This is a genomic window from Shewanella basaltis, from assembly GCF_023283885.1.
Taxonomy (GTDB): Bacteria; Pseudomonadota; Gammaproteobacteria; order Enterobacterales; family Shewanellaceae; genus Shewanella; species Shewanella basaltis.
The window spans coordinates 57,672-146,616 of sequence record NZ_JAKILA010000009.1; the positions used below are offsets into that span (position 1 = coordinate 57,672).

Sequence of the window (88,945 nt, forward strand, 5' to 3'; positions counted from 1 at the left end):
GAAATGACTCAGATCAGCCAATAATTGGCTCAATCAATTTGGTTGAGCCAATTTTGACAGTTTTTTTCGTCAAGAAATGAGACACTCAGCTTATGTGTAGTGCAAAGAGGATAAGTGGTAAATGGACATTAGATTTTCACAATTGCAATGCAGTTCATCGAGTGTCTCGTTATGCATTGATGAATGGCAAATTGGAGCTGATCAATCCTGGGGAGTGTTTACTACCGAGGGTGACATAGGTGTGTTACTAGGGCAATTGCTCACAGGGCAATGTTTGTCTAAACACACTGGTTATCGGGGGGACATAACGGGTTGCGTCGCCGCTGATGTTGCCGTGGTTTCATTGTTAGAACAGCAAGCACTGCTAGAAGAGATCTTGGAGTTTGATGACAGTGAGTCGCTGGGGTATACCGACCCTAAAACGACCGTTTTTGGCGTGATTTATGCGCAATGCCATGACAACGCATTAACCCATCAATTATTGCAGCAACTCGATTTAATCCATTTAAGTCAAAGCCATTTTACCCACTTATCAACAGGTGAAGGCCGAAGGGTTATGCTTGCTCGTGCCGTTGCCACCCAGGTGCCTTTCTTAATTCTCGACGAGCCTTATGCCGGCTTAGATGTTGGCCATCGCCATACACTGACTCAGTATTTACAGGATTTAGCACAAACCAAGCAAATGTTGGTTGTGGTGTCGCGTGAAGAGGATATGCCAGACTGGATTGAACATGTCGCGCTTTTTAGCCAGGGGAAATTAGACAGTGTGATGACCAAAGCTCAGTGGAATAGCCACCCTGTGATTCATCAATTAACGGCTCAATCTGGGCAGCAGAGTGAAGCCTTATTGTCACTTATCCGTCGTCATCGTCACAGTGCCAAGTTTGCCGACCCAGTATTTCAGTTGCACAATGGCCGAGTGGCTTACGCTGATAAGGTGATTTTTTCTGGGGTTAATTGGCGAATTGATAATGGCGTGCATTGGCAGGTTAAAGGGCCAAATGGCTGTGGTAAAAGTACCTTGCTGGGCCTTATTTTTGGTGATCATCCGCAATGCTACAGTAATGACATTGATATATTTGGTAAAAAAAGAGGCTCGGGAGAGAGCATTTGGGAAATAAAGCAGCATATAGGCATGGTGTCGTCGGCTTTGCATATGCAATATCGGGTTAATTGCACAGCATTAGATGTGATTGTGTCCGGCTTTTATGACTCTATTGGTTTATATCAAAAGCCGACACAACAACAGGTGGCCATTGCCAACGAATGGTTGACGATATTGCACATGAGCCATTTAAGCAAAATGACATTTAAACAATTAGAATATGGCCAACAACGTTTATTGTTAATTGCTAGGGCAATTGTGAAACAACCTACCTTGTTGATCCTCGATGAGCCATACCAAGGCTTAGATTATTTAGGCCGCAGACTGATTAAAAACTCACTTGAATTGATTGCCAAAGAGCATTTGTCTCAATTGTTGTATGTGTCTCATTACCAACAGGATAGCCTTGAAAGTATTGAGCACTATATTGAGTTTGTGCAGGATGAAAACCACCAGGGTTATCGTGCTGTAGTGAGCGGCCCGTGTATCAGTTAACCAGTACGGCTTACAAAGCGATTAAACTGTCAGCTATCAGTTAGCAAAAGTTGGCTGTTTTGTTTTCTTAACCTGGTTTCTCATTATTAAAAAAAAATTGAAAATGTTTCAATTTTTACCCTGTATATGACGATTAATTATAAGCGTATTATGGCGACTTAGAAATTAACCCTCGTATTTAGCTTAAAAGGTTGACTGTTATGCTACTTGATACGCCCATTTGTGATTTTGGCTGGAAAGCACCCGATTTTACGTTAAAAAATCCTAATGGTGATATGTTTACCATGAGCAAACACTTAGGGGAAAAAGGCTTGTTGATTATGTTTATTTGTAATCACTGCCCGTATGTTAAAGCCATTGCTGCGCGTTTGGCTGAAGATACCAAGTTATTGATGTCAGAAGGCATCAATGTACTTGCAGTGATGTCAAATGACTACCAGGTATTTGATGCAGACTCGCCCGCCAATATGCTGCGTTTTGCCGAGCAACACGGTTTTACATTCCCGTATTTAGTCGATGAAAACCAACATGTTGGTAAGCAGTATGGTGCCGTGTGTACCCCAGACTTTTTTGGCTTTAATGCACAAGGTGAATTGCAATATCGCGGTCGTTTAGACGATGCACGATTACAAGATGATCCCAATCGTGTCCCTGAGCTGGTCAATGCGATGCAATTGATTGCGGCAACGGGTAAAGGGCCTAAACAGCAAACCGCCAGTATGGGCTGTTCGATTAAATGGCGCTAATGCCCTTGAATAATGCCTTGTCAGCACAATATTAGCACCAGGGCAAAGTACTTAGAATTTTTGTTAACTATTTGATTGATTTAACCAGTCATATTTTATTTATTACGGAGCATCACATGACTCACGCTATTATTTCTGATTTAGAAAAACGTTACACTGCAAAACGCTACGATGCGACTAAACGCGTATCAGCTGAAGATTTAGCGGTTATTTATGATGCCATGGTGTTGTCACCATCATCAATTAACTCTCAACCATGGAAGTTTATCGTGATTGAAAGCGATGAGGCCAAACAACGTTTACACGACTCGTTTGCAAATAAGTTTCAGTTTAACCAACCACATGCTAAAGCGGCATCTCATACTATTTTGTTTGCTTATAACCCTAAGTATACCCGTGAAGATTATGCCAAAGTGGTTGATAAAGGGGTTACCGACGGCCGTACTAAAGCAGAAGATCGCGACACTGCGTTTGGCGCTTATGCTTTTGTTGAGTTAAATACAGACGAAGTGGGTAATAACGCTGCCTGGACTAAATCGCAAACCTATTTAGCCTTAGGTAATACCATGCATACGCTAGCTCGTTTAGGCATTGATTCTACCCCAATGGAAGGCGTTGATAGTGAATTGCTAGGACAGATTTTTGCGAAAGAATTAGACGGTTATGTATGTGATGTGGCATTAGCATTCGGTTATCACCACTCAGATGAAGACTATAACGCTAAATTACCTAAGTCACGCTTAGCTGCTGAGCAAGTGTTACAAGTATTGTAATGGCTCAACCGTTGTAAAACGATAAAATCCCCATAAAAAGGGGCAGAAGATTGGATCTTATGCCCCTTTTTGCATCTTACAATGTCATTTTTTAACGCAAACAATGGCCACGGTTAAGGCTAATGAGTTTATCTAAAATGCGTTCGCCATCCATACGAATGCCATTGTGCTCGTATTCTGATGTGAGCCAATATTTAAGATTATTGACTTGCTTGGCTGTTTCTAGGCTGTATTGCATTTCAACAAACATGTCTTCGCTGTATATGGCTGCGGCAACAGGTACCTTGTTTTGCGCCAGTTGTTCAAGATTGTATAACGCTGGCCAATCTTTTTTAGCCGCAATTAAGTTTGCTGCCTGCTGTAGTGGTTCAAGTTGCTCAAATTGCGAAAACATCCACGGATAAACCATTTCTCCGGTAAACAGTAAGGGTTTGCCAGGGCGGTAGTTAAACTGACTGTATTGCTCACGGACCCTGTGAGCGGCCCAGGCCGATGCAGTGTGCTGGCAATAAATTGACTCGTGCAACAAGGCAAAAATGGGGTTGGTGTTGTAGTCTAAAAATTGGCTAAATTGATGCAAAAATAATGGGTTAACATCAATGCCGTGTGGTGTGTCAATTAATGCTTGCTCAAGTAAATAGTAAACCGACTCTGGTCCTTGCTCCATACCTAAGTTAATGCCCAGTAATTGCAGCATTTCAACGGTTAGCAATTCGCCTGTGCCGAGGTAAACCTTGTTGTCGAATAAGTATTTGGCTAGGTTATCGACCAGTATTCTGGCATCGCTAAAACGTTTAAAGAAATCGTTGTTTTTAGCAATAACCCGTTGATATGTCGCTTGATACACTTCTTCTGCTGTGCGGGTAAGTGATGGGATCCCCCCTGTGATGTAGGCTTCTTTTAACCCCTCTGGCGCAGCAGATAAGTAATGCAGCACGCAAAAACCGCCAAAGCTTTGGCCTAAAATACTCCACGGCTCACCAGGAGATAACTTAGTGCGAATATATTCGGCATCGCGAATGATATTGTCGGCACGGAAAAAACTTAAATAGTCAGCCTGATCTGTAGCGCTCATGTAACTTAAACTGGTGGCATTAACTGGCGTAGATAAGCCCGTTCCTCTTTGATCAAGCAATAATACTCGGTACTCCGTTAATGCCCGCTTAATCCAACCACTGTTACTCAATGGCCTTACGGCTCCAAACCCAGGTCCGCCCTGAAAAAACACTAAATAGGGCAGTTGCTTATGCTGATTTTGTACGCTAACAAGCTCGCGTGCAAAAACGGTAATTTGCTTGCTTGGGCTTTGTTGATAATCGAGTGGCACCGAGAAAAAATGTTTACGTGTTTTGATGTCTGCTAACGTGCTATCAATGTGCATATTGATCCTACTTAGTCGTTGGAAGCGGGACATTGCGAAGGGCAATGGTATTTACCCAAACAACCCGAAGTTGATTGGTATATACCCAATCAACCTGAAGATGCTCGGTTTCAGCAAGAATTTACACGCGTTTAGACAAGGCATTGATTGCGGGTAATGGTTATTCCCTTTCCAAAATCAATAACGCAGCATAAACGCGTGTAAAACTTGCCCTTTGGGAGTTTCACCGTGCTTCCACTACGTTGTTACGTTAACTTATAAGGTAGCTACATTACTGCATTAACGCGCCTAGTATTGAAAACACGGTGAAGCTCTGAAACACGTCTCTTCAAGTTGATTGGGTATATATTGTACATCATCAATGCAAAGCGTGATGGGGATCGTATAAAATAGGTATCTAGATCAACGCTGCCTGATTAAAATTAGTGCATAATTAACATACGAATACAAGCCCGAGGTTGCCGATGAAGTATCAAATCATCCCTGTTACTCCTTTTCAGCAAAACTGCAGTGTTATTTGGTGTGACAAAACATTGAAGGCTGCGGTGGTCGACCCTGGTGGAGATATCGACAGGATTTTGGCCGAAATAACCAAACTTGGGCTCAGTGTTGACAAAATTTTACTGACCCACGGCCATATTGATCATGTCGGCGGCGCAGCCAGTTTGGCGGCTAATTTATCTGTGCCCATTATTGGCCCGCATGAGGCAGATAAGTTTTGGTTAGATAATTTAGTTAAGCAAAGCCAAAATTTTGGTTTTGCGCGTGCAGAAGCATTTGAGCCGACGCAATACCTAAAAGAAGGTGATGTGGTAACCATTGGCGAGCAAACCGTTAACGTACTGCACTGTCCTGGCCATACGCCTGGTCATATTGTGTTTTTTAATGCTCAAAGTGCATTGGCCTGGGTGGGTGATGTGTTATTTAGAGGCTCGATTGGGCGAACCGATTTTCCGCAGTCAAACCATCAAGATTTGTTGCATTCTATTACCACTAAATTGTGGCCTTTAGGCAAAAATGTCAGTTTTATTCCTGGGCACGGGCCTATGTCGACATTTGCTGAAGAGCGCCAGCATAATCCATTTGTGGCCGATCAGTTATTTGACTAATCATGATGTGGCTTTAATACCATTCATAATGCGGATTGGTATAAGACACAAAATGAAACCAATGATTCTTTGCATTGTAAAGACAGTCTGTTAGCTTAGGAGTTTGCTTTTATTCTGATGGACAGTGTTCATGGTGCAACACCTTGTAGATTTACTCGACGCCTGGTTACCGACATACCAAGATGACTGGGTGATGGCAGTGTTAACCCAGGTGCAAGGATCTTCGTATCGTAAACCAGGGGCGATGATGTTTTTTCATCCCATGGGTAAAAGCCTGGGGATGTTAAGTGGTGGTTGCCTTGAAGCCGATCTTCGCCGCCATGCTCAGCGCGCTATTCAAAATCAACAAGTACTGCAATTAACCTTTGATGCCACTGACGAGTCTGATAGCAGTTATCAGCTTGGTTGCGGAGGTATTGTGAATATTATGATGGTGTCGCTCAATAAAGCCAATAATTACTTGGGCTTAGTCAAAGTGCACGATGCGTTAATGCGCGGTGACAGTGGCTTTTACCAGCTAAATATTGCTAACGATGGCGCCCCTAGCCATGGGATTACAGGGCAATTTATTGAGCAAAAAAAGGACTCGGCCACTCAGGTTACTTTAAACAGCAAAACAGAAAAACATCTACAAGCACAAAACACCATACTCAGTATCCCTTTAAGGCCACCAGTACACATTGGTATTTTTGGTGGTGGATTAGACGCGCAACCCTTGGCGCAAATGGCACAAACCATGGGCTGGAAAGTGACCGTTTGTGATGAAAGAACGGCTTATGCCCGAACCTATGATTTTCCTGGTTGCCAAATTATTAAACATCCAACCTCAAGCATTTCATTGGATATACTCACAAGCTTAGATGCTGCGTTTGTGATGAGCCATAACCTTAATATTGACGCTAATACGCTCAAGGCGTTACAACCATTGGCATTAGCCTATATTTCATTACTCGGCCCTGCCCATCGCCGAGATAAAGTGCTTGATATTGCCAAATTACATGTGGCTGACTTTAGCGGATTTTTTTCAGCACCTGCTGGACTTGCGTTAGGAGGAGAGCTACCCGGCTCGGTGGCATTGAGTATGCTATCCCAATGTCATGGCGTACTGTATAAAAGCTCGTTAACTCACCTTGACACTGTGATGTTATGACCATGGTTATGCCTGCTCATTGTGCCAATATAGTTAGCGTCATTTTAGCCGCTGGAGCAAGCAGTCGTTTTAATGGCAGTAAAATGACGGCGAAAATACATGCAGGGCAAACGCTGTTAGGCCAAAGCATTGCCACGCTTAATGAGGTGAGTACTCTGGCTAATATCGCTTTGCCAGCAGTGATATTGGGCGCACACATGACCGAAGAGGTGTTGAGCATTACTGCAGCAACTCACACAATAATAAATCCTCATTGGCAATTAGGGTTATCAAGTTCAATAAAACAGGCCGTCAGTTACGCCGTTGCACTCAATGCTGAAGCATTGCTATTAACCCTTGCTGATCAAGTGGCGCTTAGTGCAGATGACTACCTGCGCTTGATTGAGGCTTATCAGCAAAACGGCCACACAAGTTGCAGTTTTTATCATCAAGAGGTTGGCGCACCGGCTATTTTTATTGCTGATGATTTTACTCAGTTAATGACCATTGATGGTGATAAAGGCGCAAAAAGTATCTTAAAACGCCGGGCAGCGCGACATTGTCTTAATGTGGTGACAATGGAAAATGGCCAATTTGATATCGATACACCTACTGATTTGGCTGTGTGGTTGAGTCGATAAGTGGGCGCAAGTTTAACTGATTTCATCGTATGTAAATACGTAACATATTTGCCTTAATTAAGGAGTGATTATGACAACCCCAACACAAAAATTAATGGTCAATGGTAAAGACTTTACCCTTGATGCAGATCCTAATATGCCGGTGTTATGGGCGTTACGTGACATTCTAGGCTTAACCGGTACCAAATTTGGTTGTGGGGCGGGCTTGTGCGGCGCCTGTACTATCCACGTTGATGGTAGCCCAATGCGGGGATGTTTAACCAGCCTTAAACAAGTGCAAGGTAAACAAGTGACCACCATCGAGGGCTTAGAAGCGCAAAAGCTCAAACAGGCATGGTTAGCACACAATGTGCCTCAATGTGGTTATTGCCAGGCTGGGCAGTTGATGTCAGCGGCGGCGCTATTAAAAACCACCGCAACCCCTACAGATGCACAAATTGATGATGCTATGTCGGGCAACATATGCCGCTGCGGTACCTATCCGCGTATTAAAGCCGCGATCAAGTCAGTGTCGGAGGCTTAATCATGACGACATTTACCGCAGTTGAAAATATTAGCCGTCGTAATGTACTTAAGCTATTTGGTGCTGTGGGCGGTGGGTTAGCCCTTGGTGGGACCAGTTTAGCGTGGAGTCCAATGGCGCTGGCACAAGACAAACAAGCCTTAATGAATTTATTTGTCGCCATTGGTGAAGACAATAAGGTGTATTTAACTTGTCATCGCTCTGAAATGGGACAGGGCATTCGCACCGGTATACCGCAGGTGTTAGCCGATGAACTCGAAGCTGACTGGGATAAAGTGGTTGTGGTGCAAGGCTTGGCTGATAAACGTTATGGCAGCCAAAACACTGATGGTAGCCGCAGTATTCGTAAGCATTATCAGCGTATGCGTCAAATGGGGGCCACGGCTCGTACCATGCTAGAACAAGCCGCAGCCCAGCAATGGAATGTGCCTGTTACTGAGGTGTATGCCAAAGCACATAAGGTGCACCATAAAGCAAGTGATCAGTCTTTATCTTATGGTGACTTAGCGCTTGCTGCATCTAAGCTTGCTATGCCTAAGCTAGATTCTGTGACGTTAAAACCGGAAAGCGAATTTGTGCATATTGGCAAGTCACATACCATCGTTGACATGGATGCCATGCTTAGCGGTAAAGCCAAGTATGGTTACGATATCAAGCTTGATGGCATGTTATACGCCAGTATTACCCGTCCTCCCGTATTAGGCTGCGACGTGGTGAAACTTGATGACACCAAGGCTCGCAGTATTGCAGGCGTTGTCGATATCATCACCTTGCCAGTGCCTAAAGGCGCGCCATTATTTCAACCGCTTGGAGGCGTAGCTGTTATTGCCACAAACAGTTGGAGTGCAATTGAGGCGCGTAAGGCCTTAGCGATTACTTGGTCTGAATCTGTCAATGACAGCCATGACTCTGATGTGTACTTAAAAGCATTGGTTGAGAGAGTTAAGCAGCCTGGCAAAGTTATCCGCCAATTTGGCGAGTCAGTCACAGATTGGCCAGCAGATAATACCGTGAATGCAGTTTATACCGTCCCTTATTTAACCCATGCCATGATGGAGCCGCCCGTTGCCACCGCAAGTGTTACGGCCGATGGGTGTGAATTATGGGCATCGACGCAAACACCGCAAAGTACTCAACAAAATGTCGCGGGCGCACTTGGGTTAAGGGAAGAGCAAGTCAAGGTTAATGTTACCTTGCTAGGCGGCGGTTTTGGGCGTAAATCCAAGCCCGACTTTAGTGTTGAAGCGGCGGTGTTATCACAAAAGCTAATAAAGCCGGTTAAAGTGTGCTGGAGCCGTGAGGATGAGATCCAAAACGGTTATTACCATGCGATTAGCGCGCAAATGTATCAGGCTAAAGTTGATGATAATAAGTTACCAACAGCATTGCTTGCGCGTACCGGGTTTCCGGCAATCAGTTCAACCTTTGCTGAAGGTGTTGAATATCCGTCTGACGGCGAACTTGATCTTGGTTTTAGTGATGTTCCCCTTGCACTTGAACACATTCAACTTGAAGCAGTAAAAGCCACCGCCCATACCCGTATTGGCTGGATGCGTTCAGTTTGTAATATTCAGCATGCATTTGGTATGGGCAGTTTTGTGGATGAACTGGCGGTGAATGCCAACATACCCTGTATTGACATGTGGCGCCAATTGTTAGGTAAAGCCCGCATTGAAAACTTTGAAAACAACGGTTTTAAATACGGTAATTACGGTGAAGAGTTAGCCGACCATCCTGTTGATGTGGGGCGTTTTTTGAATGTGCTAGACACACTAGAAAGCGCACTTGCTAAAGCGCCTAAAGCGGGTAAAAATCAAGGTTGGGGCATGTCGGTTCACCGCAGTTTTGTCAGTTATGTTGCGGTGGCAACCCTGGTTGAAGTGGTCGATAACCAGCTTAAAGTCATTAAGTCTATTGCGGTAATGGATGCAGGCACTGTGGTGAACCCCGACAGAGTGCATTCGCAGTTAGAAGGTGCGGTGATTTTTGGCCTGAGCTTGGCAATGATGGGCGATATTAGCTTTAAAAACGGTAAAGTGGTGCAGTCTAATTTTCATGATTATCCATTATTGCGTTTACCTCAATGCCCAGACATTGAAACCCATATTGTGGCCTCTACAGCTAAACCTGCGGGAGTCGGCGAGCCTGGTGTACCGCCTGTAGCACCTAGTTTAACCAATGCGATATTTGCAGCAACCGGTAAGCGATACCGTGACTTACCATTAAATAAAGTATTATCTGTTTAAAGGTGTTTTCTGTGAAATATGTGAACATGAACACTTAAGTTAAGTTAGCTTAAGTCGATAATATTTAAGCCAAATGCCTATGTGTATTCGCACCTAGGCATTTTTTATATTGAGTGACAGTTCACCATAAATTAGCCTTGTTTGACTATACTGAACAAGGTGTAACGCGTTTATTAATGTGTATATTAGGCTAGGCTCTGTTGATTTTTTGCTGGTTAAATGTGGTTGTGTTTAACACGTTATAATTAAGGCGAATGGATTGATGCTCAGTCATTTAAGTCACTATTTGTAAGCCACTATTTATAAGTCACTATTTGCGGAAAAAACTTTGAAAGATCAACACGCCCCGGGTTTAGCTTGCGGTAAATTGCCTTAGGAAACGTCAAGATGAAACAAATCCAGTTTAGAAAAATTGATGCAATAATGATTAAGTTCAGCCTGAACGGAAAATTTTGGATTGTGTGTTCAATGGTTGCTGCCATTACTTGTGTGATTGCGCTACTTAATTATCAGCATGCAACAGCGCTTATCACACAGGCATCTTTAGACAGAGTTAAAGCCAGTGTGCAAAGTGTTGCGATAATAGCGAACACACAAAATTTACAAGGCACATCACTGCAACAGTTTGCCACAGATGCTCAGTTACAATTGTCGAGTCAAGATAATACCGGGCGTACAGGTGATACCGTTAGTGTATCAGCAAGTGTAGGTAATCAATATTTAACCCAAAGCCAACATGTTGCACAGTGGGAGCAAGAGGCTAAAAGTGATGCTCAGTTTATGTTGATCATTGCATTAGTGGGTTTACTACCGTTATTTCAACTCAGTTACTGGATTTCTACCTCATTAGGCGGTGGGCTTTGGGAAATGTACATGGCCATTAAACGCTTAGCCGATGGCGATTTAAGTTTTAGGCTGAACTTTTTTGGTACCGATGATTTTAGTTTAATTGCCAAAGACATTGATCGCTGCGCCGATAACATGAGTGAAATGGTTCAAGCCATTCGAAACAATGCGCAAACCTTATCGACAGCGGCCAATGAGTTTAGTAGCCAGGCCAATACCAATAAAGAGTTGATCGATCAGCAGCATCACTTTTTAGATGCTGTGTCCCATGCTATGGAGCAAATGACTTCTGCCATTGCCGATGTCTCTCATCATGCCGGTGAAACCTCATCACATACCCAACAAAATGCTCAGAAAATGGATCAGAGTCAGCATAAAATTAATGATGCTGTAAAAAGAGTCAGCTACTTGTCTGAGCGTATCGCCGAGTCGTATTCGTCTGTTGAGCAACTGTCTCGGGATGCGACACAAATTAACGATGTTGTGACCACCATTGAAAGTATTTCAGAACAAACCAATCTATTGGCATTAAATGCCGCCATTGAAGCAGCAAGGGCTGGTGAGCAAGGCCGTGGTTTTGCTGTGGTTGCAGATGAAGTACGCACTCTTGCTGGACGCACTCAGCAGGCCACGGTTGAAATCCAAAAAATGATTGAAGGGCTGCAAAAGGGAGCGAAAAACCTCACAAGTATCACCAATGTGATTGTTGAACAAGCCGATGAAGGTAATGCCAGTATTAAAGCCGTGGGCGATGATATTACCCAAATGGCCAGTTCAATCAATGCTGTATTTGATATGAGCAGCCAAATTGCCGCCTCGGCGGAGCAGCAAAGTATGTCTGCTGGTGATATATCATCGCAAATTAGTCACATACGCCAACAATCTGAAATTATAAGCAATACGGCAAAACAGTCTAGCGTATTGGCTAAAGAGCTCAATGCGTCATCAACAGGTTTAGCCGCAATATTAAGCCAGTATAAAGTTTAACTTTTTTGCAATAATTTATCCTGTCAGTGGGTCTAGTTTGCAAAGGCGTATTGGCAAAGGCAATCCGCGGTAATGTGGTGGCAGCGAGAGGAGTAAGCATGGCGGGTATATTGATAAATCGTGACAAGTTGAAGCAAAGTTTAACCATATTGTTGGGCGTGAGTTTATTCATGCCTTTTTACAAAGCTAACGCTCAGCAAATCACCATATTAACCAGCCAGGGGCAACCGGCAGTTAATATGGTGGTGTATTTACAACCCAAAGATATAAGCCATTTGCTTGTTGACACTGCGCCTGTAAAAGCTGAAGTGCATCAAAAAGATAAGCAGTTTTCACCTTACATTACTGTTGTTCAAAAGGGGCAGGAGGTTGCTTTTGTCAATGACGATGATATTACCCATCATATTTATTCTGCATTGGGCCCTAAGCGGTTTTCGTTTAAATTGCGCCAAGAACAGCAAAAACAACTGATTTTGTTTGAAAACGCCGGCCATGTGTCAATGGGGTGTAATATTCACGATTGGATGTCGGGGCATTTGCTGGTGGTCGACACCCCTTTTTATGCCATTACCGATGACAAAGGCACGGTTGTATTTGATGTATTACCTACAGATGAATATAGTGTGGTGGTATGGCACCCACAATTAAAACTCAAAGATAACCAGCAATTACAGACCTTGAGTTTGCCAAGTGAGCAAATGGTGTCAATCACCTTAGATGCCGAGTTTGATAATATTCCTAAGCAACAAAGTTTAGATGAATTTGACTTTCTAGAAGGATACTAATATTGGTATTGTTTAATCGTCTTCAGACACGGATTTTTGCGTTTTTTGTATTGTTGATAATTGCTGTATTGGCATTGTCTTTTTGGCTTTCTTATCAATCTAACCAACGCCTAGAGCAACAATTTGTTGCCAACCAACTCGAGGTGGCGAGCGTTGTGTTTGAATCGCAGTACGATAACCGTAATTATTACCTGGCGGCGTTTGCTTCTACCGCGGCAAAAGATTTTGGCTTAAAAGATATTTTTATTGATGGGGATAATCGCAGTTTTTTGGTGGCATTAAATAACCATCGCAGTCGAATTAACGCCTCATTAGCCATGGCTGTGTCGGGTGATGGCAGCATTATTGGCCAACTCGTTGCGTCACAAGATGAACTGGGTAAAGAGGTGGTTGCATTAGGTTCAGAGCAAAACACGTCTTTTCGTTATAAATTACATTCCGAGTTTGATCACATTAGCCCCTTTTATTTACTTGACGGTAAATTGTACCAAATTAAATTTTCGCCGCTGACTAGCGGCGGTAATAGTGTCATTGGCTGGGTGGGTTTTGGTTTTCTTATTGGTGATGCATTAGCTAACTCATTGCATAAGCTTACCGGTTTGAACAGTGGTTTTATGTTGTTAGACCAAGGTCAGGTTTCTGAAGTTGGTCATTCAGGCTTTCCGTTAGAGCGCCATGAGTCTCAATTGCTTACAGAGTATATTGTGGAGGGTAAAGTCGATAAAAACGTTATTTTGTGGAAGCAGTTTTTAGGGCAGGTTGATGGTAAATCATTGCATGCCTATATGTACAAGTCGCGTTCAGATTTACTGGCATCGTTAGAGTCGCAATGGTTGCAACAGGTGGCCATTTTGGTGTTGATGTTACCCGTTTCACTATTATTAGCCTTTTGGATTTCTGGCTCTATTACTCGTCCTATCAAGCAACTAATTGAGCAGGCTCGTTATATTGCCAAAGGCAATTATCATTCTAATGTGAGCGTTGACTCTAGTGTTGAGTTACAACAACTGGCGAGTGAGTTTACCTCAATGCAGCAAGCCATTGTGGCGCGTGAAAAAGCCATTGAACATCAGGCATTTCACGATCCACTTACCAACCTAGCTAACCGTAACGAACTGCAAAGAGTGTGTGAACCCTGGTTAACGTCGGGGTCGAATATGGCAATTTGTTTAATCAATATTCGCCGCATGACCGAAGTGAACGTGACCTTAGGCCATGCCGTGGGTGATGAGGTGATTAAAGAAGTGGCTAAGCGTCTGTGCCAAATTAATCCTAAGGCATTAGCGTGCAGATTGTCAGGCGATGAATTTGTATTGGCGTTTAAAGAGTATGATTATTCATCCTTTGAAGCTTTTTTAGCTATGCTGCAAGCGCACATTTCGCAAGATTATCACTATCAGGACATTTTGCTGCATTTGCAATTTACCGCTGGCGTAAGCTTTTATCAGCCGGGGATGGATATTGTGACCTTGTTAAGACAGGCCGACACTGCATTGCAGCATGCTAAAATCAATAAGCGCGATTATCAAATTTACGACACTCATATCGACAAAAACAGCATTGAGCGTTTTCAGTTAATTAACGAATTAAAAGTAGCGATTGAGCAAAGCCAATTGGTGCTTTACTACCAGCCCAAATTGAATTTAGCCTTGCAAAAAATCACTCATGTTGAAGCACTGGTGCGTTGGGTGCATCCTAGCCGCGGCATTATTCCGCCCGATACCTTTATCCCCATTGCGGAAAAAACCATGCAAATGGATGCGTTAACCCGCTGGGTGATGAAAGAGGCGATGGCGCAATATCATCGTTGGCAAGCTCAAGGTATCGACATGTGTATTGCGGTGAATATTTCTGCTGAAAATTTAAAAGACGAGCAGTTTTGTTATTGGGTGATTGATACCTTGGCACAGCAACATGTTCCTGTGTCGGCCATTACGTTAGAGATCACTGAAGATGCTGTTGTGTCCGACCCAGAATTAGCCCTTAAACAGTTGTCTTTACTGCGTGAAAATGGCTTAACGTTATCGATTGATGACTATGGCACAGGCTATTCTTCACTTGCACAATTAAAACAGCTACCCGTTGATGAGTTAAAAATTGATAAATCGTTTGTGCAAAAACTGCTCCAAAACGAAGCAGATCAAATTATTGTGCAATCAACATTACAATTGGCTCATAATTTAGGGTTGAAAGTAGTGGCCGAAGGAATAGAAGATAAAGCCACCTTGTTGTGGCTTACTGAGCGACATTGTGAGATGGCACAAGGGTTTTATTTGTCTAGGCCATTACCAGAGCAACAATTTAACGATTGGTTAAGTCAATCAATCTATTAACGGGAGAATGATGATTTACCGCTTAACCAGCCTTAGCGCCTGCTTGATTGCCATACTGTATCCTGGAAGTATTAAGGCGACAGAGTGGCACGATATTGAGCATCACTTCAGTGGTGTCGTCGACACGCGTGTTGGGTATGTTGACAGCGACAAGTCTTATTTAACGGGTGGGTTGGGTAAATTGAGTGCAGATGCTGGTACACAGGTCTCCTTATCGCAATTGGGGCTCAGTTATCAGGCGCAATGGGGCGACGCATGGTCTAGTCGTTTGGTGGCCAATGCCTATGTCGATGGCATTAATAATGGTGTTGGGTTAACTGAAGCCATGGTGCGCTACCGTGATATTCCAACTGAGTCGGGTATTCGTGTCGATGTTGAGTTTGGTTTGATGTATCCCAACATCTCATTAGAAAACGTTGCAACTGCGTGGGCATCTCCTTACAGCTTAACCTATTCGACCATCAACAGCTGGCTCGGCGAAGAAGTGAGGCATATTGGGTTATCAACCACGATTGAGTTTTTAGGTAAATACCGGCAATCAGCCCATGATTTTTCGTTAACCGGCGAAGCATTGATGTACAACGACACCTCGGGAGCGATGCTCGCCTGGCATGGTTGGACCCAAAGTTCACGGCAAACATTATTGCAAGAAACCATTCCCATTACCGCTATTCCTGCAATGCAACCCGGTGGTATGCTCGCAGAGCAAGCGGCTAACTCTGACCCCTTTACTGAGCTTGATGACCGTATTGGCGGGCATGTTGTGGCTAAATGGACCTGGCGTAATCACGGCAGTATGCAAGCAGGATACTACGACAACAATGCTAACACCCATATTGTGAAACAAGGCCAGTATGCCTGGTTAACCCAATTTGGCCATGTGGGCGCGAAATGGTTGCTACCTTATGGGGTGAACCTTGTCAGTCAGTATATGCAGGGCAGCACGTTAATGACCAATACTGACGGTGTGCCTGTGGTCGATAACGATTTTCACTCTGGCTATATTATGCTGAACAAAGGTTGGTCGCAGCATAGAGTCAGTGTGCGTATAGAAGACTTTTCGGTGACCGATAATGACGACACGCCAGAGGATAATAACAACGAAGATGGCCAGTCGATGACTTTAGCTTATCAATATCAACTTGATAGACCTTGGTTTATCCAGCTTGAATACAATGTGATTGACTCAACTCGCCCGGCAAGAAGGTACCTTAATCTGCCTATCGATCTGATTGAGCAGCAATGGCAATTGTCGAGCCGCTACTTTTTTTAACCCAATAAAAAATGCTACACCGCTATTGGCGTAGCATTGTATGTATTATTTACGAGTTAACTAAGACTTAACTCAATGTGGTCCAAATAGGCGCATGATCAGACGGTTTGTCGATACCGCGTAAATCATAGTCTACGTCAGACTCAACCACGCGAGACACCAAAGATTGGGTCACTAAAATAACATCAATACGCAGGCCGCGATTATCATCAAAGCCTTTACTGCGATAGTCAAACCACGAGTAACGCTCAGTGCGGCTTGGGTGTAAATGACGGAAACTGTCAATAAAGCCCCATTGTTGCAGGCGCGCTAACCATTCACGTTCTTCTGGTTGAAAACTGCATTTGCCGGTTTTTAACCAACGTTTTGCATTCACATCACCAATGCCGATGTCTAAGTCAGTGGGTGAAATATTAATATCACCAATAATTGCGATGTCTTCATCTGCCTGGTGGTGCTTTTCTAGGTGCTGCATTAAGTCTTGATAAAACTTACGCTTGGCTGGGTATTTGGTTTCATGGTTGATGTTTTCACCTTGCGGGAAATAACCATTAAATACCGTCAACGTACGGCCATTATCTTGTTTGAACTGACCAATGATTAAGCGGCGCTGGGCGTCTTCATCGTCGGTTTCAAAGCCTTTAATAATATTAAGCGGCTCTGCTTTAGACAGCATAGCGACACCATAATGGGCTTTGCCACCATGGTAATGCACTTTATAACCCATGGCTTCAACGTCGGCGACGGGAAAAGCTTCGTCGTGTACTTTGGTTTCTTGCAGGCCAATGATGTCAGGCGAGTGGCTGTCGATTAGCGCTTGCAGTTGATGCAAGCGCGCCCGTAAACCATTAATGTTAAAAGAGACAATTTTCATTAAGGTAATACCCGTTTAAATGGCTTAACGATAACGCTTTTGTATACACCTGCACCAATATAAGGGTCAACGTCAGCCCAAGCTTGTGCGGCCTCTAAAGACGGAAAGTCAGCAACAACGAGTGATCCGGTAAAGCCGGCTTCACCGGGGTTTTCATTGTCTATGGCTGGGTGTGGTCCGGCCGTTAATAAACGACCTTCATCGGCTAACGCTTGTAGGCGCGCTAAATGATCTGCACGCACGGATAAGCGTTTTTCTAAACTGTTTTCAACGTCTTGAGATGAAATCATATACCACATATTGACGGCTTCCTTTTTTGAAATATGAATTGACGATCACTGACCATCTTCTGGTTTAATCGGGTCTTCTTGCATGTGTTTATAAAGATACACAACGGTAATGACAGTATTGATTAGGGTTAGGGCGGTAAGGCCAAACACTTTGAAATTAACCCAGGTTTCAAGCGGCAAATTAAAGGCAACATAAATATTTGCCAGGCCACATAATACAAAAAAACTGACCCAATACCATGTGACTTGTGTCCAAATTTTGTCGTCAACTATCATTTCTTTGCCTAACATGCTTTTTAGCGCCGGTTTTCCCATGACTTGTGACACAATTAACCCCATTGCAAATAAGGCATAGACGATAGTGACTTTCCATTTGATGAAGGCATCATCATGAAAAAACAACGTCAGTGAACCAAACACTGTGACCATGGCAAAGGTGGCTAAATGCATTTTTTCAATGTGTTTGTACAATAGGTATGTCACCACTAATTGAATGGCGGTAGCTACGATTAACACACCTGTAGCAGTATAAATGTCATAAAATTTATATACGGCAAAGAAAATAACTAAGGGTAAAAAATCTAACAATTGCTTCATAAATATCTCAAACAGAATGGGTCTACAAAACCAGCGTTGTGGTTTATTCAACGATACAATAAGGCTCGATTGTACATGAGCGGCCACGGTTTATGAACTGCAAGCTTGTGCTATTGATATGTTGTGGTGTTTTTTGGGGTTAGGGTGATCCACAGTTGTGGCTCATTAAGTAACGAGGCACTTTTTTTGGATAGGTAGGGATTGTTTAGTACAATTTCTGTACGTTGATCCAGTTGAGATTTTTGGATCATATCTTGGGTGATGGGGTGATGGGGTGATGGGGTGATGGGGTGATGATAAAATAGGTCATCAAAACTGCCATCAACGATAGATTTTCGCAGACCATATTCAATACGTTCAGCTAACCTGGTGTTGGCCTTATTCACAAAAAAATAAATTGGTGCCGGGTAGTTTAGCAAAAATCGCTTATCTAATATCACGTCTGGATAACGAGCCAGATCGCGCCATGGTTCATGTATTGCGCGAGGGTAATAGTCAAATCGGCCTTTTAGTAACATGGCAATGAGTTTTCTATCAATACTGCCGATAACCTTAAAACCATTACTGTGTAAAATGTCTATATCGGGCCAGTCAGTGCCTTGACCCATTAATGTTTGCTTAATGCCACTCGCGTCCATTTTTTCAAATTTTGCTTGATCGCGTTTACGAATAAGACCAATTCTATAGCCCATTAATCCTTTTAATAGTGGGATGTATATCGCTTGTAAGTGCTGTTCTCGTTCTATGCTCGTCATGGTCCACACCACGTCAATGATGTTGTTTTCTTCCACCATTTTTAGTGCACGGCCTTGAGGCATATCAATCATGACAGCGTTGAGTTGATAGTCGCCATATTGATCGCGGCTTTTTTCTAATGCCAATTCGAGTAACGAAATAAAGTAAGCTTGTTTAGGGTCGATGCCCTGTATTGCTGCGTTATAATTAACCACAGTTTTAGGTTGAGCAGAAGCTGCAACGGTATTAAACCCGCCATATATAGCAAGAAAGGTAATCGTTAAAATCCTTATCAACGAACGTGTCATTTTTGTGCCCCGATGAAATACTCAATGTAATTTTTGTTAGTCACATTGTATTTTATTGAGTATAGCGGGGATAAAAAAAGGAGCAAACACGTTGCTCCTTTTTTAGCCAACCAAGATGCTTATTCAAGTTGATTGGCTATATGCATAAATTATCGCTTACGTTGCCGCTTTCATTGCCGTGGTAAACGCTGCAAGCTTAGCCAGCAATGTGGCTTCATCATGTTGGTGTGCTTCAATGATCTTGACCACTGCCGAGCCTGAAATTGCGCCTGCAGCGCCTGCGCTAATGGCGTCACGCACTTGCTCTGGCTCTGCTATACCAAAACCGAGCAAGGGTGGTGGAGCATTAAACTCTGCAAGCTGGGCTAGGATAGTCTCAATGGGTTGGCCTGCTTTTGATTCGGTGCCCGTGACACCTGCGCGAGATAGTAAGTAGGTATAACCTTGGCCATGCTCACTGACTAACTTTAAGGTATCTGCATCGGCATTTGGCGGTGCAATAAAAATAGGCGCGATTCCGTGTGCTTTAGCAGCTTGGCTAAAGGGGGCTGACTCTTCAACCGGCACATCGGCAATTAATACAGAATCAACACCAGCTGCTTGGGCTTTGGCATAAAAAGCATCAATACCATTCGCAAACACTAGGTTAGCGTACAGTAATAGTCCTATTGGTAAATCAGGATGTTGTGCGCGTACTTTCGTGATGAGCTCAAAACAATCGTTTGGCTTAGTGCCTGCTGCTAACGCGCGTAAGTTAGCGCCTTGAATCACTGGGCCGTCGGCGAGGGGATCTGAAAACGGAAACCCTAATTCGAGGGCATCGGCACCGTTATCAACCAAGGTTTGAATGATTTTTAACGACAGCTCTAGGCCTGGGTCGCCAATGGTCACAAAGGGAACAAACGCGCCTTTTTGTTGAGCCTTGAGGGCTGAAAATGTTGCTTGATAACGGTTACTCATTGCCGCTCTCCTGTTGCTCTTTTTTGGCTGCTAAAATGTCTGATACGGTGAAAATATCTTTGTCACCACGGCCTGATAAGTTAACCACCAGAATGGTTTCTTTAGTGGCTTCTTTGGCTAGGCGCACAGCGTAAGCTAACGCATGGGCAGACTCTAATGCCGGGATAATCCCTTCGCAGCGAGCTAACTCTTGGAACATGTCTAATGCTTCATCATCGGTTGCAGACTCATAACGAGCACGACCAATGGCATTTAAATGTGCATGCTGTGGACCAACAGAGGGGAAATCAAGCCCTGCAGACACTGAGTATGACTCTTCAATTTGCCCTGAGCTGTCTTGCATTAATGGTGACTTCATCCCAAAGAAGATTCCGGTCTTACCGTGCTTAAGCGGTGCACCGTGCATAGGGGTATCGATCCCTTTACCGGCAGGTTCAACGCCAATTAATTCAACCGACGGCTCATCGATAAAGTCTGCAAACATGCCAATTGCGTTAGACCCGCCACCAACACAGGCAATGACGGCATCTGGTAAACGGCCTTCTTTTTCAAGTATTTGCTTTTTAGTTTCAGCGCCAATCATGCGCTGAAATTCACGCACGATAGTTGGAAACGGATGTGGACCCGCTGCAGTACCTAATAAATAATGCGCTTTGTCGTAGCTTGCAGACCAGTCTCGCATGGCTTCGTTACAGGCATCTTTTAGGGTTGATGAGCCAGAGGTTACAGGGATAACTTCTGCGCCCATGAGTTTCATGCGGAACACGTTTGGCGACTGACGCTCAACATCTTTTGCACCCATGTAGACTTTACATTTTAAACCTAAAAGTGCGCAGGCTAGGGCGGTGGCAACACCGTGTTGGCCAGCACCCGTTTCGGCAATAATTTCTTTTTTGCCCATGCGTTTAGCAAGTAAAGCCTGACCTAATACTTGGTTCGTTTTGTGTGCACCACCATGGAGTAGGTCTTCACGCTTAAGGTAAATTTTTACCATTGGGTTTGGGCTAAGGTTGCGGGTTAAGGTTAATGCTGTTGGGCGGCCCGCGTAATTTTTTAATAAATCGTTAAATTCAGCATGAAAGCTTTCATCTTGTTGTGCATCAACAAAAGCTGCTTCAAGTTGCTTCAATGCTGGCACTAAGATTTGTGGTACGTACATACCACCGTATTCGCCGAAATAAGGGTTAAGCTTGAGCTCGGTCATAAATGTTCCCTTTGAGTCATCGTGTTATTGCTAAAAATGTTGTCGTAATGTGCAAACTAGTTACGGCGTAATTGGGTGAATGCTTCAATCAGTTTTTGATGATCTTTATGGCCCGGTGATGATTCTACCCCAGAGTTAATATCGACCCCATAAAAGCCTTGCTGACTGGCCTGATAAACATTGTCTGGCGTTAATCCGCCTGCCAACATGGCATCGGCTTTATTGTCGATATCGGCTTGCCAATTAAAGGTGTGGCCGGTGCCGCCAAATTGCTCGGCTGACTTGCTGTCGTATAAATATTTGTCAGCGCCTTGGGGTTTGTTGGCTACTTCACCAGTATGGCTGTCGATAGCAACGGCTTTCCAAATTTGAGTACTGAGCTGCTTTTGCGTGAATAATGCGCGCAAGGCATCAATCTCGAGCGTGGTTTCATTGCCGTGTAATTGCACCGCAAATAGCTTAAGCGATTGGGCTAGGTTGGCGATGATTTCAGGCTGCTCATTAACAAATACCCCAACCATGTTCAGGGCAATGTGTTGTTGCTGCATTTGGACAATCAGTTCTGCTGCTTTTTGTGCGCTAACCGCTCTTGGCGATTTAGGGTGGAAAATCAATCCACCAAAAACGGCGCCGGCTTTTGCTGCTGCGGCGATGTCGTCAATGCGAGTTAAACCGCACACTTTATTATTGCCATAAATTAACTGGCGACAGGCTAAATCGATATCGGCTTGTGCCATGATAGAACTACCAACAAGGTAACCATCGACCAAAGGATTTAAGCGCTGAGTTTGCTGGTGGGTATAAATACCTGACTCGCTAATCACAACTCGGTCTGCCGGGATGTGCGGTGCTAAACGTTCTGTGGTGGCTAAGTCGGTGCTTAAATCACGCAGATTACGGTTGTTTATGCCGATAATCGGGGCGTTGAGCTCAATTGCGCGAATTAATTCGGGCTCATTACTCACTTCAGTTAAAGTATCGAGCTGGTATTTAGCCGCCTCGTTGGCCAGTAGTCGATATTGATCGTCATCGAGCACAGACAGCATTAATAAAATGGCATCGGCCCCTTGATGTGCTGCGAGCTTCACTTGATATGGGGCGACAAAAAAATCTTTACAGATAATCGGCTGGGTGACGCGTGCACGCACCCTTGGGATGTAGTCCATGTCGCCTTGAAAGAACGCCTCGTCGGTGAGCACCGAGATCCCCGCTGCGTATTGAGTGTAAATGTCGGCAATGGCTTCAACATTAAAATCTGCGCGAATAAGGCCTTTAGAGGGGCTGGCCTTTTTACATTCTAAAATAAACTGTGCATTTGGTGCTTTGAGCGCATGGTATAAACTACGATCAGATTGTTTGGGCTGCAAACTGGCTTCAGGATAGCGCAGTTTTAGGGCAGCAATATGGGCAACTTTGGTATCAACAATGCGTGTTAATACGTTACTTTCAGGGTTACTCATGGTTTTCTCCAGCTTGGCTTGCCGCGGCTAAATCAGTTAACAATGTATAGGCTTTGCCTGTTGCGAGTGTAGCGAGTGCCAGTTGGGTACCTGCATGAACAGAATCACAAATACCGCTAACGTACAGCGCACAACCAGCATTAATGGCAACAGCATCACGGTGGGCTAATTGGCCTTGGCCTTGTAAAATCGCCTGGGTAATTAACGCGTTGTCGCTTGGCTCGCCGCCTGTGAGCGCACTAATGTCTGCACGAGTGACGCCGAGATCTTCAGGGGTGAGTTCATAGGTACGAACCGCGCCATCTTTTAGTTCTGCTACATGGGTAATATCGTGCAGTGCCACTTCGTCTAGGCCGCTACCGTAAACCACCATGGCACGTTTTACACCAAGGGCATTAAGCACTTGTGCTATCGGTTCAAGTAACTCGAGTTTGTACACGCCAAGTAGCATTGCTTCAGGCTTTGCCGGGTTAATTAATGGTCCAAGCACATTAAAAATCGTGCGGGTTTTAAGTGCCGCTCGAACAGGAACCGCATGCTTTACCCCGCCATGATAGTGCGGTGCAAATAAAAAGCATAATCCGAGTTTATCTAAGCATTGGCTGGCGGTTTCGGGTGCCATGGTTAGCGCGATACCGCAATGGGATAATAAGTCAGAAGAGCCCGATTTACTCGATACACTGCGGTTGCCATGCTTTGCCACTTTAGCGCCAGCGGCGGCGGCCACAAAAGCCGCGGTGGTTGAGATATTTATGGTGTTGTAACCATCGCCGCCGGTGCCAACAATATCGACAATACCGCTTTCAATCGATTGCGCTGAGCGAGGGAAAGGTTTGGCGGCTTGTCTTAACGCATCTGCAGCACCAGTGATCTCGTCAATGGTTTCACCGCGCATCTTTAAGGCGACTAACATCCCTGCCATGGTGGCCGGTTCCATTTCGCCGTTGATGATTGCGCTAAAAATTTGCGCTGTTTGCTCACGAGTTAAGCCATTGCCTGCATAAAGATGGTCAAATAAAGGTTGTAGATTGTCCATTATGCGCCTCCTTTTGCCGTGTTGTCTTGGGTTAAATAGGCCAAGGTTTGGGTCAATAATTGGCTACCTAAGGTGGTTAATATTGACTCTGGATGAAACTGAAATCCAATCGCCTGATGTTGTGGGTGCAATAGTGCCATTGGCATATCATCTGTGGTGGCTATCACTTCAAGGCAATCTGGTACCCGTGTTGCCACTAAACTGTGATAGCGCGCAACCGGCAGTGGCGAGGGAAGGTTAGCAAATACGCCTTTGCCATTATGAAAGGTTGGGCTGGCTTTACCGTGTACAACAAAAGGGGCGCGCTCAACTTTACCGCCGTAGTATTCAGCCATTGCCTGATGGCCTAAACAAATGCCTAACATGGGCACTTTACCGGCCACTTTACCAATCAGTTCCATCATGCAACCGGCTTCGTGCGGGGCACCTGGGCCTGGCGATAATACTAAAGCGGCTTTGCCGGTTTCATTGATGAGTTTTTCAGCTAAATAGTCGGCGCTTACATCGTTACGGTAAATTAATACTTCACAGCCTAAACTGCGGAATTGATCCACCAGGTTGTAGGTGAATGAGTCGAAGTTGTCGAGTAAGTATAATTTCATTGGGGTATTTGTTGTTTCGGTCGTGTTGCTCATAGTCCACCTCCCATTTTGATGGCAGAAATCACTGCCTGGGCTTTTTGACGGGTTTCGTCGGCTTCGGCCTGGGGATCTGAGTCAAACACGACCCCTGCACCAGCTTGAATATAAGCCACGTCATTTTTAACAAAGGCTGATCGGATAACAATGCAGGTGTCCATGTCACCTAAACCGTTGACATAGCCAACGGCCCCGCCATAACTGCCACGACGGGCTTTTTCTGCTTCGCGCACTAGCTGTGAGGCGCGTACTTTTGGCGCGCCCACTAAGGTACCCATGTTCATACAGGCCTGATAAGCGTGCAGGGCATCTAAATCCAGACGTAATTGGCCGGTGACTCGACTGACTAAATGCATCACGTGGGAGTAACGATCAACTTTTAATAGTTCGGCCACTTTACGGCTACCACTTTGGCTAATACGGGCGATGTCGTTGCGGGCTAAGTCGACCAACATTAAATGCTCAGACAGCTCTTTTTTGTCTAAACGCAGCTCAAGCTCGATGCGGCTGTCTAAATCAAAATCAATCTCGCCTTGGGCGTTTTTACCGCGCTTGCGGGTACCGGCAATAGGATATACTTCGACCTGGTTACTGGCGGCATCGTATTTTAGGGCGCTTTCTGGCGATGCGCCAAATAAGGTGAAATCTGGGCCACGGAAGTAGAACATATAAGGACTTGGGTTGGTTAATCTAAGCGCGCGGTAGGCTCCTAGGGTATTAGGGCAAGGCAAACTGAAGCAACGAGATGGCACAACCTGGAAAATATCGCCAGCGACAATGTGCTCTTTTAACTCGGTAACGGTTTGCTTAAATTGCTCGTCGCTAATGTTAACTTCGGCTTCTGCTTCAATGGGCGTTAATGGGGCGATATCGTGTAGTGATGTACATTGCTGACTTACTTGTGCCACTTGTGCTTGAAGCTGTGAAGCAATGAGCGGGTCTTGATTAAACTGATGGCTGACAATTTCTGCTTGTTTGGTTTGATGGTCAATTAAGATGAGTGTTTCAGCCAAATAGAATAAGTAATCGGGGCAATCGTTATTGGCATTAGGTGCAGCAGGTAGGGGTTCAACCGTGTCGATTAAGTCATAAGCCAGTACACCACCTAAAAATAAGTCTTCAAATTTAACCGCATTATTAGTGTGAATGTGCTGCACAAACATGCGTAATCCATCAAGCGGCGATGTCGACTTTAAACGGGCGTCTTCATCTTGCAGTTCGGTGGCTTTTTGTAAGGTAACGATTAACTGATTTGGCTGGCGTTGTAAGCTTGCGTGGCTAAAGAATGTGGCAATTGGCTCAAGTAAGCTGGCGCCATTATCGGTTAGGGCGCTAAACGTCAGTTGATAACCATCACAGCGGATCATCATTGCAGCGTGAGTTAACACGATGCTTTTAAGATGATCTTTACTTTCGACTTCGGCAGATTCAAGCAGCATAGTATGCGGCGCGTTTTGGGTCACCTGCTGGTACAGATTCAGTGGATCTGTATGATAGGTTAAGGCATTTTTTTGTGTGCTAACCTGAGCGAGTTGATATTGTGTTGTCACTATGCTGCCGCTCCTTGTGGAATTTTTTTCATCATTTTAGTCCGCCTTGCTGTTGTTCAACCCTTTACATTCCTATGGGCCAAATAACAAGAAAGCCCACATTTCTGCGGGCTTTTTGGTAAAATCTTGTCTCTTAAAAATGAGCACAACGCTTCACACCACCCGTTAATTTGGGAAGTGCCACCACCAAGTAATGTGTAATGAAGCTAAAGAGTGTGTCATTGTTAATCGCTATTTTAGGGTTCATCTTTCGTGCCTATAGGAAACCCCAGCTGGCGCTTAATGTCAATTGAATATTACTCAAAAACGGCTAAAAAATGGGTTGAGTCCTGTTTGCTGCTGATTTATTGAACGTAATGTAAGGCGTTAGTGTAAAAATAGTTGTTATTTACTCCGATTTATTCATGAATCCCGGCAGTATTTTTATTGGTATTCTTGTACAATAAACAAATGATTACAGACACTCTATTGGCCGATCTCCACAGCCACACGACCGCATCAGACGGTCAACTTACACCAAGTCAATTAATTGCTCGCGCCATTGAAAAGGGCGTCGAGATGTTTGCTATTACCGACCACGACACCGTTGATGGCTTACCTGAAGCCCACATGGCTAACCAGGCACATGAGACGCCATTAACGCTAATAAACGGCTGTGAAATCTCGACGCGTTGGAACAGCTTTGATATTCACATTGTTGGTCTTAATATTGATATTACTCATGCAGGGTTATTAACGTTTTTAGCTCATCAACGCCAACTGCGTGAAGTACGTGCCCAAGAAATTGGTGAGCGTTTAGCCAAAGCTGGCATCGAAGGGGCTTATGCAGGTGCCAAAGCCATTGCAGGCGATGCGGCATTGAGCCGAGGACATTATGCTCGTTGGTTAGCTGATAACGGCCACGCGACAGATATGCCTAGTGTGTTTAAAAAGTATTTAGCCCGCGGTAAAACCGGCTATGTGCCTAATAATTGGGGTGACATGGCCACTGCCATTGAGCAAATTCATCAAGCTGGTGGCCTGGCGGTGCTTGCTCACCCAAGTGGTTATAAGTTGTCGGCAAAATGGCTTAAACGCCTTGTGCGTGAATATGCCGAAGCGGGTGGCGATGCCATGGAAGTGATTTTGGGCCAACAAACATTGGACGATCGCAACAATCTTATTGCACTGAGTAAACTGAATAACCTGCTTGCCTCAGTCGGCAGCGACTTTCATTTTCCGAGTAATTGGATCGAATTAGGTAAAAATTTATACCAACCCCAGGGTGTCGAATGGGTTTGGCAATCACAACATTGGACGGAACGGACATGAGTCAATTTTTTTATATTCACGATGAAAACCCACAGGCACGGTTAATTAACCAAGCTGTGGCTATTCTTAAACAAGGTGGGGTGATTGTGTATCCCACAGACTCTGGCTACGCATTGGGTTGTATGATTGGTGACAAAAATGCCATGACACGCATGGTGCGTATTCGTCAGATAGAAAACGACAATAATTTTTCATTAATGTGCCGCGATTTATCTGAACTGGCTAACTTTGCCCGGGTCGACAACCAAGCGTATCGCTTATTAAAAAGCTGCACTCCAGGGCCATATACCTTTATTTTTAAAGCGACCAAAGAAGTACCGCGTCGTTTACAGTGCGATAAAAAACGCACTATTGGTATTAGGGTGCCAAATAACTTGATTGCATTAGCGCTACTTGAAGCGCTTGATGAGCCAATGATGACCACCAGTTTAGTGATGCCAAACGAGCAATTTGCAGAGTCAGATCCTGAGCATATTCGTGATATTTTAGAGCATCAGGTTGATGGTATTATTCACGGCGGTTATTTACCTGAAAAGCAAACCACAGTGATAGATATGTCTGAAGACGAAGTGGTGATCCTTCGTCGTGGTGCTGGTGATACCAGTGCATTTGAATAACGCCAGATCTCGTTTGAGCGTAAAAGGATAATCATGCAGGGCAGCCAACAAAGCCTTCCTTTAGCTGTGGTGCGTGGTCAAGCAATGGACAGCATGCCACTGGATTTGTTTATTCCACCAGAGGCGCTTGAGGTGTTTTTAGAAACCTTTGAAGGTCCTTTGGATTTGCTGCTGTATTTAATTCGTAAGCAAAAACTGGATGTGGTTGATTTACCTATTCAGCAAATTACTCATCAGTATTTGGCTTACATTGAGATTTTAACTGAAGCGCGGATTGAACTTGCAGCCGATTATCTGGTCATGGCCGCGACTCTAGCCGAAATAAAATCCAGGCTATTATTGCCTAAAATGGCTCATGAAGATGACGAGGAAGAAGATCCTCGTGTGGTGCTTATTAGGCAGCTAAAAGCCTATGAAGTGATAAAACAAGCCGCCGCCGATTTAGATGAATTACCGCGGATTGAAAGAGATGTGTTTCAAGCCTCTGTTATGCCTGCACCGAGTATTAAACCGGTAATTGTGCCACCAGAGGTGTCGTTAGCGGACATTGCTAGAGCATTTGGCGAGGTGCTCAAACGCATTGATGCGAATGAAGATCACCATGTCAAGCGAGAGCAGTTATCAACCCGCGAACGCATGAGTCAGATTTTGTCTATGTTATCGAGCACAGAATTTATTGGTTTTGAGCGTTTATTTGATGTCAGCGAAGGCCGGGCTGGGGTGGTTGTCAGTTTTTTAGCGTTAATGGAACTGGTAAAAGAGTTGCTAGTAGAACTGGTACAAAATGAGCCTCTTTCGCCTATTTATGTTAGAGCGTTTTAATGGCCGTTTACCATAGTTATTGAGACCTGTGTGCTATGAACCAAATTAATGCTATTCAGCTTAAACAATTAATCGAAGCCAGCTTGTTTGTATTAGGTAAACCTTTATCAATAAAGGGATTAAAAGAGACTGTGTTGGCAGACTTTAGTGTGTCACGTACGCGTATTCAAGACGCGATAGATGAACTGCAGTTAGATTATCAAGATCGCGGTGTGCAGTTGGTCAAAGTTGCCAGTGGTTATCGTTTTCAAACTCAGGAGCTTCTTAGCCCATTTTTACAGCCATTATGGCAAGAAAAAGCGCCTAAATATTCCCGTGCGACTCTCGAAACATTAGCTGTGATTGCATACAGGCAGCCCGTTACTCGTGGTGATATTGAACACATTAGAGGGGTTGCTATTAGTAGCCACATTATTAAAAATCTATCTGATCGGCACTGGATTAAAGCCGTTGGACATAAAGAAGTACCGGGACGGCCAGCACTTTATGCGACCACGCATCAGTTTTTAGATTATTTTGGCCTCAACAAGCTGGCTGATTTGCCCGCATTAACCGATGCCGCGTCATTACAAGCTTTATTCGATAAAGCCAGTATTGCCCTTGATGAAGACGAGATTGTCGAGGATGACAGTCACAACGACGATGATTAGGGCCTAAGTACTATTAGCCTAACGTTTAATGGCCTAGGCTGATTTATTATACCCATACTTTAGCTTTGTTAAGGGGCGTGTCTTCAGTTTGAGCAGAAAACTCATTGAGCATGTAGTCCAGTAGACGTGCAGCCGTAAGATTTAAAAAACGCCGAGATGGATACACTAAAAACACCACTCCAACATAGGCAGGCAGTTCGCTAAATAAGTGCACTAACTTGCCTTGCGTAACGTCGTCATTACAGAGCCCTTGCGGCAAATAACCAATTCCTCTGCCTAATCGAGTGGCTTCATAGGCAAGCTGAACACTGTTAGTACATAAGTTGCCCGTTACGGCTTGCACTTCATTATTGGCAAGCGGCACTTCGTTAAAGGTTTTGCCATTAGGGAAGCGAAACAATATGGAGTTATGTTGCTCTATGTCGGTGATACAGCTTGGTGTGCCCGCTTTGGCTAGGTATTCTGGACTGGCATAAAAACACATCGTCTCGCTTAATACCGGTTTAGCCACCATGTCGAGTTCGGTAAACGTTTCGTTGACCATAAACGCAATATCAATATTGTTGCGGACCATGTCTAATGGTTCGGTACTGGTGATTATTTCAATAGAAAACTTAGGGTGCGCGTCCATAAAAGCAAATATTTTACTGACAATATCCATTATCTGAGGTACCGGAAATATTAAGATGCGAAGGTGCCCAGTGAGTTCGGCTTTATTGTCGGTAATGTCGGCAAGGGTTTGATCGAGATCGGCTAACATCACCAGCGTTTTTTCGTAAAAATGGCTCCCGGCAGAGGTAAGAAGTATTGAGCGACTTAAGCGATGAAACAACTTAATATTTAATGACTCTTCTAACGACAGTAGCCGGCGGCTAACCGTCGACTTGGGTAAATTCAGTAAGTTTGCGGCTTCAAGTATACTGCCGGTTTCGACAATTCGATGAAATAGCGCAATGTCTTCGGTTTTCATAGTAGACTCGGTTTTTCACTAAAAAAATATAAACCCATAAAGTGGGATTGATGTTCCCAAACAAACCCATTTATTGCAACTGTAATTCAGCGTATTGTTGAGTCGTTGCGTCTGTGTTTGACGTCAAATACCATTTCTTTCTGTCAGTTATGTCTCTATCACCAAGGATTTATCGATGAAATATCACTCAATGTTATCTTTAACATTGCTTGCTTCTGTGTTTTTTGCTGGTTGTTCTCAAGCAGAAAAAACCGCAGTGCAAGAGGTTATTCGCCCAGTTAAATTGTTTGAAGTCTCTGAGTCGGCGGCTAATCAAATCCATAAGTTTCCTGCCAAAGTGACGGCAAATAGCCGTGCCGAATTATCGTTTAGAGTATCAGGACAGTTGGTGAAATTAGATTTGGTTGAAGGGGAGCAGGTAAAACAAGGCTTTTTACTGGCTCAACTGGACGATCGCGATGCCAAAAATAATTTAATGACCAGTGAAGCCAATTACGAATTTTTGTCGGCAGAGTTTACTCGTAACCAGGCCATGTTTAGTCGTCAGTTGATATCTCAAGCCGAATTTGACAGTAGCAAGGCACAACTAAAAACCGCTAAAGCGGCCTTAGAAGCGGCTAAAGATCAACTCAGTTACACTCGCCTAGAGGCACCATTTAGCGGCACCATCGCCAAGCGCATGGTCGATAACCATCAAATAGTGCAAGCAAATCAGGGGATTTTGACGCTACAAAATAACCATTTACTCGACATTAGTATTCAAGTACCTGAAGCCATAGTGGCCAAATATGCCCAAAAAGTGAGTCATTCACTTAAAGCCAAAGTGCGCTTTAGCGCGATGAGTGACAGAGAGTTTGATGCGCAATTTAAAGAATATTCAACTCAAGTGACTCCGGGTACGCAAGCCTATGAAGTGGTGTTTTCTTTAGAGCAACCTCAGGATGTCCAATTGCTACCAGGGATGAGTGCTGAGCTGGTTATTGTGCAAAGTGTCAATGAACAAGCCGAATTTACCGCCATAGTGCCCATTGCTGCCATTGATAAAAATGATGAAAATGGTTCTGTTTTTGTGTGGAAGTATGACGCAACCACAGGCGAGGTAAACCCTGCAAAAGTGACTATTGGCCGTGTGAGTAATGACGGCGTTGAAGTGTTAACAGGCTTAGAAATGGGTGACTTAATTGTATCTGCCGGAGTATCACAGTTGTCTGCCGGTTTAAAAGTTAAGCCTTTACGCTGGCAGCGAGGAGTATAAGCGATGAGTGTTGCGCAGTACTCGATTAACAATAAAGTCATTAGTTGGATGTTTACGCTTTTGCTGCTAATTGGTGGCAGTGTGGCATTTACTGGTTTAGGTCAGCTTGAGTTTCCTGAATTTACCATTAAACAAGCTTTAGTTATTACCGCATACCCTGGGGCTTCGCCTGAGCAGGTGGAAGAAGAGGTGACGTTACCGCTTGAAAACGCACTGCAGCAGTTAGATGGGGTCAAGCACATTACCTCAATTAACAGCGCTGGTTTATCACAAATCCAGATTGAAATTAAAGACAGCTACGATAAACAACGATTACCGCAAGTGTGGGACGAAATGCGCCGCAAAGTCAGCGACACTCAAGGCTCGTTACCGCCCGGTACGTCTACGCCTCAAGTGATTGATGACTTTGGTGATGTTTTTGGTATTTTGCTTAATTTGTCTGGCGATGATTTTAGTAATCGTGAACTGAGTAATTATGCCGATTATTTGCGCCGCGAATTGGTGTTAGTCCCCGGTGTGAAAAAAGTATCGGTCGTGGGTAACATTACTGAGCAAGTGGTTATCGAAATTTCGCAGCAAAAATTGTCTGCCCTTGGCTTAGATCAAAATTATATTTATAGCCTGATTAACAACCAAAACGTGGTATCTAATGCCGGCAGCATAGTGATTGGTGATAACCGAATTCGCTTACACCCAACGGGTGAGTTTAGCTCGGTTAAAGAGCTATCTCGTCTAGTTGTGAGCTCTCCTGGCAGTACAGAATTGATTTATTTAGGCGATATTGCCCGTATTGCGAAAGAGTTTGATGAAACTCCCAGTGTGATTTATCACAACCGTGGTCAGTTGGCATTGAGCTTGGGGATTTCATTTTCAAGCGGTGTTAACGTGGTTGAGGTGGGTGAAAGAGTGAGTGAGCGCCTAGCGCAATTAGAATCTCAACGACCCATTGGTATGGCGCTAGATACTGTGTACAACCAAAGCCATGAAGTTGATAAAACGGTACAAGGCTTCTTAATCAACTTAGTGGAGTCGATCGCGATTGTGATTGGAGTGCTGCTGTTATTTATGGGGCTGCGTTCAGGTTTATTAATGGGTCTGATTTTACTTCTGACCATTTTAGGTACTTTCATCGTCATGAAAGTGCTTGGTATTGAGTTACAGCTTATCTCATTAGGGGCGCTCATTATTGCGCTGGGGATGTTAGTTGATAATGCAATTGTGATCACTGAAGGTGTGCTCATTGGCTTACAACGTGGCAAAACACGTTTAGAAGCGGCCAAACTGATCGTATCGCAAACCCAATGGCCGCTATTAGGGGCTACCGTTATTGCCATTATTGCTTTTGCGCCCATTGGCTTATCACAAAATGCAGCGGGCGAGTTTTGTCGTTCATTGTTCCAGGTGTTAATGATCTCATTATTTATCAGCTGGATTACCGCCATTACGTTAACGCCATTTTTTTGCAATGTGATGTTTAAAGATGCAGAGCCAGGTAACGAAGAAAGTGACCCTTATAAAGGTTGGCTATTTACGGCTTATCGCGCCACGCTATCCATTGCCCTGAGATATCGTCTCGCCACCATGATGTTGGTGTTAGCTATGTTGGTGTCGGCAGTGGTCGGTTTTGGTTACATCAAAAACGTGTTTTTCCCAGCGTCAAATACACCGATTTTCTTTGTCGATGTGTGGATGCCAGAAGGCACGGATATCAAGGCCACAGAACGTTTTGTGTCTAAAATAGAGCAAGCATTAATAGCAAAAGATAAGCAAGACGAAAATGGTTTGGTGCATTTATCGAGTGTGATAGGCCAAGGGGCGCAGCGATTTGTGTTGCCTTACCAACCTGAAAAAGGGTATGCCGCATTTGCACAATTGATTATTGAAATGCAGGATTTAGCGGCTGTGAAAGCCTACATGCCTGAAGTTGAGCGTTATTTGGCGCAACATTTCCCGCAAGCACAATACCGTTTAAAAATGATGGAAAATGGCCCGTCACCGGCAGCGAAAATTGAGGCGCGCTTTTATGGTGAAGACCCTGAGGTATTACGAGCGTTAGCGACGAAAGCGAAAGCGATTTTTAATGCTGAGCCTGCAATGGATGGCGTACGTCATGATTGGCGAAACCAAGTACCGGTTATTCGCCCGCAATTGCTCAATGCTCAGGCAAGAGAGACTGGGATCAGTAAACAAGATTTAGACAACGCGTTACTGCTTAATTTTAGCGGCAAACAAATTGGTTTATATCGTGAAACCAGCCACTTATTGCCTATTATTGCCAGAGCGCCCGCAGAGGAGCGTTTACAGGCCGATAGCTTATGGAAAATGCAGATTTGGAGCACTGAAAACAACACCTTTGTACCGGCAACGCAAGTGGTCAGTGACTTTACAACTGAGTGGGAAAATCCTTTGGTGATGCGCCGAGACAGGATCCGTATGTTAGCTGTGCTTGGCGATCCTAAGTTGGGTTCAGACGAAACCGCTGACTCTGTGCATCGTAAAGTCAAAGCACAGGTTGAAGCTATTGAATTACCTGCAGGTTACCGTTTGGAGTGGGGCGGTGAGTATGAATCTGCCGGAGAAGCGCAAACAGCCGTATTTAGCTCTATCCCTATGGGGTATTTAGCGATGTTTTTAATCACCGTATTGTTGTTTAATTCGGTAAGGCAGCCTTTGGTGATTTGGTTTACTGTGCCACTGGCGGTGATTGGGGTATCAGCAGGCTTACTGTTGTTTGACGCACCTTTTAGCTTTATGGCATTGCTTGGTTTGCTGAGTTTGTCGGGTATGGTGATCAAAAACGGTATTGTATTGGTTGAACAGATAAACCTTGAGCTTAACGACGGCGCGGCGCCAACCCATGCTTTGGTGCATTCATGTGTGAGCCGTGTTCGACCTGTCATGATGGCGGCTATTACAACAATGCTGGGGATGATCCCGTTAATTAGCGATGCGTTTTTTGGCTCGATGGCGATTACCATTATCTTTGGTCTGGGTTTTGCGTCATTGTTGACCTTAGTGGTGCTACCTGTAATGTACAGTTTGCTGTTTAACATTCGATTTGATAAACAAGATATCCCTCACGGTTAAATACAGGGTTAGGTAAACTGAATGACCGCCGCCTCATCTCTTTGGGTTGGCGGTTTTTTTTGCTCGTTTGCGACAATCAGCGTATAATACTGTCACTTTTCTAATTGTATGCGTCACTGGCGGGTACAATCCTAAAAAGACAATAAAGCAAAAGTATTTAACACTTTGCTTTTTATAGAATTTCTTAAAGAGTCCCCGCTAATGAGTGAAAAATTGCAGAAAGTCTTGGCCCGTGCAGGCCATGGCTCCCGTCGTGAGATGGAGGCATGGATTGCTGCAGGCCGAGTTAGTGTTGACGGTGAAATTGCCAGCCTTGGCGATCGTGTTGAGGCTGATGCCAAAATACGTATTGATGGCCGCGCAGTGACCTTAAAATCAGCTGACGATATTGTTTGTCGTGTGCTAGCTTACCATAAACCAGAAGGTGAAATTTGCTCGCGCAAAGATCCTGAAGGTCGTACAACCGTATTTGAACGATTACCTAAAGTGCGTGATGCTCGCTGGGTTGCTGTTGGTCGTTTAGATATTAATACCTCGGGCTTATTACTGTTTACCTGTGATGGTGAATTAGCTAATCGTTTGATGCATCCATCTAATGAAGTTGAACGAGAGTATGCTGTGCGTACTTTTGGTGAAGTCCCAGAAGCCGCTGTACAACGTTTACGTACAGGGGTGACCCTAGAAGATGGCCCTGCGCAGTTTGACAGTATTAAACCGGCAGGCGGTGAAGGCATTAACCAATGGTGGCATGTGACACTGCGTGAAGGGCGTAACCGTGAGGTTCGTCGTTTATGGGAGTCGCAAGAGGTTCAAGTGAGCCGTTTGATCCGTGTACGTTATGGTCAGGTTGAGCTTCCAAAAACCTTACCCCGCGGTGGGTGGATTGAGTTGCCTATCGACCAGGTTAACTATCTGCGTCAACTTGCTGGCCTTGACCCTGAAACGCGTTCATTACTGGGAACAGACAAACACAGTGTTGCGCGTTCTAAAGTGAAAAGTGCCAAAATTCGCCGCGCTGTTCGCAAACATAAAGTGGGATCAAACCACGGTAAACCTACCCGCCAACGTGACTAGTTACACTGGTTGGGTATTGCTTATAAAGGTCGCTTCGGCGGCCTTTTTTATTGGCAGCTATTTTAGAATAAACACGACTTGTATAAAGTCTAATCTCAGATATGATCCGCAATACTTATTATCTCTTCGCCTGTTTTGGGTATTATTGTGAGTGTTTAGAAATGATGAAAAAACTGTTTGTAGGTCTGTTGATATCATTCATTATTGGTTGTGCATCTGCACCGAATTGGGAAGGCATGTCAGAGCGTGAAATCAGCCAGTGGAAATCGATAGGTTTTGATGCCAGTCAAGCTCAAAATTGGCGAGTGCGTGGTTTTGATGCCGCAGAGGCGAATGGATGGGTGCAAGCAAACTTTAGCTTAGAGACGGCCACTATTTGGGCTAAAGAGTCGTTTAATGTCGAAGAAGCACAAGTTTGGTCTGAAGCGGGCTTTGACATTGAAGATGCAGTGACAAATCGCAGTAAAGGGCTTACACCAGTAAGAGCAAATTAATGCTTATGATGGTATTTTGAGTGAGTGATGTTGCTGTTAACTCACTCACTTTGTTCTAATTTAAAACAAATTGACGAATTTTAAAGCGTTCGGTTGTGGCGAATAAATATTTTAGTTGCTTGGTAAAAAAAAATCAGTAAAGTATGCACCAAGTTAAGCGGGACGCGAAAAACGACCTAAATTAACTTGGTGAAAATCGAAATTTAGTGCCTTGATATTTGATATCAATACACAACAAGTTTTGCCCGAGTGGTGGAATCGGTAGACACAAGGGATTTAAAATCCCTCGCTGAATAAGCGTGCCAGTTCAAGTCTGGCCTCGGGTACCATTATTTATAGTAAGAAATTACATACGTAAGTATGGTGTAAAAAAGCCTCAACTCATGTTGGGGCTTTTTTGCATCTGCCATTTGAGTTTTAACGTTAAAGTCAACAGTAATACCATTGTGCATTAATAAGTGACCACTCAGAATGCGTCCAGCGGTTTTTGATTAAGGCGTCGCTATGTAGTAATGGTTGTTCCCTTTCAAATAGCGAGAACGCAGAGCAAAAGCCGCTGGGGCATTCCTTTCAGGCGAGTTTTAAAAGGGCTTATACTGCGTTGCATGACTTCGAAAGAGAATAACTATTCATTCAGTCATTCGCCTTGTTTAAGCCCTTTTAAATTCTCGCTGAGAGATCACTTGCTAACGCGGAATGGTATAAAAATCCCTCGCGCTGAGCGGTGTGCCATTGTTTGCTATTAAAAGTCGTCTGGCCTTGGGTATCTTAATGCTGCTGGTAATAGATGGCATTGCTTGTGAAACAATAGTGTTGATGCAATGTAATTAATTTGAACCAATAAAAAAACACAGTCGTATAGAAATTCGTCATAACTTATATGAGGAGTTACTAACATGAAACGGATTTACCCAATCGCAGTGTGTTTATCGCTTATCGGTTTAACGGCCTGCTCGGACGATGATGACAAATCAGTTGAACAACCAGTGATGGAATATTCGCACTTACGCGTGATCCATGCAGCTAGCGATGCCCCCATGGTGAATGTCTCTGTTGATGGTACTGAAGTGCTTTCTGATGTTGATTACGCTATGTCTAGCGGTTTATTGGAGGTTTCATCTGCTACTTACGACATTGATGTTGATGCGATTTTTGCAGATGGTACGACCGCAACTGTGTTAAACACAAGCTTAACAGCTGAACCTGATGTTGAATATACCGCGGTGGCTCTTGGGCAAGTCGCTGATGAAACGCTTTCGTTAAAGCTTGTTTCTAACCCTGTAGCTGACATTGCCGCCGGTTATGCGAGGGTGCAAGTGTTGCATGCAGCGCCAACAGTCGGCCTTGTCGATCTGTATGTTACCGCGCCAGGTGATGATATTAATGCTGCTAGCGCAACATTGTCTGCAAACTACATGGATGTCAGTACACAGCTAGAAGTGCCTGCAGGTGATTATCAAGTACGAATTACGGCATCAGGAATGAAAGACGTTGTCTATGATTCAGGTACGCTGACACTCAATGATATGACAGACTATTTCATTAGTGCGATACCAAATACTTGGTCTGGTGATTCTCCAGTAGCGTTACACCTGGCTTTGCCCGATGCTGAAGTCATCGTTAATGATATTAATAGTGGTAGCAACATTCGTGTGGTGCATGCTGTTGCCGACGCACCGGCTGTAGATGTGTTCCTTGATGATGCAACTGAGCCGGCGGTAGACATGTTGACGTTTGGAAATGCTACCGATTATGTCAATGTGCCCGAAGGTGAGCACACTGTCACAGTTGCCGCTGACGCCGATAATGATGTCGTGGTGATAGATGCAGCAGAGGTGTCATTAATGCTAGGTAACACTTACAGCGCTTTTGCTGTTGGTTCATTAATCGATAATGCCATAGAGCCGCTGATCGTTAATGAACAAACTCGTAGAGTGGCAACTGAAGCTAAGTTATCTGTGGTACATGCGGCATATTCCGCGCCAGAAGTTGATGTGTACCTAACACAAACGGCAGACATATCAAACGCTACGCCCGCACTTTCTAATGTGCCTTTTAAAGCGAGCTCAGGCAGTCTGAGTGTTCCCCCAGGTACCTACTACATCAGTGTTACTCTTACTGGGACCAAAACCGTTGCAATCGGTCCACTTGAGGTCAGCTTAGATGCCAGTGGTGTCTATGGTGTAGCGGCGGTTGATGACGTCGGTGGTGGTGCCCCCTTTGGCGTGATTTTATTAGATGACTTTACTGCGATGTAAGGCGGTTAGCATAAAGGCCTAAGAAATGGTCAATAGTAAAACGGCTTAATACACAGGTATTAAGCCGTTTTGGTTAGGGGCTGTTTAACTTAGCAGGTTGAGTGTTGTTCGAGTTAACAAGGGGTTAATCGAGGCAAACGCAGTGATGCCTAGTCGAAATGACCAATAATTCGCAACAAAAACAACCTTGCAAGATAAACAGGCCTTATACCAATCTTGATTAGAATGTGACGCAACCCCGAATGGCGAATTTACCAGCGCAGTCTTCTTTGTTAGCCTTTCTTAACCTAGTGCACTATGCCCTCAAAAGGCTGCCTCGGCTACCTCACAGATAACTTTCGCTAAAAGAGCACATTCTCATGCGGATTGGTGTTAATCATGCCAATGAACATTTTCGTGTGAGTGAATTAAGCTACAGTGTCGTTTAGCATCAACTTTAAACTTGGCGCTGCTTTAAAGCTAGGTTGATTGAAACCTGCTATTTCTATTGTTTCACCTGTTTGTGGGTTTCGGCCTGTTTTAGGCAAATGAAAGCGGAGTTCAAAGGTGCCAAATTGCGGGATATAGATTTTTTCGCCTTCAGATAAACCTTGATGAATCGCCTTTAGTATTTGATCGAGTTGTTGTTTGGTATCAACTTGAGAAATGTCCATTTTATGTGCCATGGATTGGATGAGTTGCTTTTTATTCATAGCCTTGTCTACTGCTTGAGTGCTTTAAGCGGTCGTTATAACAATTTGAAATCTGTGTTCCTAGCAGTCTGTAGATAAATTAATGTTAAGCGGCTATTTTTTATATAGATGGTAGATTATTGAGCGTTAAAGTAACGTTTTGGTATTCACTTTTGTTGTGAGGATGTTGACTCAACATTGGATTAATTTGTAACAATACCATTGCGCATTAATAAGTGGTCACTCAGAATGCGTCTAGCGGTTGTTGATTAAGCCCTTTTAGATTCTCATGAAGAGATCATTTACTCACGTGCAATGGTATCATTAGGGTGTTGGTTTTCCTGTTCAGCGAAACATGACAATATTAAGGTAACAAGGGCTATGGAGTTCAGCATGCTGAGTCAATCTTTGCGACCAATCTACAACAGTATGATGGGGGTAGTGCTGTTGTGTGTATCTTGTTGTGCCTTTGCTGATAACGTCAATCATTATGATAACCTTATTCAACATTTACAGTTACAGTATCTGGCAGAACCGACAGCACAGCGAGCGCAATACCTCGCCATTTTACAGTCTGGTTCAGATGCAGAGCAGCTAGAATACATCGAAAATATCCAGCAAAGTGTTGCTTTATTTTGGCGTCAAAAACAGGTGGCGTTAGCTTTTGATACAATAGATGGCCATGCATCTGTGATTGATAAAAATATTGCCTTAGAGCCTGCAGTCGATGACTACCTTGGGGTGATCAATTATCTGCGTAAATTAATGTGGTTAGCCGAAACACAAGAATGGCAAGCCATTGAGCCAGGTGGGCTTTTACGCCCGGGGGATGGTCATCCGAGTATCAAACAAATCAGTTTGCGCTTGTGGTTGCTTGGTGACGCCAATGAATACCTTGCTGATGAAGTGGTGTATTTGCCGACTTTGGTACAGAGTGTAAAGCGTTTTCAGTCTCGTCATGGCTTAACGCCTGATGCTGTTATTGGGCCTAAAACCCTATTTTGGCTAAACCAAACTCCGCAACAACGAGCCATATTACTCGCGAAAAGTTTTGTAGAAAAAACAGCCTATTTAAGTCAACTTCCACAGCCATATTTACTGATTAATATTCCGGCGTTTGACATGGTATTAATTGATAATAATCAAGTGGTACTTTCATCTAAAGTGATTGTTGGTCAGCCTGCTCGACAAACACCGGTAATGACAGGGCAGATCTCTAATATCATTATCAATCCAACCTGGACCGTGCCAAGGCAGTTATTGCGACAAGATATTTTGCCTCAGATTAAATTAAATGGTCATTATTTTAAAGATAGGCACTTTGATGTGTTTGATTTTGATGGCAATCGAGTTGATAAAAGTGCTCAACAATGGCAGCAAGAGGCTCAAGGGCGTTTTCCATATCGTGTGGTGCAACGTCCTGGTGGTGATAATGCGCTAGGCCGTTATAAATTTCATTTTAATAATGATCAAAGTATTTATTTACACGATACGCCATCTAAAGCGCTTTTTTCGAAGGCTGATAGAGATTTGTCGTCAGGTTGTGTGCGCATTGAAAAAGTACAACAATTAGCAGATTGGTTTGCAAACCGGTTAGTGATTGATAAACGTACATGGAACCGTTTGCAGTCGAATTATACTCAAACTCAATGGTTTGCTTTATCAAGCACATTGCCGGTGCACATGGTGTATTGGCGAGCTTGGGTTGACGATGAGCATGTAGCCCAATACAGAGACGACATTTATCAACTGGCGCCAGCGACGCCTGTGAGTTTGTTTAGCCATAAAGTTCAGCCACAAGCGGTTGTGCAATAAAATTGATTGAGTTGCAAACAAGATAAATTAACACAAATAAAAAAGTGAATCAGTTAAGCTATGGTGACTCAGCGTTTGAACCTCGCCGTACTCTTACATTTCAGGTCCTCATCATCACACAATAAATAACCATACTTGCATTTATGGCCATTAATGTTTAATTTACATGTCAATTGAGTAAAAAAACAACAATAGTGCGCTTTGCTATTGTGATGACGAAATCGGTGTTTAAGCCGGTAAGTAATGTAAATTAAACAGAATATGGTGTAATAATGACAATTGAGTGCCTGACTCGCCGACAAATTTTATTAGGCTTAAGCGGTGTTGCTGTGGCAACAATGTTACCTAATACTGCACAAGCAAGCCGTTCTACACATGGCGTTAAAGACCTTCATTTTTTTAATCGCCATACAGGGGAAAGAAGCCAGGGGAGTTTTTGGATTGACGGCGAATATCAAGCTGAAACCTTGACTGAATTTAACCAAGTGCTGCGTGATCATCGTCAAAATGTTGCGGCGCCTATTGATAAGCGACTATTTGAGTATTTGTATAAATTACAGCTTACCTTAGATAATCAAGACGAAATCCATGTAATTTCTGCTTATCGTTCTCCTAAAACGAATCAAATGTTAGCCTCTAAAAGCAAAGGCGTTGCGAAGAAAAGCTATCACATGAAAGGCATGGCGATGGATATTGCTATCCCTGGGATCAGTACTAAAAATTTGCGCGACGCGGCAGCATCTTTAAAATTGGGTGGGGTGGGGTTTTATCCCCGAGATGGGTTTATCCATATTGATTGTGGGCCTGTGAGACGTTGGGGTTAACATTCACTTGTGAGGCATCATTGGTTATGGTAATATCCGCGCGCTTTATTTGAGTCATCGTTGGTCGAAAATGATGACGCCTTTATTCTTTATTACTTATTAAGTGAGTGACTAATGTCTTACACAATCAACGCACAAACCCGCACTGAAATCGGGAAAGGTTCGAGCCGCCGCCTACGTCATGCTGGTCAAGTTCCTGCTGTGATCTATGGTGCTGGTCAAGAGCCTGTATCTATCAAGTTTGCACACAAAGACATCATTAACATCCAGTTAAATGACAACTTTTATACTACTGATTTAACAATCGTTTTAGACGGTAAAGAAATCAAAGTACGTGTACAAGCTGTACAACGTCACGCGTTCAAGCCAATGATTGAACACGTTGACTTCAAATTCGCTTAATCGCTAATTTGAAAAAAAAGCGCCTAAGGGCGCTTTTTTTGTGGCTGAATTTTATGCTAGAACCTAGTCGATTTCGAAACTGTAGTAGATATCTAATGATTGGCTGAGCGTTCCAGACACGGTTTCTAAGTATAATTGCGACAATAAGTAATATCTCACCGTCATTTCGTATCCTGGATTAAATACACCCACACCGTATTTAATCATCAGGTCATCACCAATGTAGCCACTGATAGCGACTTTTCCGTCATCGTTTGTATCAAGTTGTACATTTGAGAAACCAAACTTTTCGATTAAACCTGTCGCGGTACTGCCAATGCTATTCATTGCGCCACCATCAAATTGAGCGCCTAAGCTGAGCGCTGCCCCCATCATTAACGAGTTGCTTTGCTCGTTCGAAGTTGAGGTAAAGCCCTTTCCTGTCAATATGTAAGACAAGACTTCAGCTTGTTCTTTGGCGGGGCTTGAAAACAGTGCCACCACTGGCCGCATGGGGGTACCTGTTACTCTTACTCCGGCGGTGATATCTTCATTTTTAATCTCTTTTGTTGCTTCAATGTTGAGATTAGGTACCTCAATTGGGCCGACAAATTGCACTTCACCTGTGTCAATGTTCAGTGTTTGCCCCATAAACTTATAAGTCCCTTTGTTGACTTTTATATCGCCAAACAACATAGGGGGTTTAAAGGCTTGTTGTTGTAATAATAAGTTTCCTTCAAGTTTACCTTTTAATCCCATCCCATCGATGGTGAGGTTTTTACCCACATTAACGTTAATGTCGGCGATAACGGCATACGGGCTGGTTTTTACCACTTGCTCTGAAATTGAATCATTAAATACCACGTCATTTGAGACGGCGACACCGCCTTCTGCTAATGGCACTATTTTAATTTGCCCTGATGGCACATTCACCTGGCCTTTCACTGCAAACTGTTTTCGGTCAAATGTCATGTTCAGGTTAGGGGAGACATTCAAAATGGCCATCGGCGGTTGAATAACCGCTAAATTGCTGCCCTTTATGTCAACATTTCCGCTGAATTGTCCTTGTGGCCATATCAGGGTTCCCTCGGTTGTTACTTGCCCATCACCCATATGCCATTGGCCGCTGAGTTGGCCTTGTTGGCCTTCAAGGGCTAATGATAAATACAATTTGTCTATTAATGTTGGGTTTGTTGATAGCGCAAAAGCGCCGTCGCTGAGCTTAATGTTGCCTAATACACTGGGTTCCATTAATGACCCTGCAAGTGTTAAACGGCTTGATAATATGCCTTCTAAGGTGGCGAGTCTCGGGAAAAACTCACCAAATGGGGCGAGGTTTAACTCATTGATATTGATGCTACCCTGTAAGGTACGGTCAGGGGTAATGTTGACACTAAATTGACTTTGCCAGTTAGCAATACCTGTGGAGTCAAAGCTAATGGTACTACTGATTTGTTTCTCATCCAGTGTTGCACGCATTAATAGCTGCTGATAATCAATACTCACCGGCTTGCTTTTGGCTCGGGTTAACGTGATATTGCCTGGCATTAACATAAACTGCAGGTCTGCTGTGGGTCTTTTACCTTTTGCCCAATTCACCTGGCTCGTTAAGGCCGCCTGGCCATCCCATGATATTTTTTTAGATAACACGGGTGACAATAACTGCCCCGGATTACCGCTAAAATTAATGTTCGCTTGGCCTGTGTCACCTAAATTAACATCGTTTACTAGGCAGAGTTTGTTGTGCGGATGCACCAAACAAAAACGACTGATGTTGCCACGTTTTTTGACATGATCCCAATTAAGCGTGATCGGGCTGTCTTGTTGCCAGGTTCCAAGTACATTTGACAAACTTAATTGAGTCAATTGGCCATAAAACTGCTGTTTATCGAGTTGACTTTGACTGGCCAGCTGAGTGTTAATTACCAGATCACCCTTTGTTGTTAATGAGGTTTGCTGTTGGTGTTGGTCACCTTCGCTTATCAGGATTAACTCACTAAGCTTATTATTGTTCCAAAAAAGTAAGGTGTTATTAAGCGCGATGCGGTAACGATGTTGTTCAAAAGGGCGATAATTTGCGACTAACGTCGTGTTATCAATTTTACTGCCGTTGTAGCTGAATTTACTGATTTGCGCATCAACATCTACAATGGGATTTGCGCTGGTGCCATTGACATCGACCTTGGCAAAAATATTACCTCTGCCACCGTTAATCCACTGGCTTAAATCTGGTACATTTAATTCTGCATCAATATCCCAAAGCTTATCTGCGGTACCATTTATCAATAAGTTAGCACCTAATGCATGAGCCTGTAGATTATCGGCATTGATTGCAAATGCCTGATCAATCGAAATATTACCTTGCAAATTCAAGGGGTAGCCATTGAGTCTACCGGTTAAGTTAGCCTGCTTAATTGCCACGTCCCATTGCTTATCACCCACATTGCCTTGGGTGCTAAAGTGACCACTGAATTTACTTTTAAGCGGATTAAACTGTGTCAGGTAGTCAATATGCTGTAATTGAATGTTGTCGGTTTTGACATTGGCTTGCCAGACAAGTTGGTTTTTATAGGCCAAATACCCATCTAAATTAAGGTTGCCAGCGATAGACTGTATATCGAGTTTGTTGACGGTCAATTTTTGTTGCTGAACTTCAATATCGGCTTTGATATCAAGTGTTGGGTGAAAAGGGGTCGTTAGTTGCCCGTCGAACCTGGCTACTTGGTCGCTCAAGTTGCCCTTGCTGGTCAGTTTATTGATTTGAGCTATGTATTCAGGCTTTTGTAATGGCCATTGTAAATAGGCGTCTTTTAGCGAGACTTGGTAGTTAAGTTGTTCAGAGGTAAGGTCTACCGTTGAGGTTAACGCAAAATGATTGGTACCTTTTGCGAGAGCATTGATATTGAGTTGACGTAAATCTTGCGTTAAATCAAGTCGTAAAGAATGCTTAGATAATCCAGGCAAGGTTTGAGTGTTTGTTGTGTTCGCCACTAATTTTATGGTTAATGGGTAGTTACCTTCAAAGGCAATATCGCCAATAAGATTGACATCACCATAGTCATGTTGAATGTCTAACTGGGTAATCCCCAGTTGGTATTGACGAAAGCTTGCAGCCAAACTGATGCGACTAAAGTGATCTTCACGGCCAGTGATATTCAATTGGCTATCAGCGGCTGTAAATTGTTTTACCTTTATTGGAAAAGGCATAAACACTTGCGGTAAGTGAGCGAGTGGCCATTGCTCGTTTTGAGCTTGCTCGGTGTCGTTTTTGTTATCGCTGTGTTCAGGAATATTGACCACAAGGCCTTGGCTTGTAAGCTGTTCAACGTGTAAACCGCTGTCATTCCAAATGGCTTCTGTTGTAAGTTGGTCTGCGTGATAACTCATGTCATTTACTGTGACATTGACTTGGTTAAGTTGTGCTTTTAGCAAGCTTATACTTACAGGTAGCGTCAGTTCTTGCGGTGGTTGATTGTTGTCTGCCTCAGTCTCAGGTTCTGGTTCATTTTCAGGGCTGTGCTGCGTGACAATATCTACATTAAGTGTGCTGGCAGACAGGTTTGAGACACACACCTGTTTATTGATAAGGCACATTGGAACCCAGTCAAGTACTACCTCTTGTGCATTAACGGCAATACCGTCCATTTGCCAAGACAATTGATGCAATTTGAGTTCACTGTTAAGGGTGCCTGCTTGATATTCAAGGGTAATACCGCTCACAAATTTATCGACTAGCATCACAGTCATTTTACTACCAAACGGCGTACCAATAGCGACGGCAGCTAGCATTAAGATAATTAATGGCACATAAAACAAAAGCCTTGTGTAAAGCTTAAACTGTTTCCACAGTGACGCGGTAAAGCTCAGCCTAACCGGTAATGGGTTAACCTCAGTCGTTTGCTTGGTAGTGGATTGCGCGGGCTCTTTTGGTGGCATGTCTATCATAAATCGGTTCCCATCGTTAAATGGAAACGGAATGAGCGCGCCACGGTTTCGGTTTCATTTAACCCAAAGCCTAAGTCAAGTTTAATTGGGCCAATTGGGGATATCCAATGTACCCCACCTCCGACAGCAACAACCGGTTCGAGTTGACCAGTATCAAAAGCATTACCGGCATCTATAAAGCTGGCAACTCGCCAAGTTGGGGTTAAATAATATTGATATTCGATACTGCCCACAGCTAAATAACGTCCCCCAACAACTTGGCGCGATAGGCCATCGTCACTATTGGTGTAATCAATATACGGGCCGAGTTCTTGATAACTGTAACCCCGAATGCTTTGGTCTCCGCCAGCAAAGTAGCGCAAAGAGGGCGGAATAAAACTAATGTCGTTATCGCTGGCAATGTTAGCCCCTAAATCTAGCCGAGCGACAAATCGATGTTTATCAAATAGGGTTTCAATCCATTTAAAGCGTGCTTGTAATCGCGCTAATCGAATGGTTGAGCCTAGTGCAGGATCGGCATATTCCATGCTGTAAGTCTGTCTAAACCCCGATTTAGGATCGAGGGTGTTATCTCCACGCACTGTTTTGGTCAGGTTGTAACCTATCAAATAAAAACGTGGGTCGTAATCTGTGTCAAGCTGCTCATAAAACTCTCTAATAGATTCAACAGAGTAGCCATATAACCAGTTACTTTTAGAGCGTTTTTGTCTTGAAAGCCCAATTAAATATTTTTTAGATTCTAACTGGCCTGTATTATCAAATGAGCGGCTTTCTTCGTCATAATCTTGTGTCACGCCATAGGTATCACGAAGTAGACCGAGTTTAATTTTTAGTTGGTCATCTAATGGGTGACTGAGTGGAATAGTATAGGTAGTTAAAATTTTTGGACGCTCAGGAGACCACTCAGCACTGGTTTCCTGAACATGCCCAAAACGGTTGATTTGCGGTGTACGCCAAGTCAATCTGACTCTCGGGTCAAAGGTGTCTTCGGTGCTGTTACCTATGTCTGCACCAAGGCCCACTTCGATTAAATGACTCGGTCTTGGGCTAAGTTCAACCTTAATAGGCACCAGGCCATCACTGATTTTATCCACTTGGGGTAATACTTTGATGTTACTGAAATACCCTGTGTCTAGTAGGTCACGATTAAATTCGGTTAATTGCTGTGTCGCATAGGGGGCATCGGCTTCAAATGGAATGAGTGCATTAAGTACGTCATCATTTAATGTACTGCCTGTAAAGTCAACATCACCAAATTGATAGCGTTTACCAGAGTCAAATTGTATGTTGATTTGCGCGGTATTTATGTCGCGATTAATACTGATTTCGGACTTAGTATAGTGCCCATCAAAATAGCCGCGTGCCAGGGCTAGTGTCACTAATTGTGATTTTAATGCATCATAAACGCCATGATTAAGGGTATCGCCAGGCTTGATTTTTAGGCTGTTTAACCACAATGCAAACATGTCGTCTTGTAGCATGTCGCCGGTAAAGTGTATGTCAACCCATTGAATAATGATTGGATCGCCAGTAGTGATATTAAGGTTAAGCTCCCAAGGACCCGATTCGGTTTCTTTAATATCAATATCGACAATACCATGGTAATACCCCATAGATTCTAATGCATCTTGGGTGTTGTCATCGACGGTAAATAAAAAGGCTCTACGTTGTACGTCAGATTCTGGCAAAGTACCTAAATGGGCAATGATGTTTTTTTCAAGCTTTTTGCTAACACCCTCAATGTTAACGTTAAGCCATGTATTCTCAGCAAGCACAAAGCCTGACATCAATAAGGTCAAGGAGAAAAACAGAAATTGGCTGAGTGTAAATCGTTTAGTGGACAAATTAGGCAAATGTTCCAAAACTAGGGCTAATGATGCTTGTCACCATATAAATAATGCTATTGTCGCTATAAAGAGGAAAACTCGCAACAATATCATTGTAATAAGTCATATAAATGGTTACAAAGATGGACGTGTTTCAAGGACTTACCGATCATGAATAAATTATATTTAACCTTTGCCTTATGTTTAGGCCTTGGCGCTAATAGCGCACTCGCTCAAGAACAAAGCCCGATTACCATTGCGATTCACGGTGGCGCAGGCACCATTAATGCGGCCGATTTGACCGTAGAGCAACAACAAGCCTACCGCGACAAGTTGAATGAAGCTGTTAATCGCGGTTATCAGATATTAGAGCAGGGAGGAGAAAGTGTTGATGCGGTAAAAGCAGCAATTAACATTTTAGAAAATAGCCCATTATTTAATGCTGGTGTTGGTGCGGTCTATACCTTTGATGGCGGCCACGAACTTGATGCGTCAATTATGGACGGTAAAAGCATGAATGCCGGTGCCGTCGCTGGGATAAAACACATTAAAAACCCAATAGATTTAGCGATAGCAGTCATGCACAAATCACCCCATGTCATGTTGTATGGCGAGGGGGCTGAGGAGTTTGCCTTAACTCAACAATTTGACCTAGTGCCAAATAGTCATTTTGATACCGCACATCGTTATTCACAATTACTTGATGCCAAAGCCAGTATTATTAAGGCTGAACATGCTAACGATGGTGATTATCAAGCGTCTGTTAGTATGTTAAAAGCGCATTATAAATTTGGCACCGTTGGTGCAGTTGCGCTTGATAAAAAGGGGAACTTAGCGGCTGGGACCTCAACGGGTGGTATGACAGCCAAACGCTTTGGCCGTATTGGCGATTCACCTGTTATTGGCGCGGGCACCTATGCTGAAAATGGCGTATGTGCGGTGTCGGCAACCGGCCACGGCGAGTATTTTATTCGCTATCATGTTGCGGGCGATATTTGCGCTAAAGTGAAATATCAACAAAAAAGCATTAATCAGGCGGCAGGCGAGGTTATCAATCACACTCTGGCTAATGCCGGCGGCACTGGTGGAGTTATTGCTATCGACAAGCAGGGCAATGTGGCCATGCCATTCAATACCAGTGGTATGTACCGAGCGAGTCGAACCGCAGGGCAGGCTGCCAATGTCATGATTTGGCGTGATAAATAATCAGGTGTAATAAACTGTGCCATATTAGCAACATAGGCGATTAGCCTAATCGATTAAATTTACTGTCCTCTTGGTCAAATTTGACTAAACTTAAAACGTTACAGGTATAACGATAACAATCGCGGCGCAGATAGCCTTTATACCTACGCGATTTCTTTGTGCTTTTGGGGGGACTATGGATTCGATAAAAATTAAAGATCATATGGACAGACATCCTGTTTTACTCAGCGCTAATATGTCTTTAGCCATTGCTGTTGAACAATTACTCACCAGCAATAAAAGTGGTGCACCAGTAGTGGATGCGAAAGGTGAGCTGGTGGGCTTTTTGTCACAACAAGACTGCTTAGCCGTAATGCTAAAAAGCAGTTACCATTGCGACATGACCAGTACGGTAGCAGACTGCATGAAAAGTCCTGTGCTATCTGTTGCGCCTGATGACAGTATTTTACAATTAGCAGAGCAAATGCTTGGTGCAAAGCCCAAAATCTATCCAGTGGTAAGTGGTGGTAAAGTCATAGGTACCATTAATCGTACCAATGTACTTAACGCCATGAATACCTATATGCAACAGTGCTATTTATCTCCTGCATAACAATCGTCAAAATCAATACCATTATGCTGTTTTCCTTGCTAGGATCGCTTTTTTCGATGTAAGCAAGGGAATCAGATTTGAATTCGGACCTTCACCCGCTATCTAAGGCGTATCTCAATCTTTGTTATCAAACCGATGCCGCTAAAATCCGTCGTCGATTATTTCGTATTAATAAAGAAGCCGAGTCTGAAAAAAAATCTCAAACGTTAGCGCAACTCACCGAAGAGGCAAAAAAAGCCTACGCCAAAGCGCAGCAGCGTTTGCAATCAAGACCCGCTGTTAGCTACCCAGACGAACTTCCGGTATCGCAAAAGCGCGAAGACATTGCTTCAGCTATTGCCAATAATCAAGTTGTGATTGTGGCCGGTGAAACGGGCTCAGGTAAAACCACTCAGTTACCGAAAATTTGCTTAGAGTTAGGCCTAGGAACACGCGGCCTTATTGGACATACTCAACCGCGCCGTTTAGCCGCCAGAAGTGTTGCCAATCGTGTCGCTGATGAGCTTAACAGCCCTCTGGGTGAAGTGGTTGGTTTTAAAGTGCGTTTTGCCGATGCCATTAGTGACAATAGCTACATCAAGCTGATGACCGATGGTATTTTGCTGGCAGAATTAACATCAGATCGTTTTTTAAATCAATACGACGCCATCATTATCGATGAAGCCCATGAGCGAAGCCTTAACATTGATTTTATCTTGGGGTATTTAAAGCAAGTACTCAAAAAACGCCCAGATTTAAAAGTCATCATTACCTCAGCAACCATCGATGTTGAGCGTTTTTCTAAGCATTTTAATGATGCGCCTGTGATTGAAGTCTCAGGCCGTACGTATCCTGTTGAAACTCGATACCGACCACTTGTACGAGATAACGACGCCGACCTTGATGTTAGCGACGGTATTTTTGCCGCGGTAGATGAGTTAATCGCTGAAGGTCCAGGCGATATTTTGATCTTTATGAACGGTGAGCGCGAAATTCGTGACACCGCAGAGTTACTGCGTAAACAGCAGTACCGCGACACAGAAATTTTACCTTTGTATGCGCGCCTGTCGTATGGCGAACAGTCTAAAGTGTTTAAAAGCCATATTGGCAGGCGGATTGTGTTGGCCACCAACGTGGCAGAAACCTCATTAACCGTACCAGGGATTCGTTATGTAATTGACCCAGGTACTGCACGCATTAGTCGTTATAGCTACCGCACTAAAGTACAGCGCTTACCCATTGAGCCAATATCGCAAGCCAGCGCCAATCAGCGTCAGGGGCGTTGTGGTCGTGTTGGCCCGGGGATTTGTATTCGTCTTTACGATGAAATGGACTTTATTCAGCGTCCTGAATTTACCGATCCTGAAATTTTGCGTACCAATCTCGCCTCGGTTATTTTGCAAATGTTGGCAATTGGCTTAGGCGATATTGCTGGTTTTCCGTTTATTCAGCCACCCGATCAAAAACACATTCGTGATGGTTTTTTATTGCTTGAAGAACTGCAAGCCGTTAAAAAGCACCGCAATGACCTAGTGTTAACGCCTCTGGGTAAAGATTTAGCCAAAATCCCACTCGACCCACGATTAGCCCGTATGGTCATCGAAGCCAATAAGCTAGGCTGTTTACATGAAGCGTTAGTGATTACCTCAGGCTTGTCGATTCAAGATCCACGTGAGCGCCCCATTGATAAAAAGCAAGCTGCCGACGAGTGTCATCGCCGCTATGCCGATAAAGACTCAGACTTTGTTAGTTGGGTAAAACTGTGGGATCACGTTAAAGATCAAAAACATGAATTGTCTGCGAGCCAATTTAGAAAACAATGTCGCGACGAGTTTTTAGCCTATTTACGTGTGCGTGAATGGCAAGATTTATACACCCAAGTTAAACAAGCAGTACACGAGCTTAAATGGCGCGTGAGCGACAATGCCGCCAGTTATGAGCAATTACACAAAGCCTTATTGTCAGGCTTGCTCAGCCATATTGGCTTTAAAGGTGAAAACAACGAGTATTTAGGTGCCCGTAATCGTAAGTTCTTTGTGTTTCCTGGTTCGCCGTTAGCCAAAAAAGGCCCTAAATGGATTATGGCCGCCGAGTTGACTGAAACATCACGTTTGTTCGCCCGTTGTTGCGCCAAAATAGAGCCAGAATGGTTGGAGTCTCTGGCCTCGCATTTGGTGAAAAAGAATTATGTAGAACCGCACTTTGAAGCCAAAGCAGGCAGTGTTATTGCACTTGAAAACCAGGTGTTATACGGCTTAACCATCGTTAATCGCCGCCGTGTGCAATATGGGCCAATTGATGCTGTCCAGGCGCGTGAGATTTTTATTCGTAGTGCATTAGCAGAAGGGCAGTTACAAACCAAAGAGGCCTTTTTTGTTAATAACCAAACATTGCTTAACGATATTGAATCGTTAGAGCATAAGTCGCGTCGACGCGACATTTTGGTAGACGAACAAGTGCTGGTGGATTTTTACGAACCGCTGATCCCTGCCGGTATTTACAATGCACCCTTGTTTTTTGCTTGGTGGAAAAAAGCCCGTCAACTCACTCCTGACTTATTAGATTACAGTCAGGCTCTGTTGATGCAACGCAGTGCCGATCATATTTCGGCGTTGGACTTTCCTGAAGTGTGGCACAAAGCTAATTTGGCATTAAAAGTCAGTTACCATTTTGAGCCTGGCAATGTTGATGATGGCGTGTCGGTGCACATTCCTGTGGCGCTGATAAACCAAATTGACGACAGTGATTTTGATTGGTTAGTACCAGGACTGCGTGAAGAAAAGCTGGTGGCTTTAATTAAGTCGCTTCCCAAAAACTTGCGGCGTAATTTTGTGCCCGCACCCGATTATGCCCGTGCCTGTTATCAAGCGATGAAACCATTTGAACTGCCGATGATTGAGTCCATGTGCAAGCAATTGCTGCGCATGAGTGGCGTGCGGATTTCAGCGGATGACTTTGACTTAACCCAAATCACTGAACATCTTAAAATGAATTTTAAGATTGAAGATGATAAGGGCCGCCTTGTGGCGCAAGGGCGAGATTTAGAAACACTAAAAGGGCAGTTGCAAGGCGTAGTGGCAAAAGCTATCCGTAAGGTGGCTGATAAAGGCATTGAACAGGAGGCCATTACCCGTTGGACCTTTGGTGACTTGCCCGTGCAGTACCAGCAACGTAAAGGCAACTACGAAGTTAAAGCTTATCCGGCCCTAATCGACAACAAAACTGATGTGTCGATTAAACTGTTTGATGATGAGCATGAAGCTAAGCGTCATCACCGAGTGGGCTTACGCCGGTTATTGCTAATCAATATTCCGTCGCCCGTTAAGCACTTGCAGCAAGCGTTACCTAATAAAGCCAAATTGGCGATGTACTTTAATCCGTTCGGGCAAGTACACATTTTGATCGAAGATATTATCAATGCGGCTGTACAGCAGTTACTTGATCAAAAGCAATTAGATATCCGTAACGAGGCTCAATTTGAGCAAGCCAAAGATTGGGTTCGCCAAGAGCTTAACCCAACCGCGGAACACATAGCCTTAAATGTTGAGCAGGTGTTGACCATTTACCAGCGGATTAAAAAACGCTTAAAAGGTAAAATTAGTTTAGACATTGCCTTTGCAATGAGTGACATTCAAACCCAGTTAGACAGCCTCGTTTACAAAGGGTTTGTTGAAGACTGTGGTTGGCAACGCCTTGCTGATGTTGCACGCTACCTTAAAGCGATAGAAAACCGCTTAGAGAAATTACCCGTTGATCCTACTCGTGACCGCTTACATATGCACAGTATCAGTAAAGTGCAGGATGCACTGACGGCACAACTGGCAAAAGTGCCTCGCTCTCAACCTGTACCGCAACAATTGGTTGAGGCAAGGTGGATGATTGAAGAATATCGAGTGTCATGCTTTGCTCAGGTGTTGGGTACTGCGTACCCCATTTCAGAGAAGCGGATCCTTAATCACATTAGCATCTGATGATCTTTGCTGCAGAAACAACCTTGAAACATCAACAGCCCTAGGGCCTGTTGACCTTTCAAGGTTGTTTTTGCAGCGAATTGTTGGCCATTACTCATATACAAGTGCGCGGCAGAGACTTTGAGGTGTAGTTATTCTACATAAAAAGTCGATAACGCAGTAAAAATGACCAACAAACGCTGCCCACAGGGTTCGGCTAAAAACGTTTTACTCTTTGTTGAACAGATTTTGCTTAGGTGACTAGGCTACAATCCATTCGCCTCGATTAACACGTTTTTAACTCGAACAAAATTCAATCAGCAAAGATCAACAGGCCTTAGCCAAGTGTCGTATTTAACACATAACTTACATAAAAGCCGATGCAACCCATCGGTTTTTTTTATGAAAGGCTTTCACCTTTTATCCTGTAAAACACTGTTTTTTGTTTTTTTAAGCGCCTTTTTACATTCAAAACTGAAAGTTTTTTGTAACTCTAGTTTTAAAGTCTATTGAGTATTGATATACTCGCCAGCAAGGAGAAGTGATTGTACTTTTCTCTGTAAGGTAAATGTCATCCCAGTCGGCAACCCATGCTTGAGGTGTTATAAAGTATTGAGTTGTTGAAATAATAAGGCATACCTTCCCCTACAAAACGACCTAAAGACGATTGGAGTAATAATGGAAGTTCATGAATACGAAAATGCTTACTATCAAGTAAAAGATGACGTGTTAGAGTCTTTACCTTGTGACGAAGAGTAAGATTACAGAACGAGCATATTGATGTAAAAGTAATGATTTTGCTGCATTAAATACTCCAACACACAAAAATAGCAGCCTAGGCTGCTATTTTTATTGCTTATTTTTAATTGATTTTATTGGTTAACTTGTCATATTAACATTAACCCTCAATTCTGCCTTTTTCTGGAAGAATTTCGATAATCACCCAAGAGTTACCTTTTTTGTGTAAACGGATTGTGCGATCGTCTACCCATTGCCTGCCGCCTTTTAGTCCTTCCATTTTGACTACCACAGTCACGTCATCAGTAAATTTACGGAAAAAGTCGATATCGATTTCATCAATCGACATGGTAACTTGTTTCATTGATAAACCAAGCACATGACGCTGAACAGCAGAAGCAATATGATAATGATCCATTACTTCTTGGATGTCAGGTGCGACAAACTGTTTGGCTTTTTCTACATCTTTGTCGACATAAATGGCTTGAAAAAAACCAAGAGATACTTGCTCTGGGCTGAGTTTAGCTTGCTTACTGTCTTCTGTCGGTTGCTCACATGCACTGATAAAGACGAGTAAAAATAGGCTTAATAATGTACTGGGTTTGAATATTAACATGAGTGAATAACTACTTAGTTTTATCATTTTATTTTATCTAAGTATCTCGGTTTATGGCTGGGCTGACAAGGGCAGGGGTTATTTTATTGATTAAATGTTTAAAAGCTAAGCAAATGTAGGAATGTAGGCCTGCTGTGTCAGGATAGTTGTAAGGTTTTTTACACAGTATTGCCCATTGATGAGCATGTTGGCTCCATTATCGCCTAATGTCGGTATTTAACCTCAACTCTGGATAAGAGATGTATTGATAACGATATAAATCAATAGATTGACTAAAATCCACTGTCAAGCTTGTGATTTGTTTTGCTAACAAGGCGAATTAACGCGTCAATAGCTAGCCTATTGCAAGTTAATTCAACGCAGTGAGGAAGGCAAAGGACTGCTTGAAAGGCGTTTGTTATCCAGAGCTGAGGTTATTTAGGCTGATAATACTCAACTCAGCGCGACATTAAGGTGCCAAATGTGTGGCGGTATGGGGGGGAATACCATTGCGTATTAACCACTGTGAACGTTTCTGGCCGTTTTTGATTAAGGCGTTGCGGTGTCGTCGTGCTGGCTTGTTTTTAAATAGTGATGGTATGGATGCTATAAAAGCAGGCGAAAATACGTGGAGTTAAACACACGTTTACTATAATTTGTACAGTTAGCCACTATTTATGCGGGTTGTAAGCGCATTTACTTGACGATTCAAACAACGCGTGTCATAAATAAATACAGTAGTAAAGATCATATTTGATCGCAATACACTATGCTTAATTAACTCATAGATTTTGATGCGTGTCGTTGTAGTTTTATAACGAATTCAGGCGTCAAAAATGTTAATGTTATCCACAGTTTCTGTGGACAAGTGTGTTGATGACTGTAAGTTGTTTTTGTAACTTACTGTAATTTATGTTTTTTATTTTGCGGTTAAAAAATGCCGCTTCTGTAGTTATGTGCCATTTTGAGTTTCAGCTTAAAAAAAAGCACTGATGATTAATCAGTGCTTTTTTATTATCATTTTTAGTCGTGACTATTTTTTGCTGTTTTGTGAGGCTTGGATTGCCGTGAGTGCGATGGTGTAAACGATATCATCGACAAGTGCACCACGAGACAAGTCGTTAACCGGTTTCGCCATGCCTTGCAGCATAGGGCCAATACTGATTAAGTCTGCACTTCGTTGTACCGCTTTGTAAGTTGTATTACCTGTATTTAAGTCTGGGAAGACAAACACAGTCGCTTTACCTGCAACAGGGCTATTTGGTGCTTTAGATTGTGCCACGTTTGGCATAACTGCTGCGTCGTATTGCAATGGGCCATCGATGATTAAATCTGGGCGTTTTTCTTTTGCAATGCGTGTTGCTTCGCGAACTTTATCAACGTCAGAACCTGTACCTGAATTACCAGTAGAATAACTGATCATTGCCACACGAGGCTCAATACCAAAGGCCTTTGCTGATTCAGCAGACTGGATGGCAATGTCCGCCAGTTGTTCTGAGTTTGGATCTGGGTTAATTGCACAGTCACCGTAAACGAGCACTTGATCAGGCATTAACATAAAGAAAATGGATGATACTAGGCTTGAGCCAGGTGCGGTTTTAATTAATTGTAGTGGTGGTCGAATAGTGTGAGCTGTGGTGTTGACTGCACCCGACACAATACCGTCTACTTCATTTTCGGCTAACATCATGGTACCTAACACCATGTTGTCTTCAAGTTGTTCGCGGGCAACCACCTCGGTTAAGCCTTTGCTGCGACGTAACTCGAGCATAGGTGCAACGTATTTTTCGCGAACGGATTCTGGCTCAACAATTTCAATGCCATCACCTAACACGACATCTTGTTGTGACGCCACACGTAAAATTTCTTCACGGTTACCAATTAAAACACAACGCGCAATACCACGCTCGGCACAAATTGAAGCCGCTTTAATAGTTCTAGGCTCCTCTCCCTCGGGCAGCACGATGGTTTTACGTGCAGCACGGGCAAGTTCGGTGAGTTTGTATCTGAAAGCCGGTGGCGATAGACGGTGTTCACGGGGAGAATCCTGAGTGACGCTTTCAATCCAGGTTTGATCGATATGGCTGGCTACGTATTCTTGAACACGTTCAATTCGCACCGCATCGTCAACCGGTACTTCATGATCAAAACGTTGAATATTAAGTGATGTTTGCCAAGTGTTAGATTCAATTAAAAACACAGGCAGGCCTGTTTCGAAGGCTTGTTCACATAATTTCATCACCTCGGGTTCTGGTTGATAGCCTCCAGTAAGTAACAATGCACCTATTTTGACACCATTCATTGCCGCAAGGCAGGCCGATACAATCACATCTGAGCGATCGCCAGAGGTGACCAGTAACGAGTTGGCTTTAAAGTGCATTAGCATGTTAGGAATACTGCGGGCACAGAAGGTGACTCGGCGCATACGGCGTGTGTGCATTTCGCCGGCATTGATGATTTTAGCGTTTAAGTGTTTTGCTAAATCAGATGCGCGAGGTGAAATGAGCTCTAAATTGTAAGGCACACTGCCTAAAATACGCAGTGGGCTTTTACCCGGTAACTGAAACATGCCTGAGCTGTCTGAGGCATTTGCTTGTTTCTCATCAAACACGTCAGACAGATCTGGACGAGTTCGGCCTTCTTCATCAACGGGGGCACCAATTTTGTTGATAATGGCACCAATTAGGCGTTTATTTTTATGCCCGCCCCATGAATTGAAGGCGATTTCTAGGCGGTTCATTAATCCATTTGGCGTGTCTACGCCTGGTGTTGCAATAAAAATAACATCTGCATCAAGTGCTTTGGCTATTTCGTAGTTGATGTCGTCGGCAAACGGGTGGCTTCGTGTAGGAACCAACCCCTCAATAATGAGCGTTTCGGTATTGCTGGCACACTCTGCCGCACGAGCAATAATTTGCTCCATTAACACATCTTGTTGTTCAGAGCGTATTAGTGCTTCAGCATGGTCCATGCTATATGGCTCGAGCGGATTTACAGTGGGCGACGTGCTCAAGATAGTGGTTGAGCGTTCAGGACCTGTGTCACCGGAGCGGATTTGCGCAATCGGTTTAAAAAATTGCACTTTAACGCCTTTACGTTCTAGCGCTCGAACCATTCCTAAGCTCAGTGACGTTAAACCAACGCCAATGCCAATCGGAATAAGCATAATATTACGAGACATGAAGACCTCTTAAACTTGGGTTAACCAATAAAACAGTATTGGATTTATTTTGCAGTAATTAATTTGATTGCGTCTTCGGCAATCACCCATTCTTCATTGGTTGGGATCACCATTGCAACTGTGCTACCGGCTTTAGTAATGATGCCTTGTTGTCCAAAACGAGCGGCTTTGTTGAGTGTGTCGTCAACGTTAAAGTTAAATATTTCAAGTAAGTTCAGTACTTTTTCACGAATAAGATCTGAGTTCTCACCAATACCACCAGTAAAAATAATCGCGTCTAAACGTCCTAATGGCACTGTGTATGAGGCAATATACTTCGCTAAACGGTAGCAGAAGATATCGAGTGCTAATGTCGCGCCTTTATGGCCGTCTTGATAACCTTCTTCAATGCCGCGACAGTCATTGGTGAGCTCTGAAATACCGAGTAAGCCACTTTGTTTATTCAGTAGGTTATTGACTTCATCGAGGGTGTAGCCCAATTGCTTAACCAAATGAAAAATAATTGATGGGTCTAAATCGCCACAACGCGTGCCCATGACTAGGCCTTCAAGTGGGGTTAAACCCATTGAGGTATCAACGCTTTTACCACCTTTTATGGCCGTTACAGATGCACCATTGCCTAAATGAGCACAAATGACATTAGTGTCTTTTATGTCTTTACCTAACACTTTTGCAGCTTCTCTGCTCACAAAGAGGTGGCTAGTGCCGTGCATACCGTAACGGCGAATACCATGCTCACGATACAATTTGTATGGCAGGGCATAAACATAGGCTTTTTCTGGCATAGATTGGTGGAATGCTGTATCAAATACCGCAACTTGTGGTAAATCTGGAAACGATGCAATCGCGGCACGGATACCAATTAAGTGAGCCGGGTTATGTAATGGTGCGAGTGAGGCACAGTCTTCAATGCCTTGAATGACTTCTGGAGTGATAACAACAGAGCGGGTAAACTTTTCACCGCCGTGTACAATTCTGTGCCCAATGGCTTTAATTTGAGCGGCTAATTGTGGCTGGGTGGCGAGTATTTTATTAACGATAAATTCAACGGCTTCACGATGTGCGGTAAAGGCGCCGAGCTTGGCTTCATTTTTACCGCCATTAAATTTCCACTTAATGCGTGAGTCTTCTAAACCAAAACATTCCGCAAGACCTGAAATTTGTTCATCGCCTGATTGAGCATCAATGATGGCAAATTTTAATGATGAGCTACCGCAGTTGAGTACGAGTACTAATTTATCTGACATGTTAACGCCTTTTAAGTCAATGAAACTAAATAAAATAATAAAAATTTATTTGGAGTAATCTTGATGCTTTACTTAAACATTACCCCAGGTGTATCTTAAATATGCTGTCGGGCTAGCTGTGTTGAATAAACATCCTATAGGCTGACAGTTGACGCATTAATTTGCTTTGTTTGCACCTTTTATCTCGAGTTCAGGTTATTTAGAACAATGCTTGGTATTATGCTAATGTTTAACCCATGTACTTCGTAGTTTAGGTACCCTTATTGAACATGAATGTCATTACGCTTTTTACTGACGGTCGTCGCTATATGAACACTTGGCCAATGGTGCGACAACTGGGGAGTTATTTCCCTGAATATCGCGTGGTCAAAGCAACTCAATTAGCCATGATTACCATGCCTGTGCTTGGTGTGGCTGCTGCAGCGAGTCAGCTGTATGTTTTAGGTTGGGATTTTTTACCCCAAGCTATTACCCTATTGTTGTTTTTTATTAGCTTGCCTATACAGGGCTTATTTTGGCTTGGATGGCGCGCTCGCCACCCGTTGCCATTGTCATTATTTGATTGGGGCAACCAACTCAGTTCAACATTGACTGAGATGGGAATTGCCTGTCAACCGCTGGGTGCCAAAGCCTGTTATTTAGACATGGCAGCCATTTTGAAATTGGCTTTTGAACGATTAGATCGCAGTTACTGGGAGCAATTATAATTCATTCGCTGTTTAAGTGACTGCTAATTTAGTGTTTTTTGGCCAAAATCTTTATTAATATGTCGCTTTTATGCCTCTATCGAGAAACACCTGCTGCAATTGTTGCATTGTTTGTGCGCTTGGCGCACTGACATTAGCTAGGGTGTATTGCTCACCAAATGATTGCCATTTATGTTCGCCTAAAGCGTGATAGGGCAGTAGTTCAACTTTTTCGACATTTTGCATTGGTTTAATAAACTCGGCTAATTCAATAGCTGATTGCACATCTTCAGTAAATCCTGCCACTACCACATAACGTATCCAGGTTTTAATGTTGCGTTTTGCAAGGTATTGAGCAAATTGCAACGTGCGATGATTACTGACTTTAGTTAAATCGATGTGTTTTGCGTCATTCATTTGCTTGATATCGAGTAACACAAGATCGGTATTGTCGAGGAGTTCGTCAATGACGGGGTCGTATTTACGGACAAAACCGTTAGTGTCTAAGCAAGTATGTATGCCTTGTGCTTTGCATGCTTTAAACAGTTCGCTTACAAATTGTGCCTGGAGTATGGCTTCACCGCCACTGGCTGTCAGCCCGCCACCGCTGGCGTCTAAAAAAGGCTGGTAAGAAACGACTTGTTTCATAATGTCATCTACAGACATTAGCTTGCCACCTTCTAGATCCCATGTGTCACGGTTATGGCAATATTGGCAGCGCATCAGGCAACCTTGCAAAAACGTGATATAGCGGATCCCCGGTCCATCAACTGTACCAAATGATTCCACTGAATGTATGCGACCTAGCGTCATGCTTGTTCCTTAAACGTCGATAAAAAAGGCTGTATCGAGAGTGTTGCTTCTTCGATACAGCCAATTTTAGCAGAGACTACAGACCTTTAGTGAAAGTACGCGTGATAACATCCTGCTGTTGCTCAGGGGTTAGCGCGTTAAATCGCACAGCGTAGCCTGAAACACGAATGGTCAATTGTGGGTATTTATCTGGATTGACAATGGCATCTTCAAGCATTTCACGGTTCATCACGTTGACGTTTAAGTGTTGCCCACCTTCACGGCTTGCTTTGCTCGCAAAATATCCGTCCATTAATGCTGCGAGGTTAGTACGACGGCCGCTGTCGTCTTTGCCTAATGCATTTGGCACAATAGAGAAGGTATAAGAAATACCGTCTTGTGCGTGGGCAAAAGGCAATTTAGCGACGGAAGTTAATGAGGCTATAGCGCCATTTTCATCACGGCCATGCATTGGGTTGGCACCGGGTGCAAATGGGGCGCCTGAACGACGACCGTCTGGTGTGTTACCTGTTTTTTTACCATAAACCACGTTAGAGGTAATGGTTAAAATTGACTGAGTTGGAATGGCATTACGATACATTTTTTTATCGCGAATTTTAGCCATAAAGCGCTCAACTAAGTCGCAAGCAATGTCATCAACACGTGGGTCGTTGTTACCAAATTTTGGATAATCGCCTTCAATGTTAAAGTCAACGGCAATACCGTCTTCGTCACGAATAGGTGTCACTTTGGCGTATTTAATGGCCGATAATGAATCCGCTGCAATCGATAAACCGGCGATACCACAAGCCATGGTACGGCGCACATCACGGTCGTGTAATGCCATTAACGCTGATTCGTAAGAATACTTGTCATGCATAAAGTGAATCGCGTTAAGTGCAGTGACATAGTGAGTTGCTAACCAATCCATTAAGCCGTCTAAACGAGACATGACGTCATCAAATTCAAGTACGTCGCTGGTAATCGCATCTGCTTTAGGGGCAACTTGTATTTTTAGTTTTTCGTCAACACCGCCATTGATAGCATACAGCATGGTTTTAGCTAAGTTAGCACGTGCACCAAAAAACTGCATGTGTTTACCCACAACCATTGGGCTGACACAACATGCGATAGCGTAATCGTCAGACTCAAAGTCTGGACGCATTAGGTCATCGTTTTCATATTGGATTGAGCTGGTGTCAATCGATACCTTGGCACAGTAGTTTTTAAACGCTTGTGGTAATTGTGTTGACCACAATACTGTGATGTTTGGCTCTGGACTTGCACCCATGTTGTAGAGTGTGTGCAAGAAACGGAAACTTGATTTGGTGACTAAAGTACGACCATCAAGACCCATACCGGCAATTGACTCTGTTGCCCAAATTGGGTCGCCTGAGAACAATTCATCGTATTCAGGTGTACGTAAAAAACGCACCATACGCAGTTTCATCACGAAATGGTCAACCATTTCTTGTGCTTGTTGTTCTGTTAGTACACCACTTTTTAAGTCGCGTTCAATAAAGATATCAAGGAATGTTGAAGTACGGCCTAAAGACATGGCTGCGCCGTTTTGGCTTTTCACTGCTGCAAGATAGCCAAAGTAGGTCCATTGAATGGCTTCTTTGGCATTTTTAGCAGGCACAGAAATATCACAACCGTACTTAGCTGCCATCGTTTTCATTTGGCCTAATGCACGATGTTGCTCTGCGATTTCTTCACGAAGCTGGATGACGCTTTGTAAATCTTCACCCGCTTCCATTTGTGCTTGTAGTGACGCAAACTGGTTAAATTTGTCTTTCATTAGGTAGTCGATACCGTATAACGCGATACGACGATAGTCACCAATGATACGCCCGCGACCGTAGGCATCAGGTAAACCTGTTAATACACCTGATTTACGACAAGCCATGATTTCGGGGGTGTATACGTCAAATACCCCCTGGTTATGAGTTTTACGTAACTCTGAATATGTATATTGTACGTCTGGGTTCAGTTCGCGGCCATAAGCCTGACAAGAACCCTCAACCATGCGAATACCGCCATTAGGTAACATAGCGCGTTTTAGCGGTGCGTCGGTTTGTAAACCTACGATGGTTTCCAGATCTTTGTTGATGTAACCCGCATCGTGCGAGGTAATGGTCGACACCATATCAGTATCAAAATCGACAGGGGCGTGAGTTTGGTTTTCTAGCTTGATGCCTTCCATCACTTTATCCCAAAGCGATACTGTGGCATCTGTTGCGCCTTCTAAGAATGACTCGTCACCCTCGTATGGCGTGTAGTTCTTTTGGATAAAGTCACGTACGTTAACTTCTGTTTTCCAATCGCCTGCTACGAAACCTTCCCACGCATTGGCAAATAGTTCGGTTTTATCTGTCATTTACTTAACCCTCTGGTTGTTTAACTACGGACACGTTGCAAGTCAAACTAGTGCAGCTATCCGTTGAGTGTTGGCATTCTAGTGTCTAGGAATGTTCGCTAGACTGAGTCGTTTACCGCTGCTGCGACATTTTTGGCAATCGATGTGCCTAACTCACTTAATGACGCTTCAGATGAAGTAACCGGCTAATGGTTTAAATTGGTAAGACCATTTATCCATGTGTTAATAATAGCACAAGCAGTCAGTATTTTCGGCACAATTCGTCAACCAATTGGTAAAACTGTTAACTGGTTAACACTCCCGATTTTTATTTGGACTTTGTCGGCAAATAAAAAAAGCGAAACATGATCTGTTTCGCTTTTTTAGTGCTTCTATGAGTGAGGGCATTATAGCAAAGCGGGGATGCCTTCAATCATACCCACGGCAAGCATGGCGGCTAAACAAATCACAAATGCAAGACCTGGGATCACGATACGGTCAGCAAAAGACAAGGTTTTAGGACGTTCTTTGTCGCCAATTAAGCCGTTGTTATCAAGTAGCATCGTTAATGCCCATGCCAGTACGGGGTTAGCAACAAAGGCCGCAAATATACAAATGCCGGCAGATTGAGAGCTTGTCGTGTCTTTAACCATTTGTAAACCAGCTTCAAGTAAAGGTAAAAACACCCCCACAAGCAAAGCGATTGACATCACAGGGCGCCATACCGTGATGTCCATTGGATAACCGATAATCGCAACAATGATACATAAACTGCCAAGTAGAATGGCGCCTGCTGGAATAGGGCGTTTAGCAATAGCCGCAGGGATCATATAGGTGCCCCAAGATGAAGTAATGTTACCTCCACCTACAGCCGTGCCGACCATTTGTCTGATTGAACATGTAGTCATGGTGTCGTCTACATCCATCAGTACTTTTTCAGCGCCTTTAGGGTAGTTCAACTCCTGGAAGATCCTGTGGCCTAAAAAGTCTGGTGACCACATGGCAACGGCTAAAATGGCAAAGGGTAACGAGGCAATAAAGTGTGCCATATTCGGTAAGCCTAACATCCAACCATGCTTGGTAGAGCCCCACCAATAAACAGGGTTTAAATTTGGGATACCCGGTGCAGTCGTAAATTGTAAATCAAGCCCAGCGCCTAAACCAAATGCCAAGGCTATTGCGGCAATAGAACATAACGGAATGGCTAGCCAACGCTTGCCAAATTTGGCCAGTGAAGCGTAAATAATGACGTTTATTACCAAAATGATAAAGGCGACATAACCTAATGAATAATCTAGGCTGTGCTTAGCCTGTAAGCCGCCGGCCCAGTCAAACAATGAGCCAATTTGGCTTTTTGCGCCCATAAATCCAAGGAACACTAATAAGCCGCCAGCTACGCCACTACTGGTAAGGTTGACCAGTTTTGACCCGCCTTTAAAGTAGCTCAGTAATAAGCCAAATATCCCGATAAGAATGGCCAATGCTAATGGGTGGGCACCAGCAAGTGCGATAGTGCCAATAAGTGGGATCATTGGGCCATGGTTGCCGCCAAGGTTGGCTCGAGGGTTAATTAACCCTGAGCTGATAATACAAAACAACAAAGCTGGAATGAGCATTTCTACTCGTACGATTTGAATGGCAAACTCGGCCCCAAGGTTCACGTGCTCCCATTTTTCACTCAGCCCAGCAGCCCATGCTGCCATTACCGCTGAGTACATTACGGTAATACCTATGGTACCAGCAATGGCCGGGACTAAGTCTTCCCATTCAAAGCGAAAATCACGCCCTGGAAGGTTAAGTCCCCAGCGTTTTGGCTTCATTATTTTTAATTCGTTTTCTAGGTAGGCATCGCGGGTGGCAAATTCACTGGCGGGGCGGTGAAGTTCGCGGTAACTCGCGTCAGTATCGGGTGTGGCTGCTTGACTGCTTTTATCTGACATAATTTCTCATTCTCCGAAAAGAACAGGTTATTTCATCAATTGATGAAGTTGAGTGTGTTCCATTGAGTGATGGCGGTTGTCCAATCGGTCAGCTAGCCAAAGAGCGACTGCGCTCTGATCACTTTGTTCAACTGTAATACCGAAAAATGAGCACCACAGTGATGTCCTTTTTAGTCCTTACACTTCTTGGTAAGACCAATTTACCCTAGATGTTAGCATAGGCTTGCCCTTGTCATCACTTGCTATCAATAAAGTTGATGTTTTGTTTACTTGAAGTGGGAGCTGGTTAACAAATTAATGGCATTATTAGATCATTGAATGGTCCTTTAACTCAGGTTTGTTGCTTGAATTTTATGCAGCTTGATACTGTGTATCGATTCTGCTGAATCGATCATGACCTTAGGTTAACGAATAACGTGTGAATGAACTTATGTCGTATGCGAACGATGTTACTGCGGCGAATAAAAAATAACCGGGGGACGAGCGTTTGCAGGCTGACGTGTTGGCGAAGGAGGGTATCTCTTAAGAAAGGGTCATGATTTAGTGGTTTTTTAGCATAAACCACACAGATGAATGATGCGTTAACATCATCATCATGTTTGCGGGGGGAACGCGCAATAACGCTATCGCGATTCTTTTGTCATTCGCTTTGCTTCTGCAATGAGGCAGTCACGCAGCGGGTTTTCACCAGTATCCTGGCGCCAGATAAACGATAAATGACGATTTAAGTTGAGTTGTGGCGTGTGTAGGATGACCAGATCCCCTTTAGAAACGTCTTTTTCAATATCTAAATAGGGGAGGCAGCTTAAATACACGCCATTTTTAACAAGTGCTTTTAATAAGCCCACTTGCTCGTATTCTTTCCAGACATTGAGGTTATCAATTAAACCATGTATTGCGGCATCAAAAATTCGTCTTGTACCCGCCCCTGGCTCTCTAAGTACCCATTTTGCTTGTGCTAATTGTGATACGTTTGTTTTTGGCTGTTGAGCAAAAGGATGATGGGGAGAAGCGACAACCACAAGATGGTCGTCTATCCAGGGTTCTTGATGCAACCTACTGTCATCTATCCGTCCTTCAATGACGCCTATATCATATTGGTAATCCAGCACTTCTTTTGCTACGTGGTCACTGTTTTCAACGGCTATTTCGATCCTCAACTCCGGAAAGTCATTATCAATTTTACTGATAAGCTGAGGCAGTAGGTGTTCTGCTGCGGTTTGGCTTGAACATAACTTTACTGTACCGCTAACAATATGCTGGTCATGCAGGCCTAGGGTAATTTGTTGAGCATCCTGAAGTAATTTTTGTGCTCTTGGGCGTAACCATTGGCCCCAGTGACTCATGATTAACCGATTTCCCTGACGGATGAACAAGGGTCTACCCAGTAAGTGCTCAAGCTGGCTCAACGACATGCTTACTGCAGACTGACTCATCGATAATTTTTTAGCAGCAGCGCTAACACTTTCAAAGCTCGCTACTGCATCAAAAACAGCAATTTGTTTTAATGTGAAGTGCATACATTTTCCTGTTGATTGTGTTATGCCATTGCCTATTGATAACCGGCCGCTTTTGCTTGCAGTCATTTTGGCTTAAGGCGTCACTATGTTGTCATGCTTGCTCTGTTAAATAGCGAGGGTGCAAAAAGTGGCTGGAGCATTTATTTGTGCGAGTATAAAAGGACTTATAAATGCGTTGCATGACGTTGAAAGCGCATCGCTATTTATTCAGTCATCTGTTTTGTTGAATCCCATTTACACTCTCGCTAATTAACGCACAATAAGATCAGTTGAGTCTATGTTCGGTTATTTTGACAAAGGGGGATAGTGATTAATGATGGTTTTGTGGCGCGATTGGCACTATTTTAGGAAATACGTAGGCGCTGAATGAGCAAAATGCTTTAAATAAAAAAACGGCATCTTGCGATGCCGTTTAACACACAACACTTATGCCAACACAGTTTTAAAAATTAAAACGTGTAAGTGGCTGTAGTGTGGAAGAAGCGACCGACGTTGTCATAAGCTGAACTTGCGGTATCAGTACCCGTAGTACCGTAAGGTAAGTCACGGTTAAATACGTTGTCGATACCAAACTTCAATGTGACGCCAGAGTCAAAGTTATACGCGACAGACACATCACTAATGTAGTAGTCGTCGTAGGCCATGCTGCTGCTTGGGTTAGCATTATTGTCTAGCGTGTAGTTAGTGTATAAGTCTACAGCTTGAACATAACGGGTTCTCCATGCGTAATCCCAATTATTGATTGCATAGCTAATGCTCCAGTTTGCTTGCCACTCAGCATAACCTGCAGTGCCTGCAAGTTCTTCATAAGTGTCTGGCTCATCTTGGAATGAATAATCATTACGTTTAAGTAGACGAGTTGCAATCAGGTTAGTTGATACGTCACCTTCAAAAGCTTCAAATGTGTAGCGAATATCAAAGTCGATACCCGCTGCTTCAAGTGAAGCGATATTGAGTGAGAACTGTCTAATCTGAGTAATTTCACCACTGCTTGAATCACGAGTGATTAAGCTACAGTATTCATTATTGATACCACTTGTAGAGTCAACACAACGGTTAAGAATATCTTGAGCACCAACAGCGCTGATGGCGTTTTCGATTTCGATATCCCAGTAATCAGTCGTGATAGATAAACCATCAATAAAGCTTGGTTGATATACTACGCCTAAAGTGTAACTTGTTGACTCTTCTTCTTTTAAGTCTTCATTACCGCCGCTTAAGCCTTCAAGTGTTTTGTCGTCATACTCTGAATCAAAACCACTTGGAATACCTAACGCTGCACAGTTAGCTGTGCGAATACTTGCATCGCTTAAATCGTCTAAGTTTGACGTACGACATGGGTCATCAACACTGAAGAATGTTTGGCTTGCTGCGCCGTATAGTTCACTGATGTTAGGCGCGCGGATTGCTTCAGAGTAGGTTGTACGAACACGCACTTCGTCGTCGACTTCCCAGCTTAAACCGGTTTTCCAGGTGGTAGCATTGCCTATGGTGCTGTAATCAGCAAAACGGATAGCCAAGTCGAGATCTAGCTGGCGAACCATAGGTAAATCGGCGAGTAATGGTACTGTCATTTCGGCAAAGACTTCACTGACGTCAAATTCGCCTTTGTCTTCACCCAATACGTTAAAGAACGTTCCTTCAGCATTATCAGGCTCAAAGATTTCACTTTGTTCTTTACGGTATTCAACCCCGGTAGAGAAGCCGACATAACCTGCTGGCATTTCAAACAAACCAGAGTTTGTCATGCTGCCGCCTAATACGGTTTGTTTAATTACCGAGGTGCCAACAGACGTGGTATTGATATAATCAATGGCTTCTTGGCTAGGTGCACCAAACCCAAATATATCTACAGCAACACAGCCTGCCGCTCTTGCAGCTTCATCGCGACATACTGCTTCGCCATCGACTAAAATAGAGTCAAGCGCGTTTGAATAATTACTATAAACTAGGTTGTTTTTATTGACGCGTTCTAGATCGGTTTGGCCATAAACGGCATACAGATCATAGTCCCAATCTTCAAAAACAATACCGTCTAAGCCTAAAACATAGCGTTGTGTTTCGCGGGTATCATCTTCGATACGTACACCAAGATCTGTCATAAAACGGCGAACGTTTATGGTGTCTACATTGTTTTCTTGCATCAATGCAACAAGTTCAGGGCTGATAAAGGCGTTATCAATGCTCACGTTATTGACAGCACTACCAAAGAAAAACGCTGGTTGACCTTCGTCAGTTGACTGACTATTGACGTATTTTGCTTCAAAATACACGTTGTGGTCGTCGTTTAATTGGTAATTGGTTTTAAAGTTAATATTGTAGCGTTCAAATTCTGGCTGCAATTCAACAAATTGGTTTAAATTAGTGAAATCACAATCAGCACAACGAATACCATCAACATTTTCACCTAGGTACACATCTTTCATTGAACCGTCGGCATTAAAGGTCTTCCAACCATCTAAATAAAACGTACCAGCGTTACTAATGCTGTAATGGCCTGCATTAGGGGTTAAGATTTTATCTGGGTCCGCTGGGTCGTTATTATCAACGGTACGGTCAGTGTTAGTTAAGCTTGCAAAAGATGTTGACGTTTGCTCGCGGTCAAATGCACGCAGTTGCTCTTGTGCACTGTATTCCACGGCAAAAGCCACATTACCGTCGCCTTGCGCAAAATCTTGACCATAAGATAACGAAAATCTGTCTTTGTTGTGGTCACTGTCATCTGCCCAGCCTTTGGTGGCTGAAACATCTAGACCGGTGACATTTTTCTTTAAGATAAAGTTAACCACACCAGTAACCGCATCCGCACCATAAATAGCTGATGCACCGCCGGTGATCACTTCTACTTTATCAATCCACACACTTGGGATTGTGTTAACGTCTACAGATGAAGTCCCTGCAGAGCTAGATACATGACGTTTACCGTTAACTAATACTAAGGTTCTGGCGGTCCCCATACTTCTTAAATCAAGTAAGTTAAGCCCTGATGTCCCGATGAAACGTCCAGAGTTTGCCAATGAGTAGGTGTTGCCAAGTGCAGGTAATTGGTTTAGCGCTTCACCAATATTGGTTACACCCGTAGATAATAACTCATCGCCTGTAATGACAGTAACAGGGGTTGGCGCAATAGCACCTTCACGAATAATACGTGAGCCTGTAACGGAAATACGTTCTACATTTGATGCGGCTTCTTCAGCTACCGCATTGATTGATGTGGTGGCAGACATTGCTGCACCTGTCACTAACGCAATGCGAACCGCATTGGATAATGTTGAATAAACTTGCATGTATCACTCCCAGAAATGTTTTTTATTATGGTGTAATTGCGGTCAATAAATGACAAAACAAATTGACATAACATTACACAAGCAAGGGTATAGCGATTAATAAAATAAAAAACAATACTCTAAAATTAGCTGGTTTTAATTTAAGCGTTAACTTAAATTTTTATTTTAATAAACAAAAAGGTCACAAATGAGTGACTAGTCCGCTAATTTGTAAAGGAGTTGATTTACACAGGCTGAAATTGTTATTAAGTTGTATTTAAATAATATGTGCGCAATAAAGTTCTGAATATTTTTTAATCTTAAATGTTATATAAATGTAGTGTTAAATAATTAAAAATTTAGATGAATATTTTTAATAATGAGATATTTAACAGTAAATATGATGCTAAACAGTACGATAGGATATTGGATACAATATATTGAGGGCGGCGTCGCATTGTAAAATGGCTTAGTCAATATACCGGTTTAAATCGAGATTAATTGGTTTTTATGCAGTTTATTTGGTTAGTTAACCTCAGCTCTGGATAACAAACGCCTTTCAAGCAGTCCTTTGCCTTCCTCACTGCGTTGAATTAACTTGCAATAGGCTAGCTATTGACGCGTTAATTCGCCTTGTTAGCAAAACAAATCACAAGCTTGACAGTGGATTTTAGTCAATCTATTGATTTATATCGTTATCAATACATCTCTTATCCAGAGTTGAGGTTAGTTAACATTGAGCGAGACAAAATAAAAATGCCAGCAAAAGTAAGCTGGCATTTTATGGGTATCAATCGATTGACCGATTTATATCATATTATTTATTGTACGTTTTCGCTGTCGCCAAATTCACCAGCAAATAATACTGATGATAAATAACGTTCAGCCGCAGAAGGTAATACAACCACAATTGTTTTGTCTGCAAACTCAGGTAGTGCAGCAATGCGGTTGGCTGCAACAACAGCAGCCCCTGAAGAAATACCCACGAGGATACCTTCTTCTTTCATTAAACGACGAGCCATTTCAATCGACTCTTCGTTAGTGACCGCTTCAACACGATCAATAATCGAAAGGTCAAGGTTACCCGGAATAAATCCAGCACCAATCCCCTGGATTTTGTGAGGACCTGGTTGAATTGGTTGGCCTGCTAATGCTTGGGCAATGACAGGTGAATCAACTGGCTCAACGGCCACTGAGGTAATGGTTTTGCCTTGTGCTTTAAGGTAGCGACTTACACCTGTTAGTGTTCCACCAGTACCCACACCAGCAACAAACACATCAACTGCACCATCGGTATCGTTCCAAATTTCTGGACCTGTGGTTTTTTCGTGTATCTCTGGGTTTGCAGGGTTACTGAATTGACCAAGCACTAAATATTTTTCAGGAGCAGATTGACGGATTTCTTCCGCTTTATCAATCGCGCCTTTCATGCCTTTAGCGCCTTCAGTTAACACTAGGTTAGCGCCTAATGCTTTAAGCAGTTTACGACGCTCTAAACTCATGGTGTTTGGCATGGTAAGGGTTAATTTATAACCACGTGCAGCAGCAACATAAGCAAGTGCAATACCTGTGTTACCTGAAGTGGGTTCGATTAACTCGATGTCTTTGGTTAGCAAGCCTTTTTTCTCGGCATCCCAAATCATGTTTGCGCCGATACGACACTTAACACTAAAGCTTGGGTTACGCGCTTCTACTTTTGCTAGCACCTTACCATTGCTGACACGGTTTAAACGAACTAACGGGGTATTACCTAAAGTGTATGAATTATCTTCGAAAATTTTGCTCATGGATTATTTGCTCCTATGGTTGCATGCTTCAATCATAGTCAGATAGACAAGATTTAGAAGTGAAAGTTTGTTCTTCTTTATTCTTTTTAGTTATTAGCGTTAAGCCTGTTATGCTAAAATAACAGTTTTTGCAGGAATACTGGGCTTTTAGGCTAAATATTGTCCGTTTGATGGTCTGACCATTATGCAAAATTAATTTAGTATGACGAAAACAAAATATAAAATACTAGAATAGCTGCAATCAGTTAATTTGGCTCGCTTAAATGTAACGTGACAGATGTCGAGGGTAATGATGGCAAAAATATCATTATACTTAACTCACATCAGGGGACCGTTTCGTTACTCATTGAGCATTAACTCACTTACTCATAAATAATGGTAAAGCAAAATGAATAAAGTTGTGATTTCGGGTAGTGGTTTATACACACCACCTTACAGTGTGTCCAATGATGAACTAGTGACTTGTTACAACAGTTATGTTGATCAGTTCAATCAACAACATGCTGAAGACATAGACGCAGGTACAACAGCGGCATTAGCGTACTCATCAAGTGAGTTTATTGAAAAAGCATCTGGCATTAAAAGCCGTTATGTGATGGTTAAAGACGGTATTTTAGATACCGACATCATGATGCCATTAATTGCAGATAAACCTTCTGAAGCCTTATCTATGCAAGCTGAAATGGGCATTGCAGCAGCAAAGCAAGCACTTGAGCAGGCTAATGTTAATGCAGAAGATATTGATTTGGTGATCGTTGCATGTGCTTATACCCAAAGAGCCTATCCTGCTATTGCCATTGAAATTCAGCAAGCCATGGGCACCAAAGGGTTTGCTTATGACATGCTTGTTGCCTGTTCGTCGGCAACGTTTGCTATTGTTAACGCCGTGAATGCTATTCGTGGCGGCACAGCTAATCGCGTACTTGTGATTAATCCTGAATTGACTTCACCACAGATTAACTTTCGCGATCGCGATAGCCACTTTATCTTTGGGGATGTGGCGACAGCCGTAGTGGTTGAGCGCGCTGAGCTTGCCACCTCAACGAATGCATTTAGCGTGCTATCGACTCGTTGTGTGACTGATTACTCAAGTAACATCCGCAGTAACTTTGGTTTTGTTAATCGATGCGATCCGGCTACGGCTAACAGTGCTGATAAGCTATTTCATCAACAAGGCCGTAAAGTGTTTAAAGAATTGCTGCCAATGATTTACCATCACCTAGACAGCCAATTTGCCGATGAGCAAATCAAGCCTGAAGAATTTAAACGTTTATGGCTGCATCAGGCTAACATTAATATGAATTTATTTGTCGTTAAGAAGCTGCTTGGCGACAATGTGGAGCCTAGCCAGGCGCCAATCGTATTAGATGAATACGCCAATACCGCGTCTGCGGGTTCTGTGATAGCATTTCATAAGTTTAATCAAGATTTTAAATCTGGTGACTTAGGGCTATTATGTTCATTTGGCGCGGGTTATTCGATAGGCAGTATCGTGCTAGAAAAGTGCTAAAGTACACAGATAACGAACAAGGTGAATATATTGCGAGTATTGATTGTTGAAGATTCTCATATGGTATCTAAGGTACTTAAGCATTTAATTGTTCAAGAATTAGGGTATCACGTAGACATTGCTCCAGATATGTCCTGCGCGCTGACATTATTAGAGCAACATCAATACTTTGTTGTTGTAGCCGATTTAAATTTACCTGACGCATCAAATGGCGACATTGTGCGTCTGGTATTATCGTCTTATAAAACCCCTTGTATTGTGCTGACCAGTAATTTAGACGCTCATCAACGGCGTGAAATCCTTAAACTTGGTATTGTGGACTATATTCCTAAAGATAATCGATATAGCTACCAGTATGTTGTTAAGCTTATAGATAGGTTATACCGTAACCAACAGGTTAAGGTGTTAGTGGCCGATGACTCTGTCGTGAGCCGCAAGTTTGTGCGTATGTTATTAGAGCATCATTTGTTTCAGGTGCTAGAGGCGAATGACGGTGAAGAAGCCCTTGAGGTGCTCGAGCGCGAACCTGACATCCAATTGCTTATTACTGATTACAATATGCCGAAAATTGACGGTGTTGAGCTTATTTTACGCGTACGTGAAAAGTATCATCGTGAAGATATTGCCATTATTGGCTTATCGAATGACAACGACGAAAGTTTGTCGGCTAAATTCATTAAAAATGGGGCGAATGACTTTTTGCAAAAACCGTTTGTGCATGAAGAGTTTCATTGCCGTGTACTAAACACCCTAGATTCGCTTGATATGATGCGTAATCTATGGGCTAAAGCCAATCGAGATTATTTAACCAAATCTTATACCCGTCGGTATTTTTTCAGTCAACATGACACCAAAGACAGTGAAAGCGGGCGGTTAACAGTGGCATTGCTGGACATCGATTTTTTTAAAAAAATTAATGATACACATGGCCATGATACCGGCGATCAAGTGTTAATTGAGTTTGCTCAGCGACTCGAAAACGCCTTTGGTGCTAATTTTACTGTTGCACGCTTTGGGGGTGAAGAGTTTGTTATTGCCTTTAAAGGTTTAGACAGTACTAAGGCCAGCACCTTAATCAATAAATTTAGAGAGCAGTGTGCTGCTAATCCTATCAACACCAGTGCAGGTGATTTGCATGTGTCGTTTAGTTGTGGTGTGTCGACAAGAGAAAATGAAACCTTAGACCATGCACTGCAACGTGCAGATGAATTACTGTATCAAGCTAAGGCTGCAGGTCGAAACCAGGTCATGAGTCAGTAATACCATTGCGCATTAATAAGTGACCACTGTGAATGCGTCCAGCGGTTTTTGATTAAGGCGTCGCTATGTAGTCATGGTGGTTCCTTTTCAAATAGCGAGAACCGCAAAGCAAAATCGGCTGGGGCATTCCTTTTAGGATAGTGTTAAAAGGGCTTACACTGCGCTGCATGACGTCGAAAGAGAATCACTATTCGTTCAGTCATTCGCCTTGTTTAAGCCCTTTTAAATTCTCGCTGAGATATCACTTACTAACGCGCAATAAATGAGTTGTGATAAACAAAACGCCGTTGATGCAATGTATCAACGGCGTTTTTGTTGGTTCAATTTAAGGGACGCTATGTCGTGATATCAATCAGCACAAAAATGTGATCATACTTAACCTGAGCTCGGGATAAGGGATGAACTTATACTATTTAAAATCAACATGTTATCCATTCTCACTTTCAAGCTTGTCATTTGTTCTGCTAACAAGGCGAATTGACGCGTCAATAGCTAGCCTATTGTAAGTCGATTCAACGCAGTGAGCAGGGCAAAGGACTGTTTGAAAGGCATTTATTATCCCGAACTCAGGTTACTTACTGGCTAACAGCGCTGATAACATCGTACAAGTTTTGCAGGTAGCGCAGCGGCCTCGCTGCCATTTCTGCCCTGTTCTAAGCGATTTTTCCGGCGTAATATCTGATCATTTATTTATCCTGATGGCATTAATCCTGTTATAACAACCAAGCGTAACTTAGCTTCATAAAGTACGTTTTCTCATGTTGGGTTAATGAATCTAAGTCATCGTTTGCTGCAAATGCATCAGAATAGCCGACATAAAATACACTTTGCGGGTTTAATTTATAGCCATAAAGTAATTCATTACCTAAGTCTCGATAACGCTTATCCGGTCGTTGATATAGGTACAAAGTAGGATCACGCTCAATTTGGGTATACACACTGCTTAAACGAATAAAGCTGTTGAGAGTTAATTGCCAATTTAAGCGCACGTCACTTAGGTTTGCGGTAAATAAACGGCCATCGTCAACATCCAAAATTTGATAACGGTGTGAGATGTCGAGCACTAGCGACTCAGTTAGTTTCCATTCAAGCCCCGGGTTAAACATCTGCACTTTAGCTGGGCGATTATTGGCAAAATCGATATCATCACCCAAATACATATCGAGCTCTAACGTTAAAGCGCTGACAGGGGTAAAGTTGGTATACAACCAGCCTAAGGTTTCTTCGAACATCGTGGTATTTTGGTCAATGTCAATCACACTGGGGTTATGGCGTCTGCCCACACGCTCGCGTTGTATCATGCCTGTTGCAATGTAACTTTGTAGGCCTCCTTCAAGTTCAATAAACATTTCCGTTTCTTGTTCGAGACGCTCGTTATTTTGGCTATGGGTAATGTCCCAATCTCCGCCTAACTCTATGCGGCTAAAAAAATGGTTGTCTGGATACCAAATATAACCGCCACCAAACACATACTTAGTTAAATCAACTTTATCAATAAAACCTAAATCGGCTCTAAAATCGCTACCAATCGATTCATAATTTGTTGATACATACCAGTTTCTGCGCTCATGTTGATAAGCGATATTGTACATTGCATCGTTAAATTCACCGTTTTTATTGGTGCGCAGTACTCGCTCGTTAATGGCACAATTGCCCATTTCACAGTCATCAATGGTGTCACTACAATCGTCTGGGCCACAAAACTGATTAAAAAAGTCATCTGGGTATTGAGTTTGCGAATGGGCATATTGCGCCGTAAAGGTGTCTTGCTTTGTCGGTTGATATTTTACGTCCATACTGGCCAAATAATTATGGTAATCATCCGCTTGTTTTAAGGTCACTAAACCACCAATCGAGAATTGCTTGCTGGGGTCAAATCGATAGCGAGTTGCAACGTTATGGCTTTGCTCATTGATCACGGCAATGTCTGAACTGAGATTACCGGGCACCAAAAATTGGCTTTGAATGTCATTAGCCGCCAACATGGCAAAGGTGTGGTCATCTGTCTTACTGGTCAGTTTAATACCGTAATCGGGTGAGCCAATATTGCGGGTGTGGAGTAATGCTAACTGGGTATCAAAATAGTCTTTGTTGTCTAAAAAAAACGCGCGTTTTTCAGGGAAAAATAGCGCAAAAGTGTTATTTACATCTAATTGCCCTGCATCGGCTTCTACTTGAGAGAAATCCGGATTAACCGTAGCGTTTAACAAGGTTGTGGGGGTGATCCCCCAACGCAAGTCAACACCGGCTTCAACGTTGCTGCTATCTTGCCATGGCCCCCTAGGTGCAAGTTCTCGTTGGTGGCTTTGATCGGCAACAAAAGATGGCGTTATTTGTAGGTCTTTGCCTTGTGTTGCCCCAGCAAGGCCTGAGGCGGTACCCAGTTGGCAAAGTTGGCAAGACACATTACGATCAATTTGGTGAGTCGAGAACCTGTGGGTTTCATTGCGCGGGTAAAAACGGATTAATTCGATTCCCCATGTTTGTAACGGGTGACTGTCATCAAAGTTAAACAAGCGCAGCGGCAGTTGTATTTCAACCTGGTAACCTTGTTGAGTTAATTTGCCTTTGCTGTACCAAATACCGTCCCAGGCATCGCTTTCTTCGCCTGTTAGCTCGTTTTCGATGGAATCACTTTGTACTCCATAAGCGTTTATAAAAAATTGATAAGCAAGACGGGCATTATTAAAGGTATCAAGTTTTATACCCACCATATCGTCGCCCCAGGACTTATCTCGATCTCTTAGGTTTACCCTGATATTTTCGGGTGATGGGTCATGGGCGATAAACGCAAAATATAAACTGGTTTTAGAGGCAAAAACTTTCGCGTAAGTTGTTACCGGGGCGGCAATATTCTCACCCGGTGAGGTTTCGTATTTTAACATAACCTGTGCAGCTTGCTGCCAAACAGGCTCATTGAAATCACCATCGATGTCGATATCTTGGTTGATTGTTGGGATGTCTAAATGAAATTGTTGGCTAGAACCGGCAACACTGGTTTGGGGAGCAACAGCAAAAAACAAACCAGCGGCAAGCACGGCACGAAAAGTATTAATCACAATCACAGTTTCTCTTTATTGTTATTTTGGTTATTGTCGCAAAAAAGTGCACTGATGGCAGGTCTGACTTGTGACTAAAATATCAATCAATTGTTACAGGATATTGGCTAAACAAAAAGCCTGTTCGGCAGAACAGGCTTAAGGATGGCTTTTGTAACGCTGGGGAAAGCTTATTCTGGCGCGACTATCGGGTTTTTGTATGCTTCTCGATATTTATCAACCCACATAGAGGTTGCACCGCAAATGGCGACAGGCATGACGATAAAATTAACGATAGGGATCATTGAAAACAAGGTAACCGATGCGCCAAAACTATAACTGGATCCTTTGGTGTTTTTAAGCGCAAATTTCATGTCATCAAAGCTGACTTTATGGTTGTCAAATGGGTAGTCACAATATTGAATTGCCATCATCCATGCCGTAAACAAAAACCACAAAATTGGCGCAGCTGTTTGGCCAATGACAGGCACCCAAAACAATATTAAAAAGAGTAATGCTCTAGGAAGATAATATTTTAATTTTGTCCACTCTCGTCCAAGTACACGAGGCAAGTCTTTTATCATGTCGATAGAGCTGCCGGTGTTTAGATTTTTACCGGTAAGATGTTGCTCAACTTTTTCGGCGAGTAAACCATTAAACGGTGCCGCTAACCAGTTCATCACCGAACTAAATACAAACGACATCACAACTAACATGGTTAAGATTGCCAAGGGCCATAAAAAGAAATTCAACCAACTTAAATAGTCGGGCAATTGGCCGTTCATCCAGTCAAAAAGTTCTGTTAACTTGCCTACGGCAAAATACATTGCCCCAGCAAAAAGGACGATATTGATCAGTAGTGGGATAAACACAAATGAGCGCAGACCCGGTTGTTTAATCAATTGAAAGCCTTGCATAAAATAATTAACACCGCTTTTTTTAACGGTCTGAGAATGATTTACCATTTAACGTGCCTATTTTGTGACTCATAATCTTGATTTTGACGAGCCAAACACAATAAAACAAGCGATAAACTGTTTCAAAAGGATAAAAATCGTTACAAAATGAAGATCAATTGCTAAAGTGAGCTGCTTTTTTCTTTTAATGCGTACCTGAACTGGCAACATGAGATTAAAACAAATAAAACTTGCTGGATTTAAGTCGTTTGTAGACCCAACTAAAATCCCATTTGATAATGCGCTATCTGCCATTATCGGTCCTAATGGCTGCGGTAAATCCAATGTGATTGACGCTGTTCGTTGGGTGTTGGGTGAAAGCAGTGCCAAAAATTTACGCGGCGATTCGATGACAGACGTTATCTTTAATGGCTCATCTTCGCGTAAACCCATTTCTGTGGCGGGTGTTGAATTAGTCTTTGAAAATACTCAAGGGCGTTTAGCTGGCCAGTATGCCAGCTACCAAGAGATATCGGTTAAGCGGCAAGTCAATCGCGACAGTGAATCAAGCTACTTTTTAAACGGTCAAAAGTGTCGTCGTAAAGACATCACCGATCTCTTTATGGGAACGGGACTTGGGCCGCGTAGTTATGCCATTATCGAGCAAGGCACCATTTCCCGTTTAATCGAATCCAAACCTCAAGAGCTTCGCGTTTTTATTGAAGAAGCGGCCGGTATTTCGCGTTATAAAGAACGCCGGCGCGAAACAGAAAATCGTATTCGTCACACACGTGAAAACCTAGACAGATTAAATGACATTAGGGTTGAACTGGGCGCACAGCTTGATAAATTATCACAACAAGCCAAGGCGGCATTACAATACCGTGAGCTTAAAACCAATGAACGTTTGCTGCATAGTCAATTATTGGTTATACGTTATCAAGAGTTATTAACACAGACCGACAAGCTCGAAGGCGAATTATCGGCGCTTGAGCTCCAATCTGCCCAGCAGCAGGTGATTTCACAACAGTCTGACACCAGTGTGACACAGCTGAAACAGCAGCTTGCCGAATTAAGTGATTCAGAACATCAATTTGTTGAACAGTATTATGCTGCGGGAAACAACATCACTAAGCTAGAGCAGCAATTAAAACACCAGCAGCAACAAGACACACAATTACAACAACAAATGAATGCATTACAGCAACAGCTAGCAGCAGGTGAACATGCCATTGCGGCTTTGCAAGACGATTATCAACGTTTGCTAGGACACGCCAAAGAATTAACACCACAATACGAACAAGCCCAAGCAGCGCTTGAATTAATCGATGAACAACTCGCTGTGGTTGAAGAGGCCTGTGATGAGCAACAATTACAGTTAACACAATATGCAGAAACCTTAGCATCAAGCAAAATGCAACTGGCGTTGTCACAGTCAACGTTAACTCATCAACAGCAAAGTTTGCAGCAGGTCGAGTTGCAAAAAACACAATTGTCCCAGGAGCTAGCCGCACTCGAACAACAAGATAATTTGTCACAGCTGACGCACTCACAAAATGAGTTAAACCAAATCACAATCGAGCTTGAGAACACGCTCAACGAACTACAACAAAGGCAGCAACAAGTTATAGCGGCTCAAGCTGCCGTAGACATGCACCGTGAACAGTATCAAACGCTAAAACAAACAATGACGCATCGTCATTCTCGTTTACAGCTTATTGATGAGTTGCTCGGCGCACAAACACTCTCAAGTGGTGAGCAATTGTGGCAGGTGATAGAGGTGCAGTCTGGCTGGGAAAACGCCGTTGATATGGTGTTGCATAGCTTGAGTCAATTCCCCGTATTAGCACCAGATGAAGCCGTGAACACTAACAGTGCAATGGGGTTTGTTAAAGGACCACAACGCCACCATGTCGCCTTTAACACTCAGGTTAATCTGGCGCCTTGGTTAACGTCTGTACACTGGGTTAACACGCTTGATGAGGCAAAACGCCTCTTAAGCGACATTAATGAAGATCACTATTTTGCAACCCAAGATGGTTACCTGGTGGGCCATGGTTTTGTGTTAAACCAGACCCAAGCTCAAACAGGGCAGTCTGCGATTGTGCTTAGCCAAGAGCGCGCTGTATTAAATGAACAACTCAGTGAACTAGAGCAACAGCTAATTGTGGCGCAGCAAACATTAACCCAATGTACCCAAGACGCTGCAGCACAACAATTGCAGTTAAGCCAGGTGCAGCAGGGGTGTCATCAACTGCAAATTAGCCAAACCAAATTACAATCTACCCTGGCAAGTTTGCAGCAGCAACATGACGACAAGCAACATAAACAGCAAAAAAGTCATTATACGCTAACCCAGCTTAAGCAGGCATATCTTGATAAGCAAATGCAAATAGAAGCTTATGAAGAGCAAGTTATCGTTCAAGAACAAGTATTGTCTAACGCCATAAATCAACACGAAATTGCCCAGCATGCTTGGCAAAATAGCCAGGCCAAACTGCGAGAAATTAAAGCTAAACGAGTTGATGCGCTTAATTTGCTGACACAACAACAAACTCAATTGCAACAACATGCCACCCAACAAGCACTTAGCTTGCAGCAACTCCAACAAAAACAGGAAAAACAGGCTGAGTTATCGACGCAACATGCTCAATTACAACACCTGTTGCAAGATAATCAATTTCTACGTGGTGAACATCAATTAGCGCAATTATCTGCTCAACTGACTGATATGCTTGAGCAACAACAAGCCTTGCAGCTACAATTGCAACAAAATAGAGCGCAACAAGCAGAGTTACAAGCTGATTTAGATAGCTCAGTAATGATGCAAAAACAACAGCTTGTCGTAATACAAGACTTGACTCAAAAGATAAGCGCGTTAAAGTTACGTCGTGAGGGATTAAAAGGCCAAGCCAATGCGCAGCTGCAATTATTACAAGAGCAGCAAATTCAGTTGCAACAGGTCATTGCCGATATGCCCGAACATGCCAGCGCAAACGTGTGGGCTGAGCAGCTAGAAAAAGTGAAGCAAAAAATAGTTCGCTTAGGTGCGATTAATCTTGCGGCAATTGAAGAATTTGAAACCCAGCGTGAACGCAAAGCCTATTTAGACAGCCAAGATGATGATTTAAATAAAGGGCTTTCCACGCTAGAAGATGCAATAAGAAAAATAGATAAAGAAACTAAAAGCCGCTTTAAGGCCACATTCGAAGCGGTTAATCACGATATAGGACAGTTATTTCCTAAAGTGTTTGGTGGTGGCAAGGCGTATTTAGCCCTCACCGATGACGACTTACTGGAAACCGGCGTAACCATTATGGCTCAACCGCCGGGTAAGAAGAATAGCACCATACATTTACTTAGTGGTGGAGAAAAAGCCTTAACCGCTTTATCATTAGTCTTTGCTATTTTTAGACTTAATCCAGCACCTTTTTGTATGTTAGATGAAGTTGATGCACCTTTGGATGACGCTAACGTTGAACGTTTTTGTCGGTTATTACAAGAAATGTCGCAAAGTGTGCAGTTTATTTATATCAGTCACAATAAAATAACGATGGAAATGGCTGATCAACTTATTGGCGTTACTATGCATGAACCTGGCGTTTCAAGGATAGTCGCAGTGGACATTGAAGCCGCCGTTGCCTTAGCCGATGCGGTATAAATTAGAAAGACAGGGATACTAATGAAAGATCTACAACTGGTGTTGTTTGTACTAGGCGCGATTGCAATTATTGCAGTGTTAGTGCACGGTTTTTGGTCAATTAGAAAACAACAACCTAAAGAGATGAAACAAAGCCCAATGGCAGGGTTTTATAAAGACCAAGCGCAACGTCGCGACTCCGAGGGGTTCGACGCAGACGGTATTGGTAAGGTGCGGGTACGCAAGGCCGACGAAGTAGAAGAGACTGTCATAAAACCGGTTTTAAAAACCAATTTAAGCCAAAAAGCTCATCGTCCAGAAACACCTCAGAGCCATACGCCTCAGAGTCATACTCCTTTGCAAGACTCATTGCGTCAGCCTGACACGCCTGTAAGACAACCAACACAACAACCTTTGTTTGTAGACGATACCGCTCCTGCACCAACGGCACCAAGCTTGGCGCAACATGTTAATTCAGCGATGAGCTCACCGAAGAAAATTTTTAATTCTTCAACCAGCACGGCAAAACTTGAGAGCTACACAGGTAAACCTTTGCCGCCAAGAGCTGAGCCTGCAAAAGCAGAGCCGGTAAAAGTTGAACCAAAAACCGTGCAAACAGAAGCACCAAAGGCTGCACCTAAGCCTGTTAGCACCAGTGAAAGCAAGCCGGAAAAAACAGCGACTCAAGCAGAGCAGCCTAGCGATCCAACAGATGTATTAGTGCTGCACATTGTTGCCAAACAAGGTTCGCAAATTCACGGTGCAGAGTTATTACCGAGTTTGTTATCGCTCAATTTTAAATTTGGCGACATGGATATTTTTCATCGTCACATCGATAACGCTGGCAACGGAAAGGTATTATTTTCGTTGGCTAATATGTTAAAGCCTGGCGTGTTTGACCCAGATAACATGGAGCAGTTTGTGACTCAAGGCGTGGTATTGTTTATGACATTGCCTGCCTTTGGTGATCCTATGATGAACTTCACCATTATGCTTAACTCTGCATATCAAATTGCTGATGACTTAGATGCTGATATTCTTGATGGCCAACGTCAGCCTTGGTCTGATGCGATTAAAAAAGACTACATTAGACGAGTCAATGCGGCTTTGTAGTATAATCTGCTCAAGCTCAATGCTATAAGGCCGCAACAGCGGCCTTAATTGTTTTACCCCTAACACTGAAAACCATAGCGTTTCACGCTATGTTGATGAAACGACTATACGGTTAATTTGTATGACTACGGATACCCCAATGCGCGCAATTGAAAACGAAATTGATCAACTGACTCAGGCCATCAATCAACACAATATTCGTTATTATGTTGATGATGCACCGTCAATACCTGACGCTGAATACGACAGATTAATGAGACGTTTAATTGAGCTTGAACAAGCACATCCGCATTTGAGCCTACCTGACTCGCCAAGTAAAAGGGTGGGTGGCGTAGCGTTACAAAAGTTTGAGCAAATCACTCACCTAAAGCCAATGTTAAGTTTAGATAATGCTTTTGACGCCGAAGATTTTAGTGCATTTAATAAACGCATCACCGATAAAGTCGACACTGTTGATTATGTCTGCGAACCTAAGCTTGACGGTTTAGCTGTGTCGATTACTTATCGCCACGGTGTACTTGAGCGTGCGGCCACGCGCGGTGATGGTACGGTTGGCGAGGACATTACTGAAAACGTCCGCACCATTCGCTCAATTGCGCTTAAACTACGTGGAGAAGGTTTTCCTGACTTAGTCGAAATACGTGGTGAAGTGTTTATGCCTAAAGCGGCATTTGAGGCGTTAAATCAACGTCAAATCAGCAAAGGCGATAAAGTCTTTGTTAATCCACGAAATGCAGCAGCAGGCAGTTTACGCCAATTAGACAGTAAAATTACCGCCTCACGCGCTTTGGGATTTTACGCCTACGCGCTTGGGGTCGTTGAAGGTGAATCGCAGCCGATGCAATTAACCCATTTTGCCCAACTCACCCAACTGAAACAGTGGGGATTACCGGTAAGCCAAGAGGTAAAAGTGTGTGACACGGTTGATAAAGTGTTTGCATATTATCAAGATATTATGACTCGTCGCAGTCAATTAGAGTATGAAATTGATGGTGTGGTGATTAAAGTCAATGACATCAACAAACAGCAGTCTTTAGGTTTTGTCGCTAAAGCGCCACGTTGGGCCATCGCTTATAAATTCCCCGCGCAAGAGGAAATGACCTTACTCGAAGCGGTTGATTTTCAAGTTGGTCGCACTGGTGCCGTCACCCCAGTCGCTCGCCTAAAACCGGTATTTGTAGGCGGGGTCACGGTATCAAATGCCACATTACATAATGCCGATGAGATTGCCCGTCTTGGCGTTAAAATCGGTGATACAGTGATTATTCGCCGAGCAGGGGATGTCATACCGCAAATTGTCGCCATCGTTTCTGAGCAGCGTCCAAATGATGCTCAAGATATTGTGTTTCCACAACATTGCCCAGTGTGTCAAAGCGTGGTTGAACGTTTAGAAGGCGAAGCCGTTGCGCGTTGCAGTGGCGGTTTGTTTTGTGAGGCACAGCGCAAAGAAGCCATTAAACATTTTGCCTCACGTAAAGCATTAAATATTGATGGCATGGGTGACAAAATAGTTGAGCAGCTGATTGATAAAGAGTTAGTGAAAACGCCTGCTGACTTATTTTCATTAACGGCCTCTGCTATTACGATGCTCGATCGTATGGCCATGAAGTCGGCCACAAATATCGTCAATGCAATTAAGCAAGCCAAAATCACCACGTTAGCCCGTTTTTTGTATAGTTTAGGGATTCGCGAAGTGGGCGAGGCAACCGCGGCCAATCTTGCCCAACATTTTGCCGAGTTTGAGCGGATCCGCACTGCCAGTGTTGAACAGTTGCTTGAGGTGAGCGATGTGGGGGAAGTGGTCGCTAAGCACATTAGTCAGTTTTTTGCTCAGCCACACAATATTGAGGTTATTGAGCAGTTATTGGCAGCTGGCATTACTTGGCCCGCGATTGCCCAAGCTGATGAGTCTCAATTACCCTTAAAAGGGCAAACCTGGGTACTCACTGGAACCTTAACTCAACTCAATCGAAATGACGCTAAAGCACAATTACAAGCGTTAGGCGCCAAAGTCGCTGGCAGTGTGTCTAAAAACACTGATTGTGTTGTTGCCGGTGAAGCCGCGGGGTCAAAGTTAGCCAAAGCTCAAGAGTTAGGGGTTAAGGTGATGGATGAGCAAGGCCTGTTGGCTCTTCTTAATCAAAGCAACTAGGCCAGAATGTACGAGTACTTTATTTATGTTGTTTGCTGCCGATAAGAGTCTACTGTGAATTTTAGTCATATTACTTGGCTTGACGATCGTGGCCACATTAAACCGCCTTTATTTTTGTATTTAATACTGGTGTTTTTAGCGAGGGGCTGGTGTATTTTTATTGCATCACTGACGCAGTTTAATGATCGTTCAGGCTTGGTGAGGTTGTTTTACCCAGAAAAGTCCGACTTTATTTTGGCATTAATTGCCGGGGTAGGTGCCGTTTTAATTTATGGGCTGGTGATTGCTGAACGAAAACGCACCTGGGTAGTGCTAAGGCCTATATTTAATCGAAGTGCTTGGTTTTTATGGGCTTTACTTGTGTTAGATGGGGTGTTTTTGTTTCAACGGGTCGTACACGACAATTTTGTATTTAACATCGGTTATTCGTTAGATGCACTTTTTTTATTTTGGTCTGTGATTTATGTACTAAAATCAAAGCGGTTACATTACTACTTTGCTGATTGGACGTTAGAAGATAATCTACCCGAGGCTGCAAAATAAAAGCGTATTTTTATCTATTTTTGATTAAATAATGACAATGTTAGCGTAGCAATGACATTATCACTTCAGCCCCATGGGCTTATGTGAAAGGATCACAACTTTGGCTAAAACAGAATTAACACAAATACCCGTTTCTCAAATGGTGATAGGTCTAACCGTTAAGCTGCCATTGTCGTGGACTAGCCATCCTTTTTTCCGCAGTAAAGTTAAATTAGAACAGCAAGTGCAAATCGAGATGATTAAAGGGCTTGATGTTGACTTTGTGTACGTTGTCGACGGACATGAATTATTACCAGTAGCTGAAACGCCAGTCGAAATCGAACAACCACAAGAAGAACATATCCAAGAAGTCGATTACCGACCCTTGGCCAAAAAAAGCATGCGTGTAAGCCAACAACGATTTGTAAAAGCAGTCAATGACAGTCGCACCGTTTTTGGCAAAGTGGTTAGCGATCCAGAAGGTGCCTACCGTGAAGCGGCAACCTTAGTAGAGAATTTAGTTGAACACTTATATGAGAGCGAAACACCGCACTTAACCCTTGTGGGCAGCGGCGAAGCCGACGTGAGTGTGACTCAACATGGTATTTCTGTTGCGGTATTAGCAATGATGATTGCCCATGCATTGTCTTTCACAAAAAAAGACGTGCGCGATATTGCTTTAGGCAGTTTATTTCACGATATAGGTAAACTGAAAGTCCCTGAGGAAATCCGCCGCAAACGTACAGAGCTGACAGAAGTTGAAAGCAACTTTTTAAAGCAGCACCCCAATTTTGGCCACGATATGTTAAAAAGAAGCGGATTGTTTCCAGAGGCTGTACTGGATATTGTGTTACACCACCATGAATACATCGACGGCAGCGGTTATCCTGATGGCCTCAATGAAGTTAAATTACTGAATAATACTCAAGTCGTGTCATTAGCCAATGATTATGAAACCTTACTGGCCAAATACCATACCCCGCAAATCGCTTTGGGTATTTTGTTTAAAAACCACAGCAGTAAACACAGTGATAAACTCATATCTGTGTTAGTTAAAATTTTAGGTATTTACCCGCCTGGCACCATAGTACGTTTAACCGATGACACAATTGCAAAAGTGATGATGACTACCGCCGATGTAAAACAGCCTCATGTGTGGGCATGTGACAGCAGTGGTGGTGAACCCAGTTTTCGGTTTTTAATTAACGAAGATGTTCATGTGCAAGAAGTGATCAAGATAAATGAGCTAACAGATGGTGCTGTAAAAACCTTGCAAGCTAATAATCCAATTAGCTTTTATTTTAATCATTTTAATCATTAACCCATCAAGAGTCTCAATGAACATTATTAGTATTATTGGCTGTGGTTGGTTTGGCTTTCCATTGGCCAGCCATTTAGTCCGTCAGGGATTTCACGTTAAAGCGTCTAAACGTAAAGTAGAAGATTTAATACCTTTACAGCAACAAGGCATTGAAGCCATTCAGTTAGACTTAGCCAATGTCAGTGCTCAGGTGAGTCGCACAGGGTTATTTGATAGTGATGCCATAGTGATTAATATTCCACCTGGGCTTCGCCGTGGCGGATCTGATTACCTCCTTTATTTGACCAGACTGAAACAATTAATTGGCACTCGCCAGTACCAAAAGGTGATTTTTATCAGTACCACGGGCGTATATCCGTCACTTGATCACACGGTGACCGAAGCAGATGCAACAGCCTTTAATGACGCCAGTGCCACCTTATTAGAAGCGGAATCCATGTTCGCAACCATGCCAAACAGTTGCATTGTGCGATTTTCAGGTCTGATTGGTCCTAAACGTCATCCAGGGCGATTTTTTGCCGGAAAAGTTGATGTAAGTGGTGCTAATGTGGCGGTTAATTTAGTGCATTTAGATGATTGTGTTAATGCTGTTAGTTTGATTTTATCAGGCCGTGACACTCAATCCGTTTATAATTTAGCGGCTCCAATCCATCCTACTCGCGGTGAGTTTTACGTTATTGCATCACAACACCTTGGCTTGCCTCCACCGGAATTTAATCAACAGCAGCAACCCAGTAAAACCATTGATGGCCAGTTAATTTGTCAAGATTTAGGTTTTGAGTATCGTCATCCTGATCCCATTAAAATGCTTGATGCTTGCTAACCCTGCATAGGCTATAATAGCGCCCATATTTTGAATACAAGGCAATTATTGTGACGACTCAAACTCAAGCGTTTGCATTACTTCCAGGTGATGAATTCGTAGAACTCTATAAAGTATTAAAAGTACAAGGCTTAGTAAATGGTGGTGGCGATGCAAAGCATGTTATTACTGAAGGCCAGGTAACCGTAAACGGTGAAATTGATACTCGTAAACGTAAAAAGTGTGTTGTTGGCGATATTATTTCGTTTAATGGTGCAAATATTGAAATTGTTGCCGCTCAATAAAGGACAATTATATGCAATTCCCTGATGATGATAATGGCCAAATGCTGGCTGCAATGGCGGATGCTGGTATTGATTTAACGCAATCACTTGAAGTAGATTTTTTCTTGGTGTTTGATGACCAACGTGATGCCGAGTCGGCTATTGAAGCATTAAGCCAAACTGATATGCAAGGTGAACTCGAGCTTAACTTTGACGAAGAAAGCACTAAATGGGAAGTCATCGTATGCCTACAAATGGTGCCTGAGTATGATGCGCTTGTTGCTAAAGAAACCGAATTGAATACTTTCGCGCAAGAATTTGACGGTATATCAGACGGTTGGGGTGTTATGCAGCATCAGCATGGCGACGATGAGTTTGCTGACGATGATGATCACCAATGTAATGAGCATTGCCACCACTAAACTTTTTAGGTGTCTAGGGCCTGTTGACCTTTCAAGGTTGTTTTTGCAGCGAATTGTTGGCCATTACTCATATACAAGTGCGCGGCAGAGACTTTGAGGTGTAGTTATTCTACATAAAAAGTC

65 protein-coding genes and 1 tRNA gene (1 of these 66 running past the window's edge) are annotated in these 88,945 nt (G+C 43.3%); 40 read left to right on the plus strand and 26 right to left on the minus strand.

Annotated features, from left to right (window positions below; genetic code table 11):
* From L2703_RS08575 to L2703_RS08590, 4 genes are all read left to right on the plus strand, one after another.
* A protein-coding gene (locus L2703_RS08575) for a putative quinol monooxygenase (protein WP_248970690.1) crosses the window boundary here: on the plus strand, positions 1-24 show its end. Its footprint begins 270 nt before the window's first position; the window shows 24 of its 294 coding nt (coding positions 271-294); its start codon lies beyond the left edge, outside the window; it ends in the stop codon at positions 22-24.
* Between the two features lie 97 nt (positions 25-121).
* The gene (locus L2703_RS08580) at positions 122-1,600 is read left to right on the plus strand and encodes an ATP-binding cassette domain-containing protein (protein ID WP_248970691.1); all 1,479 of its coding nucleotides are present in this window, start codon (positions 122-124) and stop codon (positions 1,598-1,600) included.
* Between the two features lie 200 nt (positions 1,601-1,800).
* Positions 1,801-2,346, plus strand: a complete 546-nt coding sequence (locus L2703_RS08585) for a thioredoxin family protein (protein ID WP_248970692.1) — start codon at positions 1,801-1,803, stop codon at positions 2,344-2,346.
* Positions 2,347-2,462: 116 nt separating this feature from the next.
* Positions 2,463-3,119: a nitroreductase family protein gene (locus L2703_RS08590; protein WP_248970693.1), complete on the plus strand. Its 657-nt coding sequence runs from the start codon at positions 2,463-2,465 to the stop codon at positions 3,117-3,119.
* 91 nt (positions 3,120-3,210) lie between these two features.
* Here L2703_RS08590 and L2703_RS08595 read toward each other — a convergent pair whose 3' ends face one another.
* A complete protein-coding gene (locus L2703_RS08595) occupies positions 3,211-4,500 on the minus strand; it encodes an alpha/beta fold hydrolase (RefSeq protein ID WP_248970694.1) in 1,290 nt (429 codons plus the stop codon).
* 464 nt (positions 4,501-4,964) lie between these two features.
* Between L2703_RS08595 and L2703_RS08600 the strand changes: the two genes are divergently transcribed.
* From L2703_RS08600 to L2703_RS08640, 9 genes are all read left to right on the plus strand, one after another.
* Positions 4,965-5,609, plus strand: a complete 645-nt coding sequence (locus L2703_RS08600; protein WP_248970695.1) for an MBL fold metallo-hydrolase — start codon at positions 4,965-4,967, stop codon at positions 5,607-5,609.
* 130 nt (positions 5,610-5,739) lie between these two features.
* Entirely contained in the window at positions 5,740-6,759 is a 1,020-nt protein-coding gene (locus L2703_RS08605) for an XdhC family protein (RefSeq protein ID WP_248970696.1), read from the plus strand.
* The gene (locus L2703_RS08610; RefSeq protein WP_248970697.1) at positions 6,756-7,379 is read left to right on the plus strand and encodes a nucleotidyltransferase family protein; all 624 of its coding nucleotides are present in this window, start codon (positions 6,756-6,758) and stop codon (positions 7,377-7,379) included. The genes L2703_RS08605 and L2703_RS08610 overlap by 4 nt, the downstream gene beginning before the upstream one ends.
* 70 nt (positions 7,380-7,449) lie before the next feature.
* The gene (locus tag L2703_RS08615; RefSeq protein WP_248970698.1) at positions 7,450-7,902 is read left to right on the plus strand and encodes a (2Fe-2S)-binding protein; all 453 of its coding nucleotides are present in this window, start codon (positions 7,450-7,452) and stop codon (positions 7,900-7,902) included.
* 2 nt (positions 7,903-7,904) lie between these two features.
* A complete protein-coding gene (locus L2703_RS08620; protein ID WP_248970699.1) occupies positions 7,905-10,148 on the plus strand; it encodes a xanthine dehydrogenase family protein molybdopterin-binding subunit in 2,244 nt (747 codons plus the stop codon).
* 387 nt (positions 10,149-10,535) lie between these two features.
* Entirely contained in the window at positions 10,536-11,981 is a 1,446-nt protein-coding gene (locus tag L2703_RS08625) for a methyl-accepting chemotaxis protein (protein WP_248970700.1), read from the plus strand.
* A 98-nt stretch (positions 11,982-12,079) separates the two neighbouring features.
* Positions 12,080-12,766 (plus strand): cupredoxin domain-containing protein, encoded by a 687-nt coding sequence (locus L2703_RS08630; protein ID WP_248970701.1) that lies wholly within the window; start codon positions 12,080-12,082, stop codon positions 12,764-12,766.
* Positions 12,767-12,768: 2 nt separating this feature from the next.
* Positions 12,769-15,099: an EAL domain-containing protein gene (locus L2703_RS08635; protein ID WP_248970702.1), complete on the plus strand. Its 2,331-nt coding sequence runs from the start codon at positions 12,769-12,771 to the stop codon at positions 15,097-15,099.
* A gap of 10 nt (positions 15,100-15,109) precedes the next feature.
* Positions 15,110-16,372 (plus strand): hypothetical protein, encoded by a 1,263-nt coding sequence (locus L2703_RS08640; RefSeq protein ID WP_248970703.1) that lies wholly within the window; start codon positions 15,110-15,112, stop codon positions 16,370-16,372.
* Positions 16,373-16,439: 67 nt separating this feature from the next.
* On the opposite strand, the gene xthA is transcribed toward L2703_RS08640, so the two are convergent.
* The 10 genes from xthA to L2703_RS08690 all read right to left on the minus strand — a co-directional run bounded on the left by xthA (position 16,440) and on the right by L2703_RS08690 (position 26,024).
* On the minus strand, positions 16,440-17,246 hold the full coding sequence (gene xthA, locus L2703_RS08645) for an exodeoxyribonuclease III (RefSeq protein ID WP_248970704.1): 807 nt from the start codon (positions 17,244-17,246) through the stop codon (positions 16,440-16,442).
* Positions 17,246-17,545 (minus strand): YciI family protein, encoded by a 300-nt coding sequence (locus L2703_RS08650; protein WP_248970705.1) that lies wholly within the window; start codon positions 17,543-17,545, stop codon positions 17,246-17,248. The genes xthA and L2703_RS08650 overlap by 1 nt, the downstream gene beginning before the upstream one ends.
* A gap of 36 nt (positions 17,546-17,581) precedes the next feature.
* Positions 17,582-18,133 carry a septation protein A gene (locus L2703_RS08655; protein WP_248970706.1) on the minus strand — a complete coding sequence of 184 codons (552 nt, stop codon included), beginning with the start codon at positions 18,131-18,133 and terminating at the stop codon, positions 17,582-17,584.
* 110 nt (positions 18,134-18,243) lie between these two features.
* Positions 18,244-19,176 carry a hypothetical protein gene (locus L2703_RS08660; RefSeq protein WP_248970707.1) on the minus strand — a complete coding sequence of 311 codons (933 nt, stop codon included), beginning with the start codon at positions 19,174-19,176 and terminating at the stop codon, positions 18,244-18,246.
* A gap of 156 nt (positions 19,177-19,332) precedes the next feature.
* Entirely contained in the window at positions 19,333-20,136 is an 804-nt protein-coding gene (trpA, locus tag L2703_RS08665; protein ID WP_248970708.1) for a tryptophan synthase subunit alpha, read from the minus strand.
* Entirely contained in the window at positions 20,129-21,340 is a 1,212-nt protein-coding gene (gene trpB, locus L2703_RS08670; RefSeq protein WP_238105691.1) for a tryptophan synthase subunit beta, read from the minus strand. Before trpB ends, trpA begins: the two co-directional genes overlap by 8 nt.
* 56 nt (positions 21,341-21,396) lie before the next feature.
* On the minus strand, positions 21,397-22,800 hold the full coding sequence (trpCF, locus tag L2703_RS08675; protein WP_248970709.1) for a bifunctional indole-3-glycerol-phosphate synthase TrpC/phosphoribosylanthranilate isomerase TrpF: 1,404 nt from the start codon (positions 22,798-22,800) through the stop codon (positions 21,397-21,399).
* Entirely contained in the window at positions 22,793-23,836 is a 1,044-nt protein-coding gene (gene trpD / locus L2703_RS08680; RefSeq protein ID WP_248970710.1) for an anthranilate phosphoribosyltransferase, read from the minus strand. Before trpD ends, trpCF begins: the two co-directional genes overlap by 8 nt.
* Positions 23,836-24,438 (minus strand): aminodeoxychorismate/anthranilate synthase component II, encoded by a 603-nt coding sequence (locus L2703_RS08685; RefSeq protein ID WP_248970749.1) that lies wholly within the window; start codon positions 24,436-24,438, stop codon positions 23,836-23,838. The genes trpD and L2703_RS08685 overlap by 1 nt, the downstream gene beginning before the upstream one ends.
* Positions 24,439-24,467: 29 nt before the next feature.
* A complete protein-coding gene (locus L2703_RS08690) occupies positions 24,468-26,024 on the minus strand; it encodes an anthranilate synthase component 1 (protein WP_248970711.1) in 1,557 nt (518 codons plus the stop codon).
* 450 nt (positions 26,025-26,474) lie between these two features.
* On the opposite strand from L2703_RS08690, the gene rnm reads away from it, so the two are divergent.
* Genes rnm through scpB form a run of 4 tightly spaced genes read left to right on the plus strand, consistent with a single transcriptional unit; the run spans position 26,475 to position 29,424 of the window.
* Complete coding sequence (gene rnm, locus L2703_RS08695; protein WP_248970712.1) at positions 26,475-27,335, plus strand: RNase RNM; 861 nt, start codon at positions 26,475-26,477, stop codon at positions 27,333-27,335.
* Positions 27,332-27,952, plus strand: a complete 621-nt coding sequence (locus L2703_RS08700; RefSeq protein WP_248970713.1) for an L-threonylcarbamoyladenylate synthase — start codon at positions 27,332-27,334, stop codon at positions 27,950-27,952. Before rnm ends, L2703_RS08700 begins: the two co-directional genes overlap by 4 nt.
* 33 nt (positions 27,953-27,985) lie before the next feature.
* The gene (locus L2703_RS08705; protein WP_248970714.1) at positions 27,986-28,774 is read left to right on the plus strand and encodes a segregation and condensation protein A; all 789 of its coding nucleotides are present in this window, start codon (positions 27,986-27,988) and stop codon (positions 28,772-28,774) included.
* A 35-nt stretch (positions 28,775-28,809) separates the two neighbouring features.
* Positions 28,810-29,424, plus strand: coding sequence for an SMC-Scp complex subunit ScpB (scpB, locus tag L2703_RS08710; protein ID WP_248970715.1), 615 nt, complete (start codon positions 28,810-28,812; stop codon positions 29,422-29,424).
* 46 nt (positions 29,425-29,470) lie between these two features.
* On the opposite strand, the gene L2703_RS08715 is transcribed toward scpB, so the two are convergent.
* Positions 29,471-30,394 (minus strand): LysR family transcriptional regulator, encoded by a 924-nt coding sequence (locus L2703_RS08715; RefSeq protein WP_248970716.1) that lies wholly within the window; start codon positions 30,392-30,394, stop codon positions 29,471-29,473.
* Between the two features lie 175 nt (positions 30,395-30,569).
* Between L2703_RS08715 and L2703_RS08720 the strand changes: the two genes are divergently transcribed.
* From L2703_RS08720 to L2703_RS08745, 6 genes are all read left to right on the plus strand, one after another.
* Positions 30,570-31,649 (plus strand): efflux RND transporter periplasmic adaptor subunit, encoded by a 1,080-nt coding sequence (locus L2703_RS08720; RefSeq protein ID WP_248970717.1) that lies wholly within the window; start codon positions 30,570-30,572, stop codon positions 31,647-31,649.
* Between the two features lie 3 nt (positions 31,650-31,652).
* Positions 31,653-34,736, plus strand: coding sequence for an efflux RND transporter permease subunit (locus tag L2703_RS08725; RefSeq protein ID WP_248970718.1), 3,084 nt, complete (start codon positions 31,653-31,655; stop codon positions 34,734-34,736).
* A gap of 201 nt (positions 34,737-34,937) precedes the next feature.
* Entirely contained in the window at positions 34,938-35,810 is an 873-nt protein-coding gene (gene rluB / locus L2703_RS08730; protein ID WP_248970719.1) for a 23S rRNA pseudouridine(2605) synthase RluB, read from the plus strand.
* Between the two features lie 161 nt (positions 35,811-35,971).
* Positions 35,972-36,304, plus strand: coding sequence for a hypothetical protein (locus L2703_RS08735; protein WP_248970720.1), 333 nt, complete (start codon positions 35,972-35,974; stop codon positions 36,302-36,304).
* 243 nt (positions 36,305-36,547) lie between these two features.
* Positions 36,548-36,633: transfer RNA gene (locus L2703_RS08740), tRNA-Leu, on the plus strand.
* A gap of 567 nt (positions 36,634-37,200) precedes the next feature.
* The gene (locus L2703_RS08745; RefSeq protein WP_248970721.1) at positions 37,201-38,562 is read left to right on the plus strand and encodes a DUF4397 domain-containing protein; all 1,362 of its coding nucleotides are present in this window, start codon (positions 37,201-37,203) and stop codon (positions 38,560-38,562) included.
* A gap of 407 nt (positions 38,563-38,969) precedes the next feature.
* Here the strand turns inward: L2703_RS08745 and L2703_RS08750 are convergent, their stop codons facing one another.
* Positions 38,970-39,254, minus strand: a complete 285-nt coding sequence (locus tag L2703_RS08750; RefSeq protein WP_248970722.1) for an HU family DNA-binding protein — start codon at positions 39,252-39,254, stop codon at positions 38,970-38,972.
* A 372-nt stretch (positions 39,255-39,626) separates the two neighbouring features.
* Here L2703_RS08750 and L2703_RS08755 point away from each other — a divergent pair, with 372 nt between their 5' ends.
* From L2703_RS08755 to rplY, 3 genes are all read left to right on the plus strand, one after another.
* On the plus strand, positions 39,627-41,048 hold the full coding sequence (locus L2703_RS08755; protein WP_248970723.1) for a L,D-transpeptidase family protein: 1,422 nt from the start codon (positions 39,627-39,629) through the stop codon (positions 41,046-41,048).
* A 272-nt stretch (positions 41,049-41,320) separates the two neighbouring features.
* Positions 41,321-41,872, plus strand: coding sequence for a peptidoglycan L,D-endopeptidase MepK (gene mepK / locus L2703_RS08760; protein WP_248970724.1), 552 nt, complete (start codon positions 41,321-41,323; stop codon positions 41,870-41,872).
* 114 nt (positions 41,873-41,986) lie between these two features.
* The gene (rplY, locus tag L2703_RS08765; RefSeq protein WP_248970725.1) at positions 41,987-42,274 is read left to right on the plus strand and encodes a 50S ribosomal protein L25; all 288 of its coding nucleotides are present in this window, start codon (positions 41,987-41,989) and stop codon (positions 42,272-42,274) included.
* 63 nt (positions 42,275-42,337) lie between these two features.
* Here the strand turns inward: rplY and tamB are convergent, their stop codons facing one another.
* Positions 42,338-46,198 carry an autotransporter assembly complex protein TamB gene (tamB, locus tag L2703_RS08770; protein ID WP_248970726.1) on the minus strand — a complete coding sequence of 1,287 codons (3,861 nt, stop codon included), beginning with the start codon at positions 46,196-46,198 and terminating at the stop codon, positions 42,338-42,340.
* Complete coding sequence (locus L2703_RS08775) at positions 46,195-47,985, minus strand: autotransporter assembly complex protein TamA (protein ID WP_248970750.1); 1,791 nt, start codon at positions 47,983-47,985, stop codon at positions 46,195-46,197. Before L2703_RS08775 ends, tamB begins: the two co-directional genes overlap by 4 nt.
* A gap of 210 nt (positions 47,986-48,195) precedes the next feature.
* Between L2703_RS08775 and L2703_RS08780 the strand changes: the two genes are divergently transcribed.
* The 3 genes from L2703_RS08780 (at position 48,196) to hrpA (ending at position 53,772) form a co-directional block, all read left to right on the plus strand.
* Entirely contained in the window at positions 48,196-49,230 is a 1,035-nt protein-coding gene (locus L2703_RS08780; RefSeq protein ID WP_248970727.1) for an isoaspartyl peptidase/L-asparaginase family protein, read from the plus strand.
* Positions 49,231-49,405: 175 nt separating this feature from the next.
* Positions 49,406-49,822, plus strand: coding sequence for a CBS domain-containing protein (locus L2703_RS08785; protein ID WP_248970728.1), 417 nt, complete (start codon positions 49,406-49,408; stop codon positions 49,820-49,822).
* Positions 49,823-49,899: 77 nt separating this feature from the next.
* Complete coding sequence (gene hrpA, locus L2703_RS08790; RefSeq protein ID WP_248970729.1) at positions 49,900-53,772, plus strand: ATP-dependent RNA helicase HrpA; 3,873 nt, start codon at positions 49,900-49,902, stop codon at positions 53,770-53,772.
* An 877-nt stretch (positions 53,773-54,649) separates the two neighbouring features.
* Here the strand turns inward: hrpA and L2703_RS08795 are convergent.
* The 3 genes from L2703_RS08795 to ackA all read right to left on the minus strand — a co-directional run bounded on the left by L2703_RS08795 (position 54,650) and on the right by ackA (position 59,512).
* Positions 54,650-55,105 (minus strand): hypothetical protein, encoded by a 456-nt coding sequence (locus L2703_RS08795; protein ID WP_248970730.1) that lies wholly within the window; start codon positions 55,103-55,105, stop codon positions 54,650-54,652.
* A 1,012-nt stretch (positions 55,106-56,117) separates the two neighbouring features.
* Entirely contained in the window at positions 56,118-58,265 is a 2,148-nt protein-coding gene (gene pta / locus L2703_RS08800) for a phosphate acetyltransferase (RefSeq protein WP_248970731.1), read from the minus strand.
* A gap of 44 nt (positions 58,266-58,309) precedes the next feature.
* The gene (gene ackA / locus L2703_RS08805) at positions 58,310-59,512 is read right to left on the minus strand and encodes an acetate kinase (RefSeq protein ID WP_248970732.1); all 1,203 of its coding nucleotides are present in this window, start codon (positions 59,510-59,512) and stop codon (positions 58,310-58,312) included.
* Positions 59,513-59,781: 269 nt separating this feature from the next.
* Between ackA and yfbV the strand changes: the two genes are divergently transcribed.
* A complete protein-coding gene (gene yfbV, locus L2703_RS08810) occupies positions 59,782-60,219 on the plus strand; it encodes a terminus macrodomain insulation protein YfbV (RefSeq protein WP_418358975.1) in 438 nt (145 codons plus the stop codon).
* Positions 60,220-60,273: 54 nt separating this feature from the next.
* Here yfbV and pflA read toward each other — a convergent pair whose 3' ends face one another.
* The 6 genes from pflA to cysK all read right to left on the minus strand — a co-directional run bounded on the left by pflA (position 60,274) and on the right by cysK (position 71,862).
* The gene (gene pflA / locus L2703_RS08815) at positions 60,274-61,011 is read right to left on the minus strand and encodes a pyruvate formate lyase 1-activating protein (RefSeq protein WP_248970734.1); all 738 of its coding nucleotides are present in this window, start codon (positions 61,009-61,011) and stop codon (positions 60,274-60,276) included.
* 76 nt (positions 61,012-61,087) lie between these two features.
* On the minus strand, positions 61,088-63,370 hold the full coding sequence (pflB, locus tag L2703_RS08820) for a formate C-acetyltransferase (RefSeq protein WP_248970735.1): 2,283 nt from the start codon (positions 63,368-63,370) through the stop codon (positions 61,088-61,090).
* A gap of 386 nt (positions 63,371-63,756) precedes the next feature.
* Positions 63,757-65,289: a DUF3360 family protein gene (locus L2703_RS08825; protein ID WP_248970736.1), complete on the minus strand. Its 1,533-nt coding sequence runs from the start codon at positions 65,287-65,289 to the stop codon at positions 63,757-63,759.
* A 623-nt stretch (positions 65,290-65,912) separates the two neighbouring features.
* Positions 65,913-66,809 (minus strand): LysR substrate-binding domain-containing protein, encoded by an 897-nt coding sequence (locus tag L2703_RS08830; RefSeq protein ID WP_248970737.1) that lies wholly within the window; start codon positions 66,807-66,809, stop codon positions 65,913-65,915.
* A 449-nt stretch (positions 66,810-67,258) separates the two neighbouring features.
* On the minus strand, positions 67,259-70,096 hold the full coding sequence (locus tag L2703_RS08835) for a TonB-dependent receptor domain-containing protein (RefSeq protein ID WP_248970738.1): 2,838 nt from the start codon (positions 70,094-70,096) through the stop codon (positions 67,259-67,261).
* An 800-nt stretch (positions 70,097-70,896) separates the two neighbouring features.
* Positions 70,897-71,862, minus strand: coding sequence for a cysteine synthase A (gene cysK / locus L2703_RS08840; RefSeq protein ID WP_248970739.1), 966 nt, complete (start codon positions 71,860-71,862; stop codon positions 70,897-70,899).
* A gap of 388 nt (positions 71,863-72,250) precedes the next feature.
* Here cysK and L2703_RS08845 point away from each other — a divergent pair, with 388 nt between their 5' ends.
* A complete protein-coding gene (locus tag L2703_RS08845) occupies positions 72,251-73,372 on the plus strand; it encodes a beta-ketoacyl-ACP synthase III (RefSeq protein WP_248970740.1) in 1,122 nt (373 codons plus the stop codon).
* A gap of 30 nt (positions 73,373-73,402) precedes the next feature.
* Complete coding sequence (locus tag L2703_RS08850) at positions 73,403-74,632, plus strand: response regulator (protein ID WP_248970741.1); 1,230 nt, start codon at positions 73,403-73,405, stop codon at positions 74,630-74,632.
* A gap of 713 nt (positions 74,633-75,345) precedes the next feature.
* Here L2703_RS08850 and L2703_RS08855 read toward each other — a convergent pair.
* Together L2703_RS08855 and cysZ are read right to left on the minus strand one after the other, a co-directional pair.
* Positions 75,346-77,697: a DUF5916 domain-containing protein gene (locus L2703_RS08855; RefSeq protein WP_428848652.1), complete on the minus strand. Its 2,352-nt coding sequence runs from the start codon at positions 77,695-77,697 to the stop codon at positions 75,346-75,348.
* Positions 77,698-77,861: 164 nt separating this feature from the next.
* Complete coding sequence (gene cysZ, locus L2703_RS08860) at positions 77,862-78,635, minus strand: sulfate transporter CysZ (protein WP_248970742.1); 774 nt, start codon at positions 78,633-78,635, stop codon at positions 77,862-77,864.
* Positions 78,636-78,795: 160 nt separating this feature from the next.
* Between cysZ and L2703_RS08865 the strand changes: the two genes are divergently transcribed.
* The 8 genes from L2703_RS08865 (at position 78,796) to L2703_RS08900 (ending at position 88,822) form a co-directional block, all read left to right on the plus strand.
* The gene (locus tag L2703_RS08865; protein ID WP_248970743.1) at positions 78,796-82,227 is read left to right on the plus strand and encodes a chromosome segregation protein SMC; all 3,432 of its coding nucleotides are present in this window, start codon (positions 78,796-78,798) and stop codon (positions 82,225-82,227) included.
* A gap of 21 nt (positions 82,228-82,248) precedes the next feature.
* A complete protein-coding gene (zipA, locus tag L2703_RS08870) occupies positions 82,249-83,319 on the plus strand; it encodes a cell division protein ZipA (protein ID WP_248970744.1) in 1,071 nt (356 codons plus the stop codon).
* A 139-nt stretch (positions 83,320-83,458) separates the two neighbouring features.
* A complete protein-coding gene (gene ligA / locus L2703_RS08875; RefSeq protein ID WP_248970752.1) occupies positions 83,459-85,471 on the plus strand; it encodes an NAD-dependent DNA ligase LigA in 2,013 nt (670 codons plus the stop codon).
* A 54-nt stretch (positions 85,472-85,525) separates the two neighbouring features.
* A complete protein-coding gene (locus tag L2703_RS08880; RefSeq protein ID WP_248970745.1) occupies positions 85,526-86,014 on the plus strand; it encodes a DUF2919 domain-containing protein in 489 nt (162 codons plus the stop codon).
* A gap of 100 nt (positions 86,015-86,114) precedes the next feature.
* Positions 86,115-87,314 carry a cyclic di-GMP phosphodiesterase gene (locus L2703_RS08885; protein ID WP_418358634.1) on the plus strand — a complete coding sequence of 400 codons (1,200 nt, stop codon included), beginning with the start codon at positions 86,115-86,117 and terminating at the stop codon, positions 87,312-87,314.
* A 16-nt stretch (positions 87,315-87,330) separates the two neighbouring features.
* On the plus strand, positions 87,331-88,137 hold the full coding sequence (locus tag L2703_RS08890) for an SDR family oxidoreductase (protein WP_248970747.1): 807 nt from the start codon (positions 87,331-87,333) through the stop codon (positions 88,135-88,137).
* Positions 88,138-88,187: 50 nt separating this feature from the next.
* Positions 88,188-88,421: an RNA-binding S4 domain-containing protein gene (locus L2703_RS08895; protein WP_238105413.1), complete on the plus strand. Its 234-nt coding sequence runs from the start codon at positions 88,188-88,190 to the stop codon at positions 88,419-88,421.
* Between the two features lie 11 nt (positions 88,422-88,432).
* On the plus strand, positions 88,433-88,822 hold the full coding sequence (locus tag L2703_RS08900; protein WP_248970748.1) for a ribonuclease E inhibitor RraB: 390 nt from the start codon (positions 88,433-88,435) through the stop codon (positions 88,820-88,822).
* The last annotated feature ends 123 nt before the right edge of the window (positions 88,823-88,945 follow it).

Coding starts and splice junctions, on each gene's coding strand:
- L2703_RS08580 (WP_248970691.1), top strand. CDS start 122: ATGGACATTAGATTTTCACAATTGCAATGCAGTTCATCGAGTGTCTCG.
- L2703_RS08585 (WP_248970692.1), top strand. CDS start 1,801: ATGCTACTTGATACGCCCATTTGTGATTTTGGCTGGAAAGCACCCGAT.
- L2703_RS08590 (WP_248970693.1), top strand. CDS start 2,463: ATGACTCACGCTATTATTTCTGATTTAGAAAAACGTTACACTGCAAAA.
- L2703_RS08595 (WP_248970694.1), bottom strand. CDS start 4,500: ATGCACATTGATAGCACGTTAGCAGACATCAAAACACGTAAACATTTT.
- L2703_RS08600 (WP_248970695.1), top strand. CDS start 4,965: ATGAAGTATCAAATCATCCCTGTTACTCCTTTTCAGCAAAACTGCAGT.
- L2703_RS08605 (WP_248970696.1), top strand. CDS start 5,740: ATGGTGCAACACCTTGTAGATTTACTCGACGCCTGGTTACCGACATAC.
- L2703_RS08610 (WP_248970697.1), top strand. CDS start 6,756: ATGACCATGGTTATGCCTGCTCATTGTGCCAATATAGTTAGCGTCATT.
- L2703_RS08615 (WP_248970698.1), top strand. CDS start 7,450: ATGACAACCCCAACACAAAAATTAATGGTCAATGGTAAAGACTTTACC.
- L2703_RS08620 (WP_248970699.1), top strand. CDS start 7,905: ATGACGACATTTACCGCAGTTGAAAATATTAGCCGTCGTAATGTACTT.
- L2703_RS08625 (WP_248970700.1), top strand. CDS start 10,536: ATGAAACAAATCCAGTTTAGAAAAATTGATGCAATAATGATTAAGTTC.
- L2703_RS08630 (WP_248970701.1), top strand. CDS start 12,080: ATGGCGGGTATATTGATAAATCGTGACAAGTTGAAGCAAAGTTTAACC.
- L2703_RS08640 (WP_248970703.1), top strand. CDS start 15,110: ATGATTTACCGCTTAACCAGCCTTAGCGCCTGCTTGATTGCCATACTG.
- xthA (WP_248970704.1), bottom strand. CDS start 17,246: ATGAAAATTGTCTCTTTTAACATTAATGGTTTACGGGCGCGCTTGCAT.
- L2703_RS08650 (WP_248970705.1), bottom strand. CDS start 17,545: ATGTGGTATATGATTTCATCTCAAGACGTTGAAAACAGTTTAGAAAAA.
- L2703_RS08655 (WP_248970706.1), bottom strand. CDS start 18,133: ATGAAGCAATTGTTAGATTTTTTACCCTTAGTTATTTTCTTTGCCGTA.
- L2703_RS08660 (WP_248970707.1), bottom strand. CDS start 19,176: ATGACACGTTCGTTGATAAGGATTTTAACGATTACCTTTCTTGCTATA.
- trpA (WP_248970708.1), bottom strand. CDS start 20,136: ATGAGTAACCGTTATCAAGCAACATTTTCAGCCCTCAAGGCTCAACAA.
- trpB (WP_238105691.1), bottom strand. CDS start 21,340: ATGACCGAGCTCAAGCTTAACCCTTATTTCGGCGAATACGGTGGTATG.
- trpCF (WP_248970709.1), bottom strand. CDS start 22,800: ATGAGTAACCCTGAAAGTAACGTATTAACACGCATTGTTGATACCAAA.
- trpD (WP_248970710.1), bottom strand. CDS start 23,836: ATGGACAATCTACAACCTTTATTTGACCATCTTTATGCAGGCAATGGC.
- L2703_RS08685 (WP_248970749.1), bottom strand. CDS start 24,438: ATGAAATTATACTTACTCGACAACTTCGACTCATTCACCTACAACCTG.
- rnm (WP_248970712.1), top strand. CDS start 26,475: ATGATTACAGACACTCTATTGGCCGATCTCCACAGCCACACGACCGCA.
- L2703_RS08700 (WP_248970713.1), top strand. CDS start 27,332: ATGAGTCAATTTTTTTATATTCACGATGAAAACCCACAGGCACGGTTA.
- L2703_RS08705 (WP_248970714.1), top strand. CDS start 27,986: ATGCAGGGCAGCCAACAAAGCCTTCCTTTAGCTGTGGTGCGTGGTCAA.
- scpB (WP_248970715.1), top strand. CDS start 28,810: ATGAACCAAATTAATGCTATTCAGCTTAAACAATTAATCGAAGCCAGC.
- L2703_RS08715 (WP_248970716.1), bottom strand. CDS start 30,394: ATGAAAACCGAAGACATTGCGCTATTTCATCGAATTGTCGAAACCGGC.
- L2703_RS08720 (WP_248970717.1), top strand. CDS start 30,570: ATGAAATATCACTCAATGTTATCTTTAACATTGCTTGCTTCTGTGTTT.
- L2703_RS08725 (WP_248970718.1), top strand. CDS start 31,653: ATGAGTGTTGCGCAGTACTCGATTAACAATAAAGTCATTAGTTGGATG.
- rluB (WP_248970719.1), top strand. CDS start 34,938: ATGAGTGAAAAATTGCAGAAAGTCTTGGCCCGTGCAGGCCATGGCTCC.
- L2703_RS08735 (WP_248970720.1), top strand. CDS start 35,972: ATGATGAAAAAACTGTTTGTAGGTCTGTTGATATCATTCATTATTGGT.
- L2703_RS08745 (WP_248970721.1), top strand. CDS start 37,201: ATGAAACGGATTTACCCAATCGCAGTGTGTTTATCGCTTATCGGTTTA.
- L2703_RS08750 (WP_248970722.1), bottom strand. CDS start 39,254: ATGAATAAAAAGCAACTCATCCAATCCATGGCACATAAAATGGACATT.
- L2703_RS08755 (WP_248970723.1), top strand. CDS start 39,627: ATGCTGAGTCAATCTTTGCGACCAATCTACAACAGTATGATGGGGGTA.
- mepK (WP_248970724.1), top strand. CDS start 41,321: ATGACAATTGAGTGCCTGACTCGCCGACAAATTTTATTAGGCTTAAGC.
- rplY (WP_248970725.1), top strand. CDS start 41,987: ATGTCTTACACAATCAACGCACAAACCCGCACTGAAATCGGGAAAGGT.
- tamB (WP_248970726.1), bottom strand. CDS start 46,198: ATGATAGACATGCCACCAAAAGAGCCCGCGCAATCCACTACCAAGCAA.
- L2703_RS08775 (WP_248970750.1), bottom strand. CDS start 47,985: ATGTCAGGCTTTGTGCTTGCTGAGAATACATGGCTTAACGTTAACATT.
- L2703_RS08780 (WP_248970727.1), top strand. CDS start 48,196: ATGAATAAATTATATTTAACCTTTGCCTTATGTTTAGGCCTTGGCGCT.
- L2703_RS08785 (WP_248970728.1), top strand. CDS start 49,406: ATGGATTCGATAAAAATTAAAGATCATATGGACAGACATCCTGTTTTA.
- L2703_RS08795 (WP_248970730.1), bottom strand. CDS start 55,105: ATGTTAATATTCAAACCCAGTACATTATTAAGCCTATTTTTACTCGTC.
- pta (WP_248970731.1), bottom strand. CDS start 58,265: ATGTCTCGTAATATTATGCTTATTCCGATTGGCATTGGCGTTGGTTTA.
- ackA (WP_248970732.1), bottom strand. CDS start 59,512: ATGTCAGATAAATTAGTACTCGTACTCAACTGCGGTAGCTCATCATTA.
- yfbV (WP_418358975.1), top strand. CDS start 59,782: ATGAATGTCATTACGCTTTTTACTGACGGTCGTCGCTATATGAACACT.
- pflA (WP_248970734.1), bottom strand. CDS start 61,011: ATGACGCTAGGTCGCATACATTCAGTGGAATCATTTGGTACAGTTGAT.
- pflB (WP_248970735.1), bottom strand. CDS start 63,370: ATGACAGATAAAACCGAACTATTTGCCAATGCGTGGGAAGGTTTCGTA.
- L2703_RS08825 (WP_248970736.1), bottom strand. CDS start 65,289: ATGTCAGATAAAAGCAGTCAAGCAGCCACACCCGATACTGACGCGAGT.
- L2703_RS08830 (WP_248970737.1), bottom strand. CDS start 66,809: ATGCACTTCACATTAAAACAAATTGCTGTTTTTGATGCAGTAGCGAGC.
- L2703_RS08835 (WP_248970738.1), bottom strand. CDS start 70,096: ATGCAAGTTTATTCAACATTATCCAATGCGGTTCGCATTGCGTTAGTG.
- cysK (WP_248970739.1), bottom strand. CDS start 71,862: ATGAGCAAAATTTTCGAAGATAATTCATACACTTTAGGTAATACCCCG.
- L2703_RS08845 (WP_248970740.1), top strand. CDS start 72,251: ATGAATAAAGTTGTGATTTCGGGTAGTGGTTTATACACACCACCTTAC.
- cysZ (WP_248970742.1), bottom strand. CDS start 78,635: ATGGTAAATCATTCTCAGACCGTTAAAAAAAGCGGTGTTAATTATTTT.
- L2703_RS08865 (WP_248970743.1), top strand. CDS start 78,796: ATGAGATTAAAACAAATAAAACTTGCTGGATTTAAGTCGTTTGTAGAC.
- zipA (WP_248970744.1), top strand. CDS start 82,249: ATGAAAGATCTACAACTGGTGTTGTTTGTACTAGGCGCGATTGCAATT.
- ligA (WP_248970752.1), top strand. CDS start 83,459: ATGCGCGCAATTGAAAACGAAATTGATCAACTGACTCAGGCCATCAAT.
- L2703_RS08890 (WP_248970747.1), top strand. CDS start 87,331: ATGAACATTATTAGTATTATTGGCTGTGGTTGGTTTGGCTTTCCATTG.
- L2703_RS08900 (WP_248970748.1), top strand. CDS start 88,433: ATGCAATTCCCTGATGATGATAATGGCCAAATGCTGGCTGCAATGGCG.